This is a genomic window from Modicisalibacter xianhensis, from assembly GCF_900113605.1.
Taxonomy (GTDB): Bacteria; Pseudomonadota; Gammaproteobacteria; order Pseudomonadales; family Halomonadaceae; genus Modicisalibacter; species Modicisalibacter xianhensis.
This window is the reverse complement of record NZ_FOPY01000012.1, coordinates 58,825-158,589: the sequence shown is the minus strand read 5'-3', so window position 1 is coordinate 158,589 and position 99,765 is coordinate 58,825. Positions and strand designations below refer to the sequence as shown.

84 protein-coding genes and 8 tRNA genes are annotated in these 99,765 nt (G+C 63.0%); 58 read left to right on the top strand and 34 right to left on the bottom strand.

Annotated features, from left to right (window positions below; all coding sequences use genetic code 11):
* From BM194_RS15015 to BM194_RS14985, 7 genes are all read left to right on the top strand, one after another.
* Positions 1-780: serine hydroxymethyltransferase (locus BM194_RS15015; protein WP_143097599.1), on the top strand; the 780-nt coding region annotated here is incomplete at its 5' end.
* Positions 781-828: 48 nt separating this feature from the next.
* On the top strand, positions 829-2,079 hold the full coding sequence (locus BM194_RS15010; RefSeq protein WP_092848343.1) for a sarcosine oxidase subunit beta family protein: 1,251 nt from the start codon (positions 829-831) through the stop codon (positions 2,077-2,079).
* 11 nt (positions 2,080-2,090) lie between these two features.
* Entirely contained in the window at positions 2,091-2,495 is a 405-nt protein-coding gene (locus BM194_RS15005) for a sarcosine oxidase subunit delta (protein ID WP_092848341.1), read from the top strand.
* A complete protein-coding gene (locus tag BM194_RS15000; protein ID WP_092848339.1) occupies positions 2,492-5,536 on the top strand; it encodes a sarcosine oxidase subunit alpha family protein in 3,045 nt (1,014 codons plus the stop codon). Before BM194_RS15005 ends, BM194_RS15000 begins: the two co-directional genes overlap by 4 nt.
* Positions 5,529-6,164, top strand: coding sequence for a sarcosine oxidase subunit gamma (locus BM194_RS14995; protein WP_092848336.1), 636 nt, complete (start codon positions 5,529-5,531; stop codon positions 6,162-6,164). Before BM194_RS15000 ends, BM194_RS14995 begins: the two co-directional genes overlap by 8 nt.
* A 65-nt stretch (positions 6,165-6,229) precedes the next feature.
* A complete protein-coding gene (gene purU, locus BM194_RS14990; protein ID WP_092848334.1) occupies positions 6,230-7,096 on the top strand; it encodes a formyltetrahydrofolate deformylase in 867 nt (288 codons plus the stop codon).
* A 132-nt stretch (positions 7,097-7,228) separates the two neighbouring features.
* Positions 7,229-8,449: an MFS transporter gene (locus BM194_RS14985; RefSeq protein WP_092848364.1), complete on the top strand. Its 1,221-nt coding sequence runs from the start codon at positions 7,229-7,231 to the stop codon at positions 8,447-8,449.
* A gap of 38 nt (positions 8,450-8,487) precedes the next feature.
* Here the strand turns inward: BM194_RS14985 and BM194_RS14980 are convergent, their stop codons facing one another.
* On the bottom strand, positions 8,488-9,927 hold the full coding sequence (locus BM194_RS14980; RefSeq protein ID WP_092848331.1) for an FAD-binding oxidoreductase: 1,440 nt from the start codon (positions 9,925-9,927) through the stop codon (positions 8,488-8,490).
* A 314-nt stretch (positions 9,928-10,241) separates the two neighbouring features.
* On the opposite strand from BM194_RS14980, the gene BM194_RS14975 reads away from it, so the two are divergent.
* From BM194_RS14975 to BM194_RS14965, 3 genes are all read left to right on the top strand, one after another.
* A complete protein-coding gene (locus BM194_RS14975) occupies positions 10,242-11,261 on the top strand; it encodes an AraC family transcriptional regulator (protein ID WP_092848326.1) in 1,020 nt (339 codons plus the stop codon).
* A 106-nt stretch (positions 11,262-11,367) separates the two neighbouring features.
* Positions 11,368-12,327 (top strand): homocysteine S-methyltransferase family protein, encoded by a 960-nt coding sequence (locus tag BM194_RS14970; RefSeq protein WP_092848321.1) that lies wholly within the window; start codon positions 11,368-11,370, stop codon positions 12,325-12,327.
* 142 nt (positions 12,328-12,469) lie between these two features.
* Positions 12,470-12,931: a DUF4385 domain-containing protein gene (locus BM194_RS14965; protein ID WP_092848318.1), complete on the top strand. Its 462-nt coding sequence runs from the start codon at positions 12,470-12,472 to the stop codon at positions 12,929-12,931.
* Between the two features lie 13 nt (positions 12,932-12,944).
* Here BM194_RS14965 and BM194_RS14960 read toward each other — a convergent pair whose 3' ends face one another.
* Complete coding sequence (locus BM194_RS14960; RefSeq protein WP_092848314.1) at positions 12,945-14,237, bottom strand: GGDEF domain-containing protein; 1,293 nt, start codon at positions 14,235-14,237, stop codon at positions 12,945-12,947.
* Positions 14,238-14,476: 239 nt separating this feature from the next.
* Here BM194_RS14960 and BM194_RS14955 point away from each other — a divergent pair, with 239 nt between their 5' ends.
* Entirely contained in the window at positions 14,477-15,217 is a 741-nt protein-coding gene (locus tag BM194_RS14955) for a sulfite exporter TauE/SafE family protein (RefSeq protein ID WP_092848362.1), read from the top strand.
* Between the two features lie 11 nt (positions 15,218-15,228).
* Here BM194_RS14955 and BM194_RS14950 read toward each other — a convergent pair whose 3' ends face one another.
* Positions 15,229-16,155, bottom strand: coding sequence for an AraC family transcriptional regulator (locus tag BM194_RS14950; RefSeq protein WP_092848311.1), 927 nt, complete (start codon positions 16,153-16,155; stop codon positions 15,229-15,231).
* 217 nt (positions 16,156-16,372) lie between these two features.
* Between BM194_RS14950 and BM194_RS14945 the strand changes: the two genes are divergently transcribed.
* Positions 16,373-17,431, top strand: coding sequence for an NAD(P)-dependent alcohol dehydrogenase (locus tag BM194_RS14945; protein WP_092848309.1), 1,059 nt, complete (start codon positions 16,373-16,375; stop codon positions 17,429-17,431).
* An 82-nt stretch (positions 17,432-17,513) separates the two neighbouring features.
* On the opposite strand, the gene BM194_RS14940 is transcribed toward BM194_RS14945, so the two are convergent.
* Positions 17,514-18,323, bottom strand: coding sequence for an acyl-CoA thioesterase (locus BM194_RS14940; protein WP_092848306.1), 810 nt, complete (start codon positions 18,321-18,323; stop codon positions 17,514-17,516).
* 93 nt (positions 18,324-18,416) lie between these two features.
* Between BM194_RS14940 and tadA the strand changes: the two genes are divergently transcribed.
* Positions 18,417-18,875, top strand: coding sequence for a tRNA adenosine(34) deaminase TadA (gene tadA / locus BM194_RS14935; protein WP_092848361.1), 459 nt, complete (start codon positions 18,417-18,419; stop codon positions 18,873-18,875).
* 14 nt (positions 18,876-18,889) lie between these two features.
* Here the strand turns inward: tadA and mltF are convergent, their stop codons facing one another.
* Complete coding sequence (gene mltF / locus BM194_RS14930; protein WP_092848304.1) at positions 18,890-20,347, bottom strand: membrane-bound lytic murein transglycosylase MltF; 1,458 nt, start codon at positions 20,345-20,347, stop codon at positions 18,890-18,892.
* Between the two features lie 166 nt (positions 20,348-20,513).
* Between mltF and purL the strand changes: the two genes are divergently transcribed.
* Complete coding sequence (gene purL, locus BM194_RS14925; protein WP_092848301.1) at positions 20,514-24,446, top strand: phosphoribosylformylglycinamidine synthase; 3,933 nt, start codon at positions 20,514-20,516, stop codon at positions 24,444-24,446.
* A gap of 206 nt (positions 24,447-24,652) precedes the next feature.
* On the opposite strand, the gene eat is transcribed toward purL, so the two are convergent.
* Genes eat through BM194_RS14910 form a run of 3 tightly spaced genes read right to left on the bottom strand, consistent with a single transcriptional unit; the run spans position 24,653 to position 28,360 of the window.
* The gene (gene eat, locus BM194_RS14920) at positions 24,653-26,083 is read right to left on the bottom strand and encodes an ethanolamine permease (protein ID WP_092848299.1); all 1,431 of its coding nucleotides are present in this window, start codon (positions 26,081-26,083) and stop codon (positions 24,653-24,655) included.
* Positions 26,084-26,124: 41 nt separating this feature from the next.
* Entirely contained in the window at positions 26,125-26,955 is an 831-nt protein-coding gene (gene eutC, locus BM194_RS14915) for an ethanolamine ammonia-lyase subunit EutC (RefSeq protein ID WP_092848298.1), read from the bottom strand.
* Positions 26,945-28,360: an ethanolamine ammonia-lyase subunit EutB gene (locus BM194_RS14910; protein ID WP_092848296.1), complete on the bottom strand. Its 1,416-nt coding sequence runs from the start codon at positions 28,358-28,360 to the stop codon at positions 26,945-26,947. Before BM194_RS14910 ends, eutC begins: the two co-directional genes overlap by 11 nt.
* 192 nt (positions 28,361-28,552) lie before the next feature.
* Between BM194_RS14910 and BM194_RS14905 the strand changes: the two genes are divergently transcribed.
* Positions 28,553-29,521 carry a helix-turn-helix domain-containing protein gene (locus BM194_RS14905; RefSeq protein WP_244890980.1) on the top strand — a complete coding sequence of 323 codons (969 nt, stop codon included), beginning with the start codon at positions 28,553-28,555 and terminating at the stop codon, positions 29,519-29,521.
* A 9-nt stretch (positions 29,522-29,530) separates the two neighbouring features.
* On the opposite strand, the gene BM194_RS14900 is transcribed toward BM194_RS14905, so the two are convergent.
* Complete coding sequence (locus BM194_RS14900; protein ID WP_092848291.1) at positions 29,531-29,743, bottom strand: hypothetical protein; 213 nt, start codon at positions 29,741-29,743, stop codon at positions 29,531-29,533.
* 159 nt (positions 29,744-29,902) lie between these two features.
* Between BM194_RS14900 and radD the strand changes: the two genes are divergently transcribed.
* The 7 genes from radD (at position 29,903) to nadA (ending at position 35,984) form a co-directional block, all read left to right on the top strand.
* A complete protein-coding gene (gene radD / locus BM194_RS14895; protein ID WP_092848289.1) occupies positions 29,903-31,693 on the top strand; it encodes a DNA repair helicase RadD in 1,791 nt (596 codons plus the stop codon).
* A gap of 87 nt (positions 31,694-31,780) precedes the next feature.
* Positions 31,781-32,710, top strand: coding sequence for a segregation and condensation protein A (locus BM194_RS14890; protein WP_092848287.1), 930 nt, complete (start codon positions 31,781-31,783; stop codon positions 32,708-32,710).
* Entirely contained in the window at positions 32,710-33,585 is an 876-nt protein-coding gene (gene scpB, locus BM194_RS14885; protein WP_092848285.1) for an SMC-Scp complex subunit ScpB, read from the top strand. The genes BM194_RS14890 and scpB overlap by 1 nt, the downstream gene beginning before the upstream one ends.
* A complete protein-coding gene (gene rluB / locus BM194_RS14880; protein WP_092848282.1) occupies positions 33,582-34,454 on the top strand; it encodes a 23S rRNA pseudouridine(2605) synthase RluB in 873 nt (290 codons plus the stop codon). Before scpB ends, rluB begins: the two co-directional genes overlap by 4 nt.
* A 71-nt stretch (positions 34,455-34,525) precedes the next feature.
* Positions 34,526-34,601 (top strand) — tRNA-Lys (locus tag BM194_RS14875).
* A 48-nt stretch (positions 34,602-34,649) separates the two neighbouring features.
* Positions 34,650-34,725: transfer RNA gene (locus tag BM194_RS14870), tRNA-Lys, on the top strand.
* 239 nt (positions 34,726-34,964) lie between these two features.
* Positions 34,965-35,984 carry a quinolinate synthase NadA gene (nadA, locus tag BM194_RS14865; protein WP_177223423.1) on the top strand — a complete coding sequence of 340 codons (1,020 nt, stop codon included), beginning with the start codon at positions 34,965-34,967 and terminating at the stop codon, positions 35,982-35,984.
* A gap of 114 nt (positions 35,985-36,098) precedes the next feature.
* Here the strand turns inward: nadA and BM194_RS14860 are convergent, their stop codons facing one another.
* The gene (locus BM194_RS14860; protein WP_092848277.1) at positions 36,099-37,544 is read right to left on the bottom strand and encodes a M48 family metalloprotease; all 1,446 of its coding nucleotides are present in this window, start codon (positions 37,542-37,544) and stop codon (positions 36,099-36,101) included.
* Between the two features lie 98 nt (positions 37,545-37,642).
* Here BM194_RS14860 and BM194_RS14855 point away from each other — a divergent pair, with 98 nt between their 5' ends.
* Together BM194_RS14855 and BM194_RS14850 are read left to right on the top strand one after the other, a co-directional pair.
* Complete coding sequence (locus BM194_RS14855) at positions 37,643-37,888, top strand: sulfurtransferase TusA family protein (RefSeq protein ID WP_092848274.1); 246 nt, start codon at positions 37,643-37,645, stop codon at positions 37,886-37,888.
* Positions 37,885-38,988, top strand: coding sequence for an AI-2E family transporter (locus BM194_RS14850; protein ID WP_092848271.1), 1,104 nt, complete (start codon positions 37,885-37,887; stop codon positions 38,986-38,988). The genes BM194_RS14855 and BM194_RS14850 overlap by 4 nt, the downstream gene beginning before the upstream one ends.
* Before the next feature lie 3 nt (positions 38,989-38,991).
* Here BM194_RS14850 and BM194_RS14845 read toward each other — a convergent pair whose 3' ends face one another.
* Positions 38,992-39,468, bottom strand: a complete 477-nt coding sequence (locus BM194_RS14845) for a peroxiredoxin (protein WP_092848269.1) — start codon at positions 39,466-39,468, stop codon at positions 38,992-38,994.
* Positions 39,469-39,757: 289 nt separating this feature from the next.
* Between BM194_RS14845 and dapA the strand changes: the two genes are divergently transcribed.
* From dapA to purC, 4 genes are all read left to right on the top strand, one after another.
* Positions 39,758-40,642, top strand: coding sequence for a 4-hydroxy-tetrahydrodipicolinate synthase (dapA, locus tag BM194_RS14840; protein ID WP_092848266.1), 885 nt, complete (start codon positions 39,758-39,760; stop codon positions 40,640-40,642).
* 83 nt (positions 40,643-40,725) lie between these two features.
* Positions 40,726-41,700, top strand: coding sequence for an outer membrane protein assembly factor BamC (gene bamC / locus BM194_RS14835; protein WP_092848263.1), 975 nt, complete (start codon positions 40,726-40,728; stop codon positions 41,698-41,700).
* On the top strand, positions 41,700-42,512 hold the full coding sequence (locus BM194_RS14830) for an MBL fold metallo-hydrolase (protein ID WP_092848261.1): 813 nt from the start codon (positions 41,700-41,702) through the stop codon (positions 42,510-42,512). Before bamC ends, BM194_RS14830 begins: the two co-directional genes overlap by 1 nt.
* Before the next feature lie 108 nt (positions 42,513-42,620).
* Positions 42,621-43,334 (top strand): phosphoribosylaminoimidazolesuccinocarboxamide synthase, encoded by a 714-nt coding sequence (purC, locus tag BM194_RS14825; RefSeq protein WP_092848258.1) that lies wholly within the window; start codon positions 42,621-42,623, stop codon positions 43,332-43,334.
* A 26-nt stretch (positions 43,335-43,360) separates the two neighbouring features.
* On the opposite strand, the gene tsaA is transcribed toward purC, so the two are convergent.
* On the bottom strand, positions 43,361-44,107 hold the full coding sequence (tsaA, locus tag BM194_RS14820) for a tRNA (N6-threonylcarbamoyladenosine(37)-N6)-methyltransferase TrmO (protein WP_092848359.1): 747 nt from the start codon (positions 44,105-44,107) through the stop codon (positions 43,361-43,363).
* A 177-nt stretch (positions 44,108-44,284) separates the two neighbouring features.
* Here tsaA and BM194_RS14815 point away from each other — a divergent pair, with 177 nt between their 5' ends.
* Together BM194_RS14815 and BM194_RS14810 are read left to right on the top strand one after the other, a co-directional pair.
* The gene (locus BM194_RS14815) at positions 44,285-44,851 is read left to right on the top strand and encodes a 1,2-dihydroxy-3-keto-5-methylthiopentene dioxygenase (protein WP_092848256.1); all 567 of its coding nucleotides are present in this window, start codon (positions 44,285-44,287) and stop codon (positions 44,849-44,851) included.
* A 42-nt stretch (positions 44,852-44,893) separates the two neighbouring features.
* Entirely contained in the window at positions 44,894-45,397 is a 504-nt protein-coding gene (locus BM194_RS14810; RefSeq protein WP_092848253.1) for a GNAT family N-acetyltransferase, read from the top strand.
* Here the strand turns inward: BM194_RS14810 and nadC are convergent.
* Positions 45,387-46,241 (bottom strand): carboxylating nicotinate-nucleotide diphosphorylase, encoded by an 855-nt coding sequence (nadC, locus tag BM194_RS14805; RefSeq protein ID WP_092848250.1) that lies wholly within the window; start codon positions 46,239-46,241, stop codon positions 45,387-45,389. The two genes, BM194_RS14810 and nadC, sit on opposite strands and share 11 nt — an antisense overlap.
* A 75-nt stretch (positions 46,242-46,316) precedes the next feature.
* Between nadC and ampD the strand changes: the two genes are divergently transcribed.
* The 7 genes from ampD (at position 46,317) to BM194_RS14770 (ending at position 55,432) form a co-directional block, all read left to right on the top strand.
* Complete coding sequence (ampD, locus tag BM194_RS14800; RefSeq protein WP_092848248.1) at positions 46,317-46,874, top strand: 1,6-anhydro-N-acetylmuramyl-L-alanine amidase AmpD; 558 nt, start codon at positions 46,317-46,319, stop codon at positions 46,872-46,874.
* A 315-nt stretch (positions 46,875-47,189) separates the two neighbouring features.
* On the top strand, positions 47,190-49,868 hold the full coding sequence (gene aceE / locus BM194_RS14795) for a pyruvate dehydrogenase (acetyl-transferring), homodimeric type (RefSeq protein WP_092848245.1): 2,679 nt from the start codon (positions 47,190-47,192) through the stop codon (positions 49,866-49,868).
* Between the two features lie 71 nt (positions 49,869-49,939).
* Entirely contained in the window at positions 49,940-52,012 is a 2,073-nt protein-coding gene (gene aceF, locus BM194_RS14790) for a dihydrolipoyllysine-residue acetyltransferase (protein WP_092848242.1), read from the top strand.
* Between the two features lie 278 nt (positions 52,013-52,290).
* Positions 52,291-52,947 (top strand): adenylate kinase, encoded by a 657-nt coding sequence (gene adk / locus BM194_RS14785; RefSeq protein ID WP_092848239.1) that lies wholly within the window; start codon positions 52,291-52,293, stop codon positions 52,945-52,947.
* A 130-nt stretch (positions 52,948-53,077) separates the two neighbouring features.
* The gene (gene tsaB / locus BM194_RS14780; RefSeq protein WP_092848236.1) at positions 53,078-53,764 is read left to right on the top strand and encodes a tRNA (adenosine(37)-N6)-threonylcarbamoyltransferase complex dimerization subunit type 1 TsaB; all 687 of its coding nucleotides are present in this window, start codon (positions 53,078-53,080) and stop codon (positions 53,762-53,764) included.
* A gap of 76 nt (positions 53,765-53,840) precedes the next feature.
* Positions 53,841-54,656: an undecaprenyl-diphosphate phosphatase gene (locus BM194_RS14775; protein ID WP_092848234.1), complete on the top strand. Its 816-nt coding sequence runs from the start codon at positions 53,841-53,843 to the stop codon at positions 54,654-54,656.
* The gene (locus tag BM194_RS14770; protein ID WP_092848232.1) at positions 54,644-55,432 is read left to right on the top strand and encodes a class I SAM-dependent methyltransferase; all 789 of its coding nucleotides are present in this window, start codon (positions 54,644-54,646) and stop codon (positions 55,430-55,432) included. The genes BM194_RS14775 and BM194_RS14770 overlap by 13 nt, the downstream gene beginning before the upstream one ends.
* Before the next feature lie 10 nt (positions 55,433-55,442).
* Here the strand turns inward: BM194_RS14770 and plsB are convergent, their stop codons facing one another.
* Positions 55,443-57,872: a glycerol-3-phosphate 1-O-acyltransferase PlsB gene (plsB, locus tag BM194_RS14765; protein ID WP_092848230.1), complete on the bottom strand. Its 2,430-nt coding sequence runs from the start codon at positions 57,870-57,872 to the stop codon at positions 55,443-55,445.
* Between the two features lie 73 nt (positions 57,873-57,945).
* On the opposite strand from plsB, the gene BM194_RS14760 reads away from it, so the two are divergent.
* A complete protein-coding gene (locus BM194_RS14760) occupies positions 57,946-59,100 on the top strand; it encodes a phospholipase D-like domain-containing protein (protein WP_092848227.1) in 1,155 nt (384 codons plus the stop codon).
* Between the two features lie 57 nt (positions 59,101-59,157).
* Here the strand turns inward: BM194_RS14760 and BM194_RS14755 are convergent, their stop codons facing one another.
* Positions 59,158-59,805, bottom strand: a complete 648-nt coding sequence (locus BM194_RS14755) for a YecA/YgfB family protein (RefSeq protein WP_218155402.1) — start codon at positions 59,803-59,805, stop codon at positions 59,158-59,160.
* Positions 59,806-59,874: 69 nt separating this feature from the next.
* Here BM194_RS14755 and BM194_RS14750 point away from each other — a divergent pair, with 69 nt between their 5' ends.
* The 3 genes from BM194_RS14750 to BM194_RS14740 all read left to right on the top strand — a co-directional run bounded on the left by BM194_RS14750 (position 59,875) and on the right by BM194_RS14740 (position 63,454).
* The gene (locus BM194_RS14750; RefSeq protein WP_092848356.1) at positions 59,875-60,423 is read left to right on the top strand and encodes a SprT family zinc-dependent metalloprotease; all 549 of its coding nucleotides are present in this window, start codon (positions 59,875-59,877) and stop codon (positions 60,421-60,423) included.
* Positions 60,424-60,580: 157 nt separating this feature from the next.
* Complete coding sequence (gene acs / locus BM194_RS14745) at positions 60,581-62,530, top strand: acetate--CoA ligase (protein ID WP_092848220.1); 1,950 nt, start codon at positions 60,581-60,583, stop codon at positions 62,528-62,530.
* 261 nt (positions 62,531-62,791) lie between these two features.
* The gene (locus tag BM194_RS14740; RefSeq protein WP_092848217.1) at positions 62,792-63,454 is read left to right on the top strand and encodes a response regulator; all 663 of its coding nucleotides are present in this window, start codon (positions 62,792-62,794) and stop codon (positions 63,452-63,454) included.
* A 97-nt stretch (positions 63,455-63,551) separates the two neighbouring features.
* Here BM194_RS14740 and mntR read toward each other — a convergent pair whose 3' ends face one another.
* The 5 genes from mntR to BM194_RS14715 form a co-directional block, all read right to left on the bottom strand.
* Positions 63,552-63,968: a manganese-binding transcriptional regulator MntR gene (gene mntR / locus BM194_RS14735; RefSeq protein ID WP_092848213.1), complete on the bottom strand. Its 417-nt coding sequence runs from the start codon at positions 63,966-63,968 to the stop codon at positions 63,552-63,554.
* Between the two features lie 149 nt (positions 63,969-64,117).
* The gene (locus tag BM194_RS14730; RefSeq protein ID WP_092848210.1) at positions 64,118-68,071 is read right to left on the bottom strand and encodes a hybrid sensor histidine kinase/response regulator; all 3,954 of its coding nucleotides are present in this window, start codon (positions 68,069-68,071) and stop codon (positions 64,118-64,120) included.
* Positions 68,072-68,150: 79 nt separating this feature from the next.
* On the bottom strand, positions 68,151-68,666 hold the full coding sequence (locus BM194_RS14725) for a hypothetical protein (RefSeq protein WP_092848354.1): 516 nt from the start codon (positions 68,664-68,666) through the stop codon (positions 68,151-68,153).
* Between the two features lie 93 nt (positions 68,667-68,759).
* Positions 68,760-70,541 (bottom strand): sodium:solute symporter family protein, encoded by a 1,782-nt coding sequence (locus tag BM194_RS14720; protein ID WP_092848207.1) that lies wholly within the window; start codon positions 70,539-70,541, stop codon positions 68,760-68,762.
* 6 nt (positions 70,542-70,547) lie between these two features.
* Positions 70,548-70,808 (bottom strand): DUF4212 domain-containing protein, encoded by a 261-nt coding sequence (locus tag BM194_RS14715; protein ID WP_092848204.1) that lies wholly within the window; start codon positions 70,806-70,808, stop codon positions 70,548-70,550.
* A gap of 734 nt (positions 70,809-71,542) precedes the next feature.
* Between BM194_RS14715 and BM194_RS14710 the strand changes: the two genes are divergently transcribed.
* The 3 genes from BM194_RS14710 to ttcA all read left to right on the top strand — a co-directional run bounded on the left by BM194_RS14710 (position 71,543) and on the right by ttcA (position 75,078).
* Positions 71,543-73,363: a DUF294 nucleotidyltransferase-like domain-containing protein gene (locus tag BM194_RS14710; protein WP_092848352.1), complete on the top strand. Its 1,821-nt coding sequence runs from the start codon at positions 71,543-71,545 to the stop codon at positions 73,361-73,363.
* 68 nt (positions 73,364-73,431) lie between these two features.
* Positions 73,432-74,049 (top strand): 3'-5' exonuclease, encoded by a 618-nt coding sequence (locus BM194_RS14705; protein ID WP_092848201.1) that lies wholly within the window; start codon positions 73,432-73,434, stop codon positions 74,047-74,049.
* A gap of 174 nt (positions 74,050-74,223) precedes the next feature.
* Positions 74,224-75,078: a tRNA 2-thiocytidine(32) synthetase TtcA gene (ttcA, locus tag BM194_RS14700; RefSeq protein ID WP_092848199.1), complete on the top strand. Its 855-nt coding sequence runs from the start codon at positions 74,224-74,226 to the stop codon at positions 75,076-75,078.
* A gap of 104 nt (positions 75,079-75,182) precedes the next feature.
* Here ttcA and fnr read toward each other — a convergent pair whose 3' ends face one another.
* From fnr to ccoN, 11 genes are all read right to left on the bottom strand, one after another.
* Positions 75,183-75,926 carry a fumarate/nitrate reduction transcriptional regulator Fnr gene (gene fnr / locus BM194_RS14695; RefSeq protein WP_092848350.1) on the bottom strand — a complete coding sequence of 248 codons (744 nt, stop codon included), beginning with the start codon at positions 75,924-75,926 and terminating at the stop codon, positions 75,183-75,185.
* A 94-nt stretch (positions 75,927-76,020) separates the two neighbouring features.
* Complete coding sequence (hemN, locus tag BM194_RS14690) at positions 76,021-77,433, bottom strand: oxygen-independent coproporphyrinogen III oxidase (RefSeq protein ID WP_092848196.1); 1,413 nt, start codon at positions 77,431-77,433, stop codon at positions 76,021-76,023.
* 70 nt (positions 77,434-77,503) lie between these two features.
* Positions 77,504-78,235 carry a sulfite exporter TauE/SafE family protein gene (locus BM194_RS14685; RefSeq protein ID WP_092848194.1) on the bottom strand — a complete coding sequence of 244 codons (732 nt, stop codon included), beginning with the start codon at positions 78,233-78,235 and terminating at the stop codon, positions 77,504-77,506.
* A complete protein-coding gene (gene ccoS / locus BM194_RS14680) occupies positions 78,235-78,492 on the bottom strand; it encodes a cbb3-type cytochrome oxidase assembly protein CcoS (RefSeq protein WP_092848191.1) in 258 nt (85 codons plus the stop codon). The genes BM194_RS14685 and ccoS overlap by 1 nt, the downstream gene beginning before the upstream one ends.
* The gene (locus tag BM194_RS14675) at positions 78,489-80,969 is read right to left on the bottom strand and encodes a heavy metal translocating P-type ATPase (RefSeq protein WP_092848188.1); all 2,481 of its coding nucleotides are present in this window, start codon (positions 80,967-80,969) and stop codon (positions 78,489-78,491) included. Before BM194_RS14675 ends, ccoS begins: the two co-directional genes overlap by 4 nt.
* On the bottom strand, positions 80,966-81,472 hold the full coding sequence (locus BM194_RS14670; RefSeq protein WP_092848185.1) for a FixH family protein: 507 nt from the start codon (positions 81,470-81,472) through the stop codon (positions 80,966-80,968). The genes BM194_RS14675 and BM194_RS14670 overlap by 4 nt, the downstream gene beginning before the upstream one ends.
* A gap of 3 nt (positions 81,473-81,475) precedes the next feature.
* Complete coding sequence (ccoG, locus tag BM194_RS14665) at positions 81,476-82,912, bottom strand: cytochrome c oxidase accessory protein CcoG (RefSeq protein ID WP_092848182.1); 1,437 nt, start codon at positions 82,910-82,912, stop codon at positions 81,476-81,478.
* 142 nt (positions 82,913-83,054) lie between these two features.
* On the bottom strand, positions 83,055-83,978 hold the full coding sequence (ccoP, locus tag BM194_RS14660; RefSeq protein WP_092848179.1) for a cytochrome-c oxidase, cbb3-type subunit III: 924 nt from the start codon (positions 83,976-83,978) through the stop codon (positions 83,055-83,057).
* Entirely contained in the window at positions 83,975-84,193 is a 219-nt protein-coding gene (locus tag BM194_RS14655; RefSeq protein WP_092848177.1) for a cbb3-type cytochrome oxidase subunit 3, read from the bottom strand. The genes ccoP and BM194_RS14655 overlap by 4 nt, the downstream gene beginning before the upstream one ends.
* 3 nt (positions 84,194-84,196) lie before the next feature.
* The gene (gene ccoO, locus BM194_RS14650; RefSeq protein ID WP_092848175.1) at positions 84,197-84,805 is read right to left on the bottom strand and encodes a cytochrome-c oxidase, cbb3-type subunit II; all 609 of its coding nucleotides are present in this window, start codon (positions 84,803-84,805) and stop codon (positions 84,197-84,199) included.
* 22 nt (positions 84,806-84,827) lie between these two features.
* The gene (gene ccoN, locus BM194_RS14645) at positions 84,828-86,252 is read right to left on the bottom strand and encodes a cytochrome-c oxidase, cbb3-type subunit I (protein WP_092848173.1); all 1,425 of its coding nucleotides are present in this window, start codon (positions 86,250-86,252) and stop codon (positions 84,828-84,830) included.
* 168 nt (positions 86,253-86,420) lie between these two features.
* Between ccoN and BM194_RS14640 the strand changes: the two genes are divergently transcribed.
* The 6 genes from BM194_RS14640 to BM194_RS14615 all read left to right on the top strand — a co-directional run bounded on the left by BM194_RS14640 (position 86,421) and on the right by BM194_RS14615 (position 87,774).
* On the top strand, positions 86,421-87,143 hold the full coding sequence (locus tag BM194_RS14640; protein ID WP_092848171.1) for an alpha/beta family hydrolase: 723 nt from the start codon (positions 86,421-86,423) through the stop codon (positions 87,141-87,143).
* Positions 87,144-87,232: 89 nt separating this feature from the next.
* A tRNA-Val gene (locus tag BM194_RS14635) sits at positions 87,233-87,308 on the top strand.
* 44 nt (positions 87,309-87,352) lie between these two features.
* Positions 87,353-87,429, top strand: a tRNA-Asp gene (locus tag BM194_RS14630).
* Positions 87,430-87,509: 80 nt separating this feature from the next.
* Positions 87,510-87,586 (top strand) — tRNA-Asp (locus BM194_RS14625).
* A 31-nt stretch (positions 87,587-87,617) separates the two neighbouring features.
* A tRNA-Val gene (locus BM194_RS14620) sits at positions 87,618-87,694 on the top strand.
* Positions 87,695-87,697: 3 nt separating this feature from the next.
* Positions 87,698-87,774, top strand: a tRNA-Asp gene (locus tag BM194_RS14615).
* Between the two features lie 48 nt (positions 87,775-87,822).
* Here BM194_RS14615 and BM194_RS14610 read toward each other — a convergent pair.
* Positions 87,823-88,737 carry an alpha/beta fold hydrolase gene (locus tag BM194_RS14610; RefSeq protein ID WP_218155401.1) on the bottom strand — a complete coding sequence of 305 codons (915 nt, stop codon included), beginning with the start codon at positions 88,735-88,737 and terminating at the stop codon, positions 87,823-87,825.
* Positions 88,738-88,842: 105 nt separating this feature from the next.
* On the opposite strand from BM194_RS14610, the gene BM194_RS14605 reads away from it, so the two are divergent.
* From BM194_RS14605 to BM194_RS14585, 5 genes are all read left to right on the top strand, one after another.
* Positions 88,843-90,855: an FAD-dependent oxidoreductase gene (locus BM194_RS14605; protein ID WP_244890979.1), complete on the top strand. Its 2,013-nt coding sequence runs from the start codon at positions 88,843-88,845 to the stop codon at positions 90,853-90,855.
* A 157-nt stretch (positions 90,856-91,012) separates the two neighbouring features.
* A complete protein-coding gene (locus BM194_RS14600) occupies positions 91,013-92,062 on the top strand; it encodes a threonine aldolase family protein (protein ID WP_092848161.1) in 1,050 nt (349 codons plus the stop codon).
* A gap of 218 nt (positions 92,063-92,280) precedes the next feature.
* Positions 92,281-94,203, top strand: coding sequence for a PrkA family serine protein kinase (locus BM194_RS14595; protein ID WP_092848159.1), 1,923 nt, complete (start codon positions 92,281-92,283; stop codon positions 94,201-94,203).
* An 84-nt stretch (positions 94,204-94,287) separates the two neighbouring features.
* A complete protein-coding gene (locus BM194_RS14590; protein ID WP_092848156.1) occupies positions 94,288-95,571 on the top strand; it encodes a YeaH/YhbH family protein in 1,284 nt (427 codons plus the stop codon).
* Positions 95,572-95,639: 68 nt separating this feature from the next.
* Positions 95,640-97,190 (top strand): SpoVR family protein, encoded by a 1,551-nt coding sequence (locus tag BM194_RS14585; protein WP_092848154.1) that lies wholly within the window; start codon positions 95,640-95,642, stop codon positions 97,188-97,190.
* A gap of 68 nt (positions 97,191-97,258) precedes the next feature.
* On the opposite strand, the gene BM194_RS14580 is transcribed toward BM194_RS14585, so the two are convergent.
* The gene (locus BM194_RS14580) at positions 97,259-97,573 is read right to left on the bottom strand and encodes a high-potential iron-sulfur protein (RefSeq protein WP_092848152.1); all 315 of its coding nucleotides are present in this window, start codon (positions 97,571-97,573) and stop codon (positions 97,259-97,261) included.
* Positions 97,574-97,848: 275 nt separating this feature from the next.
* On the opposite strand from BM194_RS14580, the gene BM194_RS14575 reads away from it, so the two are divergent.
* The 3 genes from BM194_RS14575 (at position 97,849) to BM194_RS14565 (ending at position 99,599) form a co-directional block, all read left to right on the top strand.
* Positions 97,849-98,328: a methylated-DNA--[protein]-cysteine S-methyltransferase gene (locus BM194_RS14575; protein WP_092848150.1), complete on the top strand. Its 480-nt coding sequence runs from the start codon at positions 97,849-97,851 to the stop codon at positions 98,326-98,328.
* Between the two features lie 60 nt (positions 98,329-98,388).
* Positions 98,389-98,664: an Lrp/AsnC family transcriptional regulator gene (locus tag BM194_RS14570; RefSeq protein ID WP_092848145.1), complete on the top strand. Its 276-nt coding sequence runs from the start codon at positions 98,389-98,391 to the stop codon at positions 98,662-98,664.
* A gap of 83 nt (positions 98,665-98,747) precedes the next feature.
* On the top strand, positions 98,748-99,599 hold the full coding sequence (locus BM194_RS14565) for a DNA/RNA non-specific endonuclease (RefSeq protein ID WP_422730672.1): 852 nt from the start codon (positions 98,748-98,750) through the stop codon (positions 99,597-99,599).
* 86 nt (positions 99,600-99,685) lie between these two features.
* On the opposite strand, the gene BM194_RS14560 is transcribed toward BM194_RS14565, so the two are convergent.
* Positions 99,686-99,765 (bottom strand) — tRNA-Leu (locus BM194_RS14560).

The window sequence follows — 99,765 nt, the reverse complement described above, 5'->3', positions numbered from 1 at the left end:
TCGCGGGTCATCGACTGGCGCCGCTTCCGTGCCATCGCCGACGAGGTCGGGGCCTACCTGATGGTCGACATGGCGCATGTCGCCGGCCTGGTCGCCGCCGGACTCTATCCCAGTCCGCTGCCGCACGCCCACGTGGTGACCACTACCACGCACAAGACGCTGCGCGGCCCGCGCGGCGGCCTGATCCTGTCGGCGAATGCCGATGAGGCGCTGGTCAAGAAACTCAATGGCGCCGTGTTCCCGGGCCAGCAGGGCGGCCCGCTGATGCACGTGATCGCGGCCAAGGCCGTGGCCTTCAAGGAAGCCATGAGCCAGGACTTCGTCAACTACCAGCGCCAGGTGATCGACAATGCCCGCGCCATGGCACAGGTGTTCCTCGAACGCGGCTTCGACGTCGTCTCCGGCGGCACCGACGACCACCTGTTCCTGGTCTCGCTGATCAAACAGGGCGTGACCGGCAAGGACGCCGATGCGGCACTCGGCCGGGCGCACATCACCGTCAACAAGAATGCCGTGCCCAACGACCCGCAGAGCCCGTTTGTCACCTCGGGCCTGCGCATCGGCACGCCGGCTGTCACCTCGCGGGGCTTCACCGTGGCCGATTGCGAACAGCTGGCCGGCTGGATCTGCGACATCCTCGACGTGCTCGCCGAGCAGGGCAATACCTCGGCGGTGGAAGACGAGGTGCGCGACAAGGTGGTCGCGTTGTGCGCGCGCTATCCGGTCTATGGTGACGCACAGCCCAGTGAGCCGGCCCAGAACGCAACCTCCGTGGCCTGAGCCTGACCGTCAGCGGGCGCCAAGGGCGCCCGATCGAGGAGACAAACTATGCAACGCTATTCCGGCTTCGGGTTGGTCAAGCACGCGCTCAGTCACCATGAGAACTGGCAGCGCCAGTGGCGCAACCCCACGCCCAAGAAAGAGTACGACGTGATCATTGTCGGTGGCGGCGGTCACGGCCTGGCCACGGCCTACTACCTGGCCAAGGAACATGGCATCACCAATGTCGCGGTGATCGAGAAAGGCTGGCTGGGCGGTGGCAACACTGCACGTAACACCACGATCGTGCGTTCCAACTATCTGTGGGACGAAGCGGCGGCCCTCTACGAGCACTCCATGAAACTCTGGGAGGGGCTGTCACAGGATCTCAACTACAACGTGATGTTCTCGCAGCGCGGCGTGCTGAACCTCGGCCACACCCTGCAGGACATGCGTGACATCCAGCGCCGCGTGAACGCCAACCGGCTGAACGGCATCGACAGTGAAGTGCTGGACGCCAAGGGCGTGCAGGAACTGGTGCCGATCATGGACTGTTCCAAGAATGCACGCTACCCGGTCATGGGTGCCTCCTGGCAGCCGCGTGCCGGGGTGGCCCGTCACGATGCCGTGGCCTGGGGCTTCGCTCGTGGCGCCGATGCACGCGGCGTCGATATTCTCCAGCAGACCGAGGTCACCGGCTTCAAGATCCTCGACGGCCGCGTGGTCGGTGTGCATACCAACCGTGGCGACATCGGCGCCAAGACCGTGGGCTGCGTGGCGGCTGGCAACTCCGGCGTGCTGGCCAAGATGGCCGGCATCAAGCTGCCGCTGGAATCGCATCCCCTGCAGGCGCTGGTCTCCGAGCCGCTCAAGCCGATTCTCGACACGGTGGTGATGTCCAATCATGTGCACGGTTACATCAGCCAGTCGGACAAGGGCGACCTGGTCATCGGTGCGGGTATCGACGGCTATCTGGGCTACGGCCAGCGGGGCAGCTACTCGACGGTGGAGCACACCCTGCAGGCCATCGTCGAGATGTTCCCGATCTTCTCGCGAGTACGCATGAACCGCCAGTGGGGTGGTATCGTCGATACCTGCCCCGACGCCTGTCCCATCCTCTCGGCCACCTCGGTCAAGGGACTGTTCTTCAATTGCGGTTGGGGGACCGGGGGGTTCAAGGCTACACCGGGCTCGGGCCATGTGTTTGCCGCCAGTCTGGCCAAGGGCGAGATGCATCCCATCGCTGCCCCGTTCTCCATCGATCGTTTCAACACCGGTGCACTCGTCGACGAGCATGGCGCCGCAGGCGTCGCGCACTAGGAGGTGTCGTCATGTTTCATATCTATTGCCCGTACTGCGAAGAGCACCGCGAGGAAGAGGAGTTTCATCCCAAGGGCCAGGCGCATATCCAGCGCCCTGAGGATCCCGAGGCATGCTCCGACGAAGCCTGGGGGGATTATCTGTTCTTCCGCGACAACCCGCGTGGCGTTCACCACGAGCTATGGGTGCATGCCGTCGGCTGCCGCAAGTTCTTCAATATCACCCGTCACACGGTGAGCTACGAAATTCTCGAAACGTACAAGATGGGCGAGCAGCCCACGATCACAGCCCAGAACCTGCCTGGCAAGGACAAGCAGTCCGGTGTGCAGGCGGCTTCAGGCGGCTGGCAGACCGTGGGTGCCCGGCCTGAAAGCGAAGCACTGAACGACGCATCAAATCAGGGGGCACGGGTATGAGCCAGGTCAATCGACTGTCGCAAGGGGGCCGGATCGACCGCTCCCATCAGTTGCACTTCACCTTCAATGGCAAGCCATACGTGGGCTATGCCGGCGACACCCTGGCTTCTGCACTGCTCGCCAATGGCGTCGATATCGTCAATCGCAGCTTCAAGTACTCGCGCCCGCGCGGCATCGTTGCCGCCGGGGCGGAAGAGCCCAACGCGGTGGTCCAGCTGGGTGCTTCCGAGGCGGCCCAAGTGCCCAATGTACGCGCCACCCAACAGGCGCTCTATGAAGGGCTCACGGCGCGCAGCACCAATGGCTGGCCCAACGTACAGCGCGACCTGATGGGCATGGTCGGCAAGCTGGGCGGCACGTTCATGCCGCCGGGCTTCTACTACAAGACCTTCATGGCGCCGGCCTCGCTGTGGATGACCTACGAGAAGTACATCCGCAAGGGTGCCGGCCTGGGCCGCAGTCCCGCTGAGCCCGATCCGGACATCTACGATCACCTCAACCAGCACTGCGATGTGCTGGTCATCGGTGCCGGCCCGGCAGGACTGGCTGCGGCCCGCACCGCGGCACGCAGTGGAGCCCGCGTCATCCTCTGCGACGAGCAGGAGACGATGGGTGGCTCGCTGCTGGGCAGCCGTGAGCGGATCGACGAGGCACCTGCCGCGAAATGGGTCGACCGCGTGCTCGACGAGCTCGGTAGCCGGGACAACGTTACCCTGTTGCCGCGTACCACCGCCAACGGCTACCACGATCACAATTTCGTGACACTGCATGAGCGGCGTACCGAACACCTGGCCGACAGCGCACCCACGTTCGGCAGCCGCCGCCAGGTGCGCTCGCGCCTGCATCGCGTGCGTGCCCGGCAGGTCGTGCTGGCCACCGGTGCCCACGAACGTCCGCTGGTCTACGCCAACAACGACGTGCCGGGCAACCTGCTCGCCGGGGCCGTGTCCACCTATATCCGCCGTTATGGCGTGGTGCCCGGTCGCAAGCTGGTACTGTCCGCGACCAACGATCATGCCTACCGTGCCGCGCTGGACTGGCACGAGGCGGGCCGCGAGGTGGTGGCGATCGTCGATGCGCGCGCCAATCCCAAGGGCGACCTGGTCGCCAAGGCCCAGTCGTTGGGTATCCGCATCATCACCCAGAGTGCCGTGATCGAGGCCAAGGGCGCCGAGCGCGTCAGCGGCGCCAGGGTCGCCAAGATCGATGCCAAGCTGTTCAGTGTCATCGGCAAGGTCGAGGAACTGGCTTGCGATACCCTGGCCAGCTCCGGCGGCTATAGCCCGGTCATTCACCTGGCGTCGCATACCGGGACACGGCCGACATGGCGCGACGATATCCTGGGCTTCGTGCCCGGCGAGGTGAAGGGGCTCACGCCGGCGGGTGGTGCACATGGCATCTATGCCCTCAACGATGTAATCCGCGATGGCGCCGAGGCCGGCGTACGGGCGACGCAGGCTGCGGGTATCGATGCTGACACCGACACGCCGGCACTGCCAAAGGTCGCTGCGCGCCAGGACGGCGAGGCCTGTGCGCTGTACCAGGTGCCGCACGAGAAACAGACCATGCGCGCGCCCAAGCAGTTCGTCGATCTGCAGAACGACGTCACTGCGGCGGGCATCGAACTGGCGACTCGTGAAGGCTTCGAGTCCATCGAGCACGTCAAGCGCTACACTGCCATGGGCTTCGGTACCGATCAGGGCAAGCTGGGCAACATCAACGGCATGGCGATTGCGGCACGCTGTCTGAAGCGCTCGATTCCTGAGGTGGGCACTACCGTATTCCGGCCCAACTATACGCCGGTCACCTTCGGCGCCATCGTCGGGCGTCACTGCCGCGACCTGTTCGATCCCGAGCGCTATACCGCGCTGCACCAGTGGCATGTCGAGCATGGCGCCGAGTTCGAGGACGTGGGGCAGTGGAAGCGTCCCTGGTATTTCCCGCGTACCGTCAACGGCAAGCAGGAAAGCATGCACGAGGCGGTGGCCCGCGAGTGCCTCGCGGTGCGTGAGGGCGTGGGTATCCTCGATGCCTCCACGCTGGGCAAGATCGACATCCAGGGTCCCGATGCCCGCGAATTCCTGGGCCGCGTCTATACCAACAAGTGGGCCAAGCTGGCACCGGGGCGCGTACGCTACGGCCTGATGTGCAAGGACGATGGCATGCTCATGGACGACGGCACGACCAGTTGCCTGGGCGAGAACCACTTCCTGATGACCACCACGACCGGTGGTGCCGCGGGTGTGCTGGAGTGGCTGGAACTCTGGCACCAGACGGAGTGGCCGGAGCTGCAGGTCTACTTCAACTCGGTGACCGACCACTGGGCGACCATGACCGTGACGGGCCCCGATGCGCGCAAGCTGCTGGCCGAGGTCACAGACATCGACCTCGACAAGGAACAGTTCAAGTTCATGGACTGGCGTGAGGGCACGGTCGCCGGCGTGCCGGCGCGCGTCTTCCGCATCTCGTTCACGGGCGAACTGGCCTTCGAGATCAATGTGCAGGCCAATTACGCAATGCACGTGTGGAAGACCCTGTTCGAACACGGCAAGAAGTACGATCTGACGCCCTACGGCACCGAGACCATGCACGTGCTGCGTGCCGAGAAGGGGCTGATCATCGTCGACCAGGACACCGACGGGTCGGTCACGCCCGAGGACCTGGGCATGCAGTGGGCCATCGGCTACGACAAGCCGTTCTCCTGGATCGGCAAGCGTGCCCTGTCACGCCCCGATACCCGGCGCACGGATCGCAAGCAGTTCGTCGGACTGAAACCCAAGGACCCCAAGGTAGTGCTGGAGGAGGGCGCGCAGATCGTCTTCGATCCCAAGCAGAGCATTCCCATGGTCATGGTGGGTCATGTCACTTCCAGCTACTACAGTCCCTCGCTGGGTCATGGCTTCGCCCTGGCCGTGGTGAAGGGCGGGCACGAGCGCATGGGCGATACCGTCTACCTGCCGATGGCCGATGGCATGGTCCACGAGGCCGAGATCGTCAGCCCTGTCTTCGTCGATCCCAAAGGAGAGCGCCAGCATGTCTGATGTCAGAGAGTTCAATACCCGGCCTGCCGGCAGCCCGGGTGCCGAGTCGCCGCTGGCATGGTCCTTCCAGCGCCAGGGCACACCACCCCGTGAGGCCAAGCCGGGCGTGACGCTGCGCGAAAAGGCGTTTCTCGGCCACCTGGTCCTGCGTGGCGGGGCCATCGTCCTGGATGAGGCGGTGCGCGAGACGCTGGGGCTGGCCTTGCCGGCCCGCCCCAATGCGCTGGTTCAGGATGCCAGCGGCGAGCGCTCGATCCAGTGGCTGGCCCCCGACGAATGGCTGGTCATCGTGCCCGGCGGCGAGGAGTTTGCGCTGGAAAGCCAGCTGCGTCAGGCACTGGGTCAGGCACACTTCAGCATCGTCAACGTCAGCGGTGGCCAGACCGTGTTGACGCTGCGCGGCGAGAATGCCCGCGAAGTGCTCATGAAGTCCACGCCCTACGATATCCACCCGCAGGCCTTTCCGGTGGGCAAGGGCGTCTCCACGGTGTTTGCCAAGGCCACGGTCGTGCTGCGCCGGCCAGCCGAGGACACCTGGGAGCTGGTGATACGCAGAAGCTTCGCCGACTACTGTTACCGCTGGCTGTTGGACGCCGCCGCGGAGTATGGTGTCATCGTGGAGCGATGAGCTACGAGGCCGGCCTAGTGCCGGCCTTTCTTATCCCTGACAAGCCAATAACACGTGGGGACACCATGAGCCGAACGGCCGATACCTGGATTCTTGCCGCCCAATGCCCGAGCCGCCTGGGGACCGTGGATGTAGTGACGCGTTTTCTCAAGGAACAGCACTGCTATATCACTGAACTCAATTCGTTCGACGACCGGTTGAGTGGGCGCTTCTTCATTCGCGCCGAGTTTCGTCCCGAGGTGGAAGGCTTCGGTGGCGAGGCATTTCACGACGCCTTCGCGCCGCGTGCCGCCGAGTTCGCCATGGAGTTCGAACTGACCCCGCCCGGCAAGCGCATGGGGACCGTGATTCTCGTCTCCAAGGCCGACCATTGCCTGAACGACTTGCTGTATCGCTACCGCATCGGTCAGTTGCCGCTCGACATCCGCGCGGTCATTTCCAACCACCCGGACCTCGAGTCGCTGGCAGCCTGGCATGGCCTACCGTATTACCATTGCCCGATCACGTCCGAGACCAAGCCGCAGCAGGAAGCGCAGGTCCAGGAGATCATCGAGGAAACCGGGGCAGAATTGGTAGTCCTGGCCCGCTACATGCAGGTACTGTCACCGGCCATGTGCGAGCGGCTGGCAGGACGCGCCATCAATATTCACCACTCGCTGCTGCCCGGATTCAAGGGGGCCAAGCCTTACCACCAGGCCTACGAGAAGGGCGTCAAGCTGGTCGGGGCGACAGCACACTACATCAATAACGACCTCGACGAAGGGCCGATCATCGCGCAGGGCGTCGAACCGGTCGATCACGCCCATTACCCCGAAGATCTGGTGGCCAAGGGGCGGGACATCGAGTGCCTGACCCTGGCGCGGGCGATTGGCTATCATCTGGAGCGGCGCGTGTTCCTGCATGCAGGACGTACGGTGGTGCTGGGCAACTGAGGCTGGGTGCTGGCGAGGGAATGTGGAGAGACTGAGTTTTTCTCACGCATGACGGAGAATTCCTCGCTTGCCGGTTGGCCGGAAAGCACCGAGCATAGCGGATACCCTGCTAACGACACGGAGATGTCCGTCATGGCTTCCGCCCGCCTTTCCGCCGCGACCTGGGGGCTGATTCTCAGCGCCTGCGCAATCCTGATGCTTTCGTTCGGCTTTCGCTCCAGCTTTGGGCTGTTCGTCCAGCCGCTCGATGCGGCCAACGGCTGGGGGCGCGATATCATCGGGCTGGCATTGGCGATCCAGAACCTGGCCTGGGGCGTGATCGCGGTGATCGCCGGCGGGCTGGCCGATCGCTTTGGCAGCGTGCGTGTCATCATCGCCGGTACACTGCTGTACGCGCTGGGCCTGTGGCTCACCGCTGGGGTCAGCGACGTGTGGGTGTTGAACGCGGGGGCCGGCCTGCTGGTGGGGGCCGGGGTGGCGGGCACGGCATTCGGAATCGTGCTGCCGGCCATGGCCCGCGCGGTAGACGAGTCCCGGCGACAATTAGTGTTGGGTATCGGTACGGCAGCGGGCTCGATGGGGCAGTTCCTGCTCGCCCCGGTGGCCCAGAGCCTGATCGACTGGCTGGGTTGGAGCGGGGCTCTCAATGCAATGGCGTTGATGTCGTTGTCCATGGCCCTGCTGGCCATGCCGCTCGCAGCCAGCGACCGGCCCGCCTCCGATGGCCAGATCGTCTCGCCCGAGGCGTTTCGCGACACGCTCAGACTGGCGCGTGGTCATGCCTCGTACTGGCTGCTGACGGCCGGTTTCTTCGTTTGTGGCTTCCACCTGGCATTCATTACCGTGCACATGCCGCCCTTCTTGATGGATGCCGGTTTCGATTCGTCCGTCGCCGCCTGGTCGATCAGCCTGATCGGACTGTTCAACGTGGCCGGCGCCTTCCTGGCTGGCGTCGTCTCCGGCAGGGTATCCAAGCGCCTGGTGCTGATCACGATCTATGGCGGTCGCGCCGTGGCGATTACCCTGTTCATGCTGCTGCCGCTGAGCCTGACCACGGTACTGGTCTTCAGCGCCGTGATGGGATTCCTGTGGTTGGCCACGGTACCACCGACCACCGGCCTGGTGGCGACCATGTTCGGCACCCGCTACATGGCGACGCTGTATGGCGTCGTCTTCCTCAGCCATCAGATCGGCAGCTTTACCGGGGTGTGGCTGGGCGGTTGGCTATATGAAACCACCGGCACCTACGATGTGGTGTGGTGGGCCGGGGTGGCATTGAGCCTGGTGACCATGGCGTTGCACTGGCCAATTCGCGAGACGCCGGTGACCGACATCCGTCCGGCGGCGGCCTAACAGGCTTATAGGGCCTGCCCGTGGGCAGGCCCGTTTGCTCAGGCGCTCTTGGCCAGTGGAGCCGGTTGGATGTTCTGGTTCAGGCGGAACAGGTTTGCCGGGTCGTACTGGTACTTGAGCTGCTGCAGCCGTGGGTAGTTGTGACCATAGATGGTGTCGGTGCGCTGGGCTTCGTCCTCGGTCAGGAAGTTGATGTAGCCGCCACCGGTGGCAAAGGGGGCGGTGGCATCGAAGACCTGGCGTGACCAGCGGCGCACACGTTCATCTTCTGCCGGGTCGCGCCAGCGCCCATGCACGTTCATCACGAAGTTGGCATCGCGTCCCGCATAGGCCGTGTCGGTATTGCCTATCTCGCCAGCGGCACCGCCGAGCTGGGCGACGAAAATCTCGCATTCCGGGCCGGGCAGGGCCTGGGCGGCATCGATGAACTCGTCGATCAGATCGTTGGACACTTGCTGGAAGTTCTGGGTCTTCCAGTAGTTCCTTGCCCCGGGGGCCAGCAGCGGATCGAAGGCGGTCTGAAAGCCGGCATAGGGCTGTGTGCCCAGCATGTGGCCGAGAGGCGTGCCGTAATCGAGCACCTTGGCGGCTTCCCGTTCACCTGCTGCCGGGTCGCCGGCGTACAGCAGGGCGAAGACAACCACCGGCTGGCCGTGAGCCGACTCGGGCAGGAAGGGCAGTGGCGGGGCCTGGCGCAGCACGGTCCACACGCTGAGCTCGCGCGGGGCCTTCTCGGCGTGATCGCGCCAGGCCTGCAGTACTGCTTCGGCCTGGGCCATGGGATAGACGACCAGGCCGGCGTAGACCAGTGGGCCGACCGGATGCAGCTTGAACTCGAAGGAAGTGACGACACCGAAGTTGCCGCCACCACCGCGCAGGGCCCAGAACAGTTCGGGCTCCTGGCTGGTCGAGATCTCGTGAAGCTGTCCGTCGGCGGTAACGACATCGGCCGAGAGCAGATTGTCGATGGTCATGCCGTACTTGCGTGTCAGCCAGCCGAAACCGCCGCCCAGGCACAGGCCGGCCACTCCCGTGGTGGAATTGATACCGAGGGGCACAGCCAGGCCGAAGGCCTGGGTCTCGTGGTCGACATCGCCGAGCAGGGCGCCGGCCTCGACGCGGGCCGTGTGCTCGTGGGCATTCACGCGTACCGAGCGCATGCGTGACAGGTCGATGACCATGCCGCGGTCGGCCACGGCATTGCCGGCGATATGGTGGCCGCCGCCGCGAATGCTGACCCGTATCTGGTGGACGCGGGCAAAATCCACCGCATGGCGTACGTCCTGTGTGCCCAGGCAATGGGCGATCAGCGCCGGGCGACGGTCGACCATGCCGTTCCATACGGCACGTGCCTCGTCGTAGCCCGAGTCAGCCTCGGTGAGGACTCCGCCGCGAATGTGCTGTGCAAAGGCCTCGAGGGTCTCGTGGGATAGGGCGCCCATCGTGCCTTCCAGGGTTTGATAGGTAAGGTGTTGCATGGCTGTCTCCATAGCTCGGCGTCGAGGGCGCGCACCCTCGGCGGCGAAGGGGCCTGAGTGGTATCTCTGCCTGTCCAGTATGTGTCGGCACCACTATCGGCGATTGACTTGGGCTCCATTGCGCTTGCCCGAAAATCCGCGTTTGCGATGGCGAGTCGGACGAGGGTTTCCGATACTGGACAGTGTCTGGAGGGCGTAGCTCGAGGACGTTCCAGACGGGACCGCAAACAGGCAAAGAGACAGGAGTGTCTCTATCGGGACTGGCCGCGAGTGGCGGCGGGGGAGCCGGGCGCTCCGTGCGGAGGATGCCTCCCATGAGCCAGGACACGTTATCCCAGGTGCTTCGCAGCGTCCGCTTGCACGGGGCGGTGTTCTATCACGTCGAAGGGACGGCCCACTGGGTCAGCGAGTCGCCTTCCGCGGGCGATATCGCCAGCCTGATCATGCCTGGGGCCGAACACATGATGGCCTATCATGTGCTGACGCACGGGTCGTGCTGGGCCACGGTGGTCGGCGAGACACCGGTCGCCCTGCAGCAGGGCGACGTGGTGGTCTTCCCGCGGGGTGACCCGCATGTGATGTCCAGCCAGCCCGGCCTGCGAGGGCAGTTGGACATGGCACCTTATGCCTTGCCTCGCCCGGAACAGTTGCCTTTCCTGGCCAGTCGACGCGGCCAAGAGCTCTCCATGACCCGGCTGGACCGGGACGTGGGGCCTGCCTGCACGACCCTGGTATGTGGTTTTTTCGGTTGCGATGCCTCGCCGTTCAACCCGCTCCTGGCCTGCCTGCCGCAGTTGTTGCATGTCAGGGCGCGTCAGGAGGCGGACGACTGGATTGCGCACTTCATCCGCTTTGCGCTGGCGGAGGCGACGTTCAAGCGACCCGGCGGCGAAGCCCTGCTCGAGCGGCTCAGCGAGGCGATGTTCGTCGAGCTTATCCGTCGCTATCTGGAAGAAATGCCCGAGGAGCATTTGAACTGGCTCGCCGGCCTGCGTGATCGGTATGTGGGACGGGCGCTGGCCATGCTGCACGAGCGCCCTGGTGATCCCTGGACCATCGAACGCCTGTCCGACCGTGTCGGGTTGTCGCGGTCGGCCCTGCACGAGCGCTTCATGCGCTTTACCGGCTATGCGCCCATGCACTATCTGACCAAGTGGCGAATGCAGGTGGCTTCCGGGCTGCTTCGTCAGACCGCAGGCCCTGTGGCCGCTATCGCTCTGGAAGTCGGCTATGAATCAGAGGCGGCGTTCAGCCGCGCTTTTCGGCGCGAGACCGGCCTGCCACCGGCTACCTGGCGGCGCGAGCAAGCGGCTCAGGCCGAACAGGTGGTCTAGTGGGCATGAGGGAAATCAATACAATCCCTCTTGTCCGGACGACACGGAGCTTCGGGACTAGACTGAATCCGGTTGCGCAGGGAACAGTAACAACCGGAGACCGGCCATGAACAAGTATCGCAACCACCTGCCGCAACTCGGCGACCGCTTCTTTCTCACCGATGGCGGTATCGAAACCACTCTGATCTATCATGACCACCTGGACCTGCCGTACTTTGCGGCATTCCACCTGCTGCAGACGAGCCAGGGCGAGTCGGCATTACGTCGCTATTTTCAGACCTATGCGGAGATTGCGGCACATTTCCACTGTGGCCTCATCCTCGAGAGCCCGACCTGGCGCGCAAGTGCCGACTGGGCACGCCGGCTCAATTACACGGACGAGGAACTGGCCCGGGCCAATCGCCAGGCCATCGACCTGCTCGAGACCGTACGCGATGCATTCCAGACGCCGCGAACGCCGATCGTGATCAGTGGTTGCCTGGGGCCTCGCGGCGATGGCTACTCGCCCGAGAACCTCATGTCTTCCCGGGAAGCGACGACCTACCACAGTACCCAGATCGATACTTTCGCCACCACGGCGGCAGACATGGTGTGTGCCATCACCATGAACTACGTGGAAGAGGCGATCGGTATCACCCGGGCCGCCGAACAGGCGGATATGCCTGTCGCGATCTCGTTCACCGTCGAAACCGATGGCTGCCTGCCCACTGGCCAGCACCTGCGCGGGGCTATTGAGCAGGTCGACAAGGAAACCGGCGGCTATCCCAGCTACTTCATGATCAATTGCGCCCACCCCAGTCATTTCGAGGCAGTGCTGGGCGATTTTGAAGGCGGGTTGGCACGTATCAAGGGGTTGCGCGCCAATGCCTCGCGCAAGAGCCATGCCGAACTGGATGCCGCGACAGAACTCGACAGCGGCGATCCCCATGAGTTGGCCAGGCAATATGCCGAGCTAGTCCAGCGCCATCCTCAACTCAACGTGCTGGGCGGTTGTTGTGGCACCGATCACCGCCATATCGAGAAAATTGCCAAGGCATGCCTTCCCACGCAGCGCCTGGCGTCCTGATCACACCTTGCTGCCCGGTGCCCGGCCGGGCAGCGTCTCGTCCAGGGGCGACAGGCCAAACCTTTCTGATCGAAACAGGAGCAAGGATGCGCTCACGTTGCACTAGGCTGTGATGGTTAAATGCGGTGTTGAAGGGACCAGGATGGCAGACAAGCAGGCACTGCACGATCCGACACTGGACTATCGACTCCACCCTGAGCGCTACCGGATCGGACGGGGCGAGCAGGGTGTGCTGATGGTCGAGCCATACAAGAGCGAATTGCTGCCGCACTGGCGTTTCAAGACACCTGCCATGGCACGCGACGCCGTCGAGGCATTACTGGCAAAGTACGAGGCCTACACGGCAGAGGACGATTTTGTCGGCATGGACATGGCACGCAAGTTCCTGCAGATGGGCTATACCCGTTCTCGTCGCTATGCCCGGCACGCCTCGGGGCGCAAGTATGCCCAGACTACGCGAGATGAGCTCCCTACCCAGGAGGATCCGGAAAAGGCCGAGTCGGCGCGTATCTTCCACGCTGCCTGGCAGCAGGTGCGCAGCGACCCGGCCTATCAGGATGCCAAGCGGCGCCATCAGGCACGCCAGGCCAGGCGCGGGCGATAGCCGTGGGGACGAGTCACTCGCTGACGCAGTTGCGTCCGGCGGCTTTTGCCCGGTACAGCGCGGTGTCCGCCGCTGAAAGAATGGTCAGCACGTCATTATCCATGGCGCCTTCAGAGACGCCGGCACTCAGGGTGATGACCGGCCGGATGGGCGATGCCTCATGGGGAATGGCGGCGGCTGCCACTGCCTCGCGCAGGCGTTCGGCGATCAGCAGGGCGGTGCGCTGACCGGCGTCGGGCAGTACCACGATGAACTCTTCGCCACCGATACGGGCCACCAGATCACCGGTACGGTACAGCGAAGCCTGCAGGATTTGGGCGACCTGGGTCAGGCAGCGGTCGCCGGCCGGGTGCCCGTAATGGTCGTTGTAGCGCTTGAAATGGTCGATATCGAACAGGATGAAGGCGATGCGTTCGAAACCTCGGTTATCGGTCAGGTTCTTGAGGTAGCGATTCAACTCGCGGCGATTGGCGATGCCGGTGAGCGGATCGGCGTAGGAGAGCCGGGTGAGTTCGGCATTGCTGACCGACAATTCCGCGCGGCGTACCCGCTCGCGCAGGCCAAGCAGGTAACCCCGGCGCTGGTCACGCTCCAGTATGTAGTTGGCAAAGAGCGTGAACACGGCACAGGACGACATCATGACGACGTTGATGATCACCGCCTCGTCGGTCAGCGTGGCGGGGCCTGGACGAAGCAGGGCATATAGCACGATGATCGTGAGCGATGTCGCGACAGCGAACCAGAACCGCAAGCGAACCACGACATTGCCGAACAGAATCACCAGTACCAGCCCCGGATGATAGAAGGGCGACTGTGGCGCTTCGGTAAGCGCCAGCAGATAACACAAACTGATGGCCGAGAGCAGGACAATACCGGCTTCGAGACTCTCCCTGGCCAGGGGGGGCAGGCCCCGCCACATGACGGCCATCGACAGCAACGCCAACGGGGTAATGAGGCCCGAACGCACCATGACGGCGGTCATGACGATGTCCGGGATCATGAGCACATCGGTAAACAGGAACAGGTTGTAGATCACGATGGCGATGACGCTACCGACCAGCAGGTGGCGCGCGCGGCTCTTGCCGGTTTCCTGTTCGAACAGCGATTCCAGGGCCGGCGTGAAACGCAGCCAGTGCAGGTCACGCTTGAGGTTCAGCTCGATGTCGGGGCCGATCTGTGCCAAGGCCTGGTCGGCTTGCTCCTGAGGTGTGCTGGCTTTGGCCGCCGCTGCATGAGGTGGCGCCTCAGGGGGAGTGGCCGTTGCATCCTGGACGGGGGGCGGGCGCTGGCCCTGAAGCGTGGGCATGAACGGGAACCTGTGCAATAACGGCGATGCCCATGAGCGCGGCGGCACGCGAAAAACGACTGTCCAATGGGCGGTGACAGGGGTAGGTTACCGGCTTTTGCAGTTGAGAGGCAGGCATGCATTTTTAAACGATTGTTACGTTTTACCGGGACCTCTGGCGGAGCGAGAGTACGAGGGTCGTGCTGACCGGTCTTAATGATAAGATGCTAACTTTCATTCCGCCTGGCGAGCAGCCTGTCGTGTCAATTCCTCTGTCCATTGCCTTCTTTGTCGTCGTCTTCTTCACCGCAGCCCTGTCGGGCGTATTCGGCATGGCCGGCGGACTGATCCTGCTGTGGTTCCTGTTACTGGTGTTGCCAGCCACCTCGGCCATTGTCGTGCATGGCGTGATCCAGTTGTGTTCCAACGCCTCCAGGGCCTGGTTCTCTCGACGCTACATCGATTGGCGCATTGTCTCGATCATCGCTTCGGGTGGGGCCGTGGCGGCACTGGCGCTGGCGCTGGTCAACTATTCGCCGAACACGACCATCGTCTCGCTGCTGATCGGGCTGATGCCGATCCTGGTATGGATACCCAAGCGCTGGTTCCACTTCGATGCCTCGCGCCCGGGGCACGCTTTCGGCTGTGGCCTGATTGCAGGCGGGCTGACCATTGCCGCCGGCGTGTCAGGGCCGACCATCGATATCTTCTTTATCCGCACGCATATGGATCGCCGTCAGATCGTGGCCACCAAGGCAGCGATCCAGGTTATCTCGCATGCCATCAAGATCATCTTCTATGTGACTGCCACCCTGGCGCTGACGGCTTCCCAGTGGGGCGTCGTGCTGCTGGCGATACCGCTTGCCATCCTCGGGACCCGCTCGGGCAATGCCATCCTTCGCCGGCTGACCGATGCCAATTTCCGCTACTGGACGCGTTGGATCGTCACCGTGATCGGCGGCTTCTATTTCCTGCAGGGGCTGTGGCTCCTGCTGGCCTGAACGGGCTGGGCCTAGCCGGCCCGTTCGGCGGCCGGGCTATTGCCGAAGTAGCGCTTGTAGTCACGGCTGAACTGCGACGGGCTCTGGTAGCCCACCGCGGCAGCGGTGCGATTGACGTTATGAAGACGTTGACCCAGCAGCAGGCGGGCCTTGAGCAGGCGCAGGCGCTTCAGGTACTGCATGGGCGCGAGCTGGGTGGTGCGCTTGAAATGATGGTGAAAGTGCGACGGGCTCATGTTGACCTCATCAGCCAACCGTTCCACGGAAATCGGCTCGGCATAATGCCGATGCAGGTAGGCGAGGGCCTCGGCAATACGTGAATATTTGCCGGCTTCCTGCAGCAATTGCCACAGCGAGTCGCCCTGCGGCCCGCGCAGGGCCTCGAACAATACTTCACGCACCCGCCCCGGGCCTAACGCTTCGCAGCATAGTGGATCATGGAGACACTCCAGCAGGCGCAACACGGCATCACCCATCGAGGCATTCATGGGCACGGCCGCCATGGGCAGTGGCGACCTGGCCGGTGGCGTCATGCGCCGCGCCTGCATGGGGCGGACCAGCTCATCGAGCACGAGCCGGTCGATGCCGATCGACACGCCCAGCAGCGGCTGGTCGGGCGACACGAGTGTCTCGCATTCGAAGGGCAGCGGCAGGGCCTGGATCAGATAGTTGCCGGCACCGTAGTGAATGACGCGGTCTTCGAGATAGCCGGTCTTTCGGCCTTGGGCAATCACGATCAGGCTGGGCTCGTAGATCAACGGCGTGCGCGGATGACCACACTGCGAGGCCACTATCTGTACCCCGGGTAGGGCAGTGGAAATGAAACCCTCGCCGTTGACCAGGGGCGCGATCAATGCCGCCATGCGCTGGCCCAGGTTATCTGCTACCTGGGGCGTATCACGGGTAGTATTGCCGGTCGGTGCAAGCCATGTATCCATGAGCAGGCCTCTTGCAATGAGCCGTGTCCGATCGGACGATTGTGCATGAATTTTGCCGGCTTGAGCGCCCGGCATCAGGAAATTGCAGAGAATCGTGCAGCAATAGCACAGAATCCGGCATGGCTGGAAACGTCGATGGCGGCCACACTGCATGGCGTTATTCGCCGATGCCACTTCCACGTAGGCATCCATGCACTGGAGTTACAAGGAGTTCTGCATGTCAGAAGCTAAAGGTTACGCCGCCCACGATGCCAAGTCGCCCCTGACACCCTGGTCGTTCGAACGCCGCGAACTGCGTGCCGACGACGTCGCCATCGACATCCTCTACTGCGGTGTCTGTCACAGTGACCTGCACTTCGCCAAGGACGACTGGGGCATGGCGGCCTACCCCGTCGTGCCCGGCCACGAGATCGTCGGTCGCGTCACGGGCGTGGGCGCTGAGGTGACGAACTACAAGGAAGGCGACCTCGTCGGCGTGGGCTGCATGGTCGATTCCTGCCGCCATTGCCAGGCGTGCAACGATGGCCTGGAGCAGTACTGTGCCGAAGGCTTCACCATGACCTACGGCAGCGAGGACCGTCATGACGGCACCCTGACCCAGGGCGGCTATTCCGACAAGGTGGTGGTGAGCGAGCGTTTCGTGCTGCGCATGCCCGAAGGCATCGACCTCAAGTCCGCCGCGCCGCTGCTGTGTGCCGGCATCACCACCTACTCGCCGCTCAAGCACTACGGCGTCAAGCCGGGCGACAAGGTCGGCGTGATCGGCATGGGCGGCCTGGGGCACATGGGCGTCAAGCTGGCCAAGGCCTTCGGTGCCGAGGTCACGCTGTTCACCCGTTCGCAGAGCAAGGTCGACGAGGCCAAGAGCAACGGTGCCGACCATGTCGTGGTATCCACCGACGACGAGCAGATGGCGGCGGTCGCCGAGACCTTCGACTTCATGCTCGATACCGTGCCCAACGAGCATGACCTGAATCCGTACCTGCAAGCGCTGAAGTACGACGGTACGCATATCCTGGTCGGGCAGATGCAGCCGCTGGAACCGGCGGTCATGGGGGCCAACCTGATTTTTCGTCGCCGTGTGCTGGCCGGTTCGCTGATCGGTGGTATTCCCGAGACCCAGGAAGTGCTCGATTTCTGCGCCGAGAAAGGCATTACCTGCGATGTCGAGATGATCGATATCCAGGACATCAACACGGCCTGGGAGCGGATGCAGAAGGGCGACGTGCGCTATCGCTTCGTGATCGACATGGCATCAATGAAAAACGCCGCCTGATCAACTTCGCTGCCTGAAAGGCAACGCCGCCGTCCCAACGGGACGGCGGCGTTTTTCGTTGCATGACAAGTCCAGCGAACGCTCACTCCCGCATGCGAATCAAGCCTTCCTGTGCACTCGACGCCACCAGATAGCCCTGGGTGTCGTAGAGGCTGCCGCGCGAGAAGCCGCGGGCGCCGCCGGCCCAGGGGCTATCCATGTCGTAGAGCAGCCACTCGTTGATCTTCACGTCGCGGTGGAACCACAGCGAATGATCGAGGCTGGCGATCTGCAGCCGGGGATCGCCGAAGCGCGTGCCGTGGGGCACCAGGCTGGTAGTCAGCAGGTTGAAGTCGGAGCTGTAGGCGAGCAGGTAGCGATGCAGGGCCGGCTCGTCGGGCAGTTCCCCGGCAAGGCGGAACCACAGCCGCTTGCGTGGCGGAATGTTCTCGTCATCGGGCAGATGCAGGAACTCCACCGGGTGGCCATCGAAGCGGTGCACCTTGGCTTCGCCGTTGTCGATCAACTCGTCGGGTAGCGGTACGTCGGGCATGCTGCGCTGATGGTGGTAGCCGGGCTCCTCGCCATGGAAAGAGGCGCTGCAGAAGAAGATCGTCTTGCCGTGCTGGATGGCACTGATGCGTCGGGTGGTAAAGCTGCCACCGTCACGCACGCGGTCGACCTGATAGACTACCGGGTGCTTGGCGTCGCCCGGGCGCAAAAAATAGCCGTGCAGCGAATGCACACGGCGCGTGGGATCGACCGTCTGGCTGGCTGCCGAGAGCGCCTGACCCAGCACCTGACCGCCGTAGAGCTGGGGAAAGCCGAGATCCTGGCTGTGGCCGCGAAACAGGTTTTCCTCAAGCATCTCCATGCCCAGCAGGGAAACCAGCCTATTGAGTGGGGTGGTCATGGCGAACGTTCCTCAGCGACTGTCATGACCGGCATTGCCTTGCCGGATTCATACGATTGTTTCATTGTCTGCAGCATACCGGAGAATATGGCGATGCGCAGTGACGAATTCTACATGCATCGTGCGCTCGATCAGGCCCGGCTGGCGCTCGAGGCCGGCGAGGTGCCGGTGGGCGCGGTGGTGGTGGATACCGCCGGCGAGATCGTGGGGGCCGGTTACAATGCACCGGTGTCGTCCCATGATCCGTGTGCGCACGCCGAGGTACGTGCCCTGCGCGACGCGGCGGCACGCCTGGGCAACTATCGTCTCGACGGCTGCACGCTGTTCGTCACGCTCGAACCCTGCATGATGTGCAGCGGCGCCATCGTGCATGCCCGCCTGGCCCGTGTGGTCTATGCCGCGGCCGAACCCAAGACCGGCATGGTCGAGTCGCGTGCCAACCTCATTGCGCAGCCGTGGCACAATCATCAGGTGTGCGTCGAAGGTGGCCTGCTGGCCGCGCGCTCGAAAAAGCTGCTACAGGCGTTCTTCGCCGTACGCCGCAAGGCCTGACGGCTCACGGCGCGTCACAAGACCGGCGGCACGATGTCGAACAGCGGCGCGTCCTCGCCTTCGCCCGGCGCGCGTTGGTTGAGCTGGAAGAACTGCTGCTGGCTGCGATCGACGTAGTTGAGCACTTCGTAATAGCGCCGAATGTTGCGCACGTAGATGACCGGCTCGCCACCCCGCGCATAGCCGTGGCGCACCTTCTCGTACCACTCGCGCTTCTGCAGCAGGGGCAGGGCTTCGCGCACATCATTCCAATCGTAAGGATCGCCGCCACGCATTTCGGCGATCTTCTGGGCATCGTAGAGGTGCCCCAGCCCGACATTGTAGGCGGCCAGCGCCATCCAGGTGCGGTCCGGTTCCTTGATCTCTTCCTGCAGGCGTTCCTTGACGCTGAGCAGGTAGCGAGCCCCGCCGTCGATGCTCTGCTCGGGATCGAGTCGGTTATCGACGCCGACCTGCTCGGCGGTGGGCAGGGTCAGCATCATCAGGCCACGCACACCGGTCGGCGACGTGGCGTCGGGTTCCCAATGCGACTCCTGGTAGCCGAGTGCGGCCAGCAGTTTCCAGTCGAAGCCGGTCCGACGCGCCGCTTCCTTGAACAGCGCCTCGTACTCTGGCAGGCGCTGATGGACATGGCGGATGAACAGGCGCGCTCCCACGTATTCCAGATAATCGTCGTGGCCGAAGTAGCGTTCGACCAGGGTGTCGAGCAGGCCCTGCTCGCGCAGGTCGTCGATGAAGCGGTTGACCTCGCGCAGCAGGCCCAGGCCGCCACTGGCGGGGACGGCCCAGGCCAGGCTCAGTGGCTTGCCGAGCGTGAATCCGTCCTCCACGCCGGGAAAGAACAGTCGGTTGAGCTTGAACTGATGGGCATAGATGACTGCCGCATCGAGTTCGCCGGCCTCGATCATGTGCAGCAGGTCGGCGACTTCGAGGTCGGCGGACTCCTTCCAGCTCAATTCTGGATAGCGCTTCTGCAGTTCACGCAGGGCCAGGCTGGCCCCCGAGTCGGCAATCGCCGCGATGGATAGGCCAAGCAGCTCCTTGGGGGTGTCCACGGGGGGCATGCCACGCCGGAACACCACCAAGGGTTGCAGCTCGAGGATCGGGCGGCTGAAATGCACGCCGCGGCGTGTCGCGTCCAGCGGCAGGGCGGCCGAACCCAGGTCGACGCTGCCCTGGCGTACGGCACGCAGCACATCACTGATCGTGCCGGTGGTTTCCAGCGACAGGCTGACCCCCAGGTGCTCGGCGAAGCGCCGGGCCAGTTCGTACTCGAACCCGGTCGGCCCCTGTCGGCCCTGGTAATAGGTCGTGGGTGTGTTGCGCGTCAGCACCTGAATGAAGTCCCGGGCGCGAATATCCTCGAGCAGGGGGCTTTCGGGTGGTGAGGAGAGGTGGGGAACCAGCAGCAGCACGAGGGCCGTTGCCAGTTGAGCCCACCGGCGCGGAGTGCGGGCAAGCGCCTTGAGCATGCGTTGCAGTCGGTAACAATAGACATCTCACCATACCGGCGTGTCGCCGGGCTGTCACCTGACGACGTTCCACGATTTCTCGCCGGAGCGGCTTTCCAGTATCATAGGCGCTCATTGCCGCCGCTCGCGGCCCCCCATTCGGCTTTCTTCAGAGGCTTCTTCCGAAATGCTCGAACTGCGAGGAGCGCCCGCCCTTTCCGATTTTCGTCATGCCAAGCTGTTGGCTTCGCTGCGTGCCCAGGTGCCCGAGGTGGAGTCCCTGCATGCCGATTATGTCCACTTCGTCGATATCGATGGCGAACTGGATGCCGACGCCCGCACCGTGCTCGAGAGTCTGCTGACCTACGGCAGGCGCTTTGATGCCGACGAGCCCCGCGAGGGCCATCTGTTCCTGATCGTGCCGCGTCTGGGCACGCTGTCGCCGTGGTCGTCCAAGGCCACCGATATCGCCCGTAACTGCGGCCTGTCGCAGGTGCGCCGCATCGAGCGTGGCGTGGCGTATCGCGTCAAGTTGGGCAGCGTGCTCAGCGAGGAGGCGTTCGAGGCCATCGTCGCCACGCTGCATGACCGCATGACCGAGTCCGTGCTGGCCAATGCCTCGGATGCGGTCAAACTGTTCGCCCATCACGACCCCGCACCGCTGGGCCAGGTGGATATCCTCGCTGGCGGACGTCCTGCGCTGGAGACGGCCAATGGCGAACTGGGCCTGGCCCTGGCCGAGGACGAGATCGATTACCTGATGCAGTCCTTCCAGGACCTGGGACGCAATCCCAGCGACGTCGAGCTGATGATGTTTGCCCAGGCCAACTCCGAGCATTGTCGCCACAAGATCTTCAATGCCGAGTGGACCATCGACGGCGAGGTGCAGGAGCACTCGCTGTTCAAGATGATCAAGAACACTTACCAGCACTCGCCGGGCGACATTCTCTCGGCGTACAGTGACAACGCCGCGGTCATCAAGGGGGCCGAGGCGGGGCGCTTCTTCGCCACGCCGCTGACCGGCCAGGCGGACGAGACGGCGAGCTATCGCAGCGAGCACGAGCCGATCCACATCCTGATGAAGGTGGAAACCCACAACCACCCGACGGCCATCGCGCCGTTCCCGGGCGCGGCGACCGGTTCCGGCGGCGAGATCCGCGACGAGGGCGCGACCGGGATCGGCGGCAAGCCCAAGGCTGGCCTGGCGGGCTTCGCAGTTTCCAACCTGCGTATTCCCGAGTTCGTTCAGCCGTGGGAAGCCTTCGATTACGGCAAGCCCGAGCGCATCAAGAGTGCGCTGGACATCATGCTCGAGGCGCCCATCGGTGGTGCAGCATTCAATAACGAGTTCGGCCGTCCCAACCTGACCGGCTACTTCCGCACCTACGAGCAGGATGCGGTGGGCGCCGAGGGCATCGAGCGGCGCGGCTACCACAAGCCGGTGATGGTCGCCGGCGGCTACGGCAACATTCGCCCGGGGCACGTCGAGAAGGGCGATATTCCGGTCGGCGCCAAGCTGATCGTGATGGGTGGCCCGGCGATGCTCATCGGCCTCGGTGGTGGGGCGGCTTCATCCATGGCCTCCGGCAGTTCCAGCGAGGATCTCGATTTCGCCTCCGTGCAGCGCGAGAATCCCGAGATCGAGCGTCGCGCGCAGGAAGTCATCGATCGCTGCTGGGCACTGGGCGAGAGCAACCCGATCCGCTTCATTCATGACGTGGGGGCCGGCGGGCTGTCCAATGCTCTGCCGGAGCTGGTCAAGGACGGCGGTCGCGGCGGGCGTTTCGAGCTGCGCGCCGTGCCCAATGCCGAGCCGGGCATGAGTCCACTGGAAATCTGGTGCAATGAGGCCCAGGAACGCTACGTGCTGGCGGTCGCCCCCGAGGAACTCGAGACCTTCGATGCGCTGTGCGAGCGCGAGCGCTGCCCCTATGCGGTAGTTGGCGAGGCTGTCGAGGAGCATCATCTCAGCGTGCATGACGGGCACTTCGAGAGCCTGCCCATCGACCTGCCGATGAGCGTGCTATTCGGCAAGCCGCCCAAGATGCAGCGCGAGTTCCAACGCCAGACCCTCGAGATGCCGAGTGCGGATTTCGACAATCTGGACCTGCGTGAGGCGCTGGATCGGGTGCTGCGCCTGCCGGCGGTGGCTTCCAAGAGCTTCCTGATCACTATCGGCGACCGCTCGATCACCGGCATGGTCGCCCGTGACCAGATGGTCGGTCCGTGGCAGGTTCCGGTAGCCGACGTGGCGGTGACAACCGCCAGTTACGATACCCACGCCGGCGAAGCCATGGCGATGGGCGAGCGTCCGCCGGTGGCGCTGATCGACCCGGCCGCCAGCGCCCGCCTGGCCGTTGCCGAGGCACTCACCAACCTGGCCGCGGCGCCGATCGCCAAGATCGAGGACGTCAAGCTTTCGGCCAACTGGATGAGCGCCGCCGACCATCCCGGCGAGAACCAGTCACTGTTTGATGCCGTGCATGCCGTGGGCATGGAAATCTGCCCGCAGTTGGGTATTGCCATCCCGGTGGGCAAGGACTCGATGTCGATGCGCACCGCCTGGCAGGACGGCGAGGGCGACGCCGCCGAGCAAAAGGCGATCACCGCGCCGCTAACGCTCAATGTCACCGGCTTCGCTCCGGTGACCGATGCCCTGAAGACATTGACCCCGCAACTGCGCCTGGATCAGGACGAGAGCGATCTGATCCTTATCGACCTGGGCGGCGGCAGGAACCGCCTGGGCGGCTCGGCGCTGGCCCAGGTCTACGGCCAGGTGGGCGATGAGTGCCCGGACCTCGACGATGCCGAGGACCTCAAGGCGTTCTTCACCGTGATCCAAGGGCTGAATGCCGACGGCAAGCTGCTCGCCTATCACGACCGCAGCGACGGTGGCCTGATCGTGACCCTGCTCGAGATGGCTTTTGCCGGTCGCGGCGGCCTGGAGATCAAGCTCGACTGGCTGATCGATGATGGCTATGCCGCCCCGAGTGCGCTGTTTGCCGAGGAGCTGGGTGCGGTGATCCAGGTCAACCGCAAGGACACCGAGTTCGTGCTGGCGCAGTTCGCCGCAGCGGGCATCGATACCTGTGGCGTCATTGCACGTCCGCGCTATGATGACCAGGTCCGCGTGACGCTGTTCGAAGAGCCGCTGCTCGAAACCACACGCGCGCTGACCCAGCGCACCTGGGCCGAGACCAGTTACCGCCTGCAGGCACTGCGCGATAATCCCGACTGCGCCAAGTCCGAGTTCGACGACCTGCTCGACCTGCGCGACCCGGGGCTGTGCGCCGAGCCGACCTTCGATGTCGACGAGGATATCACCGCGCCGTTCGTCAACACTGCGCGGCCGCGCATGGCGATCCTGCGCGAGCAGGGTGTCAACGGCCAGCTCGAAATGGCGGCCAGCTTCGACAAGGCCGGTTTCGAGTCCGTTGACGTGCACATGAGCGACATTCTGGCCGGCCGCGTCACCCTCGACGAGTTCAAGGGGCTGGTCGCCTGTGGCGGCTTCTCCTACGGCGACGTGCTCGGTGCCGGTGGCGGCTGGGCCAAGTCAGTGCTGTTCAACGCCCGCGCCCGCGAACAGTTCGCGGCGTTCTTCCAGCGTGACGACAGCTTTGCGCTGGGTGTGTGCAACGGCTGCCAGATGCTCTCGCAACTCAGGGAACTGATTCCCGGCACCGACAACTGGCCGCGTTTCGTGCGCAACGAGTCCGAGCAGTTCGAGGCGCGCGTGTCGATGGTCCAGATCGAGAAGAGCCCGTCGGTGTTGCTGGCCGGCATGGAAGGTTCGCGCCTGCCCATCGCCGTGGCGCATGGCGAGGGCCGTGCCGAGTTCCGCGACAGCGCGCATTTGCGCAGCATGCAGGGCAGTGGCCAGATCGCCGTGCGCTACGTCGACAACTACGGGCAGGTAACCACGCGCTACCCGGCCAACCCCAACGGCTCGCCAGCGGGTATCACCGGCCTGACCAACGACGATGGCCGCGTCACTATCTTGATGCCGCACCCTGAGCGTGTCGCCCGTGCCGTGACCAATTCCTGGCGCCCCCAGGAGTGGACGCAGGATGGCGCGTGGATGCGCTTGTTCCGCAATGGGCGGGTGTGGGTGGGCTAAGCGTCTCGACGTCGAATGGGCAAGCCGGGGGCAGGGCGCCGCAAGGGCGCTGTAAACCCATCCATGGGCGCTACATTTGCCATCCATGGCAAATGACCCTTGCTTTGCCCTGCCCCCGGCTTTCGGCTGCATGACGCTCTGCTGAGAGGCTCAAACGAAACCGCGACCCTTGGCTGGGCCGCGGTTTTTTTCATGGGCAAAGGGAGTCAGGTCGGCGTCGCGGCGGGCGGTACCTCGTGGCTCAGGCTGCTTTCCGCATCGGCGACCAGTTGGAACTCTTCTTCGGCCGTCTTGGCGACCAGCTTATGGCGGCTGTAGAGGAAGTAATACGCCGCGCCGATCACGAACAGCACGATCGTGTAGTTGAAGGCACGTGGGTCGAAGGCGTAGACCCCGGTCAATGCCACCAGCGAGAGTACCAGGGCGACCGAGGACGTCACGATGCCACCCGGTGTCCTGTAGGGGCGAGGCAGATCGGGGCGCTTGAGCCGCAGCAAAATGTGGCTGGCGGCCATCAGTGCGTAGGAGAGCGTGGCACCGACCACGGCCATGCCCAGGATCAGGTCGCCTTCGCCGCTCAGCGAGACCAGGAAGCCGAACACGCCCGGCACCACCAAGGCCCAGGTTGGCGCCTTGCGCTGGCTGGTCAGCGACAGCACTTTCGGCAGGTAGCCGGCACGCGATAGGGCAAACACCAGGCGGCTGTAGCCGTAGATGATCGAGAAGAACGAGGCGATAAGCCCGGCCAGGCCGAGCACGTTGACCACCGTGGCCAAGGTGCCGTTGCCGGCGGCGTTGAGCGCATCGACCAGCGGCACGCCACTGGCGCCGATGGCGTCGGCGCCTGCCGCACCGGCCAGCAGGAACACCACCAGTACCGCCGTGAACAGCAGAAAGATCATGGCGCCGATGATGCCCTTGGGCATGTCGCGGGCCGGGTCCTTGGATTCCTCGGCGGCCAGCGGCACCCCCTCCACGGCCAGGAACAGCCACATGCCGAACGGCAGCGCTGCCCAGATGCCGGCCCAGCCAAAGGGCATGAAGGCACTGGCGCCCGCCGCGTCGGTGGGGGCGATATCGAACAGTCGACTGGCGTCGAAGTCGCCCAGCAGGGCCACGGCGGTAGCGACGATGGCAAACACCGCCAGCCCGCTGATTACCATCATGACCTTGAGCGCCTCACCGACACCGGCCAGGTGAATGCCGATGAACACCGCATAGAACAGGGCATAGACCAGCGGCCCGTTGATTCCCAGCAGTTCTTCCATGGCAGCGCCGATGAAGATGACGATGGCTGCCGGCGCCAGGGCGTACTCGATCAGTACCGCCAGCCCGGTCAGGTAGCCTCCGGCCGGGCCCATGGCCTGCCGCGCAAAGCTGTAGCCACCACCGGCGGCGGGAATCGCCGCCGACATCTCGGCCAGCGACAGCACGAGGGCGAAGTACATCAGCCCCATCAGCGCGGCGGCAATGACGAAACCGCCCCAGCCGGCTTCGGCAATGCCGAAGTTCCAACCGGCGAAATCACCGGAAATCACATAGGACACGCCGAGCCCGGCCAGCAGGACCCAGCCGGCCGTGCCCTTGCGCAGTTGACGTTTGGCCAGGTAATCCTGGTCGATTGATGGGCCGCTCATGCGACACCTCCTTGCCTGTTGTTGTTGGACGGAAGGGGATTTCAGGAAATCAGGAAGTTGCGTATGCCGTCGCCCTGGTGGTCGATCACGTCATCCTGGGTGCGGTCTTTCAACTGCACGCCGGAGAGCTGCTTCTGGCGCGACTCGCGCAGCAGGTAAAGTAGCCGCCGGCTGGCCTCGGGATAGGCCAGCCCCGCCGGGCGCACGTTGGAAATGCAATTGCGGTAGGCATCGGTGAGCCCGACCTTCGGTGCCCAGGTCAGGTAGAGCCCCAGGCTGTCGGGCGAACTCAGGCCAGGGCGCTCGCCGATCATGACCAGCACTGCTCGGGCATTGAGCAGCTCGCCGATCTCGTCGCCGATGGCGACGCGTCCCTGCTCGACCACCGTTAGTGGTGCCAGATTCCAGTCGAACTGACTGTCGTCCTCCAGCGCGTCGGTCAGTTCACGCAGGAACGGCACGGCGTTCTGCTGCACGGCCAGCGAGGACAGGCCGTCGACAATCACGATGGCCAGATCAAAAGGCGCCTGGGGCATGTCTTCACCATGACTCAGGCGCTCGCGGGAGGCCTCGTCGAGGCGACGCCCCCAGTCAGGGCGTTGCAGATAGGTCATGCGATCCGCGGCGCGGCTATGCACGAGGCACGGCGGGGCGTCATTCGTCAGTTCGGCAAGGTCGTGACACAGTCTCTCGACGTCGAGCGGCAGATGTACCGCGTCCTGGGCGCGGGCATGTGCCAGCTGGAACTCCAGCAGCCGGTCGGTGGGCAGGCTAATGCCGGCACGACCCAGGCCGATGCGCGCATCAGTAAACTCGCGCAGCCGTCGCCAGGGGTTGTCCGTGACTCCGTTGCTTGGCAGGTTATCCGTCATGATCGGCTCCGGCGGGAAGGTTAGCCAGCGAACGGGCGAAGGAGTCCGGCAGGCGGTCATTGAGGCGATGGTTGGCGACGTCATCGAAGATCGCCATCTCGGCCAGCCAGCGTTCGAACTCGGGAGCCGGGCCCAACCCCAGCACGCGGCGAGCATAGAGCGCGTCGTGGAACGAGGTGGTCTGATAATTGAGCATGATGTCGTCCGAGCCCGGGATGCCCATGATGAAGTTGCAGCCTGCCACGCCGAGGAGCGTGAGCAGGTTGTCCATGTCGTTCTGGTCGGCCTCGGCGTGGTTGGTGTAGCAGATATCGCAGCCCATCGGCACGCCGAGCAGCTTGCCGCAGAAGTGATCTTCCAACCCGGCGCGGATGATTTCCTTGCCATCGAACAGGTACTCGGGGCCGATGAAGCCGACCACGGTGTTGACCAATAGTGGGTCGAAGTGGCGAGCCACGGCGTAGGCGCGTGCCTCGCAGGTCTGCTGGTCGAGGCCGTGGTGAGCATCGGCGGACAGTGAGCTGCCCTGGCCGGTCTCGAAGTACATGACGTTGCTGCCCACCGTGCCGCGCTTCAGCGACACGGCGGCGTCGCGGGCTTCGGCCAACACGTTGAGGTTGAAGCCGAAACTGCTGTTGGTGGCCTCGGTGCCGCCGATCGACTGAAAGACCAGGTCGACGGGCGCTCCCTGCTCGATGGCCTCCAGGGTGTTGGTGACGTGGGTCAGCACGCAGGACTGGGTCGGAATGGTGTACTTGCGGATCACCTCGTCCATCAGGCGCATCAGCTTGACGCTCTGCGCGACATTGTCGGTGGCAGGATTGATGCCGATCACCGCATCGCCATTGCCGTAAAGCAGGCCGTCGAGGATGCTCGCGGCAATGCCCGTCACGTCGTCGGTGGGGTGGTTGGGCTGCAGGCGCGTCGACAGTCGTCCCGGCAGGCCGATGGTATTGCGAAACGCTGTGGAGACACGGCACTTGCGCGCCACCAGGATCAGGTCCTGGTTGCGCATGATCTTGCTCACCGCGGCAGCCATTTCCGGGGTAATGCCGGCACGCACGCCGGCGAGCACCTCGGGCGTGGCCAGGTCGCTGAGCAACCAGTTGCGGAAGTCACCGACGGTCAGGTGAGCGATGGGAGCGAACGCTTCGGCGTCGTGGGTATCGACGATCAGGCGGGTGATCTCGTCGGCTTCGTAGGGGATCAGCAGATCCTCGAGAAAGGTCTTGAGTGGCAGCTCGGCAAGCGCCATCTGCGCTACCACGCGTTCCTCGGCGGACGCGGCGATCACTCCGGCCAGGCGGTCGCCCGAGCGGGCCGGGGTTGCCTTGGCCATCAGTTCGGCCAGCCCCTTGAAGCGATAGCGTTGGCCACCTAGCGTGTAATTGTATTCCTCGGCCATGCGGTACCTACCTCGAAAGACGTCCCTCGCGGACGTAGCCCGCGGCTCGGGACGGAACGAAACTTGCTTGACCAAGGTAGCGAGACGCTCGTTGCCAGCGTTATCGATTTTTGGCAAACCTGAGTCTCATAGCAAAAACAATGAGATATGGCGCGGCCTTGTAACGGGGCGCGCGAGGGAGGGGCGAACAGCATGCCTGTAGACGCTCAGGAAAGAAATCTTGCACCACTACGGTGCATGTGGGAGGCGCGGGATGCCGACGAGCATGCCCATAACCTGACCGACTGGTGCCAGGAGTACGACCAGATCAGCGGCGGGGCCTTTTACGGACGCATCGACGAAGTCCAGCTGGACGAGATGCAGGTGTTCCGGGAACACACCAGCCAGGCCTTGCGCCAGCAGTGCAATGTCTGGCCGGAATCGCTGTGGATCGGCATTCCTGCGGCTTTGGACTGCCGCATCAACGGGCGACCGGTGGGCGAGGCCGAGGTGATGTGCCAGCCCGGGCACCGCGACTTCGAGCTGGTCACCCCTGAGGATTTCACCATCTACGGCCTGGTGGTCAGCCGTCGGTTGCTGGCGAGTGCTGCCGGTGAGGCTGGTTTGGCCCTGCTGGAGCGGGCTCCCACTACGTACATGCGTCTGCGCCTGCCACCACAAACGCGGGATTCGGTCACCTTCCTGATCGAGCGGCTGCTGCAAGCCAGTCGCGACCCGCTGGCGCCACAGATCCATCGCGATATCCTGATGATGGCCCTGGTCGAATTGTTGCAGAAGGAGATGCCCTGTGACGACGTGCCGCCGAGCTATCCGCATCGCAAGCGGGTCGTGGATCAGGTCAAGCGTTATGTCGATGACCCTGAACACGCGCCGGTGACTGTGGCCGAACTCTGCGAACTGACCCACGTCAGTCAACGTACGCTGCAGTATTGTTTCACCAGCATTCTGGGCATCAGTCCGGTGCAGTTCCTGCGCACGGCACGCCTGAATCGGGTTCGGCGCCTCCTGGCGCAGCCGGATTGCACGACCACGGTGACCGGGGCAGCCAACGATTGGGGGTTCTATCATCTCGGTCAGTTCTCTCAAGACTATCGCCGACTGTTCGGCGAGTCGCCCTCCGAGACACTGGGCCGGTATCGTGGCGCCCCGGCAAGATGCTGATTTCGCTGTTCAGCGGGGTGTGGAGTCGACGCCCAGCTTGCGCTCCAGGTCATCGAGCATGTGCTCATAATGGCGGCTGAGGCTGTCGAAACGGCCAAAGTCGTAGCCGCACTGGTCGCAGAATACGTGATACGCGCCAACACGACCGGGCGGGAAGCGCTTCTCGCGGCTACCGCATTCGGGGCATTCGGGGCCGGTGGGAAGTTTCTCGGGAAATTTCATGGTTTCCCTCCTCGTTGCGGTGAGTGAATTCCTGCGCCCTCCCTGGCCTTACCTCTTAGTCTAGCAGTCCTGCTTGCAGTTCCGTGTCGCTGGCATGGAGAGGTATTGTTCGTAACATGAAAAGTTTAAAATGGCGGCTTGTTTCAATCCCGGTACGTCATGCCAGCCGATTCCCGCCCCGTGTCGCCTCCCGAGCTACGCCCTTATCAGCACCAGGCCGTATCGCATGTCGTCGGTCACTTTCGCGCCAGCGACGCGCCGGCGGTGGTGGTGCTGCCCACCGGCAGCGGCAAGTCGCTGGTCATTGCCGAGCTGGCTCGCCTGGCACGTGGCCGGGTGCTGGTGCTGGCCCACGTGCGCGAGCTGGTCGAGCAGAACCATGCCAAGTACCAGGCCTATGGCCTCGAGGCCGATATCTTCAGTGCCGGCCTGGGGCGCAAGGAAGCCGCCCGCCAGGTGGTCTTCGGCTCGGTGCAGTCGGTGGTGCGCAACCTGGCGAGCTTCTATGACGGCGGTTTCACCCTGTTGGTCATCGACGAGTGCCATCGCGTCTCGCCGGACGAGAATGCCAGCTATCGCCAGGTCATCGACCACCTGCAGCGTGCCAATCCCCGCCTCAAGATCCTGGGCCTGACCGCCACCCCGTTCCGGCTGGGCCAGGGTTTCATCTACCATCGCCATTACCTTGGCATGGTGCGCGGCGAGGCCGATTGTTTCTTTCAGGACTGCGTGTTCGAGCAGCCGCTGCGCCTGATGGTCAAGCAGGGCTACCTGGCACCGCCGCAGCGCGTGGATGCCGCCGTGGCGCGCTACGATTTCTCGCAGCTCATGCCCAACGTGCGCGGGCTGTTCGCCGAGGAAGAGCTCAACCGGGTGGTGCGTGGCAACCGCGCCACGCCGACCATCCTCGATGAGGTCGTCGAGCGGTCTCAGGAGCGGCGCGGCGTGATGGTGTTCGCGGCCACCATCGAGCATGCCGAGGAGATCATGGGTTACCTGCCCGAGGGGCAGGCGGCGCTGGTCACCGGCAAGACCCCGTCGCGCGAGCGCGAACGGCTGATCGACGCGTTCAAGGCACAGCGACTCAAGTACCTGGTCAATGTGGCGGTATTGACCACCGGTTTCGATGCGCCGCACGTCGATTTGATCGCCATCCTGCGCCCCACCGAGTCGGTCAGCCTCTATCAGCAGATCGTCGGGCGCGGCCTGCGCCTGGCGCCGGGCAAGGAGGATTGCCTGATCCTCGACTACGCCGGCAACCCCTGGGACCTGTATGCCCCCGAGGTCGGTACGCCCAAGCCGGCCTCGGATGCCGAGCCGGTGCAGGTCGAGTGTCCGGATTGCGGTCATGCCAACCTGTTCTGGGGCAAGCGCGACGGCGAGCTGGTCATTGAGCATTACGGACGGCGCTGCCAGGGCTTAGTCGAGGATGCGTCAGGCCGTACCCGACAATGCGATTTCCGTTTTCGCTTCAAGGTGTGTGAGCAATGCGGCGCGGAAAACGATATCGCCGCGCGTAGCTGCCATGGCTGCGGCGAGCGGCTGGTCGACCCCGACGACAAGCTCAAGGACGCGCTGCGCCTCAAGGACGCCCGGGTGCTGCGCGTCAGTGGCATGCAACTCGCCGCCACCGTCAACGGGCGCGGCCTGCCGCGCCTCAAGGTCACCTACCACGACGAGGATGGCGCCACGCTGGACGAGTGGTTCGCGCTGGAAACGCCGGCCCAGCGCGGTGCGTTTGCTGCCGCCTTCCTGCGCCATCATCTGCGCGCGCCAGGCAGCGTCTGGTGGCCGGCTTCGCCCGACGAAGTGATCGAGGAGCGCCGTCGTCTGAAGGCACCGGATTTCGTGATCGGCCGCCGGGTCGGGCGGCACTGGCAGGTGCGCGAAAAGCTGTTCGATTATGTAGGCCGCTATCGCAAGGCGGATAATGCCGAATCACTGGCCTGATCGACGGTATTTCGAATGCTAGGGGCCGGCAACACTTGGTAGACTACGCGTTTGTCCATTGCCCCTGTGACGAAGGTCCCGCCATCCGTGAGTGAAACGTCGGAGAGTGTCGCAACGCCCGAGTCGACCGCCGCCCAGCAGACGGCGGCGGTGCTGGCGCGCCTGCACGACCAGCCGATTACCGAGTTGCCGGAAGACCTCTATATCCCGCCGGAGGCGCTGCGGGTGTTTCTCGAGTCCTTCGAGGGGCCGCTGGATTTGTTGCTCTACCTGATCCGCCGCCAGAACCTCGATATCCTGGCCATCGATGTCGCAGCCATCACCCACCAGTACATCGAGTACATCGAGTTGATGAAGGCGTTGGAGATCGAGCTCGCCGGAGAATATCTGCTGATGGCGGCGATGCTGGCCGAGATCAAGTCGCGCACGCTGTTGCCGCGCCCGCCCAAGGCCGACGGCGACGAGGACGACGAAGACCCGCGTGCCGAGCTGATCCGCCGCCTGCAGGAGTACGAGCGGCTCAAGCTTGCCGCCGAAGGCCTCGATGAACTGCCACGGGTGGGGCGTGACTGGTTCGGTGCACAGGCGGGCCTGCCGGCGCTGGAAACCCGCGTCATCCACCCCGAGGTCGAGCTCGACGAGCTGCTGCGCGCCCTGTCGGGCATCCTGCGGCGTGCCGAGCTGACCCAGGCACACACCATCAGCCGCGAGGTGCTTTCCACCCGCGAACGCATGCTGCGTATCATGGAGCGCCTCAGCCATGAGCACTTCACGCCGTTCGTGTCGCTCTTCACCCTCGAGGAGGGTCGTGCCGGGGTGGTGGTCACCTTCATGGCGATTCTCGAGCTGGCCAAGGAATCGATGATCGAGATCGTGCAGAATGAGCCCCTCACACCCATTCATGTCCGTGCCCGTCAGCCTATGAGCGAGGAGGGCGCCTACGAGGCCGATTCCGTCGACGACGCGATGAGCGATGCGGAGGGCGAAGGGGAGAGCGCCTTCGAGGAGACGACCTGATGGCCAGCGTACGCCTCGACGAGATTCTCGAAGCGGCCCTGCTCGCGGCGGGCGAGCCGTTGCCGGTGGAGCGCCTGGAAGGGCTGTTCGACGACCACGAATGTCCGCCGCGTCGTGAGCTGCGCGAGGCGCTGGAGATGCTGGGCGCTCGCCTGGAAAGCTCGGCGCTGGAACTCATCGAGACCGCCTCCGGCTACCAGGTGCGTATTCGCCAGCGCCTGTCGCCTTGGGTGTCGCGGCTCTGGGACGAGCGTCCGCAGCGCTATTCGCGGGCCCTGCTGGAAACACTGGCGCTGATCGCCTATCGCCAGCCGGTGACGCGCGGCGACATCGAGGACGTGCGCGGGGTGGCGGTAAGCAGTTCGATCATGCGCACGCTGAGTGAACGTGGCTGGATCCGCGTGGTCGGACATCGTGACGTGCCCGGGCGGCCGGCCGTCTATGCTACAACAAGACAGTTCCTCGACGACTTCGGCCTCAAGACCCTCGATGCGTTGCCGCCGATGCACGAACTCAAGGAGTTCGACCTGGGCGAGGCTCCGATCTACGAGGATGACATTGATGCCCAGGCGCGCCAGGCCGGCGAGGCGCCAGGTGATGACGAGAACCCCGACGCCGCCGAGCCCGAGGGAGAGCATGGCGAGCTTGCCCCTGACGCCGGACAACATGACACATTGCAGGACTCGACGGCCGGGATGGCCGACGAGACGACACACGCCGGGAAGGCGTCCGCACGGCCGGAACTGAGCTTCGCCGATCTCGAAGCCCGCCTGGCCGAACGCGCCCGCAAGCAACAGACCGTCGATCGCGAAGGCGACGATGATGGCCTGGCCGGCGCGGAAAATTCATCCGACGAGAACACGTCCGATCCATGAACAGCAACACACCCCCCGCCTCAGAAAAGCTCCAGAAGGTTCTCGCCCGCGCCGGGCTGGGCTCGCGCCGCGAGATGGAGACCGCGATCAGTGCCGGTCGCGTCAAGGTCAACGGCAAGGTCGCCAGTCTGGGCGATCGCGTCGAGATGCGTGACAAGGTCACCTTCGACGACCGGCCGATCAACCTGCGCGACGTCAGCGAAGTACCGCGCCGGGTCATCATGTACAACAAGCCGGAAGGCGAGCTGTGCACGCGCAAGGATCCAGAGGGCCGGCGTACCGTGTTCGATCACCTGCCGCGCCTCAAGGGCGAACGCTGGATCGCCATCGGTCGTCTCGACATCAATACCAGCGGCCTTTTGCTGTTCACCACCGATGGTGAACTGGCCAACCGACTGATGCACCCGTCGACGCAGATCGAGCGCGAGTACGCCGTGCGCGTGATGGGCAACGTCAAGCGCGAGCACGTGGTGGCGATGGTCGAAGGCGTGATGCTCGAGGATGGCCCCGCGCGCTTCACCGACGTGCAGGAGTTCGGTGGCGAAGGCATCAATACCTGGTTTCACGTGGTCATCATGGAAGGCCGCAACCGCGAGGTGCGTCGTCTGTGGGAATCGCAGGGCCTGACTGTCAGCCGCCTCAAGCGCGTGCGCTACGGCAACATCTTCCTCGACAAGCGCGCCAAGGCCGGTGAATGGGTCGAACTTTCCCAAGAGGAGATCGACGATCTTTCCACCATGGCCGGCCTGGCAACGCGCAAAGTGCCCGAGCTGACTCCCGACGAGAAGAACCGCTGGAGCCGCGACAAGCACAAGCGTCGCCCCGTTCAGGCCATGCGCAAGCCCAAGCATGCCAAGCCGAAACGCTGACGATTGATAAATCGAGAAATTTCTCTTGCCAGGATCGGGTGCGATAAGTAACATGTGCGCCCTGTCGGGAAGGGTCGTTAGCTCAGTTGGTAGAGCAGTTGGCTTTTAACCAATTGGTCGTAGGTTCGAATCCTACACGACCCACCATCACCGCCGCCGCATAGGTCAGGCATCGATTCGATGTCAGCCTGTTGCGGGTCGTTAGCTCAGTTGGTAGAGCAGTTGGCTTTTAACCAATTGGTCGTAGGTTCGAATCCTACACGACCCACCATGCTTCTTGATGCCCTCGTATCTCCCGGATGCGAGGGCATTTTTCTGTGTGCTCTGTCAGTGGCATCGGGAATGTCGTCGGCATGCCGTTGTCCAAGGTCGTATCCGGGGCTGGGAAAGGCGTGCATTGCGCAGTACCATCCCGGCAGGTGCGTCGAGAGCGCGAAGACGATCGGCTCCGGCGCTTCTGTAACGCAGGGGGAGCCCCTGCCAGTCACAGTGGTAGACACGATGACGACCATGACACCCCGCGCCCTGGTGCGTGAGCACCTGGCACGCGCCTACTGCCCTACGCGCATTCCCGCCGAGGATGAAGCGCGCGTCGACGAGATCAAGCATCTGCTGAAGGTACGCAATGCCGTACTCGTCGCCCATTACTATACCGACGATGCCATCCAGCACCTCGCCGAGGAGACTGGCGGCTGCGTGGCGGATTCCCTGGAAATGGCCCGCTTCGGCGCTCGTCACGATGCGTCCACCCTGGTGGTGGCCGGCGTGCGTTTCATGGGTGAGACCGCCAAGATCCTGTCGCCCGAGAAGCGTGTGCTGATGCCCACCCTGGAAGCGACCTGCTCGCTGGATATCGGCTGCCCGGCGGACGAATTCAGCGCGTTCTGCGATGCCCATCCCGACCGTACCGTGGTGGTGTATGCCAACACCTCGGCAGCGGTCAAGGCGCGTGCCGACTGGGTGGTGACCTCGTCGATCGCGGTGGACGTGATCGAGCACCTGCACGCCAGGGGCGAAAAGATCCTGTGGGCCCCTGACAAGCACCTGGGCGGTTACATCCAGCACAAGACCGGCGCCGACATGCTGCTGTGGGATGGTGCATGCATCGTCCACGATGAGTTCAAGGCCCGGGGCATCCAGGATCTCAAGGCGCTGTACCCGGACGCCGCGGTGCTGGTGCACCCCGAGTCGCCGGCCAGCGTGGTCGAGATCGCCGATGCGGTGGGCTCTACCTCGCAACTGATCAATACTGCGCGCGAATTGCCCCATCAGCGCCTGATCGTCGCCACCGACCGTGGCATCTTCTTCAAGATGCAGCAGGCGGTGCCCGAGAAGACCCTGTTCGAAGCGCCGACCGCCGGCAACGGCGCGACCTGCAAGAGCTGCGCCCACTGCCCGTGGATGGCAATGAACGCCCTCGATAACCTGGCCGGTGCGTTGCGCGACACCAGTGGCGAAATCTTCGTTGATGCCGAGCTTCGCCAGCGGGCGCTCAAGCCGCTGGAGCGCATGCTCAACTTCAAGCGCTAGGAAGACCCGGCCTGGAAGCAAAAAGCGCCTCGCTGGGGCGCTTTTTTATCGTTTGGAGAGGTGAGCGGCGACTGGCTGTTAGGCACAGCCATGCGGATCGCAGCGCTGGGATCGCTAGAATTTCTGTAATGTCTCACGATAGTCCATGAAGTCCTCCCGCCGTTGCCGGACCCGGCTGGCCATGCCGAAATCGCCGCTGCGCTTGGCGACGTCCTCGGCCACGTCCAGTTGCTTGATGGCCCGGTCGATGTGGCCGGTCAACTGCAGTGTCTCGGCACGCGCCAGATGGCCCCAGGTTTCATGGCCGCTGCGTCCGGCTGCCTCGGCGAGAAGGGCGAAGACCTGCGGCGTTTCCGGGTATCGCTGGCTGAGTTCGCGCAGCACGTCAAAGGCTTCGCCGGGTGACTGTTGCAGCAGGATCTCGGCGCGCAGCAGGCGGGCCGGGAAGTACTCCGGAGACAGGCGCAGGATCCGTTCGGCGCGGGCCAAGGCATCGCCACGGCGGCCGGCATCCATCGCGATTTCGGCAGCGGTGGCCGGGATCAGCGACAAGTCGGGCAGTTCGCGGGCCAGGGCATCGAGTGTTTCGAGGGCCTCGCCGGGGCGCGCCTGGCGCGCAGCGATCAGGGCTTGCAGGTAGCGTTCGGCGCTGGCGGGCGGGGCGTCCTGGCGAAGCTGGGCCAGGGCCTGCGCGGGGTTGTCGCCGTTGAGCTCCAGCAGGGCGCGGGCACGTACCATCGCGTAGGCCGGGTCGCTGCCGCGTTGGCCAGAGACGGGCAGTTGATCGGCGCGGCTCTGGGTATCGCTGATACGTGACTCGGTGACCGGGTGGGTCAACAGGAACTCGGGCGGATTACCGCCTTGCAGACTGGTCAGGCGCTGCATGGCGCGGAACATGGCGGGCATGGCCTGGGGGTCGAAGCCGGCCTGGGTCATGGCTTCCAGTCCTACCCGGTCGGCTTCCTGTTCGAAGCGCCGTGAGTAGGCGAGCTGGTCCTGGATGAAGGCGGCCTGCGAGCCCATCATTGCCGCCAGGCCGGCATTGCCGCCGCCCCCGGCGGCGATTACCATGCCGGCGAGCATGGCGGCCATGGTCGGCAGCTGGGTTTCCTCGACCCGTTCCATGCGCCGCGCATAATGCCGCTGCGAGAGATGGCCCAGCTCGTGGGCGAGTACCGAGGCGAAGGCGTCCTCACTCTCGGCAAACGCGAACAGGCCGGCATTTACCCCGACGACGCCGCCGGGCACGGCGAAAGCATTGAGCAGGCGGCTGTCGACCAGCGTAGTGACGATGCGGATGTCGCCGAGTTCGCTGTAGGGCACCAGGCGCTCGATCAGCGAATCCACATAGCTCTGGGTGATCGGGTCCTGCCAGGTATCGGTCTGGGCTCGGAACTGGCGCAACCAGGCGCGGCCCAGCCGGTACTCCTCGCCGCCCGAGACGCTGCTGGCGCCGCTGCCCAGCGAGGGGAGGCCATAATCGTCGGCCACCGCCGGCACGGTCCAGGGGACGAGTGCCAGGGCACCGATCGTCAGGCAGGATTTCAGTGTACGCAGCATGGCCATCCTCGTTGGAAAACTCCCTAGGCTCCGACATTGATTCGCAGGGAAAAGTGCCTTTAAATCGATGCGACTCAACCATTTTCCCGGGAGGTGGCATGGCCCTGCAACCCGACGATGTACTCGACGCGCGTGGCCTGCACTGCCCGCTACCCTTGCTCAAGACCAAGCAAGCCCTGGCACGCCTTGATGAAGGCGGGTTGTTGCATGTGTTGGCGACCGATCCCGGTTCCTGGCGGGATTTCGAAACGTTCATCGATCAGAGCGATTTCGAGCTGGTGTCCCGAGAGGAAACCGGCGATGAATTTCATTATTGGATACGCAAGGGCGGTATCGTTGCATGACGATGAGAGATGTCCTGAAGGGCTGGGTCGAGCGCTACTTCTCCGACGAAGAAGCGGTCGTGCTGCTGGTGGTGCTGGTGCTCGGCTTCGCTGCCGTGATCTGGCTGGGCAAGATGCTGGCCCCGTTCTTCACCGCCCTGGTCATCGCTTTCCTGCTGCAAGGCGTGGTGGCCTGGCTCGAACGCGTCGGTCTGCCGCGCTTGCTGTCGGTGCTACTGGTGTTTCTGGTGTTCGTGGGCACCTTGCTGGCGCTGGCGCTGATCGTCATGCCGCTGGTCTGGAACCAGACCGTCGACCTGATCCAGCAGATCCCTAGCATGCTTGCCAGTGTCCAGCTGTGGCTGGATGAACTGCAGGCTCGCTATCCGACCCTGATCACCCCGGATCAGATGCAGGACTGGATCGCCACGGCAGGACGTGAGATCACGCTGCTGGGGCAGCGGGCACTGACGCTGTCGCTGGCCTCGCTGGGCAACTTGCTGGGACTGATCATCTATCTGGTACTGGTACCGATCCTGGTGTTCTTTCTGCTCAAGGATCGCGAAACGCTGACCCGCTTCACGCTGTCGCTGCTACCCACCAAGCGTACGCTGATGACACGCGTCTGGAACGAAATGGATGATCAGATCGCCAACTACGTGCGCGGCAAGGTGATCGAAATCTTCATCGTCGGCATTGCCGCCTATGTGACGTTCTGGTTTTTCGGCCTGCAATATTCGGCCCTGCTGGGACTGGCGGTCGGCCTGTCGGTGCTGGTGCCCTACATCGGTGCTGCAGTGGCCACGGTGCCGGTGGCGGCAGTGGCAGGGTTTCAGTTCGGCATCGGCGAGGAATTTGCCTACGTGCTTGTCGCCTACGGCGTGCTGCAGGCCCTGGATGGCAATGTGCTGGTGCCGATCCTGTTCTCGGAGGCGGTCAACCTGCATCCGGTGTCGATCATCCTTGCCGTGCTGTTCTTCGGTGGAATCTGGGGGTTCTGGGGCGTATTTTTCGCGATTCCCCTGGCCACCCTGCTCAAGGCGCTTGTCCAGGCCTGGCCACGCAGCGTGGCGAAGCGGGATCAGGAGGCCGTGCCGCCAGGCGCCGGCCTGCAGAAGTGAATTTCACGACGCGGCATTGAGTTCCTGGGCTGCAGCGAGTACCTCTTCGACGTGGCCAGGCACCTTGACCTTGCGCCATTCGCGGGCCAGCGTGCCTTCCCTGTCGATCAGGAACGTGCTGCGCTCGACACCGAGGTGCTCCTTGCCGTACATCTTCTTGAGCTTGATGACGTCGAACAGCTGGCAAAGGGCTTCGTCCTTGTCCGAGATCAGCTCGAAGTTGAAACCCTGCTTGGCCTTGAAATTCTCATGCGCGCGCAGGCCGTCGCGGGAGACGCCGAACACCACCGTGTCAGCGGCAGCGAAGTCGGCCATGTGGTCGCGGAAGTCGCCGCCTTCCGTGGTGCAGCCCGGCGTGCTGTCCTTGGGATAGAAGTAGATCACCACCTGACGGCCACGCAGTTCAGACAGGCTGACGGTGGTGTCGCTGGTGGCCTGGGCGGTGAAGTCGGGGACCGGCTGGCCGATGCTGACGCTCATGGAGAGCCTCCTGCTGTGGTTGCGAGAGGTCACGATTACACGCAAGCGCGGGGAATCTGTAAAGTCTCCGTGCGTGCCCGGTGCTGAACCTGTACACGCTTTCGTCGTCTGAGTACCATTGGCGGCCTGGCCATGTGCCGGTCGTGACGGCCGGTTTCCGATAGGCTGAACAGGATGCATCACGGCGGAGCGCACGGCACCGTCGCGTTTACGTATATGTCGAGTAGGCCGACGGCCGTCAGGCCCGGGGCAGGCCCGGCCAGGGCCGGATTCACAGGAGCATCGCAGGATGATCACAGGCAGCATCGTCGCGCTGGCGACCCCGATGAAAGTCACGGGTGAGATCGATTGGGAGGCGCTGCGTCGCCTGGTGAATTTCCACCTCGACAGTGGCACCGATGCCATCGTCGCTGCCGGGACCACCGGCGAACCTACCACCATGTCGTTTGCCGAGCACTTCGACGTCATCCGCACGGTGGTCGAGGAAGTGCGCGGACGCATTCCGGTCATCGCCGGGACCGGCGCCAACGCCACCTCCGAGGCGGTCGAGCTGGCGCGCTATGCCAAGGAAGTGGGTGCCGATTACTGCCTGTCCGTGTGCCCCTACTACAACAAGCCGACCCAGGAAGGCCTGTACCAGCACTTCAAGGCCGTGGCCGAAGGTGCCAATCTGCCGGTGATCCTTTACAACGTGCCAGGTCGGACCTGCTCGGATCTCTACAACGAGACCGTGTTCCGCCTGGCCGAACTCGACAACATCGTCGGGCTCAAGGATGCCACTGGCAACCTGGAGCGTGCCGAGGAACTGGTCGATCGCCTCAGGGGCTCGGGCTTCGCCCTGTACTCCGGTGATGACGGCACGGCTTGCGACTTCATGCTGATGGGCGGTCATGGTGATATCTCGGTCACCGCCAACGTCGCTCCGCGCCTGATGCACGAGTTGTGCGAGGCGGCCGTGTCCGGTGACAGTGACCGGGCGCACCAGATCAATACGCGCCTGATGCCGCTGCATACCGGGCTGGGTGTCGAAGCCAACCCGATCCCGGTGAAGTGGGCGCTGCACCGCATGGGGTACGCCGAGCAGGGCATTCGCCTGCCGATGACCTGGCTGTCGGAGAAGTACCACACCACCGTCGAAGAAGCGCTGCAGCTCGCCGGCGTGCTGAACGACTGATCTCCACGTTGCCACCTGCCGTGACCGGGCTTCGATCCACGGCAGGCCTGTGCCGGTTTGCACGTACAAGAGAAGGTAGACGCATGAACCCCGCCTCCAAGTTGTTACCGTTGACCGTCGTCATTGCCCTGCTGGCGAGCGGTTGTGCGCGAGACGGCTATTACTACGATCGCAATGAAGAGTACCGTGACGCCCACATGACCGAGCCGCTCGACTTGCCGGAGTCACGTCAGCCGGGCCGCTACCAGGATGCCATGCCGGTACCCAGCGCCAGCAGCGATTTCCTGGCGTCGGGTGACGAGTTCGAGGCGCCGCGTCCCCAGGCACTGGCTGCCGGTCGCCAGGAGGAAGACGCCTTCGTCGAGATGCGTGAAGCCGGCGCGGATCGCTGGTTGCTGGTCAATGCCGCACCCGCCAATGTCTGGCCACGCCTGCAGGGGTTCGTCGAGCAGCGTGGCCTGCAGGTGACGGCACTCGACCCCGCCAGCGGGCGAATCGAGACCGATCAGGCCGTGCTGCGCGTGCGTCAGGGACTGCGTGGCAATACCAGTGAGGTGCGCTGCGAGAACGTGGCCGCCACTGCGGGCACGCCGGCGCCTTACGACCAGTGTCTGACTGCCCTGAACAGCTACCTCACGTCTATGGGCGCTCAGGAACAGAGTGTGTCACTGGCTGCCCAGAACCTGTCACGCAATGATCGCGTACGGCTCGAGAATCAGGCCGGCGAGTGGCAGTTGCTGCTGTCGCTGGGCCTCGATCGGGCTTGGTCGGAGCTGCATTACCAGCTCGAGAACAGCTTCGATAGCGAGACACGTCAGTTGGTCGACCAGAATCGCAGCACTGGCGAGTTCCTGGTCGACTATGCCCCGCGCGATGCCGATCGTGGCGGTTTCCTTGGCTTCTTCGAAGGAGACGCGCCAGTGCGTCGCTATCGCTTGCAGGTCGACAATGCCGGGCCGGAGTCGACCCGCGTCACTGTTGAGCCGACCGACGGCGAGCCGCTGTCCAGCGCCGAATCGCGTGAGCTGCTCGATGCCTTGGCGACGGCCCTGCGCTAATGACTGAGTCTGCTGCATCCAGTGTATCTCCCGTGCCAAGTGGCGCGGGATTACGCTTTGCCTCGCTGGGCAGTGGCAGCAAGGGCAACGCCACCCTGGTCAGTGATGGTGAGACTCATGTGCTGGTCGACTGCGGTTTCGGGCTGCGTGAGACCGAGAAGCGCCTGGCCCGCTTCGGGATTCACGCGCGGCAGCTTTCTGGCGTGCTGGTGACCCATGAGCATGGCGACCATATTGCCGGGGTAGGGGCGCTGGCGCGTCGCCACGGCCTGCCGGTCTACCTGAGTGCCGGTACCTGGTTGTCGAAGCGCCTGGGCAAGGTGCCACGCCATCATCTGCTGACGCCGCATGCACGCTTTGCCATTGCCGGCCTGGAGATCGACCCGATCACCGTGCCTCACGATGCGCGTGAGCCGATCCAGTTCCGCTTTCGTGCGCATGGACGGCAACTCGGCGTGCTGACTGACCTGGGCCATCCCACCGAGCATGTCGTCGAGGCCTTCAAGAGCTGCGATGCGCTGATTCTGGAGTGCAATCACGACCCGCGCATGCTGGCCGAGGGTCCCTATCCGCCAAGCCTCAAGCGGCGTGTCGGTGGTAATTGGGGACACCTGGCCAATGCCCAGGCGCAGGTCCTGCTGCAACGGCTGGGGCTGGATCGCCTGCAGCGCATCGTCTGCTCGCACCTGTCAGAGCAAAATAACCGCCCCGAGTTGGCCTGGGAAGCACTGGTGCCTCTGCTCGACGGTGACGAGTCGCGCTTGCTGATTGCCGCGCAGGATCACGGCTTCGATTGGCAAGAGGTCGCCTAAGCTGTATGCAGTAGCGTTTTTTCACACTCAATCCGTGCCGTTCCAGGGAGCCTGTGGCGGCCTCGATCCTCTCGGCCCATTTCAAGATGCATTCGGAGATTGCCTCCCATGGAAAAACGTGACGAGCTTTACGCTGGCAAGGCCAAGTCCGTCTACCGCACCGACGACCCGGACCGCCTGATCCTGCACTTCCGCGACGACACCAGTGCCTTCGACGGCAAGAAGAAGGAAGCCTTGGCGCGCAAGGGCATGGTCAACAACAAGTTCAACGCCTTCATTATGGGCAAGTTGCAGGCGGCGGGGATTCCCACCCATTTCGACGGCCTGCTCTCCGATACCGAGTGCGTCGTCAAGAAACTGGACATGATTCCGGTGGAATGCGTGGTGCGTAACCTGGCTGCAGGCGGCCTGGTACGCCGTCTCGGCGTGGAAGAAGGCATGACGCTCACTCCGCCGACCTTCGAGCTGTTTCTCAAGAACGACGAGAAGGGCGACCCGATGATCAACGAATCGCTGGCCGAAACCTTCGGCTGGGCGACGCCCGAACAGCTGGCACGCATGAAGGAACTGACCTTCAAGGTCAACGAGGTGCTCAAGCAGCTGTTCCTCGATGGTGGCATGCTGCTGGTCGACTACAAGCTCGAGTTCGGGGTGTTCAAGGGCGAGATCGTGCTGGGCGATGAGTTCTCGCCGGACGGATGCCGCCTGTGGGACGAGATGACACGTGAGAAACTCGACAAGGATCGTTTCCGCCAAGGGTTGGGTGGCGTGATCGAAGCCTACGAAGAAGTGGGACGCCGGATCGGCATCGCCTTCGACTAAAGCGTTGCCTGGCCGTGTCGTTGGCCTCAATCGCGAGGCGAGGCCAGCGGCACGAGTTCTATCACCTCCATGACGATGCCTCCCGTGCCGTCGTCGCAGGCACGAAAGCGCACATCGACATCACGTAGTGGCACGCCGTAGATACGCGACTCGGCACCCCGCCGATAGGCGGGTCGCGGGTCCTGCGCTAGGACCTGACGGATCAGCTCGCGTAGCGAATCGGCGTCGCTGCGTTCCTCCAGCATGGCGATTGCCTGTAGCGTGAAGCGTACCTCGTGCCGGGGTGGGGGGTGCGGTGCGAAACCGGCACGTGCTTCGGGTAATGCCTCTGCCCAGGGCAGGTAGGGTTTGATGTCGAGGACCGGCGTGCCGTCGACCAGGTCGTGCCCTTGCAGGTAGAGGCGCACCCCGTTGTCGGTTTCTATTCGTTGCAGTGCGACCAGCGACAGCCCCAGGCGGTTGGGCCTGTGCGTGCTGCGTGTCGCGAAGACGCCAATCTTGGTATTGCCGCCCAGGCGGGGTGGACGCACCAGCGCTGTCCAGCGTTCGGGGCTACGATGAAAGACGAAGGTCAGCCACAGATGACTCACCTGCTCGAGACCGCGTACAGCGAGCGGGTTGTCATAGGGCGGCAGTAGGTGAAGCACTGCGCGACCGGCCGGCACCAGTCCGGGTTGTCGAGGGATGCCGAACTTGTCGGGGTAGTCGCTGGCGATCCGGCCGATGGCCGAAAGGCTGAAAGCGTCCGGCAACGAGAGTGGGATATCGTGCATGCAAGGCATTATGCCGTGCATCGAGGGGACGAGCGAGGCCTTTGGCATGTCTTCCTGCAACTGTTCCGGGGAGCCACCATTGTGTAGTCTGCGCCTGTGACAGGGAAGTTTACCGGTGCCACATGAAGGCGCCGGGCTGTCATGCCGAACGAGAACCGAAGCTAAGGAGAGGCTGTCATGAGTTTTCTGCATGTCTATCACGAAGCGGACGGTGAACAACCGATCCTGTCCACCCATGAAGGCGAGCGCATCGCTGCGGAATTGGCAGCCCATGGGGTGCGTTTCGATCGCTGCGAACCGCATCCCGAACTGGTGCCTGATGCTGACCAGAAGAGTGTGCTGACGGCTTACGCCGAAGAGATAGAGCGTCTCAAGCGCGAAGGCGGCTTTGTCGTTGCGGACGTGATTGGGCTGCGGCCTGACCATCCCGACAAGGCATCGTTGCGCCAGGAGTTTCTCGACGAGCACCGCTATAGCGAGGATGAAATGCATGTCTTCGTGCGTGGGGGATGCCTTTTCTACCTGCACCTGAACCAGCGGGTCTATGTCATCGGCTGTGCGGCCGGTGATCTGATTTCGGTGCCGGCGGATACACCGCACTGGTTCGACATGGGGCCTGAGCCCAACTTCACGGCTATCCGGCTATTCGCCGCCAGCGAGGCCCAGGCGGCGAGGATGACCGGCAGCGATATCGCGTCTCGGTTTCCGCGCTACGAGGCTTTCAGTGGCGAACAGGCGGCGTGAAGCGGGCCCGTCGATTCCTCACCCTTGACGAGACATGACGCCATGCTGGAACGCGTTCGTTACCGTGTCGCTCTGCCCGACGATGCGGCCGACCAGGGAGAAGTCTTCCATCACGCCGTGATGCAGGGCGCGGCTGGCTATTACAGCCTGGCACAGCGCGATGCCTGGGCCAGCGCCTTGCCGCGTGAGGCGGCGGCGTGGGCGGCTCGCCAGGCCCTGTTCACCACGCTGGTCGCGACCTGTGACGGACGCTGCGTGGGCTTCGTGGAGCTCGATATCGGGGGTGGGCGGATCGAGACGCTGTACGTGTGGCCGGCGCTGGCCCGGCACGGTATCGGGGGACGCCTGCTCGACTACGCCGAGGATGAGATGCGTGCCCAGGGCGTCGAGCGGTTACGTATCGAAGCCAGCCTGATACTGGCGCCAGGGCTCGAGCGGCGCGGCTGGGTACGGCGGGGCGAGGAATGGGTCGAGCGGCGGGGCGAGCGGCTGAATCGTATCGTGCTGGAAAAGCCGCTGGCCCCGTCGGGCGAAATCAGCGCGTAGCCACCTGGGTGACACGCATCGACAGATCGATGGCCTTGACGTCCTTGGTCAGGGCACCAATGGAAATGCAATCCACGCCGGTCGCGGCAATCGCTTCCAGGGTCGCTTCGCTGACATTGCCGGAAGCTTCCAGCGTGGCCCGTTTCTCGGTCAGGCGAACCGCCTCGCGCATGTCATCAAGGGTGAAATTGTCGAGCATGATCACGTCGGCCCCGGCCTCGAGTGCCTGGGCCAGCTCGTCAAGGCTTTCCACCTCGACTTCCACCGGCAAATCGCGGGCTATCTTGCGTGCCTCCTTGACTGCCGCGGCGATACCACCACAGGCTGCGATGTGGTTCTCCTTGATCAGGAAGGCGTCGTAGAGACCGATACGATGGTTGTGGCCACCACCGCAGGTAACGGCGTACTTCTGCGCCAGGCGCATTCCGGGCAGGGTCTTGCGCGTGTCGAGCAGACGCACGCCGGTATCGGCCACCTGGCGTACGTAGTCGCGGGTGCGCGTGGCGGTGCCTGACAGCGTCTGCAGCAGGTTGAGTGCCGCGCGCTCACCGGTCATCACGCTGCGTGCCGGGCCTTCGAGTTCCAGAAAGACACTGTCGGCGGCTATGGCATCGCCATCGGCGGCATGCCAGTTGAGGATGACGCGCTTGTCGAGGCGCCGATAGAGTTCATCGACCCAGGCCACACCGCACAGCACGGCATCCTCGCGGGTGATGACCCGGGCAGTGGCCCACTGGCGCTCCGGAATTAGCTGGGCGGTGATGTCCCCCGGGCCGACGTCTTCCGCCAGCAGGCGGGCGGCGCTGGTGCGAATGTCTTCCGCGAGGGCTTCGTAGTAATGCATGGCTTCCCGTGCTCTTCGATGTGCGACAATGCCGTTATTATAGGGAAAGCCATGCAAATTCGGCAGGGGAGAGGCATGCAGATCAACGAAGGCTGGCTGAGCGATGCCCGGCGCGTTGCGTCGCCCAACGCCAACCAGCGACCGCAGAACGAGATCTCATTGCTGGTATTGCACTCGATCAGTCTGCCGCCGGGATGCTTTGGTGGCGAGGCCATCGAACAGCTGTTCACCAACACGCTCGATCCTGCCGGGCATCCCTACTATGCGCGCCTGGACGGGCTCAAGGTGTCAGCCCACCTGCTGATCCGGCGTGACGGCGAATGCGTCCAGTTCGTGCCGTTCGATCGGCGCGCCTGGCATGCCGGCCGTTCGAGCTGGCACGATGCCGGGAAGCTACGAAGCAACCTCAACGATTTCAGCATCGGCATCGAACTCGAGGGGGTTGAAATTCATCCCTACACCGAGCAGCAATATCATGCCCTGGCCAGCGTCATTTGTGCGTTAATGGCGTCCTATCCAGCACTGGATGCGCAGCGCATCACCAGTCATGCGCGCATCGCGCCGCTGCGCAAGACGGACCCGGGCCCGGCATTCGACTGGGCCTTTTTGCGACAATGTCTTGAACGAACTTGACCTGTGTGTAGCCAAGCTACACTGGACAGAGTTAGCCTGGCCGGGACGACGCGGTAACGTAAGTGCTTGATGCTGCGCTGCAATATTGTCTATGGAATGGTTTTCCATATTGGCTTCAATTGGCAGCGGCCAGCGTTTGCGGTATCTTCGTGCGCAGAATTTGCGTGCCTGAGGCACCCATCTGTAAAGAAACTACAGACGGTTTATCGGAGACACGGCCCGTAGAAGGTCGCGCCCGCACTGAAGAGCGCCATACGCCCCTCGCCTGTTGTGGGAGGGCAGACTGACACAATATCTTCACTCGGAGAGACGTCTATGAGTCTGGAGGCAAGAGAAGATCTCGATCCGATCGAAACCACGGAATGGATAGAATCCCTGGAATCGGTCCTGGATCGTGAGGGCGAAGAGCGCGCCCAGTACCTGATGAGCCGTCTGGCAGATCGCTTCCGCCGCGATGGCATGCAGGTACCCTTCTCGGTGACGACCCCCCATCGCAACACGATCCCAGTGCACCGCGAAGCGCGCATGCCCGGCGATCTGTTCATGGAACGGCGCATTCGTTCACTGATCCGTTGGAACATGGCGGCGCAGGTCATTCGCGCCAACAAGAAGCACAAGGGGCTGGGCGGCCACCTTGCCAGCTACATGTCGAGCGCGACACTTTACGAGGTGGGTTTCAACCACTTCTTCCGCGCTCCCAACGGTGAGTTCAAGGGCGACCTGCTCTACATTCAGGGCCACGTGTCCCCGGGCATCTATGCCCGCTCGTTCCTCGAGGGGCGCCTGACCGAAGAGCAGATGGACAACTTCCGTCAGGAAGTCGACGGCAACGGCCTGTCCTCCTATCCGCACCCGTGGCTGATGCCGGATTACTGGCAGTTCCCCACCGTGTCCATGGGCCTGGGACCGATCACCGCGATCTACCAGGCGCACGTCATGAAGTACCTGGATTCGCGTGGCCTGCAGCCGATGCATGACCGCAAGGTCTGGGCGTTCCTCGGCGACGGCGAGTGCGACGAGCCGGAATCTCTCGGCGCGCTGCACCTGGCCAGCCGCGAGAAGCTCGACAACCTGATCTTCGTGGTCAACTGCAACCTGCAGCGCCTGGATGGACCGGTGCGCGGCAACTCGCGGATCATCGACGAACTGGAAGGCGTGTTCCGGGGCGCCGGCTGGAACGTTCTCAAGGTGGTCTGGGGCCGTTTCTGGGATCCGCTGTTCGAGAAGGACACCAAGGGCATCCTGCAAAAGCGCATGGATGAGGCGGTCGACGGCGAATACCAGAACTACAAGGCCAATGGCGGTGCCTATACCCGCGAGCATTTCTTCGGCAAGTACCCCGAAACCGCGAAGATGGTCGAGGACCTGTCCGACGACGACATCTGGAAGCTCAACCGTGGCGGCCACGATCCCTACAAGGTCTATGCGGCCTATCACGAGGCGGTGAACAGCTCCAATGGTCGGCCCACCGTGATCCTGGCGCACACCGTCAAGGGTTACGGCATGGGCGGCGGTTCCGGCGAAGCCGACATGGAAGCGCACCAGATCAAGTCGATGGATACCGAGGCACTGAAGAAATTCCGCGACCGCTTCGGCATTCCGGTCACCGACGAGCAGATCGACAGCGGCAACATTCCGTACTTCAAGCCGGCCGAGGACAGCCCGGAAATGAAGTACATGCACCTGCGCCGCGAGCAGCTTGGCGGTTACCTGCCGGCACGCAAGAGCGATTTTGAGGCACTCGAGATTCCTGGCCTCGACGACAAGATGTTCGCCAGCCAGACCAAGGGCTCCGGTGATCGCGAAGTCTCCACCACCATGGCCTTCGTGCGTATCCTAAACGGCCTGGTCAAGCACAAGGGGCTGGGCAAGCAGGTCGTGCCTATCGTGCCCGACGAGGCGCGTACCTTCGGCATGGAAGGCATGTTCCGCCAGCTCGGCATCTATACCTCCGAAGGCCAGAAGTATGAGCCGATGGATGCCGGCCAGATCATGTATTACCGCGAGGACAAGGCCGGCCAGATCCTCGAAGAGGGCATCACCGAAGCGGGCGCCATGTCGGCGTGGATCGCCGCGGCGACGTCCTACTCCAACCACCACATGCCGCTGCTGCCGTTCTACATCTACTACTCGATGTTCGGCTTCCAGCGCATCGGTGACCTGGCGTGGTTGGCGGGTGACATGCAGGCGCGCGGTTTCATGCTTGGCGGTACTGCCGGCCGCACCACGCTGAACGGTGAAGGACTGCAGCACCAGGACGGGCACAGCCTCATCCAGGCGTCTACCATTCCTAACTGCCGCAGCTACGATCCGACCTACGGGCACGAGGTCGCGGTCATCGTGCAGGACGGCCTGAAGCGGATGTATCAGGATAAGGAAAACTGCTTCTACTACCTGACCCTGATGAACGAGAACTACCCGCATCCGGAGATGCCGGAAGGGTCGACCGAAGACATCATCAAGGGCATGTACCTGCTGCGCGAGACCGAGGGCAGCAAGGCACACGTCCAGTTGATGGGCTCGGGTACCATCCTGCGCGAGGTCGAGGCGGCCGCCGAGATCCTCAAGGAGGAATACGAGGTCGGCGCTGATATCTGGAGCGTGACCAGCTTCAATGAGCTGCGTCGCGAGGCGCTCGAGATCGACCGCCAGGCTTTCCTACACCCGGACGACGAGGCTGCCAAGCCGCACGTCACCCAGTGCCTGGAAGGTCGCAAGGGGCCGGCCATCGCCTCGACCGACTACATGAAGCTCTACGCCGACCAGGTTCGCGCCTGGGTGCCTACCGACTATCACGTGCTCGGCACCGATGGGTACGGGCGTTCGGATACGCGTGAAAAGCTGCGTCACTTCTTCGAAGTCGACCGCTACTTCGTCACCGTGGCGGCGCTCAAGGCGCTGGCCGAGCGTGGCGAGATTGACCGCAAGGTCGTTGCGGATGCCCTCAAGAAGTACGGCATCGATCCGAACAAGCCCAACCCGCTGGTCAGCTGATCAGGTGGCAGGCAGGCTACGCTTAGAACGTGGCCTGTCCGTCCCGTGCACGATTTGGAAGGAGCGCGACCTTGAGTAGCGAAATCATCAAAGTTCCCGACATCGGCGGCAGCACCGATGTCGAAATCATCGAGATCGCGGTGTCCGAAGGCGATGTCATTGCGCCGGAAGACACCATGATCACGCTGGAATCCGACAAGGCCAGCATGGACGTGCCTGCGCCCAAGGGCGGCAAGGTAGTCAAGGTGCTGGTCAAGGAAGGCGACACCGTCTCTGAAGGCGACGACATCCTCGAGCTCGAGGCCGAGGGCGGCGGCGATGACGAGGCCGAACAGGAGGAGGCTCAGCAGGAGAGCGCCCCGGCCGAGGAGGACCAGGCCGAGGAAAAGCCCGCCAAGCAGGACTCTGACAAGCAGGCCCAGCCCAAGCCGGCCAAGAAGTCCGGCGGCGGCAAGCGCACGGTGGAGATCAAGGTTCCCGATATCGGCGGCAGCGAAAATGTCGAGATCATCGAAGTGGCGGTCGCCGAAGGTGACGAGGTCAACGCCGAGGATGCCCTGATCACGCTGGAATCCGACAAGGCGTCCATGGACGTGCCCAGCCCGCACAGCGGCAAGCTCGTTTCACTCGCCGTGAAGGAGGGCGACGCCGTCTCCGAGGGTGATCTGATCGGCACCATGGAGATCGCCGGTGAAGGCGGGGACGACGAAGGCGAACCCGAGGAAGCGGCCAGCAGCGACGAAGCCGTTAGCGAAACGGCTGAAGCCGACGAGCCCCAGGAGGGCGAGGTCGAGGAAGCCGAAGGCCCCGGGGCACAGGGAGAGAGCCAGCGCAAGGAGATCCGTGTTCCCGATCTCGGCGGCAGCGAGAATGTGCCGATCATCGAGATGGCGGTGGCCGAAGGCGACGAGATCAACGAGGAAGACCCGCTGATCACGCTGGAGTCCGACAAGGCGTCGATGGACGTGCCCAGCCCCTACAAGGGCAAGCTCGTCGAACTCGCCGTCAAGGAAGGCGATACCGTCTCCGAAGGCGACCTGATCGGCTACGTGGAAGTTGCCGGGGCCAAGAAGACCAAGCCCAAGCAGGCCGAGGCGCCCAAGCGTGAGTCTACTGAAGAGCGCAAGCCCGCTGGCAAGTCGCAGCAGGTCGCCGACGTCGAAGCCACGGCCAAGCCCAGCCCCGAGGCGCAGATGGCAAGCCAGCAGCCGCGCAAGGGTAAACTGGCGCATGCCGGCCCGGCGGTGCGCATGCTGGCACGCGAATTGGGTGTCGAGCTTTCCGAAGTAACGCCCAGTGGACCGAAAGGCCGTGTACTGAAAGAAGACGTGCACGCCTACGTCAAGCAAGTGCTCAAGCAGCGCAAGGAAGCCCCGGCAGCCGCAGGCGCGAGCGCCACGGTAGGTGGCGGCATTCCGCCGATCCCGGCCATCGACTTCAGCCAGTTCGGCGAGGTCGAGGAGCAGCCGATGGGTCGGTTGCTCAAGGCTGGGGCCACCAACCTGCATCGCAGCTGGCTGAACGTGCCGCACGTCACCCAGTTCGACGAGGCCGACATCACCGAGCTGGAGGCTTTCCGCAAGTCGATGAAGGCCGAGGCCGAAGCCGAGGGTGCCAAGCTCACGCCGCTGCCGTTCCTGATCAAGGCGTGCGCGTTTGCGCTGCGCAAGTATCCGCAGTTCAACGTCAGTCTGCACCCGGATGGCGACAAGCTGGTGTGGAAGAAGTACGTGCACATCGGTGTGGCCGTGGATACGCCGGATGGCCTGATGGTGCCGGTGATCCGCGATGTCGACAAGAAGTCGCTGTACGAGTTGGCTCGCGAGTCGGTGGATCTGGCCAAGCGTGCCCAGGCCAAGAAACTCAAGCGCGAGGAGATGCAGGGCGGCTGCTTTACCATCTCCAGCCTGGGGTCGATCGGCGGGACTGCCTTCACACCCATCGTCAATGCCCCCGAGGTGGCCATTCTCGGCGTCTCCAAGGCGCAGATGAAACCGGTGTGGGATGGCAAGGACTTCGCGCCACGACTGATGATGCCGCTGAGCCTGTCCTACGATCACCGTGCTGTGAATGGCGCCGATGCGGCACGCTTCACAGCGTTCCTGGCGCAGGCACTGAGCGATATTCGGCGACTGCTGCTGTAATTCGTGACTCTGCCAGACAAGGCGGCCTGCGGGCCGCCTTTTTCATGGCGTGACGGAACCTCGTTCCAGGCGCAACCAAAGTGCTAGTGGCACGGCGCCGTGCGGTCGCTAAAGTAATCGACATGCGTCATCATGACACCCATGACTTAAGTGTGCTTGTCTGGCAACCGTGCCGTCGGTATTGTCAGACGCCTCGTTTTCATCATTGGCCGGTAATGCCGGCCAACAGCCAATTTCGATAACAAGCGATTGATTCGATACTCCAAGGAGCAGCACTGATGCGTTTGATTCTGTTGGGGGCCCCCGGTGCCGGCAAGGGTACCCAGGCCCAGTTCATCTGCGAGCGTTTTAATATCCCTCAGATTTCCACCGGGGACATGCTACGCGCCGCGGTCAAGGAGGGCAGCGAACTGGGTCTCAAGGTCAAGGAGATCATGGCCAGCGGCGGCCTGGTGTCGGATGACATCATCATCGCCCTGGTCAAGGAGCGCATCAGCCAGCCGGATTGCGTCAATGGTTTCCTGTTCGACGGGTTCCCGCGCACCATTCCCCAGGCCGACGCGCTCAAGGAATCCGGCGTCAAGCTCGACCATGTGGTCGAGATTGCCGTCGATGACGAGGAGATCGTCCATCGCCTGGCGGGACGTCGAGTCCACCCGAGTTCCGGTCGCGTATATCATGTCGATTACAACCCGCCCAAGGAAAACGGCAAGGACGATATGACCGGCGAGGCGCTGATCCAGCGCGACGACGATCGTGAATCGACGGTCCGCAACCGCCTGTCGGTCTACCACGAACAGACTGAGCCCCTGGTCAACTACTACCGGCAGTGGGCCGAGCAGGACCCGACGGCTGCACCGGTCTATCACCGCATCGAAGGCATCGGTAGCGTCGACGACATCCGCGCTCAGGTCATCAAGGCGCTGGAAGGCTGACAGACGCCGCGTTACCCGTACGCGCCATGGCCCGGACCGAGTCCGGGCCATTGTCGTTGGGGAGCGGGTTTTGCGGGGCAGGCCGCGGCCGTATAATGCGCACTCCATTTCATGACCCCGTGAACCGCCGATGTCGACGCTGCTGGCCCTGGATGCCTCCTCGAGTGCCTGTTCCTGTGCTGTCTGGCACAAGGGCGAGGTGACTTCCCGCTTCGCCCTCACACCCCGCGAGCACACCCGCCGTCTGATGCCGATGATCGATGAGGTCCTGGCCGAGGCGGGGTTGCAGCCTGACGATCTGGACGCCTTGGCCTACGGGCGTGGTCCGGGGTCGTTCACTGGCCTGCGGATTGCCGCCGGGGTAGCCCAAGGTCTGGCTTTCGGGCTCGACCGGCCGTTGCTTGGCGTCTCGACCCTCGAGGCGCTGGCGCTGGCAGCACACCGCCGGTACCACCTGCGCTACGTGATTCCCGCCTTGGACGCACGCATGAACGAGATCTATGTGGCGGCCTATCACTGTCAGGATGGCAGCTTGAATCGGGTACTCGACGAGGCGGTCATGCCTCCCGACCGATTGCGCGTCCCGTCGGATCGTCAGGATGCCGACTGGTGCGGTGTCGGCTCGGGCTGGACGCTATGGGAGGCCATGCCGACCCTGGTGCAGGCAGCCTTGAGCCAGCGCCTGCCCGACATGCAGCCGGATGCCGCCGACATGGTGCGGCTCGCTGCCAAGGCGTTCGACGCCGGCGAGGGCCAGGCGGCCCACGAGGTCATTCCCGTCTATCTACGTGATCAGGTGGCCTGGCAGAAGCGCTAGGCCTCAACGTTCGCGATCGGCAACATGGCTCGGCGTCGTCGAGCCGTTCTCTCTCCTACGGACACAGGAAACATCAATGGACTGGTTGCAACTGGTGGTGCTGGCCCTGATTCAGGGACTGACCGAATTCCTGCCGATCTCATCATCAGCGCATCTGATCCTGCCCTCGCAGGTGCTGGGCTGGCCCGATCAGGGGCTGGCTTTCGATGTGGCCGTGCATGTAGGTACGCTGGCCGCCGTGATGCTGGTGTTTCGACGCGACATCGTGGCCATCCTGTCCGGCTGGTTTGGACAGTTCGCCGGTACGGGGTCGTTGGCCTCGCGACAGACCGAGTCGAGCTGGCTGGGCTGGATGGTGCTGCTCGCCACCTTGCCGGCAGTCATCTTCGGTGGGCTGTTCAACGATCTCATCGAATCCTCGCTGCGCTCGTCACTGGTCATTGCGATCACCACCATCGTCTTCGGGCTGCTGCTGTGGTGGGCCGATGCCCGGGGCAGCCGCAGCCGCGACCTGGCGACGATGACCCTCAAGGCAGCGCTGATCATCGGCCTGTTCCAGGCCATCGCCCTGATACCTGGCACGTCTCGCTCGGGGATCACAATTACCGCAGCATTGCTGCTGGGTTTCGATCGCCTCAGCTCGGCGCGTTTTTCCTTCCTGCTGTCGATACCCCTGATCATCGCCGCCGGCGCATTGAAAGGGCTGGAGCTGGCCGAGTCGGGCTCGGACGCCGCGGTTCATGATGTGCTGATCGGTGCCGGTCTTTCCTTCGTGGCAGCGCTGGTGTGCATCAAGCTGTTCCTGGCGGCACTGGATCGCATCGGCATGTGGCCGTTCGTGGCCTACCGCCTGCTGCTGGGGGGCGTGCTGTTGTGGCTATGGGTAGCCTGACCCAGGCCGATGCCTCTTCGGGTATCGTTGCCGTAGGGGATGAACTGCAGTCCTTGGCGGCGCGCCTGGGCATTGCCTGGGCACCGATCCGGCCCGAGCATGGCCTGGCGCTGCTCGAGACCCCCGAAGGGCTGGCCATCGCCGGCGATTCAGTGCACTACGGCAATCCCCTGCAGGTCGACTTCGTCGGCGGCAAAGCCGCTCATCGCCGTCGCTTCGGCGGCGGGCGTGGTCAGCTGGTAGCCAAGGCGTGCGGACTGGGCAAGGGCGGCGTGACGCCGAGCATCGTCGATGCCACGGCGGGCCTGGGACGCGATGCCTTCGTGCTGGCGACGTTGGGTGCCGAGGTGCTGTTGCTGGAGCGGGTGCCGGCCATCTTCGCGTTGCTCGAGGATGGTCTGTGGCGTGCCCGGCGTGATGACGAGGCGGGAGAGATCGCGGCGCGCATGCAGGCCATGCATGCCGATGCCGGGCGCGAACTGGATACGGTCGTCGCCCGTAGCGGAATCGCACCGCAGGTGATCCATCTCGATCCGATGTTCCCCCATCGCGACAAGTCGGCACTGGTCAAGAAAGACATGCGCCTGTTTCGCGAACTGGCTGGTGACGACGATGACGCGCCACGCCTGCTCGAGGCTGCGCTTGACGTGGCCACCCACCGTGTCGTGGTCAAGCGCCCCCGCAAGGCGCCGCCTATCGATGGCCCCCGGCCCGGCCACATGATCGAGGGCAAGACCAGCCGCTACGACCTCTACGTGCACCGCGCCCTGAAGTGATCGCGCGGCTTCACTGAAGCGCGATCTGGCGCAGGCGGTGACGCAACACCGGGTCGAACAGCACGCGCCCTCGCAACTGGGCGGCTTCCAGTGCCTTGTCGAAACACAGATGCTGCGCCTCGCGCCATAGCCAGCCCTCTTTCTCTAGGGTGTCGAGTAGCCCGCTGAATAGCCGCCGGTCGAAGAACTCGGGTGCGTTGAGTCCCGACAGTAGGGTCAGCCGCTCGGCCAGTTGACGGCTGTGTTCCTCGAGCGCCTCCCGGGTCAGGCTGCCGCTGGGGTAGCGCAGCAGGGCAGCGAGCAGCAAATAACCACGTTCCAGCGATGGCTGGATCAGGCGTCCCAGCAGGCTGAGACGTTCGCTGTCCGCGTCGTGACTGGGTGGCCGCCGCCAGGTGCCGTTGTCATGACGCAGCAGCCCTAGATGCACTAGGTTATCGAGCGTATTGTCCAGCGCCTGGCGGAATTCGCCGGGTAACGAGACGCTCAGCTCGTGATCGATCAGCGGCCAGGCTGGGGCCAGCAGGTCGTGGAGCGTATCGCGATCGAAACGCACGTTGTTGCGAAAGGCGAAGGCGACCAAGGCCGGCAGGGCGAACAGTTGCAGCACGTTGTTACGATACCAGGTGAGCAGCGTGGCCTGCTCACTATTGGCCAGGATCAATTCACCCAGGGCCTGGTCGCGCCGCTCGATGAAGCCCAGCGTATGCGTCTCGTTGAGCCACTCATCCGGTGTCCCCTCAGGCAGGCTGAGTTGGGCGCCGCCAGGGTGCAGACGTTGCAGTTCGACCAGCATCGCCATTTGTGTCTTGAGCAGGCTAGCCTCGACGGCGCGATGCGGAGTGGCGAGCAGTACCAGTGCCGTGAGGTTGACGGCATTGAGCGCGGCGGCGGCATTGATGCGTCGGCTGAGTTCCCTGCCCAGCTCCGGTACGGCACGGGTCATCCATGGCGGGCGTGTGCCATGCTCCGCCTGACGCCAGTGGGGGATGCAGCCGTCGAGAAATTCGCCCAGGCGCAGCGGCTCGCCGACATTGACCGTGACCTGGCCGAAGGGCTGGCGCAGTTGTCCCAGCACCCGTATCAGGTCGAACGGTGACTCCTTCTTCTTGGCGCCGCCCTGCAATTCCCTGAGATAGCTGCTGCTTTCGAGGACCTTTTCGTAACCGATGTAGACCGGGACGAAGGCAAGCTCGCGGTGGGTGCCTCGCAGGTAGGAGCGCAGAGTCATGGCCAGCATGCCGGGGCGCGGCGTCAGCATGCGCCCGGTGCGCGATCGGCCGCCCTCGACGAAGTATTCCACGGGATGGCCACGCGACAGCAGGCGATGCAGGTATTCGTTGAACACGGCCGAGTAGAGGCGGTTGTCCTTGAAGCTGCGACGCATGAAAAAGGCACCACCGCGTCGCAGCAGCGGCCCGACCACCGGCATGTCGAGGTTGCGGCCGGCAGCGATATGCGGGGGCATCAGGCCCTCGCGGTACAGGACGTAGGAGAGCAGCAGGTAGTCGATGTGGCTACGGTGGCAGGGCACGTAGACCAGCGTATGGTCGCCGGCCAGCGCCTTGGCACGCTCCAGCCCGTTGACCTGAACACCGGCATAGAGCTGGTTCCACAGGCGGTGCAGCAACTGGGCCAGAAAGCGCAGCACCGGATAGCTCATGTTGGAAGCGATCTCTCGACCGTAGCGTCGCGCGCGGCGGCGCATGCGTTGTGGTGACTGGCCCAGGGCGGCGGCGCACTCCTCGATGGTCCGCTGGATCTCGGGGCTGGCCACGACGCCTTCGATCAGTGTGTTGCGGTGCGACAGGTCGGGCCCTAGAACGCGTGTACGTACTCGGCGGAAGTGCACGCGCATCAGGCGCGACACCTTGCGGCTGGTCAGTTCGGGGGAGCGTCCATCGTAAAGTTCGCGCAGCGACAGCGGGGCGCCCAGGTGAAACTCGACATCCTTGCCATTGACCAATACCGACAGTAACCGCCGCATGCGTCCGGTAAGCCGCCAGTCGTCGGCGGCCAGCAGCTTCCAGAAACCAAAGGTCTTGCCCGGTGCCCGGCCCCAGAACACGCTCACCGGGACCAGTTGCACGTCCTGTCCAGGAAACTGCTCGAGGTCATCGATCAATCCCGCGAAAGGCGCGGGCGCCGGCGGCAGCCTGCCCCACAGGCGCCGGCCTGGTCTTGGCAACGGCACGCAGGCTTTCAGCGGCTGGCTGGCCAGGTGCAGTCGCGCGTCAGGCGGTGGCAGGTTGTGTCGTGCGCAAAATGCCTCCAGCAACAGGCTGTCGGAAAGAGCGGCATGGGGCAGGACATAGAGGGTCGTGATGTCGGGATGCAGGCCCAGCGTCTGGGGATCGGGCTCGACCAGGCGCAGGTCGACCCAACGCGCGAGTAGCTTGCGGAATGGCGAACGCAACGGTTGGAGCAAGAAAGTCAGCAAGGCCAATCCTATGCCGGCAAGAGAATATTGCGGCATTATAGCGATTTGTCCTACGAACTGGAGCGTCGAGGCGTTGAGGGAGTACGCAAGGAAATCGGGTCGGCGCAGGAGCGGCACCTGGCGGGATGGAAACCATTTCACGCTGCTGGCCGAAGGGCGGCGTTACCTGCCGGTCATGGAGCGCGCCATCGCCGAGGCCCACTCGTTCATCGTTCTCGAATTGTATCTGATGGAGTCGGGGCGCTTGGCGACACGACTCATCGATCGACTGGCCGAGGCGGTGCAGCGAGGCGTCACCGTGCTGGTTCTGCTCGATGGTTTCGGTGCCATGGGGCTCGATGGCAAGGATCGTGACAGGCTACGCGAATCCGGCGTGGCCCTGCGCTTTTTCAATCCCCTGGTCTGGCGTCACCTGGGCAACGTCTTGATGCGCGATCATCGCAAGTTGCTGATCGTCGATGGCCAGGTAGCATTTACCGGTGGCTTTGGTGCGGTGGATGAATTCATCGAGGCCTGGTTCGATGTCGGGGTACGTATCGAGGGGCCTGTCGTGGCGGACTGGCTTGCGCTTTTTGCTCGGTTGTGGGTCTCTCCGACGACCCGGGGCGATGGCGATCCGGCACTGGTCGAACGGCTGACGGAGGCAAGGGGCGAGACGAGCGAGAAACGCAACATGCTTGGTCGCGTGATGTGGGGGCAGGGATACCGCTACCAGGCCATCCGTCACTCACTGCACCAGCGCGTGATCACCGCCCGGCAGCGCCTCTGGGTATGTACGCCGTATTTCGTGCCCACCCTGACATTACGTCGTCGCCTGGCCCGGGCGGCCCGGCGCGGCGTCGACGTCAGGCTGCTGTTACCCGGCGATGCTCATGATCATCCCGGAGTCAGGTATGCCGGGCAACGTTTCTACGGCCGGCTATTGCGCGCCGGCGTACGTATCTACGAGTATCAGCCGGGGTTCATTCACGCCAAGATTTCACTCGTCGATAGCTGGGTCAGTGTCGGTTCGTGCAATTTCGATCACTGGAGCCTGCAGTGGAACCTCGAGGCCAACCAGGAAGTGCTGAACGCCGACTTCGCCGACGAGACGGCGCTCCTGTTCGAGCGCAACTTCGCCCTGAGCCGCGAGATACTGCCTGCCCAATGGGCGCTACGCCCGCGCTGGTACCGGCTGCGCGAATGGGTGTTCGGGACGCTCGATTCGTGGGTCACGCGGTTGCGCTAATGTCTTGTCGTGCTCGTTCCGGCACCAGGCGTGCTGGTCGTAGCCAACAGACAAGGCTTATCGGCGCTGCTTGCCGCTGCGTCCGGCGGGCTTCTTCTTGCGCGGCGTCGGCTTGGGGCTCTCCGGCGGCACCCGGTAATGCAGATACAAATCGAGGGTCAACTCGGGCAATTGCTGTACGAGCCGCTCGGCCTGGGTGGCATCGCGGCTGAGTTCGGCCATGTCCGGCTCGTCCTCGAACAGCCCCGACAGAGCCATGAACGGCAACAACAAGGTGGCTGCGCTTTCCTCGTCGCCTTCGAACCAGGCCGTCTCGTCGAGGAACACGCCCTCCATGAAGCCGGCGCACCAATCCCCGATCGGGGTTTCCTCGGCGGCGATACCGCCGAGTTCCAGCTCGAAAGGCAACTCCGGTAGCTGGCCTTGCTCCAGTGCATCGACGGCGTTGCGCCGCAGGCGCTCGAGCAGACCGAGGATCTCGTCGCGCTCGCTGTCATCGGCAAACTCGGGCTCGCCGTGGAACAGCTCGCCGACCCAGGTCGCGGCCGGAACGTCGCGGGGAGCGATGGCCAGCGCGACCAGAAAGCCGTGGGCCCCGATCAGATCCAGGGCATCGGCGTCGACCTGATCGGAATCCAGAAAGTCGTCGAGGCGGTCCAGTTCGTCGTCGTCGAGCAGGGGAGTAGGGCGTGGTGTCTCTTGCATGGTCGTTTCCACCAAAAAATGAGTCTGGCGCTGGACGCGCTCGGCATTCAGCGGCATTCTAGCATTGCAATGCAATCCCCTGTGCTTCCGACTCCCGATCCCGATGAACTCGCTGCCCTCGACAGGTCGGCGCTGCATGCTCGTGCCTACGAGCGTGTCGATGCTGCCTGGAAACTGGCTTGCGAGGTGTATCCCGAACTGCCTCGACCCCGGGTGTGGCTGGACATTCGTGGCAAATGTGCCGGACAGGCGCATTTCGGCCGCGGTGGGCTGCGTTTCAATCCGGTCTTGCTCAGCGAGAATCGCCAGGCCTTCTTCGTCGACGTGATCCCTCACGAGATGGCCCATTGGCTGGTGCATCACCTCGAGGATGGCGAGCGGATCCAGCCGCATGGCCACGAGTGGCGCAGCGTCATGACGCGTCTCTATGGCCTCGAGCCGCGCGTGACTCATCGCTTCGACACTCGCTCGGCCAGCCCTGCCCCCCACCGTTACGAATGCGCCTGTCGCAGCCATTACTTCAGTGCCAGGCGTCACGCTCGTGCACGCGCCGGTCAGGCCTATTTTTGTCGACAATGTCGCCAGACCTTGGTCTATAAGGCTATTGAACAATCCTGAGATGGCTGCTTAAGTTTTTGAAATTTAAGTGGAAAATGCTTCTACCAATGTCTAATAGGGTGCAGCCCCCCGTCTAGGTATATGCTGAATGCACTTTCAGGGGTCGGCACGTCTTGCGGCCGGCAGACGCATGTTTTCTAGGTACAGGGGCTCAGGTATGACCGAACAGCAGAAAGTCTATCCAGTGCGTGAGGAAATCGCCGCCAACGCCTGGGCGGACAAGGAAAAGTATCAGGCCATGTACCGCCAGTCGGTGGAGGACCCAGAGCAGTTCTGGGCCGAACAGGCCAAGCGCCTCGACTGGGTCAAGGTGCCCACCAAGATCAAGCACACTGTATTCGACACTCACAATGTCGACATCCGCTGGTTCGAAGATGGCCAGATCAACGCCAGTGTCAACTGCCTGGATCGTCATCTGGAGACGCGCGGCGACCAGCCGGCGATCATCTGGGAGGGCGACGATCCCAACCAGAGCAAGACCCTGACCTACCGTGAGCTGCATGCCCAGACCTGCCAGTTGGCCAATTCGCTAAAGGCGCTCGGCGTCGGCAAGGGCGATGTGGTGACGCTCTATATGCCGATGATTCCCGAGGCGGCCATGGCAATGCTGGCCTGTGCTCGCATCGGCGCCATCCACTCCGTAGTGTTCGGCGGCTTCTCTCCGGATGCCCTGGCTCAGCGTGTCGTCGATGCCCAATCAAAGCTGGTGATCACTGCCGACGAATCGGTGCGTGGCGGCAAGCACGTGCCGCTCAAGGATAATGTCGATGCGGCGCTGACCCGCAAGGGCACCGATGTGGTCGACAACGTGCTGGTGGTCAAACGCACCGGGGGAGACATCGACTGGAACGACGATCGCGACGTCTGGTACCACGAAGTTGTCGAGAAGCAGGCCACTGACTGCGCCGCAGAGACCATGAACGCCGAAGATCCGTTGTTCATCCTCTACACTTCAGGTTCCACCGGGGCACCCAAGGGGCTCAAGCACACTACGGGCGGCTACCTGCTGCATGCCTCGATGACCCATCAGTATGTCTTCGACTATCAGGATGGCGAGGTCTACTGGTGCAGCGCCGATGTCGGTTGGGTCACCGGCCACAGCTACATCGTCTACGGTCCGCTGGCCAACGGCGCCACCACCCTGATGTTCGAGGGTGTGCCCAGCTATCCGTCCCATGGTCGCCTGGGCGAAGTCATCGACAAGCACAACGTGTCGATCCTGTACACGTCGCCGACGGCGGTCCGTGCCCTGATGGCGCATGGCGACAACGTCATGGATTCCAGCAAGCGCGACAGCCTGCGCCTGCTCGGCTCGGTGGGCGAGCCGATCAACCCGGAAGCGTGGGAGTGGTTCTACCGCGTGATCGGCAACTCCCGCTGTCCGATCGTCGATACCTGGTGGCAGACCGAGACTGGCGGCATCATGATTGCGCCGTTGCCGGGTGCGACCGACCTCAAGCCGGGCTCCGCCACGCTGCCGTTCTTCGGCGTGATGCCGGCCCTGGTCGACAACGAGGGCAACATCCTCGAAGGGGCTACCGACGGCAATCTGGTGATTCTCGATTCCTGGCCGGGCCAGGCCCGCTCGATCTGGAACAACCACGAGCGCTTCATCCAGACCTACTTCTCGACCTACAAGGGCATGTATTTCACCGGTGACGGCTGCCGTCGCGACGAGGATGGCTACTACTGGATCACCGGGCGTGTCGACGATGTCATCAACGTCTCGGGTCACCGCATGGGCACTGCCGAGATCGAGTCTTCGCTGGTGGCCCACCAGGCCGTGGCCGAGGCGGCCGTGGTCGGCTATCCGCACGATATCAAGGGGCAGGGCATCTACATCTACGTCACCCTGGCCGATGACTACGAGCCCAGCGACGAACTCAAGAAAGAACTGGTCCAGTGGGTGCGCAAGGATATCGGTCCGATCGCTTCGCCGGATGTCATCCAGTGGGCGCCGAGCCTGCCCAAGACCCGTTCCGGCAAGATCATGCGCCGCATCCTGCGCAAGATCGCCGCCAATGAGACCGAAGGGCTTGGTGATACCAGCACCCTGGCCGATCCGAGCGTCGTCGAGGATTTGATTGCCAATCGCGCCAACCGCTGATCGCAGCAATACCCGTCAGGCCGCCTTCCATCCGGAGCTGCCCGCTCCCTGACGATGGGGAATTTACTCCAACTTACATGGTGGCCTGATCTTCATACCGGCTCAAGGGGCCGGTTTTTTCATGGTTTTTTATGATCCTGATATTCCAACCTTGGGAATCCTGTAAGGCATGGGGTAACATGCGGAAGGAAAAAGCGGATCGTGTCCAGTACCGCCGCAACGGTGCGAACATTCGCTGCAGGAGGATCCGGAGGAGACTCAATGGCTTTTGCCCAGAAATTCATCGTCGCTGACGATCACCCGCTGTTTCGCGCCGCGCTGACTCAAGCGCTTCGCCAGGTGGCACCGCAGGCCGAGATCGTCGAAGCCGACACCATGGATGCCACGACCGAGGTGGTGACCCGTCACCCCGATGCCGATCTAATCCTGCTCGATTTGCATATGCCCGGTGCCCACGGTTTCTCCGGCCTTATTCAGTTGCGCGGACAGACACCGGATATCCCGGTGGCCGTCGTGTCGGGAAGCGACGAGCCCCATGTGGTTCGCCGGGCGATCGATTATGGCGCGTCCGGCTTCATTCCCAAGTCGGCATCGCTCAACGTGATCGCCGAGGCGGTCGGGGAAATCCTCGATGGTGAGGTCTGGCTGCCCGAAGAAATGGCCGAGTTGCTCGAGGATTTCAACGAGGAAGAGGCGCGCTTCGCCGAGGCTATCGCCTCGCTGACACCCCAGCAGTTCCGCGTGCTCAACATGCTTACCGAGGGGCTGCTCAACAAGCAGATTGCCTTCGAGCTCAACGTCTCTGAAGCCACCATCAAGGCCCACGTGACGGCCATACTGCGCAAGCTGGGCGTGCATTCGCGTACCCAGGCGGTCATCGCTGCCCAGAAACTCGAGGTTGAGCCGCCCAAGGTCGAGAGCTGATCAGGCTCGCTGCGCTAACATCAGGTTGTAAGAAGTATCCTGCCAGGCCCGCCTTCGTGGTGGGCCTCTTGTATTCTGACCTGGCCTGGATGAGCTTTTATGTATCCGGCCTGCCCAGAAAACGCCGCATGGCGACGACCGTCTCTTCGCTGCAGTGATGCTCGATACCTTCGGAGTCGGCGCGTGCGATCTCTTCCGGCACCCCCAGCCTGCGCAGGGTATCGAGCACGATGGCATGGCGGATCGCCACGCGCTTGGCCAGGGTCTCGCCGGATTCGGTCAGGAAAATGCCCCGGTAGGGACGGGCAATCACCAGGCCATCGCGTTTCAGCCGCGTAATGACCTTGGAGACGGCCGCCGTGCTGACCCCGAAGCGTTCGGCGAGATCACTGGCGCGGGCCTCGCCCATGGTGGAGTGAAGATGCGCGATTTCTTCCACATAGTCTTCCACCAACTCGGTCTGGTGGTCCTGCCGAACCCGCTTGAAGTGTTCGTGCTTGGGCATTGAATTCATTCAGGGGCTCTGTCACTCACCAAAATGTAAAAAGTAACACGTAACCCCCGAGAGCGATAATCAGCGTGCAAATGATTGTGCAGATTATGCGTGACGTGGGTGTCTGGTGGCTCGCTCCGCGTTACGGCCGGCACGGAGCGAGACGCAGGTCAGGACGTCTGGCGGGCAGCGCGGTTGGCCTGCAGGGTGCGGGTCAGCAGGGCGCGCAGGGCCGCCGGACGTACCGGCTTGAGCAGCAACTGGTAACCGGCGCGCTTGATCTCCTCGGCGACCTCGTCGGTGCGATCGGCGGTGATCACGATGCCGGGTACCGGGCCGTGACAGCGTTCGGCCAGGGCTTCCAGCGCCATCAGACCGGTCACCTCGTTGTCGAGGTGATAGTCGGCGAGAATGGCATCAGGGTCCGTGTCGAGGTGACGCAGGATCGACTTGGCACCGCCAATCGACGTGGCGGTGAATACTTCGCAGCCCCAGCCGGTGAGCATGGCCTTCATGCCCTCGAGAATCAGCGTCTCGTTGTCGATGCAGATCACGCGAGAGCCGGCCAGCTTGTTGCCGGCGCGTCGCGCCGGCACATCCTCTGCTGTCTTGTCGCTGGCGCGTGCCGCCACCACCGGCACCGATACCGAAAATACCGTACCGACCCCCTCCCAGGAACGCACCTTGATCGGGTGATCGAGAACCCGGCTCATGCGGTCGGCGATCGACAGGCCCAGGCCCAGGCCTTTCTCGCTCTCCTTGTGACGCGAGGCCTGATCCAGGCGGCGGAATTCCTGGAAGATCTCGGTCAGCTTGGACTCGGGAATCCCCGGGCCGGTATCCCACACTTCGATGGACAACCGCTCGCCGCGCCGTCGACAGCCCAGCAGCACGCGCCCATGCTGGGTGTAACGCAAGGCGTTGGACAGGAAGTTCTGGATGATGCGGCGCAGCATCTGGGTGTCGCTATCTACCCATGCCTTGGTGCCGACCACGGTCAGGTCGAGTCCGCGCTCTTCGGCCATCACCTCGAACTCTGCACGCAGCGGGCGGAAGATGTCGCCCAGGGCGAAGTGGCTGCGGCGCGGGGTCAGGGCGCCCGCATCCAGCTTGGAAATATCGAGCAGGGTGCCGAGCAACTCCTCGGCGGCCTGCAGCGAGTTGTCGATATGCCCGATGGTGCGTTTGAGATCCTCGGCATCGACCTGCTGCGACAGCGCCGAGGTGAACAGCCGCGCCGCATTGAGTGGTTGCAGCAGGTCGTGGCTGGCCGCGGCCAGGAAGCGGGTCTTGGAGGTGTTAGCGTCTTCCGCGACCTGCTTGGCCTGGCGCAGGGCCTGCTCGGCCTCGGCGCGTACGCGGTTTTCCTGGCGCAGGGCGGCGTTGGCTTCCGACAGGGCCTGGGTGCGCTCGCGAACGCGCTCCTCGAGGTTTTCGTTGGTTTCCTTGAGGGCGATCTCGGCCAGGCGGCGTTCGGTAATATCCTGATAGAGCGCGAAGAACCCGAGGATGGTGCCGCCATCACCGAAGTGCGGCGTGTAGGTGACCAGCATGTAACGCGTACCGCCGTCGCCATCATCGAGCGAGATCTCGAAGCTGACCCGTTCGCCGCTCAGGGCCAGACGCATCCAGGGAGCGCGGTCCCGGGCGATGGACGGTGACATCACGCTTTCCACACGCTCGCCGATCACTTCGTTGCGGTCGATATTAAAGACCTGCTCGTAGGCACGGTTGGTGAAAAGGTATCGGCAGTCCTTGTCGAAGTAGGCGATCAGCGCCGGCACATTGTCGGTGTAGATGCGGATGTTGTTTTCCGAGCGGATCAGCGCTTCCTCGGTGCGCTTCTGCTGGGTGATGTCCTGGTAGGTGTAGACGAAGCCGCCGCCGGGCATGGGATTGCCCTGGACCTCGAGCACGGTGCCATCCTGACGATAGCGGACGTAGCGGTGCGGCTGGCCCTGGCGAATGTTTTCGACCAGCAGATCGACGTGCTCCTCGGGGTCGCCTGGACCGTACTCGCCATTGTGAGCGTTGTAGCGAAAGATCTTGTCCATCGGCGCGCCGACCCGGATCAGGTGATCGGGGAAACGGAACAGTTCGAGATAGCGCTGGTTCCACACCACCAGGCGCAGGTTCTGGTCGACCACACTGATGCCCTGGTTGATGTTCTCGATGGTTGCCTGCAGCAGGGCGCGGTTGAACTCGAGCACCTGCGAGGCCTCGTCGACGATCGAAATGACATCGGAAATGCCGATGCCGCGGCCCTGCAGCGCCGAGTTGACGACGATGCGCGCCGACGAGGCGCCCAGCACCGAGGCCAGAAAACGCTCGGTGAACTGGATGACGTCGATCGAGGCGCGGGTGTTGTACTCCAAGGGTTGGCCGCTGCGCCGGGCATAGTCGTCGAAGGCGCGCTGCACCTGGCCGGCGCCGAGGAAGCGCTCGCACAGCACCTTGAGGTCGCCCACCGTGGTGGCACCGGTCCATGGCCGGTTGACCGAGGTCTGGCGGGTCTCGACGCTATCGACGAACAGCGATGCCTGAATGCGCTCGACCACGCGCTGCGGTGTGACCTGCGAGACGAAGATGTAGCAGAACAGATTAAGGCCCAGCGACAGCATCACCCCGTGAGTAAAGGGGTCGCCGAAGTGCAGGCCGAACAGGTTGGTCGGTGCCAGCCAGGCGATGCCGAACGGGCCGCCGGCCATCCACTCGCCCGAGACCACGCCGGCCTTGGCCAGGGTCGGCAGCAGCAGGGCATACGCCCATATCGCGAAACCCACATTCATGCCGGCGATGACACCGAGACGGTTGCCGCGCTTCCAGTACAGTCCGCCCAGCAGGGCGGGTGCGAACTGGGCGGCGGCGGCGAACGACAGCATGCCGGTGGAGGCCAGCGAACTGAACTCGGCGGTCAGTTTGTAGAAGCCGTAGGCCAGGGCCAGGATCACTACGATCGTCACGCGCCGTGCACGCAGCACCAGGCGGCCATAGTCGCGTGCCTTGGTGTCGAACCAGCGCATGCGGAACAGCAGCGGGATGACGATCTCGTTGGAGATCATGATCGATACCGCGACAGCCGCGACGATCACCATGCCGGTGGCAGCGGAAAACCCACCGATGAAGGTCAGCAGGGTCAACAGGTCGTTGCCGGCAGCCATGGGCAGGGCCAGCACGAAGGTGTCCGGCTCCACGCTGCCATGCGGGAACAGGGTCAGTCCGGCAGCGGCGATGGGCAACACGAAGAAGCCAAACACCACCAGGTAGAGCGGGAACAGCCAGCGCGCCCGGGCGGCATCGTCGGGGTGGGTGTTCTCGACCACCGTGACATGGAACTGGCGCGGCAGGCAGAAGACGGCCAGCATCGCCAGCAACGTCTGCGCCCAGAAGCTCTGGCCGAAATCCTGCTCCGCCAGCTGGCGCTGCAGTTCGAGATAGTTGTCGGCGCGTCCCAGCAGGTCGCCCAGGCCATTGAACATGCCCCAGGTGACGTAGGCCCCCAGGATCACGAACACCACCAGCTTGACCAGCGATTCGAAGGCGATGGCGTGCACCAGGCCTTCATGGTGCTCGGTCGCATCGGTGTGCCGGGTACCGAACAGAATGGCGAACACGGCCATGACCGCGGCAACGTAGAACGCGGTATCGGCGAACAGCGGTGCGCGGGTCATGTCGGAGGAGGCCGTCAGCACCATGAAGGCGGCCGAGACGGCCTTCAACTGCAGGGCGATGTAGGGCAGGGTGCCGATCAACGCCACCATGCTGGCGAACGCCGCCAGCGACTGGGTCTTGCCGTAGCGCGAGGCAATGAAGTCGGCGATCGATGTCACGTTCTGGCGCTTGGCGACACGGATCATCTTGGCCAGGATCGGCCAGAAGAGCAGAAAGGTCAGCAGCGGGCCGACGAAGATACTAGCGAACGACCAGCCCGAGGTCGCTGCCTGGCCCACCGCACCGTAGAACGTCCACGAGGTGCAGTAGATCGCCAGGGCCAGGCTGTAGATTACCGGCCGACGCTGCACGGCGCCGTGCAGCTTGGCACGCCGATCGCCGCGCCAGGCGATGAAGAACAGAATGGCGATGTAACACAGCGAGACGGCAATCAGCAGCCAGCCAGCAAACATGAGCGTTCCCCCTTGGTCTGCCGCCATTCTAGGGGAATGCGAAGAGCGAGGGCAGCCACACCTCGCCCATCAGCGATGATCACGCGTTGGGGCAGACTGCCTGAAACAATGGCGTCGAGCCTTCGACGTGGCGCAACTCCGCATAACGGGGCTCACGGTTGTCCCCCGAGAGCGGCACCATTTCCCGAGCGTCGCAATTCAGTAGATAGGTCTGATGAGAGACCATGTCGGTATGCTGGCGCTCGAAGCGGTACAGGATGAACTCGACCAGGCGGTCTTCACCGGCTTCCTGCGTGACGAGATTGCTCTGGTCGAGGACGGTGAAGCCGGTGGTCAGTGGCACGATATAGGTCCAGGGGCGCCAGAACATCCGGTCGGTCTCAGTGGATACCACTTCGGCCGAGGCCGGCAACTGCGCTTGCTTGTAGTCGAACCATGCATACTCGTAATGAATCTGATAGCCGATCATCCCCAGGCCGCCCAGTGCCGGAACGATCCAGCGGGGTAGGCGCTTGCCACTGAGCTGGCGCAGGATCAAGCCGACCCCAGCGGCCCCGAGGCCGGCAAACACTGCCGCAACCAATTGCCAAAGCATATTCAACCCTTCTAACGACATCGGGCTTCCCGTAGGGAAGCCCGATAGGTGTGTCCCGTGACCCGGACCCGCCGGGCCGCAGGCTATTATGGCTTAGTGGTCGATGGCACCACCAGCACCCTTGGGATAACGCACGCTTTCCACCAGATCCTGGATTTCCTGCGGCGGTGCTTCGCTCGCCTTGGAGACGGTGAAGGCCACAGCGAAGTTGATCATGGCGCCCACCGCACCGATGGAGAGCGGAGAAATGCCCAGGACCCAGTTGTCCGGGGTATCCGGCAGGTTGTTGGTGCCCGGAATGAAGAACCAGCCCTTGTAGACGAAGATGTAGACAAGGGTGAAGATCAGGCCGGCGAGCATGCCGCTGATGGCCCCCTTGTTGTTCACCTTCTTGGAGAAGATCCCCATCATCAGTACCGGGAACAGCGACGCGGCGGCGATACCGAAGGCCAGTGCCACGACCTGGGCCGCGAACCCGGGCGGGTTGGCACCGAGATAGGTGGCCACGACGATGGCGACGGACATCGATATCCGCGCGGCCAAGAGTTCGCCTTTTTCGGAGATCCCGGGGTTGATCGCCCCCTTGATCAGGTCATGACTGATGGCCGAGGAGATCGCTAGCAGCAGGCCGGCCGCCGTGGACAGGGCCGCAGCCAAGCCGCCCGCGGCAATCAGGCCGATGACCCAGCCGGGCAGGTTGGCAATTTCCGGGTTGGCCAGCACCAGAATGTCATTGTTGACCTCCAACTCGTTACCCTGCCAGCCGCGTTCGGCAAAGTCGGCAGATGGATTGAAGAACTGGATGTTGCCGTCGTTGTTCTTGTCCTCGAAGGTGATCAGGCCGGTTTCTTCCCAGGTACGGATCCATTCGGGACGGTTTTCGTAGGCGATGGGGTTGGTGGCAGCTTCCTCGTAGTTCTCGACCTGACCCGCCATGTCCGGATAGATGGTGGTCATCAGGTTCAAGCGTGCCATGGAAGCCACGGCCGGGGCCGTCAGGTAGAGCAGGCCGATGAACACCAGCGCCCAACCGGCAGACCAACGTGCGTCGGCGACCTTGGGGACGGTGAAGAAGCGCATGATGACGTGCGGCAGGCCGGCGGTACCGATCATCAGCGACAGGGTGAACAGCACCATGTTGAGCTGATTGTCCACCATTGCCGTGTAGGCATTGAAGCCCAGCGCGGTGACGACTTCATTGAGCTTGGCCAGCAGTGGCTCGCCAGACGCGCTATGGTCGGAGAACAGGCCCAGTGCCGGCAGCGGGTTGCCGGTCAGCTCGAGTGAGATGAAGATGGCGGGAATGGTATAGGCAATGATCAGCACGATGTACTGGGCGACCTGGGTATAGGTAATGCCTTTCATGCCGCCCAGTACCGAGTAGAAGAACACCACCACGGCGGCAATGATCAGGCCGGTGGTCGCATCGACTTCCAGGAAGCGCGAGAAGGCCACGCCAGCACCGGCCATCTGGCCGATGACGTAGGTCACGGACGCCACGATCAGGCAGACGACGGCCACCATGCGTGCCGTTTTGCTGTAGAAGCGGTCACCGATGAACTCCGGCACCGTGAACTTGCCGAACTTGCGCAGGTAGGGAGCCAGCAGCATGGCCAGCAGGACATAGCCGCCTGTCCAGCCCATCAGAAAGGTGGAGTTGGCGTAGCCGCCTGCGGCGATCAGACCCGCCATGGAAATGAACGAGGCCGCGGACATCCAGTCGGCCCCGATGGCCATGCCGTTGGTGACGGGGTGGACCCCACCGCCGGCAACATAGAAGTCCTTGGTCGAGCCGGCCTTGGCCCAGATGGCAATGCCGATATACAGGGCAAAGGAAGCGCCGACGAAGAGAACGTTAATCGCGAATTGACTCATGCTGGCTTACTCCCCGAGCCCGAATTGCTTGTCCAGCCGGTTCATCTTCCAGGCATAGAAGAAGATCAGGCCAATGAAGGTCAGGATGGAGCCTTGCTGTGCGAACCAGAATCCCAGGTCGGTACCGCCAACGGGGATGCCCGACAGCAATGGACGCAGCAGGATGGCAAAGCCGTATGACACCAGTGCCCAGACAATCAGGCATCCGGTTATCAGACGTACATTGGCCTTCCAGTAAGCTTCGGCATTGGATTTGTCTTCTGCCATGATATTGCTCCGCTTGTTTATAAGAAGGTATTGCTCGAAAGAGGTAGCATGTCGTGCAGGTTACCTGTCTTCGGTCCAGCTATTTTTATCGAACCATTGTGTGCCAGGTCGGCGTCATTTTGGTGACAAGTCTGGCTGAAAAAGTCTCCCTGCCTGCATTTTTAAATCGCGACTAAAGTCGCTGTAACACCGCATGAGTTATCCATTTCGTTTCGGTTTATCACGTGGTGTTGCCTTATATGGCTCGTAGGCAATATTGGTCAACAACCGGAAAAAATTAAATCCCATACTTTGGTCTTATGAAAGAAAGGTAATGTAGTCGGTTATTTGATTTTGTGTTTTAAATCATTGGCTTGTATTTTTCAATGGCTTCGTTGTAAGAAAGGTGAGGTTTGGGATAGGACGATGGTATAGGCATTCAAGGGTAGGACAATGGTCTAATGACACACGCCCTAGAACATTGGTCTATGTTCAATTGAAAGAAGCGGGGCTGGTATCCTAGCTTGGTTATTAAAAATGACAGGCAAGAGTCCTGCGATGTCACTCCAACGCCGATGCTCTTGTCTTTGGTCGATCGAGGCCTTGACTAAAGTATCAGGTCGACAAGGAAGTCCGAGCTTTCACGTTGCGTTTCGAAGCAACCTCCGTATCGATGAAGGCCAGCGCGGCAAGATTAATGGCTCGCCTGCTCATGATTGTCAGCGGGATGAAGCCGTCATGACGAGGGCCATATGATGGTCGACATCGATCTTTCACAAGCACCCTTCTCGCTGCTCGACGAGGCAGGCAAGTCACGGGTGACGAATGGTGTGGACATGGCCTACTTCGATACCGGGGAGGTCATTCTGGATGCCGGACAGTCCGGCGAGTACATGTACATCATTCACAAGGGGGAAGTCGCGGAACTGGATACAACATTGCCCGATGCTCGGGCTCGAATCGGCCATTACACGGCCGGCGACGTGTTCGGGGCCATCAGCATTCTCAACGGCAAGAGCCGCTATCGCTTCAAGACCGAGCAGGAAACGCTCTGCTATCTACTGCCCAAGGTCATTTTCGAGCAGCTGTGCGACGCCTATCCGACCTTCGGGGACTTTTTCCGCGAGAGTCTGGCCAACAAGGCGCGCCTTCTCGTCGAGCGCAGGGCGTCTGACGGGGTGTCCATGGCCGGCTTCATGCTGGCGCGCGTGGCCGAATGCATGCGCGCCCCCTGCCTTGCCAATGAAGCCACCACCGTGGCTGAAGCGGTTGCCATGCTCAACGACCAGCACGCTGATAGCCTGCTGGTGCAGGCGGTGGGGCAGGTGGGCATCGTGACCAAGACCGATTTGCTCAATGCCTTGATTCTTCAGGGGCACGAGCGAGCAAGCCCGGTGCTGGGCATTGCCCACTTCACCCTGGTCACGGCCAGCCCCGACGACTACCTTTTCCAGGCGTTGGTCAGCATGACCCGGCACGACGTGGCGCGGGTAGTGGTGATGGAGGGCGACCAGGCCATTGGGGTAGTCGAGTTGACCGACGTGCTGAGCTATTTCTCCAGCCGGTCCTATGTCGTGAGCCTGGAAGTCGAGCAGGCAAACGATCTCGAGGCCTTGGCCAGGGCCAGCGCACGCTTGCCCGAGCTGGTCAGGGCGCTGATGTCTCAAGGGGTGAAATTGAATTTCGCCATGGACCTGCTGGCGGCCCTCAATGGTCGCATCATCAGCAAGGCCTTTCAGTTCCTGGTGCCGTCGCAGCAGCAGTCGCAGAGTTGCTTTGTCGTCATGGGCAGCGAGGGGCGTGGCGAGCAGATCCTCAAGACCGACCAGGACAATGCCCTGATCCTTCAGGACGGCGTTGACTGGCCGACGTGCGGCGATGACATGCAGCGCTTGACCGAGACGCTCTATATGTTGGGGTACCCGCCGTGCCCCGGCAACATCATGGTTTCCAACCCCGAATGGGTGAACAGCGAATCGGGGTGGCGACGCACCATTTCGCGCTGGGCCTCGCGCCGGGACGGTGACTCACTGATGAACCTGGCGATCATGCTCGATGCCCATGCCGTGGCCGGTAACGGTCAGCTTCTGGACGGCATTCGCCAGCACCTGTTCGACAGCTGCTCGCATGACGAGATATTCCTTTCGTATTTCGCCAAGATTGCCCTGCGCTTTGCCACGCCGCTGACCCTGTTCGGCACGCTGAAACGTCCGGCTCACGGCATCGATATCAAGAAAGGCGGCATCTTTCCCATCGTGCACGGCGTACGCACGTTGGCACTGGAGTGCCGAACGGCACCAACCTCGACTCTGGCGCGTCTCGATGCTCTCGCTGCACAAGGGCGGCTTGAAAAGGAATTTGCCGCCGATCTCGGCGAAGCCCTGTCGCTATTCGCCGAATTGCGTCTCAAGCAACAACTGGCTCGGCTCGATGGTACCGGCAAGACTGACAGCGATCCCAACCTGGTCGTCGTGCAGTCATTGTCTTCTCTTGAACGCGACCTGTTGCGCGAAGGCCTGCATATCGTCAAGGACTTCCAGCAGCGCCTGTCGCACCGTTTTCATCTCGAATACTGAGGGCTTTCGCCCATGAACCTGACGAGCCGATATCTCAGGGAAGCATCGAAAAGGCAGGAGGCCTATTCATGATTCGATCATTGCGACGGGTAACCGACCGTCGAAAGCAGGCCCATGGCCGCTATGGCTGGCTGTTCAATCCCTATACCGGCGATGAACTGGTCGCCATCGATTGCGAGACGACGGGGCTCGATCCTAAGACAGCCGAGCTGGTATCGATCGCTGCGGTGCGTATCAAGGGCGATCATGTGTTGACCAGCGATGCGCTGGATCTGCGCCTGCAACAACCCGATAGTCTGTCTGGCGACTCGATCCGCATCCACCGCCTGCGCGGCGTAGATCTCGAAGAAGGCGAATCGCTTCAGGCGGCGCTGGAGAAGTTTCTCGATTTCATTGGCAACCGGCCCCTGTTGGGCTGGTGTGTCGACTACGACATCAGTGTCATCAATCGCCATCTGCGGCCCTTGCTCGGCTTCGACCTGCCGAATGTCAGTATCGACATGGCGCAGGTCTACCAGCGCGAATTGCGTCGGATACGCCCACATCTGGAGCCGCATCTCGGTTTCGAGAGCATCGCCAAGGCTCTCGGCGTGCCGGTCATGGGCCGCCATACCGCCCTCGGCGATGCCACTACCACGGCACTCATGTATGTGCGGTTGAACAAGGGGGCTCTGGAGGCAGGCTAGCCAGTCCGCGCGCCGGGGCTTATTGCAGCGTCGCGTCGGGATTGCGGTTGGGAGACGGCTGAGAGTGCGCGCGCCGGTGAGCCGGCGCTAACGCCAGCCGGCGGGGAGACGTCGCAAGTCGACAGTGGCAGTGGTAGCATAGGCGGCCTTCATTTCACTGCGTGTCGTCACATCATGCTGGAACTCACCGGTACACAGAAACGCGAGTTCAACAAGCTCCAGAAGCGCCTGCGTCGCCAGGTCGGCAATGCGATCATCGATTACGGAATGATCGAGCATGGCGACAAGGTCATGGTCTGTCTGTCCGGTGGCAAGGACTCCTATACCATGCTGGAGATTCTGCGCAATCTTCAGCGCAATGCACCGGTCGATTTCGAGCTGGTGGCGGTCAATCTTGACCAGAAACAGCCCGGTTTTCCCGAGCATGTCCTGCCGGAGTATCTCGAGAGTATCGGCGTGCCCTACCATATTCTCGAGCGCGACACGTATTCCGTGGTCAAGGAAAAGACGCCGGAAGGCAAGACGACCTGTGCGCTCTGCTCGCGCCTGCGCCGCGGCTCTCTCTATGGCTTCGCCGAGGAGATTGGCGCGACCAAGGTGGCCCTCGGTCATCATCGCGAAGACATTCTCGAGACGCTGTTTCTCAACATGTTCTATGGTGGCACGCTCAAGGCCATGCCGCCCAAGCTGCTCTCGGACGATGGCAAGAACATCGTCATCCGGCCGTTGGCCTATTGCAAGGAAGCCGATATCGCCGAATTCGCGCAGCTGATGGAGTTTCCGATCATCCCCTGCAACCTGTGCGGGTCGCAGCCCAACCTGCAGCGCCAGGTGGTCAAGGAGATGCTTGCGGACTGGGAAAGGAAACATCCGGGACGCCTCGAGACGATGTTCAAGGCGGTCACCAACGTGGCTCCCTCGCAGCTCGCCGACCGCGACCTGTTCGATTTCCAGGGGCTCGAGGCCAAGCGCGATACGCTGCAGGCCAATCGCATCGATGCCTTCGACCTGCTGGCCCGAGAAGCCTGAGCCCGGAAGAAGGCTGCACCTTAGAAGCGAAGCGGTATCCATGACACATCGCCCCGGCCATATGGCTGGGGCGATGTGTATTCGTTATGCCGTTTCTATGGGGCTCAGCGGCAGCCTTCGCCTTCGGCGACCGACTCCAGCGTTGCCAGGTCGAGGATATGCACTTCGCGTCCCTGCACGGCGACCAGCTTCTGCTGCTGGAAACGGCTTAGGATGCGGCTGACTGTCTCCAGCGCCAGGCCGAGGTAGTTACCGATGTCGGCACGGGCCATCGACAGGCGGAAGCTGTATGGGGAGTAGCCGCGGCGGCGAAACCGGTTGGAGAGGTTGACCAGGAAGCTGGCCAGACGCTCATCGGCGGTCTTTCGCGACAGCAGGCGCAGCATGCGACGGTCGTCACGCAACTCCTTGCTCATGCTGCGGTAGAGTTGGTTGCGTAACTCGGGCAGGCTCTCCGAGAGCTTGTCGAGGCGGTCAAAGGGGATTTCGCAGACAGTCGTGGTCTCGAGCGCAACGATGCTGCCCGGATAGGTCTGTTCGTCGATACCGTCGAGACCGACCAGCTCGCTGGGCAGGTAGAAGTTGGTCAGTTGCTCCTCGCCGTCGCCCTCGCTGGTCAACTGCTTGAGACTGCCCGAGCGCACGGCAAACACGCTGGTGAACGGATCGTCCTGGCGCAGCAGATGCTCGCCTTTCTTGAGAGGCGGGCGGCGGTGAATGATTGCATCGAAGCTGTCGATATCGTCCAGTTCCAGCGCCAGGGGCAGGCACAACGAACTCAGGCTGCAGGTCTGGCAACGCGCTTCCTGCAACCGTGGTCGATGCGTCGGAAGAACTTGGCTGGCCATGCGGGTCTCCTCGCCATCGGCAATCACCTTATTATGGCAGACCCGGTCCCTGTCGATAAATACGCGTTCCATTCCGTTAACTCTTGTCGGTTTTTTAGAGGATGCGTGAAAAGTGTGCATCGCTATCGGGCAGGCGAGCATCGAAAGCCATGGCTAGGTGGCGAACCAGCAAACGCCCCAGATGACTCACTACGAGTCGATTGCCCTGACGCGTCACCAGTCCGTCGCGTTCCGGCTGCTCCAGGCGGGCCAGTGAAGCCGCGAAGTAGTCAGGTGCATCAATGCCAAACGCATCGCTGACGCTGTCCAGGTCAAGTGCAAGATCGCACATCAGCCGGTGGATCACATGACGGCGCACCTGATCGCCAAATGTCAGCCGGATACCGCGTTGCGTGGCCAGGCGGCCGGAGTCGATTGCGGCCTCGTAATCGGCAAGCCCGGCGGGGTTCTGGGCGTAGCAGTCATCGACCTGGCTGATCGCCGAGACGCCTAGCCCGATCAGGTCGCAGTCGCCGTGCGTGGTGTAGCCCTGAAAGTTGCGATGCAGCGTACCTTCGCGCTGGGCGATGGCCAGGCTGTCGTCCGGCCTGGCGAAATGGTCGAGTCCGATATGTACGTAACCGGCATCGCTGAGCATCTGCATCGTGGTCGTCAGAATGGCGATCTTTTCCTGGCCATCGGGCAGGTCGGCAGCGTCGATACGGCGTTGTGGCTTGAAGCGTTCGGGCAGGTGCGCATAGTTGAAGATCGACAGGCGGGCCGGGGCCAGTTCGATAATCTGACTCAGTGTGGCCGCGAAGCTGTCCCGTGTCTGATGGGGCAGGCCAACGATCAGGTCCATGTTCAGCGAGGTAAAGCCCAGCCGACTGGCCTCGTCGACCAGGATTTCGGTCAGCGCTCGTGGCTGGATTCGGTTGACGGAGCGCTGGACCTGCGGGTCGAGATCCTGCACGCCGAGACTCAGGCGGTTGAAGCCTAGCGTCTGCAGGTGGCGCAGCGTCAGGACGTCGGCCTCGCGCGGGTCGATCTCGATGGCGTAGTCGCGTCCCGGGGTGTCGGACAGGCCGAAGCGAGCATGCAGTTGGTCGATCAGTTCGCTCATTTGCCTCAGGGTCAGGAATGTCGGCGTACCACCACCCCAGTGCAACTGCTCGACGGGGCGCGCTGTGTCCAGGTGCTGGGTCACCAGGCGCATCTCTGCATCCAGACGCGCCAGATATGGCGCGGCCAGGCGCGTATCCTTGGTCGCTATCTTGTTGCAGCCGCAATAGAAGCAGATCTTGCGGCAGAAAGGCACATGCACATAGAGCGACAGGGGGCGCGCCTGGCCGTTGCTGCGCGTCAGGGCATCGAGATACTGCGCGGGGCCAAACGCCGCCGAGAAGTCGGGTGCGGTGGGGTAGGATGTATAGCGCGGACCACTGTGCGAGTAACGCGCGATGAGCGAGCCGTCCCACTCGGACGGCAGCCCCTCCGACGTGCAGGAGGGACAGGGAACAGCGGGCATTGGCGGATCTCGTGCCGATGAGGATGGCTACGATGGTACGCCTTGCGCGCCCCCCGCCTTGTGATCCAGATCAATGCGCATGCGAATGAGGCGCCGAGGCTGGCATGTCATGTGCCCCTGGCCAGAGCTGCCAGAGTTGCCACACCGCGAAGGCGATGATCAGCACGGCGGCCAGGCGGCGGGTGACGGGGTGACGGATCAGGGCCGACATCTGGCGTGCAGCGACACCCGTGACCAACAGGGCCGGCAGGGTGCCGAGCCCGAAGGCGCCCATCAACGCAGCGCCCCGCCCCGGATCGCCACCCGCCAGGCTCCAGGCCAGCATCGAATAGACCAGTCCGCAGGGCAGCCAGCCCCATACGGCACCAAGGGCGATAGCCTGGGGTAGTTTGACGACGGGCATCAGGCCCCGGCCGATCGGCTCGAGGTGGCGCCAGAGCCGGCGCCCCAGTGTCTCGACATAAGTCAGGCCGCGCCACCAGTTGGCCAGGTACAGGGCCATCAGGATCAGCATCACTGCAGCAAGCACCTGCAGGGCCAGGCGCAGCGAGCTATTGGCGCTGCCTAGCAACGTGCCCAGGCTGGCGGCCAGGGCCCCAGCGAGCATGTAACTGGCGATGCGTCCCAGATTGTAGCCGAGCAGCAGGCCGCCCAGGCGGGCCGGATTGCGCATGCTGGGTGGCACGGCGAAGGTCAGGGCGCTCATGATTCCGCCGCACATGCCGATGCAGTGGGCGCCACCCAGCAGGCCGAAGACAAATGCCGCTAGCAGCGGGGGCAGGTCGAGTCCTGTGGGATCCATCAGCGCGACTCGTCGGAAGGCGGGGTGTCCTTGCGTGCGCTACCGTCGGCAGCGGCGTCGGTCGGGCCTCGACGCGCTGCCTGCCGCTGCCGTCGTTGCTCCGGTGTGAGGTCGTTGTCGTCTTCGTCGAAGAGGATGCGATGCGCTGGACCCTCCAGATCATCGAACTGGCCGCTCTTGACCGCCCAGAAGAAGGCCCAGACGGCGAAGCCGAGCAGGATCAGCGACAGCGGTATCAGCAGGTAGAGAATGCTCATGAGGCGTGCAAGGGCATCGGGTTGGGCGTGGGCAGCCGGGATCGGTTGAGGCGCAGGGCATTGCTGATAACGATCAGCGAGCTGGCCGACATGCCCAGCGCCGCCGCCCATGGCGGTACGAGTCCCATGGCCGCCAAGGGTAGGGCGCAAAGGTTGTAGCACAGTGCCCAGCCCAGGTTCTGGCGAATCAGGCGACGGGTCAGGCTGGCCAGTTTCATGGCCTCGACGATACGCCACAGGCGGGGACTCATCAATACGGCATCCGCCCGGGTGCGGGCCAGATCGGTAGCCCCGTTCATGGCCACCGAGACGTCGGCAGCGGCGAGCACTGGTACGTCATTGATGCCATCGCCGATCATGACCACGCGCTCGCCGGCAGCCTGCAGGGCCTGGATGCGAGCCAGCTTGCTTTCCGGAGTGGCTTCGGCGGTCCAGGTCGCGATTCCCACCTCATCGGCCAACGCTTCGACGGCCGCGCTGCCGTCGCCCGAAAGCAGCTCTACCGACAGGCCGGCCTCGTGTAAGGCAGCCACGGTCTCGCGTGCATCTTCACGTAGCACATCATCGAGCTGGAACCAGGCCAGGGCCTCGTCCTGTCCATTGTCCCCGCTGCGTGCCAGCAGCAACCACTGTCCCGTGCTGGCCGGCGGCGCCGGTGGTTCGGCCAGTGCGAAGCCGGGACGACCCAGTCGATACTGCTGTCCATTGATCGTGCCTTCCAGGCCCTGGCCGGTATGGTTGTGGACGTTGCTGGCGCGTAGCGACGGATCGCGCAGGGCATGGAAGGCCCGCGCAATGGGGTGCTCAGAGTGAGCTTCGAGGGCCGCGGCCAGCGTACCTGCCTGGTGGGCATCGAGGGTCTCGGCGAGAACGCGGGTTTCCTTGAGGCTCATGTGGCCTTCGGTCAGGGTGCCGGTCTTGTCGAACACGACCCGTGTGGCCTGTGACAGCCCTTCGATGGCGTGAGCACGGGTGACCAGCACGCCGCGACGGCGCATCTGCCCATGGCAGGCGGTGAGCGCCGTGGGCGTGGCCAGCGCCAAGGCGCAGGGGCAGGTCACGACCAGCACCGACAGCGTGACCCACAGCACCCGCGTCGGGTCGATGAAACTCCAGGCAACGATCACGCCGAGCGTGACGATCAGCAGGCGCAGCACGAAATGGTGAGCCATGCGCGAGGCCTGCTCGGCGATGCGCGGACGGCTGGCGAAGGCACGATCGGTGAGTTCAAGGATGCCGGCGGCGCGGGCATCGCGTCCGGCGCGGGTCACTTCGATCTCGAGTACGCTCTCCACGTTGAGGCTGCCGCCGGTCACACTGTCACCAACCTCTCGGGTCACCGGCAGCGGCTCACCGGTGAGCATCGATTCGTCCAGACTGGAGTGGCCGGCCACGATGACACCGTCGGCGGGTACGCCGTGGCCGGGGCGTACACGTACCCGATCGCCCGGACGCAACTGGTTGGCCGGCAGGACGCGCTCGCTGCCATCGCTCTCGAGACGAATCGCGCTGGGCGGGAGCACGCCGGACAGCGCATTGCCGCTATGCCCGTTGCGGCGACGCGCTCGCATCTCGATGTAGCGACTGAACAGCAGGAAGAAGGTGAACATGGTCACAGAATCGAAATAGACGTCGCCACTGCTACTCAGCACGGCGTAGGCGCTGGCGATATAGGCGCCAAGAATGGCCAGCGAGACCGGCACGTCCATGCCCAGGTGACGGGTGCGCAGGTCGCGAAGCGCATTGCGGAAGAAGGGTAGCGCGGAAAACCCTACCACCGGGGTGGCCAGGGCCAGCGACAGCCAGTGGAAGAGCGACAGGAAGTCATCGCTCATGCCGTCGGGGCCGGCGACATACAGCGGAATGGAGAACATCATGACCTGCATCATCGCCACAGCGGCGACGATCAGGCGGCGGATCGCCTGGCGCTCCTCGTGTTGCAGCTTCTGCTGGGCCTGGTCCGGCTCATAGGGCTGTGACGGGTAGCCGATGGCGGCCAGCTCGGCGAGGATGCGCGATAGCTTGAGGCGGGCCGGGTCCCATGCGACATGCAGACGATGGTGGCTGAGATTGACGGCACTCGATTCCAGTCCTTCCAGCGCGTTGAGCCGATGCTCGATCAGCCAGGCACAGGCGGCGCAGGTGATGCCGTCGACGGCCAGGGTGACCTGACGATGCCCGTCGTCACTGCCAGGGTGAACGAACTCGCGTTGCAGCTCCGGATCGTCGAAGACCGCCCAAGTCTCGGCTCGCTGGGTGTCGCGATCGGTGGGCCGCTCGGGCAGCTCGGTGCGAAACCGGTAATAGCTTCCCAGGCCGCCCTCGACGATGGCATGGGCCACCGCCTCGCACCCCGGGCAACACAGTGGGTGGGTGCGATCGTCGATGTCGATTCGCCAGGGGGCGCCGCGTGGCACCTCGGCTCCGCAGTGATAGCAGCAGGTCACATCATTGGTCGAGACGGTCACCGCGCTCATGGTGTCTGGCTATTGGCTCGCAACGTCAGGGGTGCCTTGCGTGGCAGTTCGATCTCGCCCTGCAGGCGCCAGTCGGGGTCGTCGACCGCCGGCTGGAGGTGTACGTACCAGCGGTACTGCAGGGCGCGTGGCAGCTGGCCGACGTAATGGCCATTACGTACACGCTCGAGCATTACCTGCTGATCGCGATTGCCCTGGGTAGGGAAGATGAGATCGAGGCGTAGCTGCTCGGGTCGAGACTCGCCCTGCAGGTCGACGACCACGTCGCCGGTCAGGTCGTCGATCGTGAGACTGGCCTGCATGTCGAGTTCAGCGGCGTGCTGGTCCTGTTCCAGCACTTGGTTGATGGCCAGGCCGCGCTTGTAATAGTCGTCCTCGACCGTGCCATCGAAGGCGACGATGGAAAACACCAGGAACGTCACGCCCATGACCACGGCCATGCCCAGAATGCCGAGCAGGAACCAGGGCCAGAACTCTTTGTACCAGGGACGCGGGGTCGTCATGCGTTATCTCCGGGCTTGTCCCAGGAAGCGAGCTTCCTTCAACAGGGTGATGTCCGCGTCTTCCAACGCTTCGACACGAATCGAGATCGCTTCGCTGGGAGCACTCAGCGCCTCGGGCGGTACGGCAAGTTGAAGCGGCTGGGTGGCGCTGGAACGCGGCCCGACGGTCACGGTGTCGTCGCCGATCAGGTAGAGGCCTTCCAGCCCCGACGGCACGATGCGGTAGCGATGCGTCTGGTCATCCAGGTTGCGGATCTGCAGGGTGTAGAAATTGGTGATATCACCCTCCTGCGTCAGGCTATAGAGTTGATTGCGATCCCGCTCGATATCCACGTCCAGCGGCAGGCGATCGGTAACGGTCCAGGCAAATAGCCCGATCATGACCAATAGGGCCGCCAGGTAGCCGAGCAGACGCGGTCGCAGGAGGTGCGTCTTGCGGCCTTCAAGAGCGTGTTCGGTCGTGTAGCGGATCAGCCCGCGTGGATAGTTCATCTTGTCCATGACGCTATCGCAGGCATCAATGCAAGCCGCGCAGGTGATGCATTCGTACTGCAGGCCGTTGCGGATGTCGATACCCGTGGGGCAGACCTGTACGCACAGCCCGCAGTCGATGCAGTCGCCGAGCCCTTCGGCACGCGGGTCCGCTGTCCTCTTGCGGGCGCCACGCGGCTCGCCGCGGGCCTGGTCGTAAGATACAACCAGCGTGTCCTTGTCGAACATCACCGACTGGAAACGGGCATACGGACACATGTAGATGCACACCTGCTCGCGTAGCCAGCCGGCATTGAGGTAGGTGAACACGGTGAAGAAGCCGACCCAGAACAGCGCCCAGCCACCCACGTCCAGCGTGGCGAAGTCGGCCACCAGGCCGCGAATCGGGGTGAAATAACCGACGAAGGTCAGGCCGGTGGCAAAGGCGATCAGCAGCCATAACACATGCTTGGCGCCCTTGCGTCGGGCCTTGTCGAAGCTCATGCCCTGCTTGTCGAGTTTCATGCGCTGGTTGCGCGACCCTTCGGTAACATGCTCGACCCAGATGTACAGCCAGGTCCAGACGCTCTGCGGGCAGGTATAGCCACACCATACGCGACCGGCAAAGACGGTAATGAAGAACAGGCCGAAGGCGCAGATGATCAGCAGCCACGACAGTAGCATGAAGTCCTGAGGAAAGAACGTCGCGCCGAAGATATGGAAGGCGCGCGAAGGCAGATCGAACAGCACGGCCTGACGGTCCCCCCAGTAGAGCCAGGGGATACCGAAATATAACGCCATTAATACCCAGTTGGCGCTACGCCGGAGTCGTTGGAAAACTCCCTTTATCTCGCGCACGTAAATGTGCTTGCGGCTGGCGTACATGTCCTGGGATACGCTGCGCTGGGGATCGTGGGTCCCCACGACTGGGTCCGGGGTCACGTCCCGGAGCGGGATCTTGTCCGTCATGAAGCCACCAAAGAGTCACGGTGAGGCAGGCGCCAAGGGGCAGGGAGCGCTTTCTGGGATGCGCTTCTCTTGCTGATGGAATTCTAGCGCTTCGGGGCGAGGGAAAGGACCGGGTGCGACCGCCGGACGCACCCGGGAAAACTCAGTCGGATAGGCTGTAGATATAAGCGGCTACGAGGTGCACCTTGTCCTCGCCGATATAGGCTGCCTGCGCCGGCATGTGGCCGTTACGGCCGTTGCGTAGCGTCTCGAGCACCGACTCCAGCACCGGCTGGCCAGGCTGGCGGTACAGCCAGACATCGTCGGTCAGGTTGGGTGCGCCGATAGCGTGGTTCCCCTTGGCGTCCTGGCCATGGCAGGCCACGCAGGCGGAGGTGAAGATGGCTTCGCCCTGGCTGGCGCGTTCGGCGTCATGTTCGGTACCCGACAGGCTCAGCACATAGTGTGCCACGTTGCGCAGGTTCTCGTCGCCGAGCTGCTGCCAGGCCGGCATCAAGCCATTACGCCCTTCAGCGATGCTGGTCGTGATGGCTTCGGGCGTGCCCCCGTAGAGCCAGTCGTCATCGGTATTGTTGGGAAAGCCGTAGCCGCCCTGGGCATTGGAGCCATGACACACCGCGCAGTTGTTCAGGTAGATGCGTTCGGCCACGCGCATGGCCTCGGCGTCTTGGGCCAGCTCGGGAATCGGGATCTCCTGATACTGGGCAAAGATCGGCGCGTATTGCTCCTGGGCGTAGGCGATCTCCTGCTCCCACTGGTTCTCCTGGGACCAGCCGAACAGCCCCTTGAAATTGCCCAGGCCAGGGTAGAGCAGCAGATAGCCCAGCGAGAAGATGATGGTGCCGATGAACAGCATGAACCACCAGCGCGGCAGCGGATTGTCATATTCGTCGATGCCGTCGGCACTGTGTCCGGTGGTCTCGACCTCGCCATACTCGTTGGGCTGCTTGTCGGTCTTGCGGTTGGCGAACAGGATCCACCAGCAGAACACGATGGTGCCCAGGGTGATGACGATGATCCAGACGCTCCAGAAACTGGAAAGGGAATCACCCCACAAGTTACTCATGAATTCTTGTCTCCCTCATCATGGCGGGACGGTGTCTTTTCTTGTGTTCCGCTGCGGTCACGGGATATCGCCTCGTCGTTCTCATCGGCAAAAGGCAGCCGGCTCGCCTCGTCGAAATCCTTCTTGCGGCGCTTGGAGTACGCCCAGAACACCACGCCGAGAAAGGCGATCATGATCAGCAGGGTGGTAATGCCGCGAAACGTTCCGATATCCATGGTTCAGCGCGTGTCCTTGAGTTCGGTACCGAGCTGCTGGAGATAGGCCACCAGTGCCGTGATCTCCTGCTCGCCACGTACATCCTTGGCGGCGTTGGCGATCTGCTCGTCGGTATATGGCACACCCAGGCCGCGCAGGGCGCGCATTTTGTCGGCGGTGTTCTCGCCGGTCAGGGTGCGCTCGAACAACCACGGGTAGTTCGGCATCTTGGATTCCGGTACCACGTCGCGAGGGTTGTACATGTGAGCCCGGTGCCAGGCGTCGCTGTAACGCCCGCCAACACGCGCCAGGTCGGGCCCGGTACGCTTGGAGCCCCACAGGAACGGATGGTCGTAGACGAATTCCCCGGCCACGCTGTAGTGGCCGTAGCGCTCGGTTTCGGCGCGGAAGGGGCGAATCATCTGCGAGTGACAACCCACGCAACCCTCGCGGATGTAGATGTCACGCCCTTCGAGTTCCAGTGCCGTCAGCGGCTCGAGGCCTTCGATGGGGCGGGTCGTTTCCTTCTGGAAGAACAGGGGCACGATCTCGGCCAGGCCGCCGAAACTGATCACCACCAGGATCAGTACGGAGAGCAGGCCCACGTTCTTTTCTACAATCTCGTGTCTCATCAGTGTCAGGTTCCCCGATTGATCAAGCGGTCTGGGCGACCGGTGCCTGCTCGCGTTCGCTACGCTTCACTGTCATGTAGACGTTGAAGGCCATCAGCAGCATGCCGGCGACGAAGAAACAGCCGCCCAGCCAGCGCACGACATAGCCGGGATGGCTGGCTTCGAGCGCTTCGACGAAGGTGTACATCAGCGTGCCGTCGGCGTTGACCGCACGCCACATCAGGCCCTGCATGATGCCGTTGACCCACATGGCGGTGATGTACAGCACGGTACCGATGGTGGCCAGCCAGAAGTGCACGGCGATGAGCTTCTCGGAATACATGGCCTGGCCGCCGAACAGGCGAGGAATCAGGTGGTACATGGAGCCGATGGTGATCATGGCGACCCAGCCGAGGGCGCCGGAGTGCACGTGGCCGATGGTCCAGTCGGTATAGTGAGACAGGGCATTGACCGTCTTGACCGCCATCATGGGGCCCTCGAATGTCGACATGCCATAGAACGACAGGGCCACGACCAGGAAGCGCAGTGTCGGGTCGGTGCGCAGCTTATGCCAGGCCCCGGACAGGGTCATCATGCCGTTGATCATGCCGCCCCAGGAAGGCGCCAGCAGGATGATCGACATGATCATGCCTAGCGACTGGGCCCAGTCGGGCAGGGCGGTATAGTGCAAGTGGTGCGCACCGGCCCACATGTAGGTGGTGATCAGGGCCCAGAAGTGCACGATCGACAGGCGATAGGAATAGATCGGGCGCTCGGCCTGCTTGGGGACGAAGTAGTACATCATGCCCAGGAAGCCGGCAGTGAGCAGGAAGCCGACCGCATTGTGGCCGTACCACCACTGCGCCATGGCGTCGATGGCGCCTGCGTAGGCCGAGTAGGACTTCATGAAGCCGACCGGAACTTCCGCGGAGTTGACGATGTGCAGTACCGCAACGGTCAGGATGAACGCGGCATAGAACCAGTTGGCGACGTAGATGTGCGAGGTCTTGCGCTGCTTGATGGTGCCCAGGAAGACAATGGCATAGGCCACCCAGACCAGAGTGATCAGAATATCGATCGGCCATTCCAGCTCGGCGTATTCCTTGGAGGTGGTATAGCCCATCGGCAGCGTGATGACCGCCAGCACAATGACGGCTTGCCAGCCCCAGAACGTGAAGGCCGCCAGTCCATCGGAGATCAGTCGTGTCTGACAGGTGCGCTGCACGACATAATAGGACGTGGCAATCAATGCCGAGCCGCCGAAAGCGAAGATGACGGCATTGGTATGCAACGGGCGCAGGCGCCCGAAGCTAGTCCACGGAAGACCAAAGTTCAGTTCCGGCCAGACCAGCTGTGCAGCGATGAAGACACCCAGGCCCATGCCTATGATGCCCCATACCACGGTCATGATCGCGAACTGCCGAACTACCTTGTAATTGTAGGTCGGGTGTTCAAATGTTGTGCTCATGTCAGGTTCCCATCGAACGCGGTGGTGGGGAGACGTCCCGGCAGGCATTTTGCCTCGGGCTGACCGCCCACATGATGATGCAGGTCAAGGTGCTGTCGATTCTAGCCCAGCCCACCCGCAACCTGAACACGCAGAACCCGCCTGTTACGACGAAAGCATAGGAAGAAAATGCCTTACAGCGAGCAAAATGGCTGGCGTCAGGTGACCGTCGAGGACATGACCGAGGCGTTGCACGATGACCAAGATTCCCGCCTGTTTATCGAACAAATAGGACCGTTGGAAAAGCGTGGTGAACCGAGGGCAGGCCGACTGCTCCTGGCGCATGGGGCCGGGGCGGGGCAGGACTCGAGCTTCATGCGCACCCTGGTCGATTGCCTGGTCGAAAATGGCGTTCAGACACTGACGCTCGAGTTCTCCTACATGCAGCGGATGCGCTGCGAAAATCGTCGGCGTCCACCGCCGGGTATCGAACGTCTCGTCGATGAAATGATTGAGTGGTGCGGCATCCTGTCACAGCGCAATTTACCGGGGCTGTGGTTGGGCGGTAAGTCGATGGGTGGGCGTGTCGCCAGCCTGGTTGCCACCCGCCAGGAGGTGGTCGGCCTGATCCTGTGCGGCTATCCCTTTCATCCGCCAGGCAAGCCGGAGAAGACGCGTCTGGCGCATTGGCCGCAGATCGCCTGTCCGGCCCTGGTGCTGCAGGGGACGCGCGATCCCTTCGGCACGCGGGACGAGGTCGAGGACTATGCACTTGACGATAACGTCCATGTCACGTTCATCGAGGATGGCGATCATGACTGGAAACCCCGCAAGGCTTCGGGGCTGACCCAACGTGAATTGATCGGCCAGGGCGCCGCCGACATTGCCACCTTCATGGCGGCAAGCCGATGAATTTGAAACGGAAACCCGGTTGCTGGGGTGATGACAAAAAGCATTGACATTACCCCGTGGGCCTGTAGAATGCAGCGCCACGTGACCGAGGGTGGTTAGCTCAGTTGGGAGAGCACCAGCCTTACAAGCTGGGGGTCACTGGTTCGAACCCAGTACCACCCACCATCGCCTTATGGGATGGCTCGTTTACGTAAGTTTGGAAGTAGTGTGGACCGGTAGTTCAGTTGGTTAGAATGCCGGCCTGTCACGCCGGAGGTCGCGGGTTCGAGTCCCGTCCGGTCCGCCATTTCCAATCGGTGTTGCCTGGCAATGCCATGCTCCAGTCACAAGTTCCGTATCAGTGCATATAGCACGGTACTATGTCGCGGACCGGTAGTTCAGTCGGTTAGAATGCCGGCCTGTCACGCCGGAGGTCGCGGGTTCGAGTCCCGTCCGGTCCGCCATCTTGTCTGGTGTCGTGTTATTTCGATAGTTGGGTGGTTAGCTCAGCTGGTTAGAGCACCAGCCTCACATGCTGGGGGTCACAGGTTCGAGTCCTGTACCACCCACCACGCGGACCGGTAGTTCAGTCGGTTAGAATGCCGGCCTGTCACGCCGGAGGTCGCGGGTTCGAGTCCCGTCCGGTCCGCCATTATCGATACGATTTCAACCCCGAGCCAAATGGCTCGGGGTTTTTCGTTTATGCCTCGCCTGGGCGGGCATGGTCGGTGAGCCAGGCATCGACCAGGGGGTAGATTTCGATAATGGCCTGGGGATGCGTCAGCATGTCCAGGTGCCCGTAGTCACGTGACAGGCCGTTTGCGATACCCAGCCGGACAAGACGCTGCGTATGGGGGCCGCACTCCCGGGCGAAGCGAGCCACGTCGTCCGGATGCCCCAGTGCATGATCGTTGGCACCGGCCAGGTGCAAGGTCGGAGGAAGTCCACCGGAAGCCAGGGCGGCTGAATAATCGAAGTCGTCACGGAGATCGACCCACGCGGAAGGTTTCACCCAGGCGACCCCTTGACGATGGCTGCCCGCATATTCGTCGTCGCTTCCCCAGCGCATGGCACGTGCTGGAAGGTACCCGCAGAGCCGCCGGGCAATCGGCGCGACGCCCTTCCACATCAGGTCGATGTACAGCAGTCGTTGCCACGTCCAGCTACGCACGCTGCGTTTCGTGCCGAAGTAAGCCTGACTGATGATTTTTTCGCGCAGCTGCGGGTAGCGCCCCAGGCTCGAGGCGACCAGTACGCCACCCCAGGAGTGGGTGATGACATGCAGTCGACGGGCGTTGGCCAGGTGCAGGCAAGCCTCGATCGTGGCGGGAATCTCTTCACGAATGACGTCCGTCTGGCCCAGGTCAACGCCGCGTGCCGGTCTCGGCGGTGCCGCGTGCCGGCCGCGCTGGTCGGCAACGAAGACATCGTATCCCTGCTTGGCCAGCCAAGGAGCCAGCCCCTTGCCCGAGCGGCTGTGAAAGATGCGGCCAGACTCGATCGCGCCATGCCAGCACAGCACGACCCCGCGGCAGGGCGGCATCGGTCGAAAGCGGGTGACATGGACTGCCCCTTGGCTAAGGGTGACTTCATGACATTCGGAAGTGGCGCTCATGCTTGCCCTCTGTCGTTCGATCAAGGGATTGTGTCTCGTGGTGGCTACGCTACACTTGGCGATACAATCATACACTTGTTTGAATCAGCCGCTAGCGAGGCGACCGTGACCGCTTATCCCTCCCTGTTCCGCCCCCTGACGCTGGGCCACATCACGCTACCCAACCGTATTCTTATGGGGTCCATGCACACCAATCTGGAAGAATCGCCCCACGGGTTTGCACGGCTAGCGGCCTTTTACGCCGAGCGCGCCAGGGCGGGCGTGGCGCTGATCGTCACCGGGGGCATCGCTCCCAATCCGGAAGGAGCGGTCTTTCAGGGGGCGGCCAAGCTGACCACGGATATGGAGGCCGACCGGCACCGGGTGGTGACCGATGCGGTACATGCCGAGGGTGGACGTATCTGCCTGCAGATCCTGCATGCCGGGCGTTATGCCTATTCGCCCGAGCTGGTCGCGCCCTCGCCGCTCCAGGCGCCGATCAATCCCTTCGTACCTCGTGAATTGGGTGATGAGGAGGTCGAGCGGCAAATTGACGATTACGTGCGATGCGCACGACTCGCGAAGCAAGCGGGCTACGATGGCGTCGAAGTGATGGGCTCGGAAGGCTACCTGATCAATCAGTTCATCTGCCGACGAACCAACCGTCGTAGCGATCGCTGGGGCGGAGGGTATGCCAACCGCATGCGTTTCCCGGTGGAGATCGTGCGGCGTATCCGTGAGGCGCTCGGCGAGGATTTTCTGATCATCTTTCGGCTGTCGATGATCGACCTGGTCGAAGAGGGGAGCACTTGGGACGAGGTCGTGGTACTGGGTAGGGCCATCGAGGCGGCGGGAGCCAGCCTGATCAATACCGGTATTGGCTGGCATGAGGCGCGGGTGCCGACCATCGTCACCAGCGTGCCGCGTGCGGCATTCACCGAGGTGACTCGGCGCATGAGGGCCGAACTGACGATCCCGCTGATCACTACCAACCGGATCAATATGCCGGATGTCGCAGAGCAGGTGCTGGGCGACGGACACGCCGACATGGTGTCGATGGCGCGGCCTTTCCTGGCCGACCCCGACTGGGTGCGCAAGGCCGAGACCGGGCGCGCCGAAGAGATCAATACTTGCATTGCCTGCAACCAGGCCTGTCTCGACCACACGTTCCAAGGCAAGCTGACCTCCTGTCTGGTCAATCCACGCGCCTGTCACGAGACGGAGCTGAATATCGAGGCCGCGACAACGCCCAAGGCAGTGGCCGTGGTCGGTGGTGGGCCGGCGGGACTGGCTTGTGCGGTCACGGCTGCCAGCCGGGGGCATCGCGTCGTGCTCTTCGAGCGGGATGACGAACTGGGAGGGCAGTTCAACTACGCACGGCGGATTCCCGGCAAGGAAGAGTTCGACGAGACGCTGCGCTACTACCGCGTCATGCTCGACCGCCATGGTGTCGAGGTGCGCGTGAATACCCCGGCGGACGTGGCTGCCCTGAGCGGCTTCGATGAGGTCGTGCTGGCTACCGGCGTGCGTCCGCGCCGGCTCGAGCTGCCGGGCAGCGACCATGCCAAGATCGTTGGTTATCCGACTGCTATCCGTCATCCCGAGCGCATCGGGCAGCGAGTAGCCATCATCGGCGCCGGGGGCATCGGTTTCGACGTGGCCGAGCTGCTCTCGCATGACGGCCACCCGACGCTGGAGCCGGCAGCCTGGTACCGTGAGTGGGGCGTGGACCTGTCGGTCATCCGGGAGGGAGGGCTGACGGCACCGGCGGCACCGCCGGTGCCACGCAAGATCTATCTGCTGCAGCGCAAGGCCACTAAGCCTGGCAAGGGGCTGGGTACGACAACCGGTTGGGTGCATCGGGCGTCGTTGCGGCATCGTGGGGTCGAGACGCTGGCCGGCTGCGAGTATCTTGGCGTCGACGACCAAGGGCTGCACGTGCGCATCGATGGTGAGGTGAGTGTGCTCGAAGTGGATCACGTCGTGGTCTGCGCTGGCCAGGAGTCGGTTGTCGACCTGCTCGAGCCGCTGCGTGATGCCGGGGTGACGGTGCATGTCATTGGCGGGGCGCAGCGTGCCGCAGAGCTGGATGCCAAGCGTGCCATCGATCAGGGGGTGCGTCTGGCGGCATCACTGTGATTAGCGCTGCAACTTTCGTCCACGCCAGACGGTGATAGACTGCACAGGGGGCGTGATCCGCCCCCTGTCTGCGGCGTTGGCGGTTACCGCCGCTGCGCACCGAGGAGCGGCGACGGCATCCTGTCGCTGCAGCGAACAAGAAGAGAAAGGAAACCTCATGGCCCCCCACTGTTCCCCGCGCTTTCTGGCCAGCGACAATACCTCCGGCATCTGCCCCGAGGCCCTGGACTATCTGCTTGAAGCCAATGCCTGTGACGATCTCGCTTACGGCAACGATAGCTGGACCCAGCGAGCCACTGATCGCTTCCGCAGCCTGTTCGATTACGACTGCGACGTGTTCTTCGTCTTCAACGGTACGGCGGCCAATTCGCTGACCCTGGCCGCCATGGGGCAGAGCTATCACAGTGTGATCTGCCACGAGCTGGCGCACATCGAAACCGATGAGTGCGGCGGGCCCGAATTTTTTTCCAATGGGGCCAAGCTACTGACCAGTGCGGGACGCCACGGCAAGCTCAATGCCGAAGGCATCGAGCAACTGGTGACCCGGCGTAGCGACATTCATTATCCCAAACCCAGGATCGTATCGATCACCCAGGCCACCGAGGTCGGTACCGTCTATGATCGCGAGGAGTTGCTGGCGATTCGCACCGTCGCCGACAAGTACGACCTGCGCGTTCACATGGACGGCGCGCGCTTCGCCAATGCCTGCGCCTCGCTGGAAGCGACGCCGGCGGAACTGACCTGGCAGGTCGGCGTCGATGCATTGTGCTTCTCGGGTACCAAGAACGGGCTGCCGATGGGAGAGGCCGTGGTGTTCTTCAATCGCGAGCTTGCCGAGGACTTCGACTATCGCTGCAAGCAGGCCGGGCAACTGGCCTCCAAGATGCGCTTCATTGCTGCCCCCTGGTTGGGCCTGCTCGAAACCGGAGCCTGGCTGAGCAACGCCTCGCACGCCAACGCCATGGCCCGCTACCTCGCCGATGGCCTGCGCGGCCTACCTGGTGCCGAGCTGATGTTCCCGACCCAGGCCAACAGTGTCTTCGTGCAATTGCCACCGCCGGTGCTGGCGCAGTTGCGCGAACGAGGCTGGACCTTCTATACCTTCATTGGTGCCGGAGGAGCGCGTTTCGTCTGCGCCTGGAATACCACGGTCGAACTGTTGGATACCCTGCTGGCGGACATTCGCCAGGCCCTCGACGCCAGCTGAATCCGTTTCGTTACATAACTTCCTTATTTGCTTTGGCGAACCATCGCGACGCCCGACGCTCTTAGCTTTAGACGAGGAGTGTCGCGAGGTTGCGTTGAAAGCTCACGGCCAGCTCTCCTCCGCCGGACGATTTATCCGTCTACGCTGATAAATACGCCAGCCCGGAATCCCCAGACTGATTGTCTTGCGACCGGGGGTCGCGATCCAAGGAGGCCTCAATGAGTATCTTCGATCATGTGCAGAACCGTTATGAAAAGGTTCAGCAGGAAGAAATGAGTCTTCAGGAGTACCTGGAGCTGTGCCGTTCGGACCCCAGTGCCTATGCCTCGGCACCTGAGCGCATGTTGCAAGCGATTGGCGAGCCCGAGGTGATCGACACTGCCAAGGACCCACGCCTGTCACGTATTTTCACCAACAAGGTCATCCGGCGTTATCCGGCTTTTTCCGAGTTTTACGGCATGGAAGAGGCCATCGAACAGATCGTGGCGTATTTTCGGCATGCGGCGCAGGGGCTCGAGGAGCGCAAGCAGATCCTCTACCTGCTGGGGCCGGTGGGCGGCGGCAAGTCCTCGCTTGCCGAGCGGCTGAAGCTGCTCATGGAGCGGGTGCCGTTCTATGCCATCAAGGGCTCGCCCGTCTATGAGTCACCGCTGGGCCTGTTCTCTCCCGAAGAGGATGGCGAGCTGCTCGAGAAGGAGTATGGCATCCCCCAGCGTTACCTGAAGAGCGTGATGTCACCCTGGGCGGCCAAGCGGCTCAAGGAGTACGGGGGAGATATTTCCAAGTTCCGCGTGGTCAAGCTGTACCCGTCGCGACTCAACCAGATTGCCGTATCCAAGACCGAGCCTGGCGACGAGAATAACCAGGATATTTCTTCGCTGGTGGGCAAGGTCGACATCCGCCAGCTCGAACTCTATTCGCAGGACGACCCGGACGCCTACAGCTTCTCCGGTGGCCTGTGCAAGGCCAACCAGGGGCTGATGGAGTTCGTGGAAATGTTCAAGGCCCCGATCAAGGTGCTGCATCCTTTGTTGACCGCTACCCAGGAGGGCAACTACAACCCCACCGAGGGCATGGGGGCCATTCCCTTCGACGGCATCATCCTGGCGCACTCCAACGAGAGCGAGTGGCAGCAGTTCCGCAACAACCGCAACAACGAGGCTTTCCTCGATCGCGTCTACATCGTCAAGGTGCCTTACTGCCTGCGGGTATCCGAAGAGATCAAGATCTACAAGAAGCTGCTCGAGCATTCCTCGCTGGACCAGGCACCGTGTGCCCCCGACACGCTGCGCATGCTGGCGCAGTTCTCGGTCCTGTCGCGTCTCAAGGAGCCCGAGAATTCCAGTATCTATTCCAAGATGCGGGTTTACGACGGCGAGAACCTCAAGGATACCGACCCCAAGGCCAAGTCGATCCAGGAGTATCGCGACGCGGCAGGGGTCGATGAGGGCATGGACGGGCTCTCGACCCGTTTCGCCTTCAAGATTCTTTCCAAGGTGTTCAACTTCGATACCCATGAGATCGCCGCTAACCCGGTGCATCTGCTTTACGTGCTCGAGCAGCGGCTAGAGCAGGAGCAACTGCCCAAGGAGACCCACGACCGTTACCTGCGCTTCATCAAGGAATTTCTGGCGCCGCGCTATGTCGATTTCATCGGCAAGGAAATCCAGACTGCCTATCTCGAGTCGTACAGTGAATACGGTCAGAACATCTTTGACCGCTACGTCACCTACGCTGACTTCTGGATACAGGATCAGGAATACCGGGACCCCGAAACCGGCGAACTGTTCAATCGTCAGTCACTCAACGAGGAGCTGGAAAAGATCGAAAAGCCGGCAGGGATTTCCAACCCCAAGGATTTCCGTCACGAGGTCGTCAACTTCGTGTTGCGTGCACGTGCCCAGAACAACGGCATGAATCCCAGTTGGCAGTCCTACGAGAAACTCAAGGGCGTCATCGAGAAGAAGATGTTCGCCAACACCGAGGAGCTGTTGCCGGTCATCTCGTTCAATGCCAAGGCCTCCGCCAACGACCAGCGCAAGCATGAGGACTTTGTGGCACGCATGGTCGATCGCGGATATACCGAGAAACAGGTGCGGTTGCTGTCCGAGTGGTACCTGCGCGTTCGTAAGTCCCAGTAACCGGCCAGGGCCGGGTCAGGGCGGAGCGACCCCGGTGGTCGCTCCGTGTCCCGTGGCGCAGCCTGCGCAGGGGAGGTGGCATACATGAGCTATTTTATCGACCGTCGCTTGAACGCCCGACACAAGAGCGAGGTTAACCGACAGCGGTTTCTGGATCGTTATCGCACCCACATCAAGCGCTCGGTGGAGGAGGCGGTCAATCGGCGTTCCATTACTGACATGGAGCGTGGCGAGAAGGTGTCGATACCGTCTCGCGACATTTCCGAGCCGGTGTTCCAGCATGGTCAGGGTGGGCAACGCTCCATCGTCAGTCCTGGTAACAAGGAGTTCGTCGAGGGTGACCGCCTGCGCCGGCCTGGTGGCGGCGGTGGCGGTGGTGGTGCCGGCGAAGGCAATGCCTCGAACCAGGGGGAAGGGGCCGATGAGTTCGCCTTCTCGCTGACCCGCGAGGAGTTTCTCGACTTCGTCTTTGACGGCCTGGAGCTGCCGCACCTCGAGCGCAAGCAACTGGTCGATGTCGAAGAGGTGCGCCCGGTGCGTGCCGGTATTTCACGGGAAGGCGTCCCGGCACGCATGAACATCGTGCGGTCGATGCGTGAAGCTCAGGCGCGGCGTATCGCCATGCGTGCGCCGATCCGGCGGGCCCTGCGCGAGGCCATGGAAGCCCTCAATGCCGAGGAGCGCAAGGATCCGGTGCTGCGCAATCCGGCACGCATTGCCGAGTTGAAGGCGGAAATCGAGCGCCTCGAGAAGCGTCTCGAGGCGGTGCCCTTCATCGATACCTACGATTTGCGCTATAACAACCTCATCAACCAGCCGCAGCCGTCCAACAAGGCGGTGATGTTCTGTGTCATGGATGTGTCGGGGTCGATGACCCAATCGCACAAGGACATCGCCAAGCGTTTCTTCCTGCTGTTGTACCTGTTTCTGGAGCGTAACTACGAAAAGGTCGAACTGGTCTTCGTGCGCCATCATACGGCAGCCAAGGAGGTCGACGAGGAGGAGTTCTTCTACTCGCGCGAGACCGGTGGCACCATCGTCTCCAGTGCGCTGTCGCTGGTCGACGAGATCATTCAGGACCGCTATCCCGCTGCACAATGGAATCTGTATGTCGCCCAGGCCTCCGATGGCGACAATTGGGACGATGACTCCACCACCTGTCGCAAGCTGTTGGCACAGTCGCTGATGCCGCGCTTGCAGTATTACACCTACGTCGAGATCACTCCCCATGCGCATCAGGCATTGTGGGAGGAGTACGAAAGCGTGCAGGCCGAGTTCCCCGAGCGTTTCGCCATGCGGCAGATCGTCGAGGCGGGGGACATCTACCCGGTCTTTCGCGAGCTGTTCCGGCGCCGCGCCAAACAGTGAGCTCTGGCTTGAGCGGGCCCAGGCGTGGCAGGCGCTGATCGCGCCGGCCCGGCCCGAAAGGAGACAGCATGATCAAGCGTACCCCGATTGCCACCGGCTCCGACTGGAACTTCGAGATCCTGACCGAGTACGAGCGCGAGATCGCTCGGTTGGCCGACGAGTATCGACTCGATACCTACCCCAACCAGATCGAGATCATTACCTCCGAGCAGATGATGGATGCCTATGCCAGCGTGGGCATGCCGGTGGGCTATCATCACTGGTCGTTCGGCAAGCAGTTCCTGGCCGTCGAGCAGGCCTATCGCCGCGGGCAGATGGGGTTGGCCTATGAACTGGTGATCAATTCCGATCCCTGCATCGCCTATCTCATGGAAGAGAATACGCTGATGATGCAGGTGCTGGTCATGGCGCATGCCTGCTATGGTCACAACTCCTTCTTCAAGGGCAATTACCTGTTCCGTACCTGGACGGACGCCTCGGCCATCGTCGACTACCTCGTTTTCGCGAGAAAGTACGTCTCCGAATGCGAGGAGCGTCACGGTGTCACTGCCGTTGAACAACTGCTCGATGCCTGTCATGCGTTGCAGAACTATGGCGTCGACCGTTACAAGCGGCCCTCGCCGATTTCCGCCGAGGAAGAGGCGCGTCGCCAGAGCGAGCGCGAGGCTTACCTGCAGTCGCAGGTCAACCTCCTGTGGCGGACCATTCCCTCGCCGCATGAGCACAGTGACGCCTTGGGGCACGACGAGGAAGACCCGTTGGGCCTGCACCAGCATGGGCGCTACCCGGCCGAGCCGCAGGAGAACCTGCTCTATTTCATCGAAAAGAATGCGCCGCTGCTGGCGCCCTGGCAGCGCGAGATCGTACGTATCGTGCGTAAACTGGCGCAGTATTTTTACCCTCAGCGCCAGACCCAGGTGATGAACGAGGGCTGGGCGACCTTCTGGCACTATACCCTGATGCACCGCATGTACGATGACGGGCTGGTCGACGAGGGGCTGATACTGGAGTTTCTGCAGTCGCACACCGCCGTGGTCAATCAGCCGGGCTTCGATAGTCCTTATTACAACGGCATCAATCCCTATGCGCTGGGGTTTGCGATGTTCAGTGACATCAAGCGGATCTGTCAGGAGCCGACCGATGAGGACCGGCAGTGGTTTCCGGACATGGCCGGTAGCGACTGGCTGGAGACGCTGCATTTTGCGATGCGCAACTTCAAGGACGAATCGTTCATCCAGCAGTTCCTGTCGCCCAAGGTGATCCGCGATCTCAAGCTGTTCTCGTTGGTCGATGACGATCGCGATGAGATGCTGACCATCGAGGCGATACATGACGAACGTGGCTACCAGCGTATCCGCGAGGATTTGTCGACGCAGTATGCCTTGTCGCTGCGTGAGCCCAATATTCAGATCTGGGAAGCCGATATCCGAGGTGATCGCTCACTGACGCTGCGTCATGTGCAGGACCGGCGGCGTCCATTGGCCAAGAGTGTCTACCCGGTCATGCGCCATTTGCATCAACTGTGGGGCTTCCCGGTGAAGCTCGAGTCGATCGAGGAGGATGAGGTCGTACGTCGCTACCAGTGGCCATTGCCCGAGCATGATGGCGAGCGAAACTGATAGATAGCATGGCATGAGGCAGAGCGCCGGCCTGGGCCGGCGCTCGTGCTTTGGATCAGGCAGGCCCGTCAGGGCTGCTTGGTCCAGGACTGGCACCATCCCCCCGGCGCCACGCTGTGTTGCGGGAAGAGCTGGCAGCCGTTGTTGGCTTCCTTGAAGAACATGCAGTTGGCGCAGGTTTCGCCCTCGGAGTAGGCCGGATGGTCGCTGGCCTGCTGGGCATCCGTCACGTAGTTCAATGCCTTGGCCTGGGGGTTTTCCGGGTCGAGCGGTGGAAGCTCCTGAGCGAAGGCGCGCTGGGAGAGGATGCCGGCACCCAGTGGCAGGGCGGCGAGCCCCAGCAGACTGTGGCGCATGAAGTCACGACGGCTTTGCTTGGCCATGGTTTCTCCTTGATTGTGGTGGTCATGCCGATCACGGATAGGTACGGGCGGTTTTCCGCCTCTGTTCTGACGTTGCCTGGAAGCGTTCCGGCGTGACACCTCGGCTATCCAGGCTAACTGTCTATGTCGCCTTGCAGGTAATACCTGCAGCGACCCGTCAAAGTGCGCTACTCTCCGACTCTTCTATCCTAGTGGAAGCGGGGGAGGAGAGCACCCTACCTCTGCTTGTCGTGCGGCAATCCGTCGCGGCGCTGCTGGTCGAGCAAGGAGATGGCATGCATTACACGATTTTCGCGAGCCCGGTGGGCGAGTTGCTTCTGGCGGGGGACAAGCTTGGTCTACGCCGCCTGTGCTTTCTCGACGACCGAGCGGCACCGCCCGAGACGGCGCAGTGGCAACGCGACGACGAGGCGCTGGCCGAGGCGCGCGAGGAAGTGCTCGCTTACCTGGTAGGCCGTCGACGCAGCTTCAATGTCGATGTGGCACCTGAGGGTAGCGATGCGCAGCGCGAAGTCTGGGCGGCGGTGATGCGTATTCCCTACGGTCGGACGCGCACTTATGGGGAGGTCGCCCAGAGGCTGGGAAGCGGCAAGCCAGTAATTGCCGTGAGCAGTGCCAGTGCCGCCAATCCGTTACCGATTCTGATTCCTTGCCACCGGCTGGTCGCCGCCAAGGGAATTGGCCGCTACAGCGGTGGCGAAGCCCTGAAGCAGCGGCTTCTCGACATGGAATGTGGTACTGCCGGCTTGCAGTGACATGCTCTGTACCGGCCAGGGCTGATATACTGGCCGCCACGTCAGTTCAGGAGTCGACTCATGCAGAATGCCGTGATTCTGATCAATGCCGAGAAAGGCCAGATCCAGGCCGTCGCCCAGCGTCTGGCCGAGGTGGAGGGCATCAGCGAGGTCTACTCGACCTGCGGACGCTATGACCTGGTCGCCATTGCGCGCACACGCGATTTCGAGTCGCTGGCCGAACTGGTCACCGGCCGGCTCACCAGAGTCGAGGGCATTCGCGATACCGAGACGCTGAATGCCATGCAGGTCCATTCCCGTCACGACCTGGAAACCATGTTCAGTGTCGGCCTTTGATCGGCCCAGATGACCTTCCTTGCCCTCCCGCCACGCGATTGCCGGGAGGGCTTTCCCGCTAGCTGGATCGTTCCCCACGCATGATGCTTTCCATGACATTCGTTCGTCGCCAGGTGCGCAATCTGGGTGTTTCTCTGTTGTTCGTGATGGTCGCCAGCGGCTTGTGGTATTGGCAGGAGCAGGACGTACGGGATCGCCTGAGCTGGATGGGAGTGACTACCTGGGACGAACTCGGGCTGACCAATTTTCACCGTGTCCTGCGCAACGAAAGCGTATTGATCGGCTGGTCCGATGTGCGTGTCAATCCGCTGTGGGTCAGCTACCGCCTGCATCATGTCGACGACGCCAGCATCGGTCCGCGGCCCGATTTTCAACGTGACTGGCGAACGTTATGGCCCATCGCTCCCGATAGCTATTTCGGCAGTGGCTACGACCGTGGCCACCTGGCGCCCAACTACGCCATTGCCCGGGTGCATGGCGCCGATGCGCAGCGCGATACCTTCCTGATGTCTAATGTGTCACCGCAACGCCCCGACCTCAATCGCCGCCTCTGGCAGCGGCTCGAGGAAGTTGTCATCGATCATTTCGTGCCGCGCTTCGGTGCCGTGCAGATCATCACCGGTCCGGTCTTTCCAGCGGACTGGCTCGGCAATGTCTTTCATCGGGTCGGGCTGGTCGAGGTGCCGCAGGCGTTCTACAAGATCGTTGTGGTGCCGGGCGAGCAGCCCAGGGCACTGGCTTTCCTGATGCCGCAGACGGTGCAAGGCAACGAGCCGCTGGATCGCTTCCTGGTCAGTATCGACGAGATAGAGGCGCGCACGGGGCTGAACTTCTTTCCCCTGCTACCCGACAATATCGAAGACATGCTTGAAGGCGGTATCCGTCCTGAGGGATGGGAACTCGACAAGGTGGCAAGGCTGCCGTCACGCTACTGACCGCGACGCGACACGCCATGGGAATGTGCCGTCGCAGCGTGGCGTCGTGCCGAGGCATCAAGGATAGAAATATGAAGCAGGGGGGATGGTGCCCAGAAGAGGACTTGAACCTCCACGTCCGTAAGGACACTAGCACCTGAAGCTAGCGCGTCTACCAATTCCGCCA

Bases quoted from the DNA above. Each gene is read 5' to 3' on its own strand.
- BM194_RS14855 (WP_092848274.1), top strand. From the start codon at position 37,643: ATGGCCCTGCAACCCGACGATGTACTCGACGCGCGTGGCCTGCACTGC.
- tadA (WP_092848361.1), top strand. From the start codon at position 18,417: ATGCGCAGTGACGAATTCTACATGCATCGTGCGCTCGATCAGGCCCGG.
- BM194_RS14830 (WP_092848261.1), top strand. From the start codon at position 41,700: ATGACTGAGTCTGCTGCATCCAGTGTATCTCCCGTGCCAAGTGGCGCG.
- ampD (WP_092848248.1), top strand. From the start codon at position 46,317: ATGCAGATCAACGAAGGCTGGCTGAGCGATGCCCGGCGCGTTGCGTCG.
- ttcA (WP_092848199.1), top strand. From the start codon at position 74,224: ATGCTGGAACTCACCGGTACACAGAAACGCGAGTTCAACAAGCTCCAG.
- ccoG (WP_092848182.1), bottom strand. From the start codon at position 82,912: ATGACGGACAAGATCCCGCTCCGGGACGTGACCCCGGACCCAGTCGTG.
- adk (WP_092848239.1), top strand. From the start codon at position 52,291: ATGCGTTTGATTCTGTTGGGGGCCCCCGGTGCCGGCAAGGGTACCCAG.
- eat (WP_092848299.1), bottom strand. From the start codon at position 26,083: ATGAGCGGCCCATCAATCGACCAGGATTACCTGGCCAAACGTCAACTG.
- BM194_RS14570 (WP_092848145.1), top strand. From the start codon at position 98,389: ATGCAGAATGCCGTGATTCTGATCAATGCCGAGAAAGGCCAGATCCAG.
- BM194_RS14655 (WP_092848177.1), bottom strand. From the start codon at position 84,193: ATGGATATCGGAACGTTTCGCGGCATTACCACCCTGCTGATCATGATC.
- BM194_RS14970 (WP_092848321.1), top strand. From the start codon at position 11,368: ATGAACAAGTATCGCAACCACCTGCCGCAACTCGGCGACCGCTTCTTT.
- acs (WP_092848220.1), top strand. From the start codon at position 60,581: ATGACCGAACAGCAGAAAGTCTATCCAGTGCGTGAGGAAATCGCCGCC.
- BM194_RS14715 (WP_092848204.1), bottom strand. From the start codon at position 70,808: ATGGCAGAAGACAAATCCAATGCCGAAGCTTACTGGAAGGCCAATGTA.
- BM194_RS14585 (WP_092848154.1), top strand. From the start codon at position 95,640: ATGATCAAGCGTACCCCGATTGCCACCGGCTCCGACTGGAACTTCGAG.
- ccoP (WP_092848179.1), bottom strand. From the start codon at position 83,978: ATGAGTAACTTGTGGGGTGATTCCCTTTCCAGTTTCTGGAGCGTCTGG.
- BM194_RS14985 (WP_092848364.1), top strand. From the start codon at position 7,229: ATGGCTTCCGCCCGCCTTTCCGCCGCGACCTGGGGGCTGATTCTCAGC.
- BM194_RS14710 (WP_092848352.1), top strand. From the start codon at position 71,543: ATGGTCGACATCGATCTTTCACAAGCACCCTTCTCGCTGCTCGACGAG.
- BM194_RS14965 (WP_092848318.1), top strand. From the start codon at position 12,470: ATGGCAGACAAGCAGGCACTGCACGATCCGACACTGGACTATCGACTC.
- BM194_RS14590 (WP_092848156.1), top strand. From the start codon at position 94,288: ATGAGCTATTTTATCGACCGTCGCTTGAACGCCCGACACAAGAGCGAG.
- BM194_RS14860 (WP_092848277.1), bottom strand. From the start codon at position 37,544: ATGCTGCGTACACTGAAATCCTGCCTGACGATCGGTGCCCTGGCACTC.
- BM194_RS14580 (WP_092848152.1), bottom strand. From the start codon at position 97,573: ATGGCCAAGCAAAGCCGTCGTGACTTCATGCGCCACAGTCTGCTGGGG.
- aceE (WP_092848245.1), top strand. From the start codon at position 47,190: ATGAGTCTGGAGGCAAGAGAAGATCTCGATCCGATCGAAACCACGGAA.
- BM194_RS15005 (WP_092848341.1), top strand. From the start codon at position 2,091: ATGTTTCATATCTATTGCCCGTACTGCGAAGAGCACCGCGAGGAAGAG.
- nadC (WP_092848250.1), bottom strand. From the start codon at position 46,241: ATGCATTACTACGAAGCCCTCGCGGAAGACATTCGCACCAGCGCCGCC.
- BM194_RS14980 (WP_092848331.1), bottom strand. From the start codon at position 9,927: ATGCAACACCTTACCTATCAAACCCTGGAAGGCACGATGGGCGCCCTA.
- BM194_RS14910 (WP_092848296.1), bottom strand. From the start codon at position 28,360: ATGGCCGAGGAATACAATTACACGCTAGGTGGCCAACGCTATCGCTTC.
- BM194_RS14770 (WP_092848232.1), top strand. From the start codon at position 54,644: ATGGGTAGCCTGACCCAGGCCGATGCCTCTTCGGGTATCGTTGCCGTA.
- BM194_RS14950 (WP_092848311.1), bottom strand. From the start codon at position 16,155: ATGGATACATGGCTTGCACCGACCGGCAATACTACCCGTGATACGCCC.
- ccoS (WP_092848191.1), bottom strand. From the start codon at position 78,492: ATGAGCATTCTCTACCTGCTGATACCGCTGTCGCTGATCCTGCTCGGC.
- hemN (WP_092848196.1), bottom strand. From the start codon at position 77,433: ATGCCCGCTGTTCCCTGTCCCTCCTGCACGTCGGAGGGGCTGCCGTCC.
- BM194_RS14730 (WP_092848210.1), bottom strand. From the start codon at position 68,071: ATGTTTGCTGGCTGGCTGCTGATTGCCGTCTCGCTGTGTTACATCGCC.
- bamC (WP_092848263.1), top strand. From the start codon at position 40,726: ATGAACCCCGCCTCCAAGTTGTTACCGTTGACCGTCGTCATTGCCCTG.
- BM194_RS14685 (WP_092848194.1), bottom strand. From the start codon at position 78,235: ATGGATCCCACAGGACTCGACCTGCCCCCGCTGCTAGCGGCATTTGTC.
- BM194_RS14610 (WP_218155401.1), bottom strand. From the start codon at position 88,737: ATGAGCGCCACTTCCGAATGTCATGAAGTCACCCTTAGCCAAGGGGCA.
- tsaB (WP_092848236.1), top strand. From the start codon at position 53,078: ATGTCGACGCTGCTGGCCCTGGATGCCTCCTCGAGTGCCTGTTCCTGT.
- rluB (WP_092848282.1), top strand. From the start codon at position 33,582: ATGAACAGCAACACACCCCCCGCCTCAGAAAAGCTCCAGAAGGTTCTC.
- BM194_RS14940 (WP_092848306.1), bottom strand. From the start codon at position 18,323: ATGACCACCCCACTCAATAGGCTGGTTTCCCTGCTGGGCATGGAGATG.
- purC (WP_092848258.1), top strand. From the start codon at position 42,621: ATGGAAAAACGTGACGAGCTTTACGCTGGCAAGGCCAAGTCCGTCTAC.
- BM194_RS14905 (WP_244890980.1), top strand. From the start codon at position 28,553: ATGCCTGTAGACGCTCAGGAAAGAAATCTTGCACCACTACGGTGCATG.
- BM194_RS14675 (WP_092848188.1), bottom strand. From the start codon at position 80,969: ATGAGCGCGGTGACCGTCTCGACCAATGATGTGACCTGCTGCTATCAC.
- BM194_RS14945 (WP_092848309.1), top strand. From the start codon at position 16,373: ATGTCAGAAGCTAAAGGTTACGCCGCCCACGATGCCAAGTCGCCCCTG.
- BM194_RS14975 (WP_092848326.1), top strand. From the start codon at position 10,242: ATGAGCCAGGACACGTTATCCCAGGTGCTTCGCAGCGTCCGCTTGCAC.
- BM194_RS14750 (WP_092848356.1), top strand. From the start codon at position 59,875: ATGCAATCCCCTGTGCTTCCGACTCCCGATCCCGATGAACTCGCTGCC.
- tsaA (WP_092848359.1), bottom strand. From the start codon at position 44,107: ATGCACGATATCCCACTCTCGTTGCCGGACGCTTTCAGCCTTTCGGCC.
- BM194_RS14595 (WP_092848159.1), top strand. From the start codon at position 92,281: ATGAGTATCTTCGATCATGTGCAGAACCGTTATGAAAAGGTTCAGCAG.
- BM194_RS14775 (WP_092848234.1), top strand. From the start codon at position 53,841: ATGGACTGGTTGCAACTGGTGGTGCTGGCCCTGATTCAGGGACTGACC.
- eutC (WP_092848298.1), bottom strand. From the start codon at position 26,955: ATGACGGATAACCTGCCAAGCAACGGAGTCACGGACAACCCCTGGCGA.
- scpB (WP_092848285.1), top strand. From the start codon at position 32,710: ATGGCCAGCGTACGCCTCGACGAGATTCTCGAAGCGGCCCTGCTCGCG.
- BM194_RS14705 (WP_092848201.1), top strand. From the start codon at position 73,432: ATGATTCGATCATTGCGACGGGTAACCGACCGTCGAAAGCAGGCCCAT.
- BM194_RS14810 (WP_092848253.1), top strand. From the start codon at position 44,894: ATGCTGGAACGCGTTCGTTACCGTGTCGCTCTGCCCGACGATGCGGCC.
- fnr (WP_092848350.1), bottom strand. From the start codon at position 75,926: ATGGCCAGCCAAGTTCTTCCGACGCATCGACCACGGTTGCAGGAAGCG.
- BM194_RS14960 (WP_092848314.1), bottom strand. From the start codon at position 14,237: ATGCCCACGCTTCAGGGCCAGCGCCCGCCCCCCGTCCAGGATGCAACG.
- purU (WP_092848334.1), top strand. From the start codon at position 6,230: ATGAGCCGAACGGCCGATACCTGGATTCTTGCCGCCCAATGCCCGAGC.
- BM194_RS14720 (WP_092848207.1), bottom strand. From the start codon at position 70,541: ATGAGTCAATTCGCGATTAACGTTCTCTTCGTCGGCGCTTCCTTTGCC.
- BM194_RS14565 (WP_422730672.1), top strand. From the start codon at position 98,748: ATGCTTTCCATGACATTCGTTCGTCGCCAGGTGCGCAATCTGGGTGTT.
- BM194_RS14850 (WP_092848271.1), top strand. From the start codon at position 37,885: ATGACGATGAGAGATGTCCTGAAGGGCTGGGTCGAGCGCTACTTCTCC.
- BM194_RS14600 (WP_092848161.1), top strand. From the start codon at position 91,013: ATGGCCCCCCACTGTTCCCCGCGCTTTCTGGCCAGCGACAATACCTCC.
- purL (WP_092848301.1), top strand. From the start codon at position 20,514: ATGCTCGAACTGCGAGGAGCGCCCGCCCTTTCCGATTTTCGTCATGCC.
- BM194_RS14995 (WP_092848336.1), top strand. From the start codon at position 5,529: ATGTCTGATGTCAGAGAGTTCAATACCCGGCCTGCCGGCAGCCCGGGT.
- BM194_RS14670 (WP_092848185.1), bottom strand. From the start codon at position 81,472: ATGACGACCCCGCGTCCCTGGTACAAAGAGTTCTGGCCCTGGTTCCTG.
- radD (WP_092848289.1), top strand. From the start codon at position 29,903: ATGCCAGCCGATTCCCGCCCCGTGTCGCCTCCCGAGCTACGCCCTTAT.
- BM194_RS15010 (WP_092848343.1), top strand. From the start codon at position 829: ATGCAACGCTATTCCGGCTTCGGGTTGGTCAAGCACGCGCTCAGTCAC.
- BM194_RS15000 (WP_092848339.1), top strand. From the start codon at position 2,492: ATGAGCCAGGTCAATCGACTGTCGCAAGGGGGCCGGATCGACCGCTCC.
- ccoO (WP_092848175.1), bottom strand. From the start codon at position 84,805: ATGAGACACGAGATTGTAGAAAAGAACGTGGGCCTGCTCTCCGTACTG.
- ccoN (WP_092848173.1), bottom strand. From the start codon at position 86,252: ATGAGCACAACATTTGAACACCCGACCTACAATTACAAGGTAGTTCGG.
- mntR (WP_092848213.1), bottom strand. From the start codon at position 63,968: ATGAATTCAATGCCCAAGCACGAACACTTCAAGCGGGTTCGGCAGGAC.
- BM194_RS14575 (WP_092848150.1), top strand. From the start codon at position 97,849: ATGCATTACACGATTTTCGCGAGCCCGGTGGGCGAGTTGCTTCTGGCG.
- BM194_RS14755 (WP_218155402.1), bottom strand. From the start codon at position 59,805: ATGCAAGAGACACCACGCCCTACTCCCCTGCTCGACGACGACGAACTG.
- mltF (WP_092848304.1), bottom strand. From the start codon at position 20,347: ATGCTCAAGGCGCTTGCCCGCACTCCGCGCCGGTGGGCTCAACTGGCA.
- BM194_RS14725 (WP_092848354.1), bottom strand. From the start codon at position 68,666: ATGCTTTGGCAATTGGTTGCGGCAGTGTTTGCCGGCCTCGGGGCCGCT.
- dapA (WP_092848266.1), top strand. From the start codon at position 39,758: ATGATCACAGGCAGCATCGTCGCGCTGGCGACCCCGATGAAAGTCACG.
- BM194_RS14640 (WP_092848171.1), top strand. From the start codon at position 86,421: ATGCCTTACAGCGAGCAAAATGGCTGGCGTCAGGTGACCGTCGAGGAC.
- nadA (WP_177223423.1), top strand. From the start codon at position 34,965: ATGACACCCCGCGCCCTGGTGCGTGAGCACCTGGCACGCGCCTACTGC.
- BM194_RS14815 (WP_092848256.1), top strand. From the start codon at position 44,285: ATGAGTTTTCTGCATGTCTATCACGAAGCGGACGGTGAACAACCGATC.
- BM194_RS14740 (WP_092848217.1), top strand. From the start codon at position 62,792: ATGGCTTTTGCCCAGAAATTCATCGTCGCTGACGATCACCCGCTGTTT.
- BM194_RS14900 (WP_092848291.1), bottom strand. From the start codon at position 29,743: ATGAAATTTCCCGAGAAACTTCCCACCGGCCCCGAATGCCCCGAATGC.
- BM194_RS14845 (WP_092848269.1), bottom strand. From the start codon at position 39,468: ATGAGCGTCAGCATCGGCCAGCCGGTCCCCGACTTCACCGCCCAGGCC.